The 115,343-nt window shown below is 60.2% G+C and carries 74 protein-coding genes and 1 tRNA gene (1 of these 75 running past the window's edge); 33 read left to right on the plus strand and 42 right to left on the minus strand.

The features are described from left to right. Window positions 1-130: 130 nt before the first annotated feature. A tRNA-Ser gene (locus OHL18_RS00005) sits at window positions 131-223 on the minus strand. A gap of 613 nt (window positions 224-836) precedes the next feature. On the opposite strand from OHL18_RS00005, the gene OHL18_RS00010 reads away from it, so the two are divergent. The 5 genes from OHL18_RS00010 to OHL18_RS00030 are packed head-to-tail and all read left to right on the plus strand — an operon-like array spanning window position 837 to window position 6,896. After that, a complete protein-coding gene (locus OHL18_RS00010) occupies window positions 837-2,171 on the plus strand; it encodes a TolC family protein (protein ID WP_263372782.1) in 1,335 nt (444 codons plus the stop codon). Then, window positions 2,168-2,446 carry a YtcA family lipoprotein gene (locus OHL18_RS00015; protein ID WP_263372783.1) on the plus strand — a complete coding sequence of 93 codons (279 nt, stop codon included), beginning with the start codon at window positions 2,168-2,170 and terminating at the stop codon, window positions 2,444-2,446. The genes OHL18_RS00010 and OHL18_RS00015 overlap by 4 nt, the downstream gene beginning before the upstream one ends. A gap of 8 nt (window positions 2,447-2,454) precedes the next feature. Beyond that, entirely contained in the window at window positions 2,455-3,675 is a 1,221-nt protein-coding gene (locus OHL18_RS00020; RefSeq protein WP_263372784.1) for an efflux RND transporter periplasmic adaptor subunit, read from the plus strand. Between the two features lie 2 nt (window positions 3,676-3,677). Beyond that, window positions 3,678-5,768, plus strand: coding sequence for an FUSC family protein (locus OHL18_RS00025; protein ID WP_263372785.1), 2,091 nt, complete (start codon window positions 3,678-3,680; stop codon window positions 5,766-5,768). A gap of 39 nt (window positions 5,769-5,807) precedes the next feature. After that, window positions 5,808-6,896 (plus strand): glycoside hydrolase family 43 protein, encoded by a 1,089-nt coding sequence (locus OHL18_RS00030; protein ID WP_263372786.1) that lies wholly within the window; start codon window positions 5,808-5,810, stop codon window positions 6,894-6,896. A 4-nt stretch (window positions 6,897-6,900) separates the two neighbouring features. Here the strand turns inward: OHL18_RS00030 and OHL18_RS00035 are convergent, their stop codons facing one another. After that, window positions 6,901-7,752 (minus strand): PGN_0703 family putative restriction endonuclease, encoded by an 852-nt coding sequence (locus tag OHL18_RS00035; protein WP_263372787.1) that lies wholly within the window; start codon window positions 7,750-7,752, stop codon window positions 6,901-6,903. Between the two features lie 67 nt (window positions 7,753-7,819). On the opposite strand from OHL18_RS00035, the gene dinB reads away from it, so the two are divergent. Both dinB and OHL18_RS00045 read left to right on the plus strand, forming a co-directional pair. Further along, entirely contained in the window at window positions 7,820-8,989 is a 1,170-nt protein-coding gene (dinB, locus tag OHL18_RS00040; protein WP_263372788.1) for a DNA polymerase IV, read from the plus strand. A 12-nt stretch (window positions 8,990-9,001) separates the two neighbouring features. Continuing rightward, the gene (locus OHL18_RS00045) at window positions 9,002-9,856 is read left to right on the plus strand and encodes a fumarylacetoacetate hydrolase family protein (RefSeq protein ID WP_263372789.1); all 855 of its coding nucleotides are present in this window, start codon (window positions 9,002-9,004) and stop codon (window positions 9,854-9,856) included. Between the two features lie 9 nt (window positions 9,857-9,865). On the opposite strand, the gene OHL18_RS00050 is transcribed toward OHL18_RS00045, so the two are convergent. The 4 genes from OHL18_RS00050 to OHL18_RS00065 all read right to left on the minus strand — a co-directional run bounded on the left by OHL18_RS00050 (window position 9,866) and on the right by OHL18_RS00065 (window position 19,890). Continuing rightward, window positions 9,866-10,450: a hypothetical protein gene (locus OHL18_RS00050; RefSeq protein WP_263372790.1), complete on the minus strand. Its 585-nt coding sequence runs from the start codon at window positions 10,448-10,450 to the stop codon at window positions 9,866-9,868. A gap of 20 nt (window positions 10,451-10,470) precedes the next feature. Continuing rightward, window positions 10,471-13,311: a beta strand repeat-containing protein gene (locus OHL18_RS00055; protein ID WP_263372791.1), complete on the minus strand. Its 2,841-nt coding sequence runs from the start codon at window positions 13,309-13,311 to the stop codon at window positions 10,471-10,473. After that, the gene (locus OHL18_RS00060; protein WP_263372792.1) at window positions 13,308-18,755 is read right to left on the minus strand and encodes a beta strand repeat-containing protein; all 5,448 of its coding nucleotides are present in this window, start codon (window positions 18,753-18,755) and stop codon (window positions 13,308-13,310) included. Before OHL18_RS00060 ends, OHL18_RS00055 begins: the two co-directional genes overlap by 4 nt. A 274-nt stretch (window positions 18,756-19,029) precedes the next feature. Then, window positions 19,030-19,890, minus strand: a complete 861-nt coding sequence (locus tag OHL18_RS00065) for an inositol oxygenase (RefSeq protein ID WP_263372793.1) — start codon at window positions 19,888-19,890, stop codon at window positions 19,030-19,032. 242 nt (window positions 19,891-20,132) lie between these two features. Here OHL18_RS00065 and OHL18_RS00070 point away from each other — a divergent pair, with 242 nt between their 5' ends. From OHL18_RS00070 to OHL18_RS00100, 7 genes are all read left to right on the plus strand, one after another. After that, window positions 20,133-20,237 (plus strand): translocated intimin receptor Tir, encoded by a 105-nt coding sequence (locus OHL18_RS00070; RefSeq protein WP_263372794.1) that lies wholly within the window; start codon window positions 20,133-20,135, stop codon window positions 20,235-20,237. Between the two features lie 54 nt (window positions 20,238-20,291). Beyond that, window positions 20,292-21,593 carry a GRP family sugar transporter gene (locus OHL18_RS00075; RefSeq protein ID WP_263372795.1) on the plus strand — a complete coding sequence of 434 codons (1,302 nt, stop codon included), beginning with the start codon at window positions 20,292-20,294 and terminating at the stop codon, window positions 21,591-21,593. 10 nt (window positions 21,594-21,603) lie between these two features. Beyond that, entirely contained in the window at window positions 21,604-22,614 is a 1,011-nt protein-coding gene (locus OHL18_RS00080; protein WP_263372796.1) for a LacI family DNA-binding transcriptional regulator, read from the plus strand. A 43-nt stretch (window positions 22,615-22,657) separates the two neighbouring features. Further along, window positions 22,658-23,944, plus strand: a complete 1,287-nt coding sequence (locus OHL18_RS00085) for an MFS transporter (protein WP_263372797.1) — start codon at window positions 22,658-22,660, stop codon at window positions 23,942-23,944. A 123-nt stretch (window positions 23,945-24,067) separates the two neighbouring features. After that, window positions 24,068-24,253 (plus strand): hypothetical protein, encoded by a 186-nt coding sequence (locus OHL18_RS00090; RefSeq protein ID WP_263372798.1) that lies wholly within the window; start codon window positions 24,068-24,070, stop codon window positions 24,251-24,253. 84 nt (window positions 24,254-24,337) lie between these two features. Beyond that, window positions 24,338-25,666 (plus strand): ArnT family glycosyltransferase, encoded by a 1,329-nt coding sequence (locus OHL18_RS00095; protein ID WP_263372799.1) that lies wholly within the window; start codon window positions 24,338-24,340, stop codon window positions 25,664-25,666. After that, window positions 25,666-26,976 (plus strand): ArnT family glycosyltransferase, encoded by a 1,311-nt coding sequence (locus OHL18_RS00100; RefSeq protein WP_263372800.1) that lies wholly within the window; start codon window positions 25,666-25,668, stop codon window positions 26,974-26,976. Before OHL18_RS00095 ends, OHL18_RS00100 begins: the two co-directional genes overlap by 1 nt. Window positions 26,977-27,045: 69 nt before the next feature. Here the strand turns inward: OHL18_RS00100 and OHL18_RS00105 are convergent, their stop codons facing one another. The 9 genes from OHL18_RS00105 to OHL18_RS00145 form a co-directional block, all read right to left on the minus strand. Further along, a complete protein-coding gene (locus OHL18_RS00105) occupies window positions 27,046-27,408 on the minus strand; it encodes a DUF192 domain-containing protein (protein ID WP_263372801.1) in 363 nt (120 codons plus the stop codon). 179 nt (window positions 27,409-27,587) lie between these two features. Continuing rightward, window positions 27,588-28,490, minus strand: coding sequence for a type II secretion system F family protein (locus tag OHL18_RS00110; protein WP_263372802.1), 903 nt, complete (start codon window positions 28,488-28,490; stop codon window positions 27,588-27,590). A gap of 52 nt (window positions 28,491-28,542) precedes the next feature. After that, window positions 28,543-29,511, minus strand: coding sequence for a type II secretion system F family protein (locus tag OHL18_RS00115; RefSeq protein ID WP_263372803.1), 969 nt, complete (start codon window positions 29,509-29,511; stop codon window positions 28,543-28,545). Window positions 29,512-29,525: 14 nt separating this feature from the next. Continuing rightward, a complete protein-coding gene (locus OHL18_RS00120; protein WP_263372804.1) occupies window positions 29,526-30,878 on the minus strand; it encodes a CpaF family protein in 1,353 nt (450 codons plus the stop codon). 18 nt (window positions 30,879-30,896) lie between these two features. Then, entirely contained in the window at window positions 30,897-32,144 is a 1,248-nt protein-coding gene (locus tag OHL18_RS00125; RefSeq protein WP_263372805.1) for an AAA family ATPase, read from the minus strand. Between the two features lie 47 nt (window positions 32,145-32,191). Then, entirely contained in the window at window positions 32,192-33,646 is a 1,455-nt protein-coding gene (locus OHL18_RS00130; RefSeq protein ID WP_263372806.1) for a type II and III secretion system protein family protein, read from the minus strand. Next, window positions 33,643-34,473, minus strand: a complete 831-nt coding sequence (gene cpaB, locus OHL18_RS00135) for a Flp pilus assembly protein CpaB (protein ID WP_263372807.1) — start codon at window positions 34,471-34,473, stop codon at window positions 33,643-33,645. The genes OHL18_RS00130 and cpaB overlap by 4 nt, the downstream gene beginning before the upstream one ends. Window positions 34,474-34,476: 3 nt before the next feature. Beyond that, on the minus strand, window positions 34,477-35,019 hold the full coding sequence (locus OHL18_RS00140) for an A24 family peptidase (RefSeq protein WP_263372808.1): 543 nt from the start codon (window positions 35,017-35,019) through the stop codon (window positions 34,477-34,479). A gap of 159 nt (window positions 35,020-35,178) precedes the next feature. Next, entirely contained in the window at window positions 35,179-35,361 is a 183-nt protein-coding gene (locus OHL18_RS00145) for a Flp family type IVb pilin (RefSeq protein WP_263372809.1), read from the minus strand. A gap of 461 nt (window positions 35,362-35,822) precedes the next feature. On the opposite strand from OHL18_RS00145, the gene OHL18_RS00150 reads away from it, so the two are divergent. From OHL18_RS00150 to OHL18_RS00165, 4 genes are all read left to right on the plus strand, one after another. After that, complete coding sequence (locus OHL18_RS00150) at window positions 35,823-36,014, plus strand: hypothetical protein (protein ID WP_263372810.1); 192 nt, start codon at window positions 35,823-35,825, stop codon at window positions 36,012-36,014. A 136-nt stretch (window positions 36,015-36,150) separates the two neighbouring features. Then, entirely contained in the window at window positions 36,151-36,447 is a 297-nt protein-coding gene (locus tag OHL18_RS00155) for an acyl carrier protein (protein ID WP_263372811.1), read from the plus strand. A gap of 183 nt (window positions 36,448-36,630) precedes the next feature. Continuing rightward, complete coding sequence (locus OHL18_RS00160; RefSeq protein ID WP_263372812.1) at window positions 36,631-37,137, plus strand: GDSL-type esterase/lipase family protein; 507 nt, start codon at window positions 36,631-36,633, stop codon at window positions 37,135-37,137. 90 nt (window positions 37,138-37,227) lie between these two features. Then, window positions 37,228-37,449: a superinfection immunity protein gene (locus tag OHL18_RS00165; protein WP_263372813.1), complete on the plus strand. Its 222-nt coding sequence runs from the start codon at window positions 37,228-37,230 to the stop codon at window positions 37,447-37,449. A 3-nt stretch (window positions 37,450-37,452) separates the two neighbouring features. Here OHL18_RS00165 and OHL18_RS00170 read toward each other — a convergent pair whose 3' ends face one another. The 3 genes from OHL18_RS00170 to OHL18_RS00180 all read right to left on the minus strand — a co-directional run bounded on the left by OHL18_RS00170 (window position 37,453) and on the right by OHL18_RS00180 (window position 43,262). Continuing rightward, window positions 37,453-38,439 carry an NAD-dependent epimerase/dehydratase family protein gene (locus OHL18_RS00170; protein WP_263372814.1) on the minus strand — a complete coding sequence of 329 codons (987 nt, stop codon included), beginning with the start codon at window positions 38,437-38,439 and terminating at the stop codon, window positions 37,453-37,455. Window positions 38,440-38,444: 5 nt separating this feature from the next. Beyond that, window positions 38,445-39,746 carry an aminotransferase class I/II-fold pyridoxal phosphate-dependent enzyme gene (locus OHL18_RS00175; RefSeq protein ID WP_263372815.1) on the minus strand — a complete coding sequence of 434 codons (1,302 nt, stop codon included), beginning with the start codon at window positions 39,744-39,746 and terminating at the stop codon, window positions 38,445-38,447. 153 nt (window positions 39,747-39,899) lie between these two features. Then, window positions 39,900-43,262 (minus strand): TonB-dependent receptor, encoded by a 3,363-nt coding sequence (locus OHL18_RS00180; protein WP_263372816.1) that lies wholly within the window; start codon window positions 43,260-43,262, stop codon window positions 39,900-39,902. A gap of 331 nt (window positions 43,263-43,593) precedes the next feature. On the opposite strand from OHL18_RS00180, the gene OHL18_RS00185 reads away from it, so the two are divergent. The 10 genes from OHL18_RS00185 to OHL18_RS00230 all read left to right on the plus strand — a co-directional run bounded on the left by OHL18_RS00185 (window position 43,594) and on the right by OHL18_RS00230 (window position 66,244). Continuing rightward, window positions 43,594-44,616 (plus strand): aromatic ring-hydroxylating dioxygenase subunit alpha, encoded by a 1,023-nt coding sequence (locus OHL18_RS00185; RefSeq protein WP_263372817.1) that lies wholly within the window; start codon window positions 43,594-43,596, stop codon window positions 44,614-44,616. A 30-nt stretch (window positions 44,617-44,646) separates the two neighbouring features. Beyond that, window positions 44,647-46,206: a hypothetical protein gene (locus OHL18_RS00190; protein WP_263372818.1), complete on the plus strand. Its 1,560-nt coding sequence runs from the start codon at window positions 44,647-44,649 to the stop codon at window positions 46,204-46,206. 118 nt (window positions 46,207-46,324) lie between these two features. Continuing rightward, entirely contained in the window at window positions 46,325-47,827 is a 1,503-nt protein-coding gene (gene glpK / locus OHL18_RS00195; protein ID WP_263372819.1) for a glycerol kinase GlpK, read from the plus strand. Window positions 47,828-47,877: 50 nt separating this feature from the next. Then, window positions 47,878-48,606 carry an MIP/aquaporin family protein gene (locus OHL18_RS00200; protein WP_263372820.1) on the plus strand — a complete coding sequence of 243 codons (729 nt, stop codon included), beginning with the start codon at window positions 47,878-47,880 and terminating at the stop codon, window positions 48,604-48,606. A gap of 146 nt (window positions 48,607-48,752) precedes the next feature. Then, window positions 48,753-50,294 carry a glycerol-3-phosphate dehydrogenase/oxidase gene (locus OHL18_RS00205; RefSeq protein ID WP_263372821.1) on the plus strand — a complete coding sequence of 514 codons (1,542 nt, stop codon included), beginning with the start codon at window positions 48,753-48,755 and terminating at the stop codon, window positions 50,292-50,294. Window positions 50,295-50,323: 29 nt separating this feature from the next. After that, window positions 50,324-51,139: a thioesterase II family protein gene (locus OHL18_RS00210; protein ID WP_263372822.1), complete on the plus strand. Its 816-nt coding sequence runs from the start codon at window positions 50,324-50,326 to the stop codon at window positions 51,137-51,139. A gap of 49 nt (window positions 51,140-51,188) precedes the next feature. Next, window positions 51,189-51,893, plus strand: coding sequence for a 4'-phosphopantetheinyl transferase family protein (locus tag OHL18_RS00215; protein ID WP_263372823.1), 705 nt, complete (start codon window positions 51,189-51,191; stop codon window positions 51,891-51,893). 331 nt (window positions 51,894-52,224) lie between these two features. Continuing rightward, on the plus strand, window positions 52,225-54,216 hold the full coding sequence (locus tag OHL18_RS00220) for an amino acid adenylation domain-containing protein (RefSeq protein WP_263372824.1): 1,992 nt from the start codon (window positions 52,225-52,227) through the stop codon (window positions 54,214-54,216). Then, on the plus strand, window positions 54,213-62,261 hold the full coding sequence (locus tag OHL18_RS00225; protein WP_263372825.1) for a non-ribosomal peptide synthetase/type I polyketide synthase: 8,049 nt from the start codon (window positions 54,213-54,215) through the stop codon (window positions 62,259-62,261). Before OHL18_RS00220 ends, OHL18_RS00225 begins: the two co-directional genes overlap by 4 nt. Then, on the plus strand, window positions 62,261-66,244 hold the full coding sequence (locus OHL18_RS00230; RefSeq protein ID WP_263372826.1) for a condensation domain-containing protein: 3,984 nt from the start codon (window positions 62,261-62,263) through the stop codon (window positions 66,242-66,244). Before OHL18_RS00225 ends, OHL18_RS00230 begins: the two co-directional genes overlap by 1 nt. Before the next feature lie 43 nt (window positions 66,245-66,287). Here the strand turns inward: OHL18_RS00230 and OHL18_RS00235 are convergent, their stop codons facing one another. Continuing rightward, entirely contained in the window at window positions 66,288-68,600 is a 2,313-nt protein-coding gene (locus OHL18_RS00235; RefSeq protein WP_263372827.1) for an OPT family oligopeptide transporter, read from the minus strand. Window positions 68,601-68,654: 54 nt separating this feature from the next. Then, entirely contained in the window at window positions 68,655-69,314 is a 660-nt protein-coding gene (locus OHL18_RS00240) for a pentapeptide repeat-containing protein (RefSeq protein WP_263372828.1), read from the minus strand. 152 nt (window positions 69,315-69,466) lie between these two features. On the opposite strand from OHL18_RS00240, the gene OHL18_RS00245 reads away from it, so the two are divergent. Beyond that, the gene (locus OHL18_RS00245) at window positions 69,467-70,444 is read left to right on the plus strand and encodes a ComF family protein (protein WP_263372829.1); all 978 of its coding nucleotides are present in this window, start codon (window positions 69,467-69,469) and stop codon (window positions 70,442-70,444) included. Between the two features lie 91 nt (window positions 70,445-70,535). Beyond that, window positions 70,536-71,183: an HNH endonuclease gene (locus OHL18_RS00250; RefSeq protein WP_263372830.1), complete on the plus strand. Its 648-nt coding sequence runs from the start codon at window positions 70,536-70,538 to the stop codon at window positions 71,181-71,183. Between the two features lie 18 nt (window positions 71,184-71,201). Here OHL18_RS00250 and OHL18_RS00255 read toward each other — a convergent pair whose 3' ends face one another. The 7 genes from OHL18_RS00255 to OHL18_RS00285 form a co-directional block, all read right to left on the minus strand. After that, a complete protein-coding gene (locus OHL18_RS00255) occupies window positions 71,202-72,314 on the minus strand; it encodes a phosphatidylinositol-specific phospholipase C1-like protein (protein ID WP_263372831.1) in 1,113 nt (370 codons plus the stop codon). 17 nt (window positions 72,315-72,331) lie between these two features. Then, the gene (locus OHL18_RS00260; protein WP_263372832.1) at window positions 72,332-73,276 is read right to left on the minus strand and encodes a metallophosphoesterase family protein; all 945 of its coding nucleotides are present in this window, start codon (window positions 73,274-73,276) and stop codon (window positions 72,332-72,334) included. A gap of 26 nt (window positions 73,277-73,302) precedes the next feature. Beyond that, window positions 73,303-76,785 (minus strand): TonB-dependent receptor, encoded by a 3,483-nt coding sequence (locus OHL18_RS00265; protein ID WP_263372833.1) that lies wholly within the window; start codon window positions 76,783-76,785, stop codon window positions 73,303-73,305. Between the two features lie 318 nt (window positions 76,786-77,103). After that, window positions 77,104-80,559: a TonB-dependent receptor gene (locus OHL18_RS00270; RefSeq protein WP_263372834.1), complete on the minus strand. Its 3,456-nt coding sequence runs from the start codon at window positions 80,557-80,559 to the stop codon at window positions 77,104-77,106. Window positions 80,560-80,766: 207 nt separating this feature from the next. Then, window positions 80,767-82,779, minus strand: coding sequence for a copper amine oxidase (locus tag OHL18_RS00275; RefSeq protein ID WP_263372835.1), 2,013 nt, complete (start codon window positions 82,777-82,779; stop codon window positions 80,767-80,769). Window positions 82,780-83,489: 710 nt separating this feature from the next. After that, complete coding sequence (locus tag OHL18_RS00280; RefSeq protein WP_263372836.1) at window positions 83,490-84,350, minus strand: universal stress protein; 861 nt, start codon at window positions 84,348-84,350, stop codon at window positions 83,490-83,492. Window positions 84,351-84,503: 153 nt separating this feature from the next. Next, a complete protein-coding gene (locus OHL18_RS00285; protein ID WP_263372837.1) occupies window positions 84,504-85,154 on the minus strand; it encodes a Crp/Fnr family transcriptional regulator in 651 nt (216 codons plus the stop codon). A gap of 284 nt (window positions 85,155-85,438) precedes the next feature. On the opposite strand from OHL18_RS00285, the gene OHL18_RS00290 reads away from it, so the two are divergent. Continuing rightward, window positions 85,439-87,295 carry a phosphoenolpyruvate carboxykinase (GTP) gene (locus OHL18_RS00290; protein WP_263372838.1) on the plus strand — a complete coding sequence of 619 codons (1,857 nt, stop codon included), beginning with the start codon at window positions 85,439-85,441 and terminating at the stop codon, window positions 87,293-87,295. On the opposite strand, the gene OHL18_RS00295 is transcribed toward OHL18_RS00290, so the two are convergent. The 15 genes from OHL18_RS00295 to OHL18_RS00365 all read right to left on the minus strand — a co-directional run bounded on the left by OHL18_RS00295 (window position 87,278) and on the right by OHL18_RS00365 (window position 109,632). Next, window positions 87,278-90,406 carry an efflux RND transporter permease subunit gene (locus tag OHL18_RS00295; protein WP_396274215.1) on the minus strand — a complete coding sequence of 1,043 codons (3,129 nt, stop codon included), beginning with the start codon at window positions 90,404-90,406 and terminating at the stop codon, window positions 87,278-87,280. The genes OHL18_RS00290 and OHL18_RS00295 overlap by 18 nt on opposite strands. Beyond that, a complete protein-coding gene (locus OHL18_RS00300) occupies window positions 90,406-91,716 on the minus strand; it encodes an efflux RND transporter periplasmic adaptor subunit (RefSeq protein WP_263372840.1) in 1,311 nt (436 codons plus the stop codon). The genes OHL18_RS00295 and OHL18_RS00300 overlap by 1 nt, the downstream gene beginning before the upstream one ends. 7 nt (window positions 91,717-91,723) lie before the next feature. Next, window positions 91,724-93,073, minus strand: coding sequence for a TolC family protein (locus OHL18_RS00305; RefSeq protein ID WP_263372841.1), 1,350 nt, complete (start codon window positions 93,071-93,073; stop codon window positions 91,724-91,726). A 7-nt stretch (window positions 93,074-93,080) separates the two neighbouring features. Further along, window positions 93,081-94,088: a YncE family protein gene (locus OHL18_RS00310; RefSeq protein WP_263372842.1), complete on the minus strand. Its 1,008-nt coding sequence runs from the start codon at window positions 94,086-94,088 to the stop codon at window positions 93,081-93,083. Window positions 94,089-94,163: 75 nt separating this feature from the next. Further along, window positions 94,164-95,585: a sensor histidine kinase gene (locus tag OHL18_RS00315; RefSeq protein WP_263372843.1), complete on the minus strand. Its 1,422-nt coding sequence runs from the start codon at window positions 95,583-95,585 to the stop codon at window positions 94,164-94,166. Continuing rightward, window positions 95,582-96,271, minus strand: a complete 690-nt coding sequence (locus tag OHL18_RS00320; RefSeq protein WP_263372844.1) for a response regulator transcription factor — start codon at window positions 96,269-96,271, stop codon at window positions 95,582-95,584. The genes OHL18_RS00315 and OHL18_RS00320 overlap by 4 nt, the downstream gene beginning before the upstream one ends. A 44-nt stretch (window positions 96,272-96,315) precedes the next feature. Beyond that, entirely contained in the window at window positions 96,316-97,704 is a 1,389-nt protein-coding gene (locus tag OHL18_RS00325; RefSeq protein WP_263372845.1) for an amidohydrolase family protein, read from the minus strand. A gap of 97 nt (window positions 97,705-97,801) precedes the next feature. Further along, window positions 97,802-99,313 carry a CoA-acylating methylmalonate-semialdehyde dehydrogenase gene (locus OHL18_RS00330; RefSeq protein WP_263372846.1) on the minus strand — a complete coding sequence of 504 codons (1,512 nt, stop codon included), beginning with the start codon at window positions 99,311-99,313 and terminating at the stop codon, window positions 97,802-97,804. After that, window positions 99,279-100,697, minus strand: coding sequence for an aminotransferase class III-fold pyridoxal phosphate-dependent enzyme (locus OHL18_RS00335; protein WP_263372847.1), 1,419 nt, complete (start codon window positions 100,695-100,697; stop codon window positions 99,279-99,281). The genes OHL18_RS00330 and OHL18_RS00335 overlap by 35 nt, the downstream gene beginning before the upstream one ends. Then, entirely contained in the window at window positions 100,694-101,545 is an 852-nt protein-coding gene (locus OHL18_RS00340) for a PucR family transcriptional regulator (protein WP_263372848.1), read from the minus strand. Before OHL18_RS00340 ends, OHL18_RS00335 begins: the two co-directional genes overlap by 4 nt. After that, window positions 101,542-102,783: a M20 family metallo-hydrolase gene (locus OHL18_RS00345; protein WP_263372849.1), complete on the minus strand. Its 1,242-nt coding sequence runs from the start codon at window positions 102,781-102,783 to the stop codon at window positions 101,542-101,544. The genes OHL18_RS00340 and OHL18_RS00345 overlap by 4 nt, the downstream gene beginning before the upstream one ends. Before the next feature lie 24 nt (window positions 102,784-102,807). Next, complete coding sequence (gene preA / locus OHL18_RS00350) at window positions 102,808-104,193, minus strand: NAD-dependent dihydropyrimidine dehydrogenase subunit PreA (protein ID WP_263372850.1); 1,386 nt, start codon at window positions 104,191-104,193, stop codon at window positions 102,808-102,810. A 6-nt stretch (window positions 104,194-104,199) separates the two neighbouring features. Then, window positions 104,200-105,537 carry an NAD(P)-dependent oxidoreductase gene (locus OHL18_RS00355; protein WP_263372851.1) on the minus strand — a complete coding sequence of 446 codons (1,338 nt, stop codon included), beginning with the start codon at window positions 105,535-105,537 and terminating at the stop codon, window positions 104,200-104,202. 131 nt (window positions 105,538-105,668) lie between these two features. Beyond that, the gene (locus OHL18_RS00360) at window positions 105,669-107,045 is read right to left on the minus strand and encodes a DUF1501 domain-containing protein (protein WP_263372852.1); all 1,377 of its coding nucleotides are present in this window, start codon (window positions 107,043-107,045) and stop codon (window positions 105,669-105,671) included. 13 nt (window positions 107,046-107,058) lie between these two features. Then, entirely contained in the window at window positions 107,059-109,632 is a 2,574-nt protein-coding gene (locus OHL18_RS00365; protein WP_263372853.1) for a PSD1 and planctomycete cytochrome C domain-containing protein, read from the minus strand. 883 nt (window positions 109,633-110,515) lie between these two features. Here OHL18_RS00365 and OHL18_RS00370 point away from each other — a divergent pair. Together OHL18_RS00370 and OHL18_RS00375 are read left to right on the plus strand one after the other, a co-directional pair. Next, the gene (locus OHL18_RS00370) at window positions 110,516-113,734 is read left to right on the plus strand and encodes a TonB-dependent receptor (protein ID WP_263372854.1); all 3,219 of its coding nucleotides are present in this window, start codon (window positions 110,516-110,518) and stop codon (window positions 113,732-113,734) included. Window positions 113,735-114,008: 274 nt separating this feature from the next. Next, a protein-coding gene (locus tag OHL18_RS00375) for an NCS1 family nucleobase:cation symporter-1 (protein WP_263372855.1) crosses the window boundary here: on the plus strand, window positions 114,009-115,343 show its 5' portion. 93 nt of this gene lie beyond the right edge of the window; 1,335 of the gene's 1,428 nt are visible here — the first part of the coding sequence; its start codon is at window positions 114,009-114,011; its stop codon lies off the right edge, out of view.

Raw genomic sequence — 115,343 nt, forward strand, 5'->3', positions numbered from 1 at the left:
AATTCCTCCAAGGCCTGTTACCGAGGTGGAAGGGAAACATCGCTTTATCGGGAAAAGAAATCAGTGGAAAAGTGTCACAAGAAGTGTCACAAACTGATTTCGTGCTCATTCTAAAGGGGCTTAGAAGTTATGGCGGAGAGTGGGGGATTCGAACCCCCGATAGAACTTTTGATCCTATAACGGTTTAGCAAACCGCCGCCTTCAGCCACTCGGCCAACTCTCCGACTTTGATACCAGCGCTGCGGGCGCAACGCTGTGCTGTCGTGATTATAGCGTGGCGGTGTCCACTTCGCGTTGCCTTTTTCTACGGGGCAACCGGGCCTTGGACACAGATGTGGAAAGCAGAAACGAAGGACCGGCGGAGACAGTACAGACGCGTATGTCCCAGGCAACCTCTTTATCGCCACCTGAAAGGGTGTTGTAAGGGCTGGGGAGTTGATCGATCCCGTGAACTGAAGGCAGGCTCTTTGCTCGTCGGTCGCTACGGTGAAATTTGTCTTGCAACTCGTCCCTGACGTAATAAATTTGGGGGGCACGCAGATACACTCGGAGCTATAGTCGGCAGGTGAAGAGTGCTGCGAATTCAACTTCGATTGGGGTATGACCTGGCTCGTAAGGTTAAGAACAGACGCGGCTTAAGCCATCCGTGGCCGATCTTCGAGCTGCGGAGAGGTAGTTCTCGATGTGCTGCAATTCCACGCGTTGCGGTGAGGTTCTGTCTCGTTCTTGGCGGGCTCGCCAGTCTCCTGTCTACAAGGCTACCGGGACAGACCGGTTGCGCGGGGACCGCTCTATCTCCTGCCGCATCCGCCGACTGTGCCGCGAGAAATGTGCCCGTGGCAACGGTCGCGCAGCTCGACGCCTCGCACACCTACACCTTGACTGAACTGATCGATCTCGCGGAACAGAACAACCCGCGCACACGCATCGCGTGGGAGCGCGCAAGGCAGCGGGCCAATGAGCTTGGAATCGCGAAGAGCGCGTATCTGCCGGTCATCGTCTTCCAGGCGATCGGAGGCGATCAGCGTACTATCAGCCCCTTCCCGAAAGCGCTGGAGCCGCGCGGGTACAACATGGTCGAGATCCCGATCGTGCAACCCGAGCTGGAATTGCAATACCTGCTCTACGACTTCGGAACGAGGGAGGCCCGCGTCGACGGCGCACTGGCGGAGAAGATCGCTTCGGGTGCCAACTTTGTGCAGGCCAACCAGGAGGTCGCCTTTCGCGTCGCGACGGCCTACTACCGGCTGCTGACCGCCCAGGAGCGCCTGCAGGCCACGCGAGAGACGCTGAAGACGGGTCAGACGACGCAGGACGCTGCCGAGGCGCAGCTCGCAAACGGCCGTTCTACGGTGCCCGATGTTTTGAATGCGAAGGCGGAGACCTCGCAGGATGTCTTCGACATGGAGTCGGCGGATGGCGACGAGAAGATCGCCCGGGTGCAGCTTGCAGAGGCGGTGGGCGCGGAGCCTTCTCCAAACGTAAACATCGACGCCATGACCAACGCGCCGTTACCGGAGCAACTGACCGTGTCGATTGAAGAGCTGATCGATCGCGCCATTAAGGACAGGCCAGACCTCGCGGCACAGGCTGCTGAGATCCGCGCCGCCGATGACCGCATCCGCGTAGCCAAGGGAGAGTACCGGCCCCGCATCACGCTCTCGGGCAGCGGAGCCCAGACGTCCATCTGGCCCTCGCCGGATATCGGGTCGCTAGGCCAAGCCAGCCAGCCTACATGGGCAGCCATACTGGGAGTCGAATGGCGAGTCTTCGACGGCGGAGCCAGGCGCAACGAGCTCGCGGCGGCGCAGTCGAAGAAGCGCGAGGCCCAGGATGAGCTGACGGAGAAGCGCGACCAGGCGACGCGGGAGGTCTGGACGGCGTACATCGCGTTCCGCACGGCGTTGCGGAAGCAGCAGGCAGCCGTGGCGTTGCTTGAGGCTGCAAATGAGTCGTACGATGCCTCGCTTGAAGCCTACAAATACGGAGTGAAGAATCTGATCGACGTTGTCACGGCCGAACGTCAGCTCGCGCAGGCTCGCCTCTCGGGAGTATCGGCTCGGTCGCAGTTGTTCCTCGAAGCCGTCGACCTTGAATTCGTCACCGGCAATCTATTACGGAGTCTGCCTCCGGCAACCAAACTTCACGCACAGGAAGGACCAGCGAAATGACCCGCTTCTCCTTGAGATCGATTGCAAGACCGATCGCGGCCTCCGCGGCTTGCCTGGTTCTTGCCGGCTGCAATCATGCCCCCAGCATCGACGTGATTGGGTCATTCTTTCCCGTCTGGATGCTTTGTATCTTGATTGCGATTCCGCTGACCTTCGCCGCGCGGGTCGCGCTGGTTCGCTTCCACCTGGAGAATGAAGTGGGCCCTCTGGTCCTCTTTTATCCCTGCCTCGTCATTCTGCTTACCAGCCTTTTGTGGCTGATCTTCTTCCGCTAGGAGCCACGATGGACACGATCGATCAGACCTCAGGTTCGCCCGCAGCGGTTAAGCCCAACTCCGCCACAGGCCGCATCATCGGTATTGCCGTGGTTGCATCCGCGCTTCTGCTCCTCATTGTCGCGATGCTGCAAGTCGACCTTCATCCCCGAACCGACGACGCCAGCGTGAGGGCAAACTTCATCGAAATCGCCCCTGAAGTAAGCGGACGGCTCGTCGATCTCCCAGTAAAGGACAATGCCTTCGTCAAACAGGGCGAGACGCTCTTCGTCATCGATCCTCGCCCCTATGAGTATGCCCTTCAGCAGGCCCTCTCCGACCAGGATGCGCTGGAGCAGCAGATCATCGACGCGAAGCGTCACATCGCCGCGCAGGCCAGCGCCGCCGAGGCTGCTCGAGCCGGTGTCTACAACTCTCGCACCGGGATACAGACCGCCGGCAGCAGCATCGATGTCGCTGCCGCGGCCGTGACAAGAGCGAGAGCAGCGGTTGAGGCAGCAGGGGCGCAATTAAAGCTGGTCACCAACAACCTGCACCGTATAGAGCCGCTGCTCGAAAAGAAGTACGTGACGGTCGAACAGATCGACCAGGCGAACACCGCCGTCCGCGTCGCCCAAGGCAACTACGACGAGGCCCAGGCCGCACTGCTGCAGGCTCAGGCATCGCAGCAACAGGCAAGCCTCAAGAAGATCGAAGCGTCTTCCCTCTCCATCGAGCAGGAGGCAAAGCTGGGCCAGGCTCTGCACACAATCGATACCGTTGACACGCTGGTATCTCAGCGGCCCGCAAAAGCTGCAAAGGTCGATAGCGCGCGCCTTGATCTCGAACGAACGCGCGTCGTGGCGCCGTTCAATGCCTACGTCACGAACATGAACATCTCGGTCGGTGCCTACGCCCGGCCGGGAGCCCCGTTGTTTACGCTGATCGATACGCGCACCTGGTACGTGATCGCGAACTATCGAGAGTCGAAGCTGAAGAACATCCATATCGGCCAGCATGCGGACCTTTACCTGATGGGGCACCCCGACCGCCGCTTCAATGGCACGGTTGAAAGTGTCGGCTATGGGGTCTTCCCGGAAGATGGCGGGGTGGCGCAAGGCCTGCCGAACATCGAGCGCACACTGAACTGGGTGCATCTCTCTTCGCGCTTCCCAGTACGTATCCGGGTGAACGATCCTGATCCCGAACTCTTCCGCATCGGAGCGACCGCTGTGACGGTCGTGCGCTAGCCATGGGGACCGCTGTTGCGGACGTGGTTCCGCTGGCCAACAAGCTTACTTCCCTTCCACGGGCTTGGGTTCACGCTCTGCTGCAGGACCTTGAGCCCGTGCCCGGAAGACTTGGCAGCACCATGCGCGTCGTCCTTGCCTCAATCATTGCGCTGCTCTTGCTGGAGGCGCTGCAGATGCCGTTCCTCGCGATCGGCATGTACTTTATTTTCTTGATTGGCAGGGATAGTCCTGCAGTCTCGCTTCGCAGCGGTATGTTCTCCTTTGCGATCGTGCTCTTCGCTATTGCGACTGAGCTTGGCGTGGTGGTCCTAACGGACAACGATCCTGTGGCCAGGCTGCTGAGCGTAGCCGTGGTGACGTTCGTATCGGGACTGCTCGTCGTCACGACCAACACACCACCGTTGGGCTCGACCTTCGGGCTTATCTATTGCACGGTGATCAGTCTGTGGGAGCTGCATGCTCCTGCGGACCACCTGGTGAAGAGTTCACTTTATCTCCTGGGCACGTTTTGCATCTCGCTGGGAAGCGCGATTTTCGTCGAGTACATCTTCGGGGTTAAGGACCCCGCAGCAGCGTTGCAGGAGCAGCGCCGTATCCGCTACGTCGCGCTGGAAGCGCTCTTCCGGCTTTACGCAGAAGATGCGCCGCCCGCACAGCGCTTCGAAGCCGCGACCAAGGTCTCGCGAATAGCAATTGCTGGCCAGGCGGGAATGATCTCGCTCTACAACACAATTGTCGAGCGCGATCTTGACACAGGCACTCTACCGATCGCCATACGTCCGCGGATTACGATGCTGGCGCAGCTCATGGACAATGCAGCAGCCTTCGGCCTGCAGAATCCCGCCACAATCGATCCAGAGGTTCAACTGCGCTGCAAACTGATCGCGGATGAGTGCAAACGTCTGTTGCCCGGAGTTCCGACTACGCCCAGCAGCGCGTTGAGACCGGGGCCGGAGGGAAGCTATTCCCTGCTCGATCGCGTGGAAGGTTCGCTGCACGCCATCCTGACCATGCCGCTCGACATCAACCCGACCAAGAACCGGGAGCTCGTCACCCTGCCTAGCCGCAAGGTCCCCTTCTTCATCCCCGGTGCCCTCAGCCAGGTGGAGAACATCGCCTTCGGCCTTAAGATCAGTCTCTGTGCCACGTTTTGCTACATCTTCTACCACGCTGTTGCCTGGCCGGGCATCGCAACTTCGGTGACCACGGTGCTGGTGACGGGACTCAGCAGCACCGGTGCCATCAAGCAGAAGCTGGTCTTCCGTCTGCTGGGCGCCATCATCGGCGGCTTCTTTCTCGGAATCGGAGCAACGGTCTTCCTCTTCCCGCATATGGATTCGATTACCTCCCTCGTCGTGTTGGAGGCAGTCGTCGCGTTCCTCTCAGCGTGGGTTGCCGCTGGCCCGAAGTTCAACTATATCGGCCTTCAGATTGCCTTCTCTTTTTACGTTGTGGCCTATGAAGGACTAAGCGCGCCAACCGAGCTTGCTCCTGCGCGCGACCGCCTCGCGGGCATCCTGATCGCTCTCGCGGCGATGTGGCTGGTCTTCGACCAGCTTTGGCCGGTACGTACGATCACGGTGATGCGCCGCGGCTTCGCCTCTGTGCTTCGGCTTGGATCGGAGATCCTGACCCTGCTCGACTCAGGGAAAAACAAGGAAGAGATTCTTCGCGGTGCGGACATCCTTCGAGACAGGCTCGGCAAGACCGTGGCTGGACTGCGAAGCAGCAACACAGCGGTGCCTTACGACTTCAGCCCGGACCGTGAACGCCACATCCAGGAGGGCGACGCCATCCTTCGCGCCACCCTTACCGCAGCGGCTCTTTTCTGGAACGAGATCGCCATGCTTCACAGCCTCGAAGAGGAAGAGGTGCCCGTCGAACCGGGTCGCCGAGAGTTGCGGGACCATCTTGCCGCACGCATGATCGTCATGGCGGATCTGGTCGCGCAGCATTGTCCGGTCGCCCCGGAGACTTCGCCCCTGACTACGGATCCCATACTCCTGACGGACCCGGATCTCGGCGAATATACGCAACACCTGGTCGCGCGCCACGCGGAGTTGGAGAAGTTCGTGGCCGCACTGAATTAGCCGGCGATCAGCTATCCTGCGTGGACGGGGATGACCGAGGTGGCAAAGTTGCGTTGGCAGAATGATGTGAACAGCCGGAAGACGACCGAAGCAGGACTCGTATCGGGCCGAGCCTTCCTTTGCCTGTTGCTGGCCATGCTGGCCAACATCATCATTGCAAGAGGACAGCAAGGATCGACCGCGTTATTAACGCTGCCCAACATGCCTTTGCACGATCCGTGGATGCTCGCAAACGAAGCGGACAAGACCTACTACCTCTACACCTCCAATGTCCCTAAGCTCTCCGGCGTGAGCGTAGCTGGAACCATGGTGTACCGGAGCGTCGACCTCAAGCACTGGGAGCCTCCCGTCTTGGTCTTTCGCACCTCCGAGATGAGGTGGGCGCAGAGCGGAGCATGGGCTCCAGAAGTGCATCGCTGGAAGGGTAAGTACTATCTCTTCACGACGGTCTTCGATGACTCCAAACCTCTGCCGCCCGGTCGCAACGCCGTGCGCCCAGCCTACCGTCGCGGGACGATCAGCGCAGTGAGCGACAGCCCGCTCGGACCTTTCCATCCTGTGAACCCGGACGCGCCCCTGCCACCCTCGGACTTCATGACGCTGGACGGAACCCTCTATGTCGATCCCGTTGGAAAGCCGTGGCTCGTGTACGCCCATGAATGGCTGCAAAAGACGGATGGCACCATCGAAGCCGTACAGCTAACGGACGACCTTGCGAAGAGCGCAGCACCGCCCATCTTTCTCTTCAAGGCGTCTGACGCACCGTGGCTGGACAAGGACGTTGTCCCATCAACAGAGTCCAGCCAGTACGTCACGGATGGCCCTGAACTCTTCCGCACGCATGACGGCCACCTACTGATGTTGTGGTCAAGCTATTCGAACGATAGCAAGTACATTCAGACGATCGCGCGATCGAAGACGGGAGCGATCAACGGGCCGTGGGAGCAACTGGCCCCATTAGTCTACGAGGACAGCGGACACGGGATGCTCTTCCACGCCTTCGATGGGCAGCTGATGATGATCCTGCATCGGCCCTTCAAGAACGCGAGAGGAAAAGTCTACGACATGCAGGATGCCGGAGATCATCTGGAGATCGTGCGAGAGCGAACAGATCTAGATGCTCCATAACGACTCAAGGTACCGGAAAGATGCCGTACTTCGCGGCTAGAAACTCTCGCAGGTCTTGTGGGAGATAGAACGCGAGTTCCTGCCAGGTGAGTAGTTTGAGCCGGCACCGAAGTTCCGTGTAGATCACTGCCCGCATCACCTTAAACCACGTCTCTATCAGGTCAGGTCGTCGAGCATCGCAGAGTACACAGAATGAGCAGCCGAGAGCGTAGGCGGCAAGCGTACCCCGGATCAGCTGATAGCCGGCGTGTCTGCCGTCTCGCATGGGAAGCTCCGACACGTCGAAGACCGTCTCAAGGTCGCGATAGCGAGAGACAAGCTTAGGCGCTGCCCATTGAAAGTCCGACTCCGTTAGCTTGGCCTCGATCAGAAGGTCGCCAAGGCTCAGGTCCACCTCTGTCGCATCGCTCTTTGCTCGCTGCAAAGGAACTCGAGGCTTGAACCCAAACTCTGGCTCATCACTACCCTCCACATTCAATAAAGTTCGCAAACTTCTGCTCGCCATGGTTCCCGGATGGCAAAAGATGTTCATCAAGAGCGCATCGGAGCTGTTCGAACAATCCAGCTCCTTCCATTGCCAGTTGGAACGCGGCTTCATTCGTTTCGAAGCGGTATGGACCTTCTCCAGGCGCTTCGCCCAATCCGCGCGCTGAAGGATTGCGGCGTAAGCATCCGGGTGAAAGTTTCCATGCCGTCCGTGCTCATCCTGCCCGAAGAGGATGCTGGGAACCTGCCCATCCGTCCGCTCGTGCAGATGGCCGCTCAGGACGGCAAGCCGCAGGCTGCGAAGGCTCAGTTCACTCCGCAGACTTAGCCCGGCGGGAATCACGATTTCAGTTTGATCGGCGCACAACATAGCTCCTATAATAGGCGAAGATTTGGCGAATTCGATTTGGGTTGATCAAGAGTCAGATCGAGAGTCTATGATCGAGCCGCCGCCACCTCGCAAGATCGTTCACGTCGATATGGACGCCTTCTACGCGTCGGTCGAACAACGCGACAATCCCGAGCTTCGAGGTCGTCCGGTCGTGGTCGCATGGCGTGGTTCTCGGTCAGTGGTGTGCGCGGCTTCGTATGAAGCGCGTAAGTTCGGCGTGCGGTCCGCGATGCCGGCAGTGCGGGCCGAGAGGCTCTGTCCAGAAGCCGTCTTCATCCCGCCTGACTTCGTCCGCTACAAGGCGGTATCAAAGGCGGTGCGGCAGATCTTCGAGCGCCACACCGATCTGATTGAGCCTTTGTCGCTCGACGAAGCTTACCTCGATGTGACGGAGAACAAGCTTGGGCTTGCAACCGCAACCCGGGTTGCTAAAAGGATCCGGCAGGAGATTCGCGAGGAGCTGAACCTGACTGCCTCTGCCGGGGTCGCGCCCAACAAGTTTCTTGCCAAGATTGCCTCCGACTGGAGGAAGCCGGATGGCCTCTTCGTGATTCAGCCCCATGAGGTCGAGAGCTTCCTTGTTCCGCTTCCCGTGGGCCGAATTCCTGGAGTTGGGCAGGTCACGGAAGCCCGCATGAAGGCCGTTGGCATCGCAACCGTTGGCGACCTTTGCGCGATGGAGATGGTCATGCTGGAAGGCTACTTTGGCCGCTATGGCCGGCGGCTGTATGAGCTCGCGCGCGGCATCGATCACAACCCCGTCATCGCGAACCGCGCGAGCAAATCGATCTCCGCGGAAGACACGTTTCCGGTAGACATCCCGCTCCCGGAGACCGAGCCGCTCCTGCGTAAGCTGGCGGAGAAGGTATGGGTGGCTTCGCGTCAGAACGCACGGATGGCGAGGACAGTTGTCTTGAAGCTGAAGACGAAGGAGTTCAACACCCTGACGCGCAGCCTGACTCCACCCACCATGCCAGCGTCGCTCGAGGAGTTCGCCAATGTGGCCGTCTCGCTTGCCGAACGCGTCGACCTTGGCCCCAATCAGCTCTTCCGCCTCGTGGGCGTGGGGTTGAGCAACTTCCAGGTTGAACAGGTCATCGAAACGCCGCTCTTCAGTAATGACGAAGGCGATCAGGCTTTGATTGCCTCCTCTTCTGAAGATCAATCTGCACTGCCATCAGACATCCTCGATAGCCTTCAATCTGCTAGAAAGTAAGAGGAGATACGGATGAAGCTACTGAGGTACGGGAACAAAGGATTCGAACGACCGGGGATGCTGGATGAAGCGGGCAAGCTGCGCGACCTCTCCGGAGTGGTGCCGGACATCGCGGGAGCGGTGCTTTCGCCGGACTCGCTGAAGAAGCTGCTGGAACTGGATGCGTCGACACTGCCGGTGGTCGATGGCCCTTATCGCGTAGGCCCATGCGTGGGTGCGGTGGGCAAGTTCATCTGCATCGGCCTTAACTACTCCGATCATGCAGCGGAATCGGGAATGGCGGTACCCAAGGAGCCGGTGGTCTTCATGAAAGCGACCTCGTCGATCATTGGCCCCGATGACGATGTGATGATCCCGAGGGACTCTCTGAAGACCGACTGGGAGGTTGAGCTTGGAGTGGTGATTGGCAAAGAGGCAAAGTATGTCGATGAGGCCGAGGCACTCTCATATGTCGCGGGATATTGCGTTGTGAACGACCTCTCGGAGCGTGCTTTTCAGCTTGAGGGTACCGGCCAATGGGTAAAGGGCAAGAGCGCCGACACCTTCGGCCCGATCGGCCCGTGGCTGGTGACCACGGATGAAGTCCCCGATCCGGGGAGTCTGCACCTTTGGCTCGAGGTCGACGGGCACAGATTCCAGGATGGCACGACGGCGACAATGGTCTTCGGGGTCGCCCATCTGGTGAGCTACCTGAGCCGGTTCATGAGCTTGCAGCCGGGCGACATCATCTCGACGGGCACGCCTCCAGGAGTCGGGCTTGGCCAGAAGCCTCCCATCTATCTGAAGGCAGGCAACAAGATGAGGCTCGGCATCGATGGTCTGGGCAAGCAGACGCAGAATGTCGTCGCCTACTCGCCGAACCTCTGACGACCTGCATCACCGAATGTGGATAACGACGCCGGCCCCAAGCTGGATATTGTTTTGCACGTCCGACGTTCCATTCGGAAACTGAGTGCGAACCCAGTCGGCTTGAATGACGCGAAGAGAGATGCGTGGCGTGAGATCGAGGTCCACGCCACCGCCAACCTTGACGCAAAGTGAACTCGCTGAGGATGAAGGTCCAGTAGCTCCAGCGAAGACGCTGTTTGAGGCATGGGCTTCGCCAAAGAGCACATGCCCGAAGAGTGAGGAGTTGTAGTAGTCCGCACGCGACGGCGCGATCCACTTGTATTGTGGTCCGGCGGTGAAAGTCAATAGTTCAAGGCTGACGCCGGTGGAGCTGATCTTCGCACTCTGTGAACCAGCAAAGTCTCCGGCAACTCCGAATCCCTTCCACAACGAGACGCCAACCATCGCGCTTCCTCCCTGCAGCCAGAAGGTGTGGCCCGGCAGCGTATTCGAGCGGTTGGCATCGTAGAGCACCGCAGCATCGAGGCCCATCGTCGCCTTCGCAGTCGCTTGAGCCCGCGCCGAGGCAACTGGAATGAGAAGGATTAGAAGACTGATGGCGAGCTGGCGCATCGTTTGCCGTTACCCTTTCTTCATTGAACGTTCAACTGCAGCGACGTTGTATGCGTCAGCGTTCCACTGGCGGCAGTGACAGTGAGCGTGTAGTTGCGCGAGGCCTGGCCTAGATACCCAGTGCTGCCGCAGCCTGTAAGGACGATGAGAGCGCCAGTGCCGGCAAGCACGATCACCGTCATGTAAAGAGCGCGCGAAAGTGAGCTGGCGGCTCTTCTGAAGCGGCGCAGCGTTGCAAAGGGCAGGAGAAACAGAGTAAGGGCCATGGCGAGGGTGGAAGGCAACCGGTGAAGACCCGCCACTTCCTTAGCCACGGTCACGGTCATCGTTGTTGAAGTGGCTGCATCTCCGGGAGTCAGCGTAGCTGGCGAGAACGTCGCTGTTGCTCCGGCCGGGAGTCCGGTGACGGAGAACGTGATGGGGTTTGGGAAGCTGGTGTTCGGCGTGGCAGTCAACTGGTAGGCAACGCTCTTGCCAGGGAGCACAGTCATTGCCGGCTGGACTGCCGCAAACGTGAAGTCACCCGTGGAGGCAGCAAGCGCGGCCGATGTGCCTCCAACATAATCACTGTCACCGCTGTAGGTCGCGGTGACAGAGTGAACACCGGCTGCGAGCGAGGTAACCGTATAGGTCGCCACTCCGGCGACGAGCGGGGATGAGCCGATGAGAGTATTGCCATCGTAAAAGCCAACGGTTCCGGTCGGAACTCCACTCGTGAACGACGTCACGTTCGCGGTGAAGGTAAAGGCGGCACCAGACCCAGGCGTACCTGTCAGTGTGATCTTGATGATCGCCTTGTTCACCGTAAGCACAGAGGATGAGCTGTTGCTGGCGACAAAGTTTGCATCACCGGCATAGGCCGCCGAGAGACTGTGCTGAGCTACCGAGAACGAGTTCACGCTGAGAAGCGCCTGTCCGTTCGACAGATTCGACTGACCGAGGACCGTGCTGCCATCGAAGAACTTCACCGTGCCGGTCGCCGTGTAGTTCGAGGCCGAGGGAGGTGCAATCGCCGTCGTCAACTGCACCACCTGTCCGTACTCGACCGATGAAGTCGGAGAGATCGTGAGTGTGTCGGTTGTCGCAATGGGCGTTCCGGTAAGGGAGATGGGGGAGGAGGTGCTCGCCGCATAGAGAGTATCGCCAGCGTAGGTCGCGGAGATCGCATGGGCTATCGCCGCACCCGGAACCACAACCGATGCCAGGGTCGCAGTGGCCGACCGCGTGATCTGGAGCGGACGGATGCTGGTCGAACCGCCGCCCACGTTCGTGATTGCAAGATCCTGGGTCCCGTCGCCGTCGAAGTCCGCCGTAGTTACTGACGCCGGGGAGTCGAGGTTTGCGACGACGGAGTTCGTGCCATTTGAAAATGCGCCGGTGCCGTCACCGAACAAGACCGTCGCCGTATTCGCGTTGCCGTTCGTGACGATGAGGTCCTGTTTACCGTCGCCGTTGAAGTCGCTTACGGCGATGGCGCTGGGACTATCGCCCGTGCTGTAAGGCGAGCCGGACGCGGCCAGACGTGTGCCTGTGTTCAGCAGGATCGAGAGCGTGTTGCCGGTCGCGCTGACTACGGCTAGGTCTGCCTTGCCGTCCGCGTTGAAGTCGCCCACAGTCGCCGACACCGGGTAGGACAGGGTTGCGAAGGGCGAGCCCGGCAGGGGCGTGAATCCTCCAACGCCATCTCCCTTAAGGATGGTGACGTTGTTCGAGGTCGTATTGACTACGGCAAGATCGAGGAAGCCATCGCTGTTGAAGTCAGCTGCCCCGATCCACGATGGATTTTGTCCCACGGCGTAGGTTGTGGACGGGTTGGAGGCAAAACCGCCGCTGCCATCGTTGATCAGAACCGTGATCGTGGAGTCGTACACGTTTGCAACTGCGATATCGGGCAGACCGTCGCCGTTGAAGTCGCCTGCGACGATCGACTGCGGGCCGCTGCCAACGGTCACGTTCGGGCCGGCGCTGAATCCGCCACTGGCGTTTCCGAAGAGGATGGAGATGCTACCGGCCACCGCATTCGCCGAGAGGATGTCGAGGTGGCCATCGGCATTGAGATCGGCAACCGCGAGCGCTGTCGGTCCAGCCCCAACCGCAAAGGGCGATCCTGCTGCCTGGGTAAAAGCTCCCGTTCCGTCGCCAAAAAAGACGCTTATCGTGTTGTCCTGAAGATTCGCAGTGGCGAAGTCAGGGATGCCGTCGTTGTTGAAGTCTCCCGAGATCACAGCGGCAGGGATCGCGCCAACCGTGACCGGCGAGGTAGGGATGGTTATGAAGTCGTACAGGGGCGCAGCAGCTATCGATATATCTGCCGAGCCCAGCAGAAGATTTTTGTTGCTGGTGTCGATGAAGCTCACCATCTCGCTGCCGGCCGGAGTGGCGAGCCCGTGATAACCAACCGTGGCGGTCAGAGAGTAGTTGGCGGCACTTCCGCTGCTGGCGGCAACCGTGTTCGAAGCTGCCGTGCCGCTGACGCTGATAGAAGCGGTTGAGGACGCGCTTGCAAATGCCGCGTGCGTGCCGGCGAAGATGGCATTCACCGAGTGATCGCCAGGGCCAAAGATGTGTTTGAGCACAGCCGCGCCGCCAGTCGAGATCTGCGCAGAGCCAAGCACCGCCGGGCCCTCGCAGTAGATGGCGGTGGCGTCACAGAAGGTCACGAGCCCAGCAGCGACCGGGGCTCCCGAAGCAGTCACGGTAGCGGTCAGAACCACCGCCGTTCCCGTCGTCACAGAGTTGCTGGAGATCGTCAAGGTAGTGCTGGTGGTGAGAGGCGAAGTCGCCCAAAGGCTGGCCGCATCTCCACCAACGGCAAGAACAAGTGCGGCGACAAGAAGCTTTCTGCGAGTGAAGGACATCATTCCGCACCTCCTGCCCAGGTCTTGGCCCCGTCGAATAGAAGGGCCTCAATATCCGGGTTCGGATCGGGTTCCCAATCTCGATTCCAGAGCGGCGGACGTTCAAGTTCCGACACCTTTTGCGTCGATGGCGTAACCGTGACCTGGACTGTGATCGGAGCCGAGGTGCCGGAGGCGTTGGTGATGGTGTAGGTAAAGGTGACGATCTGGGTCGACGTAATGTTCGGATCGGGGATGTAGAGGATGTCCAGCCCCTTGACCACCGCGCGGCCACTAGGAGGCGGAGTGACGATGGTAATCCCGGTAAAGGGCCCGCTGGTCGCATTGGCGGTGACGTGCATGGAGGATGGAAGGGAAGCAGAGGCGGTCGCGGTGGTGTTCTGTCCAGTGGGAGGGGGCTCCGCAGTCACCGAGTTAGAAGGCACCGAAGCCGGGCCGGTTCCGGCACTGTTGGTGGCTGTAACCGTGAAGCTGTACGAGGTGCCATTGGTCAAACCTGTGACCGTGATCGGAGGTGCGGTTCCGGTCGCGGTGAAGCCACCAGGTGACGAGGTCACCGTATATCCGGTGATGGATGCGCCGCCGGTGAAGGAAGGGGCGGTGAAACTGACGGTGGCCTGGGTGTCTCCGGGTGTCGCTTTGATGGCTGTCGCAGGGCCGGGGACGGCAGCGACGATTGAGAAAGACCGCGAGACCGTCGGGGCAGGCGCAAAGGTAGCGTTGCCCGCTTGGTCGGCGTGAATGGTGCAGGTGCCGACGGTGACGGAGGTCAGCGATCCCGAAGAGGTGATCGTGCAAACCGCTGGCGTGGTCGAGGTAAAGGTGACGGCAAGACCTGAGGTCGAAGTTGCGCTGAGAGTGCTTTGTCCGCCAAAGCTCTGTGGGCCGGGGTTGGCAAAGGTGATGGTCTGGGCGCTCACGGGCGTGATCGCATTCGACGGAGCCGAAGCCGAGCCTGTACCCGCGCTATTGGTTGCCTTGACGGAGAAGGTGTAGGAGGTGCCATTGGTCAGCCCCGTCACCGTGATCGGAGAGGCACTGCCCGTTCCCGCAAGCCCACCGGGCGACGAGATCACCGTATAGCTCGTAATCGGAGATCCGCCGTCCGACGCTGGCGGGGTGAACGCGACCGAGGCCTGTCCGTCACCGGCGACTGCCTGGCCTACCGTGGGGGTACCGGGAACGGTTGCGGGAGTGACGGCGTTCGACGCCGCCGAGGGCAGGCTGGTTCCTGCGCTGTTGGTCGCGGTGACGGTGAAGGTGTACGCAGTCCCGTTGCTAAGTCCCGTCACCGTGATTGGAGACGCCGGGCCAGTCGCTGTGATGCCGCCCGGTGACGAGGTCACGGTATAGCTCGTAATCGGCGAGCCTCCCGTCGATGCGGGAGCGGTGAAGGTCACGGTCGCCTGCGCGTTGCCGCCCGTGGCTGTGCCAATCACCGGCGGGCCTGCGGTTGCAGCCGCGGTCACTGAGTTCGAAGGTGCGGAAGCCGCACCGGTACCGGCGGCATTGGTGGCAGTCACGGTAAAGGTGTAGGCTGTCCCGTTCGTAAGGCCAGATACGACGATGGGAGAGGAGCTTCCTGTCCCGGTCAGGCCGCCGGGTGACGAGGTCACCGTGTAGCTGGTGATCGGCGATCCGCCATTCGACGCAGGCGGCGTAAAGCTGACCGAGGCCTGCCCGTTACCCGCGGTTGCTGTGCCCACCGTCGGTGTGCCGGGAACCGTCGCAGCGGTCACCGAGTTCGAAGCAGCAGAAGCTGGGCTGGTGCCAGCGGCGTTGGTCGCCGTCACGGTGAAGGTATAGGCCGTCCCGTTGGTGAGACCTGCAACAACGATGGGCGACGAAGTCCCAGTGCCGGTGAAGCCACCCGGAGATGAGGTGACCGTGTAGCTGGTGATCGGCGACCCACCGTTCGACGCCGGAGGTGTGAAGGTGACCGAGGCCTGCCCGTTGCCTCCGGTTGCCATCCCGACTGTGGGCGTGCCGGGGACGGTTGCGGCTGTGACCGAGTTCGACGGTGACGAAGCCGCGCCGGTGCCGACAGCGTTGGTCGCCGTAACGGTAAACGTGTAGGCGGTTCCATTCGTGAGACCCATCACAACGATTGGAGACGACGTGCCAGTACCAGTAAGCCCGCCCGGAGACGACGTCACGGTGTAGCCGGTGATCGCCGACCCGCCGTTCGATGCTGGGGGAGTGAACGCTACCGACGCCTGTCCGTTGCCTCCAGTAGCCGTGCCAACCGTTGGCGCGCCCGGAACCGTCGCTGCGGTGACGGAGTTCGAAGCAGCCGACGCCGCGCTCGTTCCAGCAGCGTTGGATGCGGTGACCGTGAAGGTATAGGCAGTTCCGTTGGTGAGACCCATCACCGTTATCGGCGAGGAGGTTCCTGTACCAGTCAGCCCTCCCGGAGACGAGGTCACAGTGTAGCCAGTGATCGCAGAGCCGCCGTTTGATGCTGGCGGAGTGAAGGTGACCGATGCTTGCCCGTTGCCTCCAGTGGCCGTCCCCACTGTGGGCGCACCCGGAACCGTGGCCACGGTCACTGAGTTCGACGCGGCGGATGCCGGTCCCGTTCCGACTGCATTGGACGCTGTCACCGTGAAGGTGTACGCCGTGCCATTGGTAAGACCCATCACGACGATAGGGGACGATGCGCCCGTTCCTGTGAATCCTCCGGGGGATGAGGTGACAGTGTAGTTGGTGATCGCTGAACCGCCATTCGACGCAGGAGGGGTGAACGCCACCGAAGCCTGTCCGTTGCCCGGAGTGGCCGTCCCCACCGTCGGCGTGCCGGGAACCGTAGCAGCGGTCACCGAGTTCGAAGCGGCAGAAGCCGCACTGGTGCCAACCGCGTTGGTCGCGGTGACGGAGAAGGTGTACATCGTGCCGCTGGTCAGACCGGTCACCACGATCGGGGAAGAGGTGCCCGTCGCGGTAATGCCGCCGGGCGAAGAAGTCACGGTATAGCTGGTAATCGCCGACCCGCCATTTGACGCTGGCGGAGTGAAGGCGACCGAGACCTGACCGTTGCCGACCGTGGCTGCACCGATGGTGGGCGTGCCGGGAGCGCTCGCCGCGGTCACAGAGTTCGACGGAGCAGACCCAGGCCCCGTGCCCGCGGCATTTGTCGCAGTGGCCGAGAAGGTATAGGCCGTCCCATTCGTAAGCCCCGTGACGATGATCGGAGACGACGTGCCCGTCGCGGTGATGCCACCCGGAGAGGAGGTCACCGTGTAGCTGGTGATCGCGGAGCCACCGTTCGACGCTGGTGGAGTGAAGGCAACGGAGACCTGTCCGTTGCCGACCGTGGCTGTCCCGATGGTGGGCGCGCCCGGAACCGTAGCGGCGGTGACCGAGTTCGATGGAGCGGACGCCGCGCCCGTGCCGACCGCATTGGTTGCGGTGACGGTAAAGGTATAGGCAGTTCCGTTCGTAAGTCCCGAGACAACGATGGGAGAGGACGCTCCGGTCCCAGTAAACCCGCCAGGAGATGAAGTCACGGTGTAGCTGGTAATCGCCGACCCGCCATTCGACGCTGGAGCGGTGAAGGCGACCGAGGCCTGCCCGTTGCCTCCAGTCGCTGCCCCAACCGTGGGTGTGCCCGGAACCGTGGCCGGAGTGACGGAGTTCGACGCCGCCGACGCGGTTCCTGTTCCAACAGCATTGGTAGCCGTCACCTTGAAGGTGTACGCCGTCCCGTTGGTCAACCCGGTAACGACAATGGGGGATGAAGCCCCGGTCCCGGTAAGACCGCCGGGAGTGGAGGTGACGGTGTAGCTCGTGATCGCCGAGCCGCCATTCGACGCGGGAGCCGTAAAGGTGACACTCGCCTGCGCGTTGCCCGCAGTGGCAGTTCCGATGGTGGCCGCTCCGGGAACCGTAGCTGGGGTGACGGAGTTCGAGGCGGCGGAAGCTGCGCCGGTGCCCGTAGTATTCGTTGCCGTCACCGTGAAGGTGTAAGCCGTGCCGTTGGTGAGTCCGGTGACAACGATCGGAGACGAAGCTCCTGTCCCGGTCAGTCCACCGGGCGAGGAGGTCGCCGTGTAGCTGGTGATCGCCGATCCGCCGTTCGATGCCGGAGCGGTGAAGGCGACCGAAGCCTGCCCGTTGCCCCGCGTGGCCGTACCAATCGTCGGCGCTCCCGGAACCGAGGCCGCGGTCACCGAGTTGGAAGCGGACGAAGACGCACTGGTGCCAAGCGCATTCGTGGCCGTTACGGTGAAGGTATAAGCTGTCCCGTTCGTAAGTCCGGTAACGACGATCGGCGAGCTAACGCCCGTTCCCGTGAATCCACCCGGAGACGAGATGACCGTATAGCTGGTAATCGCCGAGCCGCCGTTCGACGCCGGTGCAGTAAACGCAACCGATGCCTGAGCGTTGCCCGGAGTTGCCGTGCCAATCGTCGGCGCTCCGGGAACCGTGGCCGGAGTGACCGAGTTCGATGCAGCGGAGGCTGTGCTTGTGCCCGCCGAATTGGTCGCGGTGACGGTGAAGGTGTACGCCGTCCCGTTTGCAAGTCCGGAGACAGTGATCGGAGAGGCAGTTCCGGTCCCGGTCAGACCCCCTGGGGAAGAAGTGACGGTGTAGCCCGTGATCGCCGAGCCACCGTTTGAAGCTGGCGCAGTAAACGTGACCGAGGCCTGGGCATTGCCGCGCGTCGCGGTCCCGATCGTCGGCGCGCCCGGAACTGTCGCTGGCGTGACCGAGTTCGACGCTGCCGAGGCCGTGCTGGTGCCGATCGCATTGGTCGCGGTAACCGTGAAGGTGTAGGCCGTGCCGTTAGTCAACCCGGTGACGGTAATGGGAGATGCCGTGCCCGTGCCAGTGAAGCCGCCCGGAGAGGAGGTGACGGTGTACCCCGTGATCGCCGAGCCGCCGTTCGACGCCGGAGCGGTAAACGCGACCGAGGCCTGAGCATTGCCGGCGGTGGCGGTTCCAATCGTCGGTGCGCCCGGTGCCTGATGCGGCGGAATGCTGAGGATGACGGTGAAGATGCCATTGGTCGTGGAGCCAGGGGGAGCGCCGCTGCCGTTATCGAAGTAGTAGCTGAAGGTCAGCACCTCCGGGCCGGAGGCGACTTGATTCATCAGATAGATCCCGTAAGTGCCGAAGGCGGAGTTCCACTGCAGCGTGTACGTATTGCCAGCAGAGCCGATGGCCGTCGCCGGGGTAGAGGCGAAGGCAGGAGTCGAGTAGATCGGCACATTGGTTCCCTGAAACAAGCCGAAGTCATCGTTGTCGCAATTGCCGCTTTGGAACACGTCGAAGATCTGGGCATATCCGGTGCCGATGCCGCCAATCGTCACGTTTGCCGAACAGGTCGTCGATGCGAATGCCGCCGGAGCAAGCGTGAGGATTGCGAGAAGAACCAGAAACGCGCTCAGCGCCCAATTCAAACCACTGCGCCTTTCCTCACGATGAAAGATCAAGCTCATTGGCATTCCAATCTTCAAAGCTCCGAAACTCAGCGAAACCGCAGCGTACAAAAGAGCGCAGACCGGACGCGGATAGCGGAGTCCGGCTTTCGATGGCCCAGTGCGTCGTGCAAGGGAGCAAGGATGTAGCCAAAGATTGGGCGGGAAGGATTAGTAATTGCCAATTCGGGAGATTGCGGCCGGACGTTCTCTCATCTCAGGCCCAAAAACAACAATGCCCGATCTGTCGTAGACAGATCGGGCACCAGGATGGGAAACGCCGGAAGGGCTCGCTCGTGAGCTACCAGGCCAGAGTCGGAGGAAGGAACTCGGCGAAGAGATCGTCGTAGTAAGGCTTCAACTCGGCGAGATTGGGCTTGGTGTGTCCTTTGGAGTAGAGGTCGTACTGGTTGAACTTCAGCACCCACTCCAGCATCGAGCGGTCTTTCTCCGTGCAGAGATGGTCGTATGCGCCGTGCTTGTGCCACGGATAAAACGAGTGGAAGCGAAGCATGTAAAGCGACTCGTCGCGCAGGTAGGGCTTCATCACCTCGGCGATATAACCATCGTGGCCGAAGGACATATGAACATTTTCTAGACCGCAGTTCGGCTCATAGATACCGTACTTGGTCTGGTACTCGGCGATATGGCGGTCTGGGTTCTTGGCGAAGTATTCGTGGAAGACAATGTCCTTCGACCAGGCGCAGCCTACGGGGAAGGTGTCGCCAACAACGCCCCACTGTGGCTCGCCGTAGAGGCAGAGACACTTGCCGAGGTCGTGGATGAAGCCGGTGAGGATCATCCAGCGCGGGCACTCATCGCGGCGCATGGCTTCGGAGGTCTGGAGCAGGTGCTCGATCTGGGTCAGGTCGGTGTCCGGGTCGCTGTCATCTACGAGCGTATTGAGAAAATCGGCCGCCTCCCAGATGGTCTTCTGGCCCTTCGAGAGCGAAAAGTACTCCGCCTCTTTGCCCAGAACATATTCGACTGTCATGTTCTCGTGGTTCTGGCGATAGAACTCGGCCACGCCAGGAGTAGCCGTCGCGTCGTAGACACGGAACTCCTCTTCGCTCTTGCCCTCTTTGTAACGGCCTTCAAGAAAGTCGTCCCACTCGTCAAGGTCCTGCAACGGCTGATTGGGAAGAACGGTGGCTACGCTCATAAGGGGATCTCCTTGAAAAGGTTCAAATCGTGGACTCGACTGAAACGAGTCAATAAAGTTACCGCTAACTTATATCAAAACCGATTGAGCCTTGTATACATTACCGCCGTTGAATATGACTTTAAATGAACTTGGACCTTTCTCTTGACAGTTCCGAGAGCTCCAATCTACCGTGATTTGCGTAATCGGTAACGCAAAGCGAAGATACATACAGTGTTCAGCGGCAGGGTAAGATTTTTCCTATGAGTGGATTGCAGACGATCAAAGCCATCCTGACGGATGTGCAGTTCTGGGTTCCGGCACTGGCGCTGGCCTTCGGCATCGCGCTGCTCGTATGGCTACGATAGAGACTTCCCTGCTTCGCAGAGAGACAGCGCCGTGCGGAAGGACTGGGAGAGTAGATGGCTGCAAGCGGTACAGCGGTGACGGGTCGTGCAGTAGCTTCAGTCAGGTCGCTGCACGTAATGGGCGTAATCTGCGGGCTTGCGGCGGGAGTCTGGCTGGGTGCGGCTGAGGCACCGACAAAGCTGGTGAACGCAGGGTTCTCGCCGTTTGCGATCTCGCTCTGCATGGTGGCCGGAGTGTTTACGGCACGTTGGACTTTTCCCACATTGCTGAAGGGAACGAGCTACGTCTTCGCGGATCTGACGGCAAAGAAGCACCTGATCGTCTGGGCGATTCTTGCCGGAGCCTTGTGGGCAGTCGCGAACACGTTGACCGTCTTCGCCATCCGCGATGTGGGCCTGGCAACGGCATTCCCCTTATGGAATACAAACTCGCTGATCGGCCTGCTGTGGGGGCGGCTCTTGTTTGGCGAGTTGAAGGGCGCGGGCACGAAGAACAGCCTCAAGGTTCTCGCTGGGACTACCTGCATCGTCATCGCCGCGATCATGCTCGGCTTCAGCACTATCCAGGGCGGAGCCTCCAATGCTCCTCACGCAGCGCGAGGTCTGATGGCCGCCGCTGGCGCCAGCCTGCTCTGGGGGACGATGTATGTGCCTTATCGCAAGGCCTACCTAAGCGGGATGAATCCCCTCTCCTTCGTGACGGCGTTCACCGTGGGGGAGTTGGGAACGATGTTCGCTCTCACCTGGGCGCTGGACGGAGGAGCTCACTCCTCGGCGTTCCAGTTGATTCACAGCAAACAACTGCTGTTCTGGCTGTTCCTTGGCGGATTCGTTTGGGTTGTCGGCGACCTCTTTCAACAGTTCGCGACGAAGTATCTGGGGATCGGGCGCGGAATTCCACTCTCGAACACGAACCAGCTATGGGGACTCGCATGGGGAGCGCTGGTATTCGGCGAACTCGCGTCTGCCAACTGGGCACACAGGATGCTGGTGCTGGGCGGCTCCTTCCTGATGATCGTGGGCGCGTTGGCGATCAGCACAGCGGTGGCGTCGGCGCGGGAGCATACGTCACGCAACGAGGTGCTTGAACGAGAGTGCGACCGCTATGGATTGATCTATCGCGAGGTGCTGCAGGCGCAGAGCGGCGATGAGTTCGGCAGCCGCAGCGAACGCCGCCGCTGGTGGGACTATGCGATCGTATTGGCAGCTACTGGGTTATTCGTATGGCTGGGCATCAACGCGGTCGTACCCCCACTGGCCATGAATCTGCACTGGGCAGCGGCGTTGACGGGCCTGCTGGCCATCGCGCTGGCGGGTGGTGGATGGTCACTTTGGCGGCAGACGCGCTTCAGCTAGAGGAGAGTGAATGGCAGTACGGCTGAAGGACATTGCCAAAGACCTTGGGGTCTCGACCGTAACCGTATCGAAGGTCCTGCGGGGCAACCCGGAGATCAGCGAACGAACCAGAGCACGCGTGCTGAAGCGCGTGCGCGAGCTGAACTACCAGCCCAACATGCAGGCGCGTGGGCTGGCGGGTGGCCGGTCGTTCACCGCCGGGCTGGTCGTGCCGGACCTGGTGCATCCCTTCTTCGGCGAGTTCGCTAAGTCGCTCGGTGGAGCGCTGAGGGCCAGCGGGCTTGGGCTGATGCTGGCCTCATCCGAGGAAGACCCTGAGATCGAAGTACAGGAGATCCGAACCCTGCTCAACCGCGGCGTGGATGTGCTGTTGGTGGCATCCTGCCAGACGCTTGAGAGCGAGTCGCTCTTCTTCGGAGATGGCGCACGGCCTCTGCTGCTGATTGACCGGAACTTCACCAAGATCGGGGCAAGCTTTGTGGGATCGGACGATGTGCAGGTAGGCGAGATGGGGACGCGTCACCTTATCTCTCTGGGCCGCAAGAACGTGGCCCACATCGGCGGCCAGGGGATGAGTCCGGCAGTGGACAGGCAGGCGGGTTATCGCAAGGCCATGGCGGCCGCAAAGATCAAGGTGCCGGCAAACTTCGTCGTAACGCGCGACCGGATTGAGGAGAGCGGCGACTCCGCCGGCTACTACGCCATGCAGGAGCTGCTGTCGCAGGGAGCGCGGCCCGACGCTGTCTTTTGCTACAACGATCTCTCTGCGCTGGGAGCGATGAAGGCTGCCATGCAGGCCGGCCTTCGAATTCCCGAAGACATTGCCTTTGTGGGCTGTGGCAACCTGCGCTATGCGGAGTATCTGAAGGTTCCGTTGACGTCAATCGACCATTCCACCGAACGCTTGGGAGTCGCGGCCGCAAATCTGGCTTCGCAACTCGCGGAGTCGCCCTTGACTCTTCCTCAGACGGTGCTGCTGGAGCCGAAGCTGATGGTGCGCCGGTCAAGCGTGGCGGAATAGACAGGCGAATCGGCACGCCGTTCGCTAGAATCAAAGACCAATCATGAATGTGCAGACACTGCAGAAGCCTATGAACACCCCGCGGCAGGTGCTCTTCGCCAGCCTGGTTGGAACAACGGTCGAGTTCTTCGACTTCTACATCTACGCGACGGCCGCCGTGCTTGTTTTCCCGAAGCTCTTCTTCCCCAAGTCCGACCCCGCGTCCTCGACGCTGGCTTCGCTGGCGACCTTCGGCATTGCGTTCATCGCGCGGCCTATCGGCTCGGCCCTCTTCGGCCACTTCGGCGATCGCATCGGACGCAAGAAGACCCTGGTGCTGGCCCTTTCGACCATGGGGCTTTCGACCTTCGCCATTGGCGTCCTGCCTTCGTATGCGGCGATCGGCATCATCGCTCCCTTGCTGCTGGCGCTCTGCCGGTTCGGGCAAGGCATCGGACTTGGCGGTGAATGGGGAGGAGCCGTGCTGCTGGCGGTCGAGAACGCTCCGCCGAACAAGCGCGCTCTCTATGGAATGTTTCCCCAGCTTGGCGCTCCGATCGGATTTCTGCTCTCGGGAGGAACATTCCTGCTGCTCTCACGATGGCTCACGGACGCCCAGTTCTTCAGCTTTGGCTGGCGGCTTCCCTTCCTAGCAAGCGCGGTGCTGGTACTACTCGGCCTCTATGTCCGGCTGACCATCACTGAGACGCCCGTCTTCGAGGCCTCTCAAAAGCGCGGCGAGAAGACCAGCGTACCCATGTTCTCCGTCTTCCGGCAGCATCTGCGCGAGCTCTGCGCTGGAGTCCTGGTCTGCCTAGCAACATTTGTACTTTTCTACCTGATGACCGTCTTCGCCCTCTCATGGGGAACGACGGCGCTGCACTACCCTCGCGGAACCTTCTTGCTGATCCAGTTGTTCGGAATTCTCTTCTTCGCGGCAACCATACCCGTTTCAGCTCTGCTCGCCGAGCGGGGACGCAAGCCGCTGATGATAGGCGTGACGGTGGGCATCGCACTCTTTGGCTTCGCGTTCGCGCCTATGTTCTCGGCGGGCATCGCTGGCGCAACCGCGATGATGGCGCTCGGCCTCGCACTGATGGGCATGACCTACGGCCCTCTCGGAACAATCGTCTCCGAGTTGTTCCCCACTCCGGTACGCTACACGGGAAGTTCACTGGCGTTCAGCCTTGCGGGCATCCTCGGAGCCTCGCTCGCTCCCTACGCAGCCACCTGGCTGGCGAAGACCTACGGTCTGCCTTACGTCGGGTACTACCTCACAACGTCCGCGCTCCTGACGCTTGTGGGGCTGCTGCTGATCCGCGAGACGAAGAACAGCGATCTCACGCTCTAGCCGAACACTTCGCCTCAACGCGCGGCAAGAGCATTCGATGTAGTTGGAATCACCATAAGGTCATGTGGGGAGAGTTCGCGCTCGTCGATGCGGTGCCGATAGATCGATTAGAGGTCACTAATCATGAGCGTATCGGTCGTCTCAAGAGTCTCCACACCGCACCCCTTGCCTGATCCACCCCCAGCCGTAAAGCCGGTCGTGGTGCGTGCCGCGCCTCCAGCGCCCGTCCCCGCGGACACGGTCACCATTAACTCGGCCGGCGAAGCGCAATCCCCGGTAAGCGCGGACACCGCCGGCGACGGCCGCTAGTCGCAGGATCCCACTCCCAGTCTCCCACTAAAGTCCGATGGTTTGAGGGCCCCGCGGCTCTTAGGCTTGGAGCAAAGGACTGTCATGCCGCCACCCCACGAAGACGAGGCCTTCCCTGCCATTGCGGAGAAGACGCGCCTGAAGATGGGTCCGACTTTGACCATCCTTGGACTGGCCCTCGCGATGCGAGTCCTGGTCATCTGGACTGTCGTCACCCGCTATCCTCCGCAGTGGCTCTTTACCCGCGGCATGGAGATGGGCCTGCTGGCGAAGTCGCTGCTTGCGGGCAAAGGCCTCAGTTCTCCCTTCGGCGGCGATACCGGCCCCACAGCAATCGTAGCGCCGGTCTATCCCTTACTGATAGCAGCCGTCTTCCGCGTCTTCGGCGCGTACTCGATGGCCTCGGCCATCGCGATCCTCATAGCCCAGACGATCGTGAACCTCATCACCATCTGGATGATCATGCATGTGTCGCGCCGACTCTTCAACCAGGCCACAGCGACAGTGGCCGGACTTGCGTGGGCCTGCTCTCTCCCGCTGGTCTGGATGCCGACGATTCTCTGGGAGACTTCACTCTCCTGCTGCCTTTTGGCTGGACTCTTCGCGATCGTGCTGAAGTATCGCGTTATGGCCGACATGGGTCCAGTGCAGTGGATCGCGATAGGTGGCTACTGTGGCCTCTGCGCGCTGGTGAATCCTGCCCTATTGCTTTCGCTTGCCGGCGCTGCCTTGTGGCTGGCATACGTCGCGCGAGGAAGACAGTCTTACTGGCCGCTGCTCTCACTGCTAACGTTCGTGCTGGTCTTCGCTCCCTGGCCGATCAGAAACGCTCGGGCCTTTCACGCGTTCGTTCCGCTTCGCACCACGGTGGGGCTTGAGCTGTGGATAGGCAACCGGGACGGAGCGACCGGCTTTCTTGATGAGTCCGTCTTCCCCATGTTCAACCGGACGGAGCTTGCAGATTATGTGACGCGCGGCGAAGTTGGATACTCCGCCCACAAGTCCGAGCTGGCGAAGCAATACATCGCCACGCATCCCTTGGAGTTCCTCGAACTTACGGCTCGCCGTTTCGTGCGCTTCTGGACCGGCACTGGCACGCAGAACGGATCCGCGCTCTTCGCGCTGCACGCAACGTCGACGACGCTCCTCGGTGTGATCGCTCTTGCGCTCCTCCTGCGACGCCGCCGCTACGATCTTGTCGCGTTGTTTGCGATCCCGATGCTGCTCTTTCCAATTCCTTACCTCATCACGCATGCCGAGTTTCGCTATCGCCTCGTAATCGATCCGATCATGACGGTTCTAGGCGCTTACGCGGTGGTAGAACTTGCCAAACTTACCGTTAGCGCGAGTAAGGCAACTTCCTCCGAACCTCGATTGGCACCCGCCAAGACGCCAATCCTGAGGTCGATCTAGTGAAGTTCGAGGCACCCGCTCCAAACGTGGTGCCGCTCGGGCACAGAGAAAACGAGGGGCGCGTCCACTATCTACCAATCCTCGGCTCGGCGCTCGTTCTGCGTAGCCTCTTCGCGTTATCGGTGGCCAGGGGAGATCCGCGAGTGTGGTTCTTCAACCAGGCCTCCGAGTACGGTTGCCTCGCGCAGTCCCTGCTGAGCGGGCACGGATATGCATCGCCATTCTGCGGGTCCACAGGGCCAAGCGCCTTCCTGGCACCGGGATATCCCCTGCTGGTGGCGGCGGCCTTCCGTTTGTTCGGAGCCTACAGCATGCAGGCTGCTGCCGCATTGATCAGCTTGCAAGTGCTCGTCGGCATTTTGATCGTGCTGACAGTGATGTTGCTGGCGAAGCGTCTGCTGGGCACCACCGCCGCCAACCTCGCCGGAGTGCTGTGCGCGATCAGCCCGCCCGCGGTATGCCTGCCGATACTCTTCTGGGAGACATCACTCTCCATGCTGCTACTGACAGGAATCATCCTGTTGGCGCTGCGGTGCGCGAATAGGCCGAGCAACTGGCGCTGGCTCGGCTTCGGTGCGTACTGCGCCGTGGCAATGTTCGTGAATCCGTCGCTCCTGCTGACCTTCGCAGCCGTATTCATATGGATGATCTGGCAGACCGGAATCTCACGGCTTCGAGGTCCAGCACTGGCGTTACTGACCTGGTGCATGATCTTCTCCATCTGGCCCATTCGAAACGCATATCGTCTCCATGCGTTCGTCCCGCTGCGCACGAACCTGGGCTACGAGCTTTGGCAAGGGAACCGGCCGGGATCTGATGGCACGTTTACGGTCGCGCTCCATCCCAACAAGAACAACAACGAGTTTGTGCATTACGCACATCTAGGCGAAGCAGCCTACATGCAAGAGAAGTCCGAGCTTGCGATTGAGGCGATCAAGGCCGACAAATCACGCTTCGTTCGACTGTCCTTGGAGCGCTTCAGAAAGTTCTGGATCAACAGCGCAGATTCGAAATCGTCCTCGCTGCTGGCGATGAACATCCTGTTCACCTCGCTGATGAGCGCCGTCGGGTTGGGGCTGCTCTTCCTGCGCAGGAACCCAGTTGCGTGGCTACTTGCTATCCCCTTCGCGATCCTGCCGGCACCGTACTATCTCACCCACGCCGACTTCCGCTTCAGGCTGTTGCTTGACCCACTGGCGATCCTGCTGACGGCCTATGTCTTCAAGGAGCTCAGCGGTCGTGTCCGATCGCACCTGAGAGCAAAAGCCCGCGGCAGCGTGGTAGCGACACAGCTTCCCGCAAGGACTTAACAGCGATCCTGAGGGGATCAAGGGATATTCAATAAATAGGTTGGAATGCAGCTATCGCAAGGGCGCGGATCAGTTCGGCGCGTCGGAGACAGCAAGCTCATCTCCAAGCTCGATGCCAGCGCGAAGAATCTCACCCGAAGCCAGTTCGAGGACGCTGCTAATTTTTATGCTGACGGATGTGACGCGATAGGGCACGAGAGAGTGCCATAGCTTGACGACGCGCTTGTTGCGGTCGAGGCCGACGACATCAATGGGAAACTTCATCCCCATCGTGTGAACACCGGAGGAAGGCGCGATCCACAACCCTCCCCCGGCACCCAGACCACTTCGGCCAAGAAGGCCCCACATCCTGGTTAGCGAGGTATCGGCAAGCTCTATGTTTTCACCCACTGTCGTATTGCGGGTCCGGTTCACCACACGTATCGATCGCATGAATCGGAGCTCCTCAACAAAACACTAGACGGCCTTCTGCTTTCTGCGGAAAACGATGACTGCCAGAACAACTGCAGCGAAAACACTGGCAACAACGCGAATGAGTGTAGGTGTATCCATGGTTAGGGCCTCCTTTCCATAATCTGGTACGAAAACTGTGCGGGACGACTCACCGCGAACTAGTGTCCCATCGCTTTGAACCCGGACATGATGCTCAGAATTGCGGGTGCGAGAAGGACGATGAAGACGCACGGGAAGATGCAAAGTACAAGTGGGAAGATGATTTTGATCTTCGTCTTTGCGGCTGCCTCTTCTGCGTGCTGCCTCCTTTTCATGCGAATCTCTTCGGAAAACTGTGACAGCGCTTTTAAAATCGGCGTTCCAAACTTGTCGGTCTGGACGAGCATGCTGACGAAAGCCTTGAACTCCTCGATCTGCGTGCGTTCTGCGACTCCCTGCCATGCCTCAAGCCTGGGCTTGCCGGCCCGTTGCTCGAGGTTCACCTGGTTCAGCTCTTCGTTGATCTCCGGATGACTTACCGAAAGCTCCGAGCTTACCCGGATCAGCGCCTGGTCGAGCCCAAGTCCAGCGTCCACGCAGATCACGAGAAGATCGAGGCAGTCCGGAATACTGCGCCGGATAACATGCCTCCGCTTCGCCGTCTTCTTTGTAAGCCAAAAGTCCGGTGCCATGTATCCCACGACTGCCAGAGCGAATACCCAGAAAGCGGTATTGTCGGAGATAAAACTTCCTGCGAAGCATCCGAGCAGCGGGCACGCGAGCTGAACAGCGAAGAAGATGTCCAGCGTGCTCTTATCGCGCAGGCCGGCCTCGAGCAGGCGCTTCTTCAGCTTTACGTTCTCTGCCAGTCCAAGCCTTGCACGAAGATCTCGACCCGCCTTGAGGATGCCGTCGGTGATGACCTCTTTGCCGCGGATGGTGCGACGGTCCGCGCGATTGCTGGTGACGACTTCGAGAATGCGTTGCGCCTCCGGAGACGGACGCAGCACCACCGGTGCCGACAGCAGAGCGATCGCGAGGAAGATCGTAAATGTGATCGCGAGATATAAGACAACTTCCATCTAGAGACTTCCTCCTTTACGATCTCTTTCTGCCAGGCACCTGAACCTCACGCTAGACCTCGATCCCGTTGACGATGGCGCGAATGAGCAGCCCGCCAATAATTAGCAACACAATGCCGACATATAGCAGATCGCGGCCGAAAGGATCGTGAAAGAGAACGTCCGAGTAGCCGGGATTGACCATATTGATCAGGACGAGCATCACGACCGGGAGCGCGCAGAGGATCCATCCCGTCATGCGGCCCTGCGCTGTGTGGGTACGTATCTCTCCCTGGATGCGGAGACGTTCGCGGATCACCTTGACCGTGCGATCGAGGATCTCGGCGAGGTTTCCGCCTGTGTCCTTCTGCACCAGGATGGCGGTGGCCAGCACGCGCATGTCCTGCGAAGGAATGCGTTCGAGCAGCTCCATCAGCGCGTCGCGAATCGGAAGCCCGAAATTCTGCTTGCGGAACACTTCTGCGAACTCCGGCCCGACGGGAGCGACGGCGTGTTCCGCGACGATGCTGATCGCGGCGATCATGGAGTGACCCGCACGAAGAGAGCGGGCGATCATATCGATGGCGTCGGGAAGATGTTGATTGAACGCGGCGATCTTCCGCTTCCGCTTGAACTCCAGAACCAGGAACGGAGAGTACGCTGCCACTCCGGCGGCAAGCAGAGCGACGACCAGCATGGGGATGAAGAGGTAAGTGAAGAAGCATGCAGCCACGGCGAGGCCAAAGCTGGTGACGACCAGGGTTCCGAAGTTGCTCTTGCTGTCCGATTGCAGGATGAGAAGCCGGAGACGCTCCGTGAAGGAAAAGTTCTCAAACATGTCCTCCAGCCAGCCGAAGCTGCCCTCGGCAAGCGGCTTGAGGAGGCCCTCGCCGCCGGACGAGACCGAGCCGTCATAAGAGGTACGCCGAATCGAGGCGAGCCGGTTGGTGAATGCCTTCTGTTCCGCTGTTGGAGCAGCGAAGACCGCCATGATCACGAAGATCATGATGAGCATGAACAGAAAGGCTGAGAGAAGAAGCATAGGACGATTCGCTTTCAGATATCGACAGAGTGGTCAAGAAGCCCGGCGGGCAGCGGCATACCGGCGGCGATCAGCTTTTCCGCAAACTTTGGAACAACTCCGGTGGCGAAGAACCTTCCTTTCACCTTGTTCTCTTTCGTCAGACCCTTCTTCTCGAAGAGGAAGATGTCCTGCATGCTGACAACATCGCTGAAGGCACCCGTCAGTTCGGTGATGTGCGTGATGCGGCGGCTGCCGTCGCTCTGACGGGCGACCTGGACGATGACGTGTACGGCGGCGGCGATCTGCGCACGCACAGCCTTCTCCGCGAGGCGAACCTCGCTCATCATGGCCATAGTCTCGAGACGGGCCAGGGCATCGCGCGGCGTGTTGGAGTGGATGGTCGTGATCGAGCCATCGTGGCCGGTGTTCATGGCCTGCAGCATATCGAGCGTCTCTTCGCCGCGGACTTCGCCGAGGACGATGCGGTCGGGACGCATACGGAGCGCGTTGATGACCAGCTCACGCTGACGAATCGCGCCCTTGCCTTCGACGTTCGGCGGCCGCGTCTCGAGCCGGACGACGTGCTCCTGCTTCATCTGCAGTTCGGCCGAGTCTTCGATGGTGACGATGCGCTCGTGCGGGGAGATGAACCCGGAGAGAACGTTGAGCAGCGTCGTCTTACCGGAGCCCGTACCTCCGGAGATGATGATGTTCAGCCTTGCTTTGACCGCTCCCTTAAGCGTCTCGAGCATCTGTGGCGTGAGCATCTGGTTGCGGACAAGATCTTCCGCCTGCAGTGGCGTGCTTCCGAAGCGGCGGATAGAGAGGATCGGTCCATCGACAGCCAGTGGCGGAATGATGACGTTGACGCGGGAGCCATCCTTGAGACGGGCGTCGCACATCGGCGAAGACTCATCCACGCGGCGGCCGACAGCGGATACGACCTTGTCGATAATGTGAAGGAGATGACGGTTGTCTTTGAAAGTGACGTTTGTCTTTTCCAGAACGCCGCGCCGTTCAATGTAGACACTGTTATACGTGTTGACGAGAATATCGCTGATGGTCGGATCGTTGAGCAAAGGCTCAAGCGGTCCCAGGCCAAAGACCTCATCCAGAACTTCCTGCGCGAGCCGGTCACGTTCGACCGCGCTCAGCGGAACTCCCTGCTCTCCAAGGATCTGCTGAATCAGGACAAAGATCTGCTGCTGGCCGGCGCGTGTCTGCTGGATCTCATCGAGACGCTCCAGGTCGAGCCGTTGGATGAGAACGGTATGAACAGCCGACTTCAATTGCTGCTGAACGTTCTCAGGAACGCCGCGCGAGCCGCGCATGGGGCCGGCTTGAGCGCGCTGTCCTTGTCCGGGAAGTACTGCCAGATCTGCCATTTGTTAGAGTCCTTAGCCTTATGAGCTGGGTTGCTTGGTGAGAAAGCCGAAGAAGGACTTGCTCTTTTGCTCGGCGGGAGCGGCAGCAACTGTCGACCCGGTCAACGAGGCGACCCAGTTGATAAGCTGAAGCGAGAATTCAGACTTCCGGTTCGGTGCGATCGGTTCCCCAAGGTTCACCGAGCGGACGAGTTCGGTATAGCTGTTGGGAAGCTTGATGGCAATCGGAAGCCGGATCGCCTTTTCAATCTGTTCGACCCGAACGGCGTAACGCGAGGAGAAGCGGTTGATCACGACATGCATCTTCTCGGTCGTGCTGTCCATGCGGCCGAGATTATCCACGTAGCGCGAGAGATCGCGGATCGCTCCAATCTCCGGCGTCGCCACGAGGTAGATCTCATCGGACGACTCGAGCACCGCGAGGTCGGCCTCCTGCAACGTGTTGGAGCAGTCCACCACGATGTACTCGTACTCCGTGCGGAGGAACTCAATGAGCCGCGTAACCGACTCCGAGTCCAGCATGCGGCTGCCACCGCAGACATCGGGAGAAGACAAGACTTCCAGTCCGCTCGGATGGCGAGCCGTGAATCCATGCAGCAACTCGCTATCGAGACGGGTGACGTTTCGGACGAGCTCGTGGAAGTTGTACTGCGTACCGTCGACGCCCAGGTAGACGCAGATGTGACCGAGCTCGGGACGGTTGTCGATCAGCAGCGTCTTCTTCTGATGGCACTGGACCAGATAGAGCGCCAGGTGGACCGCAAGGGTAGTCGTTCCTACACCGCCTTTGGCGCCAAAGAACGAGAGCACCTTTCCAGACGTAAGCGGACGGAGCGGCGTCGACTTGCGCTGGTGGGTAAGCCGCTCGAAGAGGTCGATCGCATCGTCTTCAGAGAAGGACCTGGCAAGGAATTCGGTGCATCCGTTGCGCATGGCAAGGAGCATCGTCTCCGTGTCCTGGTCTTTGGAGAGGGCGACAACCGTGATCTTGCCACCGAAGACCTGCTGTAGGTAGAGGGTCGATTCGATCGCGCGCTCGGCGTCCTGGTCGTAGTCGACGATGGCGATGCAGATCTCGGACAGCTTCAGCTGCTGGCTGATGTTCGGCCGGCGCTCGTCAGAGACATAGGACTCGAAGTCAGCGGTGGTCAACGACCAGGAGATCTTGTCCGCTGCGTCGAGGAGCGTCTGGATGACCTGTTCGCCCGCACCGACGGTCACGATCGTTGCGGTGAGTATACCGGTGCTGAGCCTGTTACTGGTCACGTTGCGAATCCCCTGTTGAAGTACGTTCTTCTTGCGATTTGAATCTGTTACCTGTTCCCCGCCGGCGCGTCCGCGCTCTTCGGCAGCGTGTGATCAAACTTGTCGGGAGCCAGGAATGGAATGACTGGCTTGGGCTCCGGCGGAAGAGGATCGGCGCCCTTGAGCGGGTTGACGACCTCCGGTGTAACGATCACGATCAGCTCCCCGACCGAGTGGGTGACACTCTTTGACCGGAAGAGCTGGCCCAGCACGGGCACGTTCCCGATGCCTGGCGTAAGGCTGTACAGGTCGGTCGTACGCCGATCGAGCAGGCCTGAGATGGCGAAGCTTTGCCCGCTGTTCAGCGTGACCTGGGTGTCGGCCCTCCGCGTGGAGATGGCCGGGATGGTATAGCCGCTGATAGTGACCGCGTTGGTGTAGTCGAGCGCGCTCACTTCAGGAGCGACCTTAAGTTCGATCGTGCCGTCGGCGTTCACAACGGGCGTGAACTCCAGCTTGACTCCGTAGGAACGAAACTGGATGGTGATGGTTGTCGCTCCAGTGGAGCTTCCCTGGACGACCGGAAAGGGAAACTCGCCGCCCGCGAGGAAGTTGGCCTTCTCTCCGCTAAGGGTCGTGATGCTTGGCTCCGCGAGGATCTGGAGCACCTGCTTGCTCTCAAGATCCTGCAGGGTCGCACCGACGTTCAGTTTGGTGCTGAAGAGCAGAAAGTTAAGTGCATTGGCAACAGTGAGCGTCGTAACGTTGGTCGTTCCGCTTGGCGGTGTGACGGTCGGATTCGACTGAAACTGTTGTGTCGTGGTGTTCGAGATCAGGCTTCCGCCCTGGCTGAAGAAGTTGAAGGCGAACTGGTTTGCCTTGGAACGATCTACTTCAACGACGCGGACCTTCAACGTGACCTGCTTGACCAGAGCGCGATTGACGACGATCCCGTTCGACACGTCCTTGGAGTACATGCTTGCGAGCTTGACGGCGGCCTCGGCCTTGGCGTCTGTGCTCACCGTCCCGGTGAGGACGACATGCGATTCACGGCTGTGCACATGAACATCTTCGAGCGGAAGCGCGCGATTGAGCGATGTGGCAAGGTCCTCCACGTCGACGTCGGAGGAGAAGAGATAGGCACGTGAGTTTCCCATCTCATCCCAGAGGACGACGGAGCCAATACCAGGAGCCTTGGCCGTCACGACAATCTGGTGAGGGCTGGCGGTATACGAATCGACCACTGCGGGGTTCGCGACATAGACGCGCTTTACCCGTTCCGCGGTGTCGAGAAACATGGTGTGACCGACGATGACGTGAAGGGCGTCGCCGGAGGTGGACCGTTCCGAGAAGGCGGCGATCGAAGACGGAGTTGTCGCGGAGGCAAGTTCGGTGGGCTTGGCGGGAGCCTGGGCGCGAGACTGTCCGGCCGCAGAACAGAACGCGACAACCATCGCGAGGAGAATCGCCAGCGACTTCAGAATCTGTTGACATGAGCGGGATGAGAGCAGGGTGAGGTTCATTTGAACGTCTCCGTGCTTTGCTTACCATTCGAGACCGTTTCGACGACGTATGCCGAGTTCGCCGGAGCGCTCGAGCGAGCTGAAACTCGCGGAGCCGAGCTCACAGGAGCGACCGGACGCGGCGCGGCGCTTCCATCCAGCTCGGAGAGTTGCATCGAAGACCCTTTGATCTGTTCGCGATCAAGGCCATTGCGAAGAACGAAGTGGACGATACCCTGCGAGCTGGCCAGGACGACCCGCTCGGCGTCAGTCGGCTTGACGAGAAGAGTCACAACATTAACCGAGTTCGCCTTGCCTTCCGGGTCTGGCTGGAACTTCTGTCCTGCCGCGAGGATCTCTACATCCTGCAATATGGTTGTCGTGACTGGATCACTGCTGGCGGCGGTGTGATACGTAACGAGAACGTCGACGTGGGTTCCGGGCAGCAAGAAGCCGGCGACTCCGACGACATCATCCGATCGGAGCGAGATGGCACGCATTCCGTCGGGAATCTTGACCGTGAGTCCGAGACCGGTGCCCGGAGCAGACAACTGGCGCTCCAGGATAGGCTGACCCGCAGAGAGCGGATAGAGAACGACGCGACCTTCAACTTCTTCAGGCTTGGCGAAGGCTCCTGTGAGCGGCGTGGCCTCGGGCCAGTCGATGAGGTTGAGGCTGCCCGGCTTGAGCATCTCGCCCGCCTCAAGGTTGAGCGCGGCGGCGACATACTGGTGCCGGAGAGCGGCATTTCCGCGAGGCTTGGAGAACTTCTGACTTAGCCAGTAGGTGAAGATGCCGGAGATCGCGAGGGCGATCGCAAGCGCGGTAATGAGGCGTTTGGTGTTCATGGTTTAGCGCTGCACTCCCTGCAGATAGAGCGTCAAGGCACAGCCTGCCGTGATGGCCAATGCATAAGGAAGGCGCAACGTAGATGCATTGAGAACGTTGATCTCGGGATGCGGCGTGAGACCCGCGCTACGGTGATGGGTTACCAGCTCGGCCACGTTGAGAATGGTCTGTTTGACCCTTCCGCAGGCGAGTGCCAGCGCGGCTGCCATGACTCCACCCGCGATCGCGGTGAAGGCGAGCAGGCCGACGATGTAATGGAGACCACAGATACACCCGACCGCCGTGATCAGCTTGACGTCCCCCGCGCCCATTCCCCCGGCCAGGTAAAAGACCAGGAAGACCAGGCCGCAGATCAGACCTGCTGCGGCGGAGATGGCCATCTGACGCCAGCCGCCCAGCGAGAGATGGAGCAGCAGCCCAAACAGAATCGAAGGTCCCGTCAGCAGGTTGGGTACCCGGCGGCTCTTCACATCGAAGAATGAGCCGACGATGGCGCAGACCGAAGCCGCCGCCGGGTACACGAGTTCGCTGTCGATCCGAATCATTGGAGTTGTCTTCCCGTCAGAGAGGTGGCTGTAACCGTTGAGGTATGCCAGGATGTTTTCCCCGGCAGCCGAGTTCGCTCCCACGGGTTGGGTGGGAGCACATCGCGAAGGGGAGGCACCCGAGAGCTTCGGGCACGCCTCCCTCAACACGCCAGATTTCTAGACATTGCTGGTGAGGGTGGTGCCGATGGTGCCGAACGCGGTGCCGATGGCGGTTGAGAGGGTCTTCATGGAAGCAACGGCGCCGAGACCAACCAGGGCCGCAACGAGAGCATATTCGATCAGGTCCTGGCCGGACTCGTCGTTGACCAGGTTCTTGAGCAGGTTCTTGAGGTTCTTCATGTTTGTATCTCCTGTTTTTCCAGTCGTCGTTAAGCGGCTTCTGGCTTGGATTGAGGATAGGAACGTTCCGTTGGGCCTACAATCACGCGAATGTGTTACCTAAGAAACCGTCCGTCCGCAATCCAATTCAAAAGAGACCCAGAGACATATATCTCCAGGCTCTACTGCTCTATCGGCAAGATTTATAAGGAATTGAATAGCAAAATAAAATCTTCTCGCCCCGTCGAAAGTCGAGCCGCACGATGCCTTTTTGCTTCGATTACTCGAGCGTTTTCAACGAGAAAAGCATTCCTTTGAGTCGCTTTACGGACCGTTGAAGTCTAGACATTTCACTTACAGCCGGCTCTGAACTTGTCATGCGATCAAAGCATCCTTGCCAGGAGGGCTGGTCAGCCGGTTCTCGCATCTGACTTTGCCTGTTGCCCCGTACCAGCGCTGGAAGTAACGTTACGAGCCTATTCTTGTCGCCAATCCTAGGCGGCAGCCAACCGGAGTGGACGGAAGTTGTAGAGATTCTGAATGCGGACCTTGGGCGCGTTGCATCGGACCTCACCGGCTTCGGAGCGGCTTCAAACGCGTTTCGAGGACGCGGTTACGACTTTGCTCACCGTGTAGCCGGGACGCGCTCCACCCGCGCGTATCGGTCGCAATGACCTTCCAACTCCGCGAGAGTTTGCAGAAGAGGATAAGATAGCGAAAGATTCATTTGACCTCTGCGTCGTCATGATCGATCTGTAGTCGGCCATGCTAGATCCGAGCGATCGCAGCGGTACACAGTAGCGAGGAAACTTGTCCGAGACCGTTCAACCAGTGTCGTCAGCTCCGCAGGAGAGCGTCGAGCAGCGCGTGCTCCGGGTCATTGCCGTCACCCGTAGAGTTCCCGTGGAGACGATCCACGCCACCAGCACCTTCGAAGAACTGGGAATCGACTCCCTCGACCGAATCAACATCCTCTTCGAACTTGAAGGCGAGTTCGAGATCGAGATCGATGACGAGCAGGCGAAGCAGGTGACGACCCTCCAGCAGATGATTGACGGCATCACGCTGCTGCTGGCGGCGAAAGCAGCGAAGGTAGCGAACGCCTGATCCGAGGCGACACCAACAAAGGTGCCAAGCCACGAGCGAGCGGATGCTACTCCTGTTTGACGCTAAACTGTTGGAGCTATGAAGCTCCCTTCCAGGCTCGCCTTCGCAAAGCGAAGATCGCACAATCTGCTGCCATGCCTCCTGCTCCTGCTGGCTTTGGCAGGATGCGGGAGCGGAGTGAACATGGCTGACGAGTTCCCGGCATCCATCAACGACGAGACCGTGTTCCTTGGGGACTCCATTACCTACTTCTGGAGCTTGCCGAAGCATAACGCAGGTATTCCTGGACAGAACACCGCTCAAATCGAGGCAAGATTCCAGACAGCCGTCGTCCAAAGTGGTCTGCCCCAGGTCATCCTCCTCACAGGCGCCAATGACGTCCGAGTGGCGAGCCCCGATTACTCAGGAATCATGGCGAACATTCAAAAGATGGTCGCGCAAGGAAGGTCTGCAGGCATCAGGGTCATTCTTTGCGAACTCACTCCCATCACATGCTGCGACACGCAGGTCCAGACACTGAATGCCATGATCAAGGATTACGCCGCAACTCAAAACCTCATTCTGGTCGACTATTACACTCCAATGGCGGGAAAAGACTCCCTTTACCTGAAAGACGGTCTCCACCCAAATGACCTGGGGTACGCGATCATGGAAGACACCCTTACAAAGTCCCTTCAGCCGGCCAGCTAGGGATCACGGGACACAATCTGATTGCATTCCTGAACTTACCGCTTGCCGCTTCCGTATTTGAACTCTGGAAGCCTCAAGGAGAAGACTCCGATGGTCACGCTGACCGTACTGACACTCATCTATTTTCTACCAACACTCGTCGCCACACATCGCGGCCACACCGCCGGAGGAATTCTGATCTTGAATCTCTTCTTCGGGTGGACTGGAATCGGCTGGCTTGCCATGATGCTGTGGGCGCTGCTTTCACCCCCGCCGTACTACGTCCTGATGCCGCCGGTGTATCTGCCATATGGAGGTTGGAGAAGGTACTAACAGCTAATCGCTGGTGTGCTTGATCCAGGCGACCGAGCGCGCAATTCCCTCTTCAAGCGAGATGGCGGGCGAGAAATCGAAGTCCCGCCGCGCCTTATCGATTGGGAACTCCTGGTCGACGCCGAGCAGCTTGATAGCATGCCGGGTGAGCAGGGGTCTGCCGGGCAGCTTCAGGGCCCGATGGAGGCCTTCGAAGAACTTTGCCAGCGAGACGGCGTTATCTTCGCTGAGATCGATCCACGGCTCGGGATAGCCGAGACCAGCCGCGAAGAGCCTCAGATAGTCCGTCCAGGTCGCGTTCGTGGCATCGGCAATGTTGTAGGCCTGGCCGACAGTTGCCGGCAGAAGGGACGCGGCTATCATGGCGCTGGCAACATTCTGGACGTAGGTGAATCCGCCACGCGCCTGGCCGCCGCCAATGGTCGCCATGATGCGATAACGCAGAAGACTCGCGATCTCGCGTGTGAAGTCGGCTCCCCTGGGACCGTAGATCGTCGCTGGCCTCAGGATCGTAATCGGAAGCCCGTGGATCGCCTGGGCGTTTCTCACCGCCATCTCGCCGAGGCGCTTGGTCTGGTTGTACGGCAGCCCAGCGTCCGAGGTCGGGCTCGTCTCATCGCACGGAATCGCGGGATACCCATAGACATCCGTGGTGCTGACGTGGACGAAGCGCTGCAGGCTGGGAGCGTCGAGAGCCGCGGTCAGGAGGTTCTCCGTCCCAGTCACATTGGCGCCGTAAAACCTCTCCCATGTCGCCCAGTCCGTGGAGCAGGCAGCGCAATGAAAGATTCGGGTAACCGGCTCGACGGCGCGGCGAAGGCTCGCGAGATCGGCCAGATCGCCAATAATGGGACGCACTGGAAGATGCGAGAGGTGCGTCGTGCTGGAGGAGGAACGCACCAGGACGAAGACCTCTTCGCCCTGGTCGATCAGCATCTCCGCAAGATGCCCGCCAAGGAATCCGCTTGCGCCTGTCACAAGAGCGGGCATGGGATCTAGTTGTTGGGTGAGAGCTTTTGAAACACGTCGAGCACATGCCCGAGCTGGTCCTGCGTGTGTGCGGCCGTGACGCAGAGGCGCAGCCGTGCCGCGCCCTGGGCCACCGCCGGAAACATCACCGGAGCGGCGATGATCCCGTGATCACGAAGTTTGCGCGCAAAAAGCCCGGTGGTGATCTCGTCTTTGAGGATGACAGGAATGACCGCCGTCTCGGACAGGCCCGTATCGTATCCGAGAGCATTCAGGCCATCGCGAAGGTAGTCAGCGTTGTGCTTAATGCGGGCCACACGCTGTGGCTCTTCCTTGAGGACAGCGAGGCCTTCGATGATCGCGGCGACCGCCGAAGCAGCCATGGCTGCCGAGAAGATATAAGGCGACGAAGCGTGCTGGAGAAAGATCGCTAGTTCGCGGGAAACGGCGATGAATCCACCGACCGAAGGGATGGACTTGGCCAGCGAGCCGGTCCACATGTCGACTTCATCGGTATTGATGCCGAAGTGCTCGTCGGTGCCGCGGCCGGTAGCTCCAAGAACGCCGGAGGAGTGGGCCTCATCGATCAGCAGGTAGCAGCCGTACTCCTTCTTGATGGCGATCAGGTCGGCCAGGCAGCAGATATCGCCATCCATGGAGAAGACACCATCGGAGACGATGACGGTGCGGTTTGCCGGGGGGCCATTCTTGATCTCGTGAATCAAGCTCTCACCGTCGTTATGACGGAAGCGCTGAACATGCACGCCGGCCATCCGGCAGGCATCGAGCAGGCTGCGATGGCACAGGGCATCGATAATAATGCGGTCAGAGGGTCCAAAAAGGCCGGTAATCAGGCCGAGATTCGCCATGTAGCCGGAGCTGAAGGTAAGAGCAGCCTCAGTGCCCTTGAAGTCCGCAAGGGCCTGCTCCATCTCTACATGAATATCCAGGGTTCCGGTGAGCAGGCGGGCACCGCTGGTGCTGGTGCCGTAGTTCTTGATCGCGTCCATGGCGGCGCGGTCGATGCGCGGGTGGCCGATGAGTCCCAGGTAGTCGTAGGACGACATCATGAGCATCTCGTGGCCGTCAGCCTGCACGCAGGGGCCAGCTTTAGCCTCGAGTGGCATGTGGTACGGGTAGGCGTCGGCGTTGCATGCCATGGCCGTCGTCTCGAAGATCCGGCGCGCACGGGTGTCGAGAAGATCGCTCTTCTTGAAGTTCCACTGTTTCCCCGGCGAAAAGTAGCCGCCAAACATCTGGCCAGAGGAAGACGGAAAAGCCTTCGAAGCGGTCTCAGCTTCGACGATAGTTTCGTATGAATTTGGCATGAACTTCTTTACATGGTAGACGAAAGCGGGCGGCATTGGAAGGAAAAGGGGCTGAATTCACTTCGGATGTGGCGAACTCAAAAGCGCATATGCCACAAAGCAAGAACGGCTCCGGAGTTCCGGAACCGTTCTTGGTACAACGATCTGAGTTGTTTAGAAGAAGAGTTTGGCCGTCAACTGAACTTGACGGGGGCCAAACAGAAGGCTGCTGGTGCTGGTTGTCGCCGCAAAAGGTGTAGCACTCGCCGCGAGCGGAACGATGCATCCGTTGTTGCCGGTTGCCGGACAAACCCCGCCGTTGTACGCAGTACCGGGGGTGACAAAGGTGAAGAGGCTGGTTGAAACGCCCAGGATGTTTTTGTGGTTCGCGACGTTGAAGGCCTCCGCGAAGAGCTGCAGCTTGATACCTTCGTGGATGGTGAAGTCGCGGGAGATCCGGGCGTCCACGTTATGGATGCCAGGGCCGGTGAAGTGATTACGGCCCGCCACCTGGTCAGGCACGCGACCTGGAGTACCGGAGTTGAAGAGCGAAAGCTCTGCCCCGGTAATTCCGCCGTCCCCGATCTTCGAAACGGGTGCGCTGGCCAGCACGCCGGTAAGCGGTTGGCCGGTCTGCGCCGTGACGCTACCCGAAACCGTGAATCCATTGAGCGCATAACGAACGCCCTTGTTTTCAACGAAGCGATTGACGGTGGGCGCAGCGACGACCGAAGCTACAAATCGTCCGCGCTCGTCGAGATCGGAACGTGCATACTCCGCGCTGCGACCGGAACGCTTGCCACGAGCAAAAGGATCAATCGGGGTATCGGTGCCGTTGAAGGTACCGTTCACTCCAGAGACCTGACCGCCATCCATAGCGCGAGCCCAGGTGTAGTTAGCCAGAACTTCGACACCGTTGCTGAAGGGCTTGCGAACGGTCGAAACGAAGGAGTGATAGTTGCTGTTCACGTCCGAGAAGCCAGTCAGAATCGAACCCGTATTGTTTGAAAGACGGGCCGTATAGAAAGGCAGAGAGATCAACTGGGGAGTGCCGCCTTTAGGCAGAAACTGGTACTGGTTGGTCACTGCGGAAGCCGGATCGACGTTGGTGTCAACGAAGACCGGAAGGCGCAGCCCACGGTTGCCTACATAAGAGACGGTGAATGAGGTGTGGAAGGGAAGTTCCTGCTCGACGGCGATATCGAACGACATCGACTCGGGGTTCTTGAAGTTCGGATCGAGACCGCGAGCGGAGATGGTGCCGAGCGCGAGACCGGTGTTCACAGCCGGATTCGCCGCTCCAGTTACCTGATTGACCGGAGCCGGTCCCGGAGGCGTGAACTCAGGTACTCCACCCTGCGGAGCGTTAGCCGCATAAGCGCCAGATTGCTGAAAGCTCTGGTTGGGCTGTCCCGTCGGAGCGCTCGTCGCTGCGACGTATGGCTTGTTGGGATTGGTCAGCGCGTTCACGTTGAACTGCTGCTGATAGACGCCATTCTCGCGGCGCTGCGTGTAGTAGGCCGAGTTCGAGTTGAGGCCGTAGAAGATGCCGTATCCGCCACGGACGACGGTCTTGTCATACGGCGACCAGGAGAAGCCGACACGCGGCTGGATCATGCCTTTGTAGTTGTTGATTGTGCTCGTGTACAGAGTCGCCACGGCCGACGAGGTGTTGGGCTTATCAGGCTGAGGCACGATCTGCACGTCGTAACGAATTCCGGCGCTCAGAAGCAGATTCGGACGGATCTTGTAGCTGTCTTCCACGAAGCCGTCGATGTCCGGGTTCCAGAAGTCATCGGCACCCACCTTCGTAATCGGGTCGTTGACCTGCGTGAACGAGTTGTAGTGACGGCCTCCATTGACCTGGTAGACGTCCTGGATCCAGTTTGCGAAGTTGAACTCAGAGGTGCCGGTCGCGTAAGTGAAGCTACCGTCGCCCTGGAAGAGGTTCTGAATTTGTTCGTGAATGAAGTTGAGATCACCGCCGGCCTTGATGGCATGGCGACCCAGAGCGATCGAGTAGATATCGGTGAACTGGATGCGATGTTCATCGGGGAAAGCTCCACGGGGAAGAGCGCTGGTCTCGCCGTAAGCCGCAATGCCGGTGAGGCTGATGGCTGGACCTCCGGAGTTGGTGCTGTCCGTCTCAAGATCGCGCGCCCACTGGAAGTGGACTACGTTAGCCGACCGCGCCGTGAGCACGGTCTCCGCGTTCGCGACGAAGAATCGCGAATGGAAGTCTGCGGTACCGTTCTGGGTGATGCCACCGTTCGATACATTGGTCGCGGTGTTGTAGCCGTTCGGCTGGTGGAAGTTCTCCCAAAGGAAGCTGGTCGAAAGATGGGTCTTTTCGTTCAACTGGTAGTCGATGCGAGGAAAGAAGACATCCTGCTTAACGTTGCGGCCGTAGGTGCCGAGCTGCTTGGTCTGTAGGAATGTGACTGCAGCGGAACACTGCTCGGCTGAGATATTCGGAATGGTCGAGGGATAGATGGACGTTCCGCGAGTGATGTATCCCGACGCACGCTGATCGCAGAGACCCGCGAGATCGTTGATGCTCTGCCCTGCCGCCGTGTTGTAGGTGCTGGTATAGGTGATCGGCGTGACCTTGCGGTAGCCATCGTACGTGAAATGGTAGAAGAGCTTGTCCTGGATGATAGGACCGCCGATGGAGCCGCCGAACTGATGCTGCACCTTGACCGGCTTGGTCTTGGTGTAGGGATCGATGGCGTTGTAGCCGGGCGTACGGTAGTACTCATAGGCATCGCCGTGCATCTTGTTGCCACCGGACTTCGTGATGGCGTTGATGACACCGCCAGCCGCCTGTCCAAACTCAGCCGAATAGCCTGCATTCTCCGACGAAAACTCCTTGATGGAGTCGATCGGATAGACATACGGTGCGCCGATGGAGCGACCGCGAGCCTCCGAGAAGAAGGCCTGGTTGTTATTCGCACCGTCGACGATGTTCGAGTTGTAGATGCCCGAGATGCCCCGGAAGCTGATCAATCCAGTATTACCGTCCGGAACGACGTTGGGGCTGCCGAGGACGAAGTTATCAAAGCGGCGACCGTTCACGGGCAGGTTCGATACGAGTGTCTCCGAGATCACCTGGGCAGCGGCTACCTTGTCGGTATCGAGCAGCGGGGCTTCCGTCGACACGGTCACATCGGTAGAGACGCTTGCATTGGGCAATGTCGCATCGACGGTGGCGTTCGTACCCACGATGACGCTGACGTTCTTCTGATCCACCTTGCCGAAGCTACCGCCGCCGAGGATGACCTCATACACTCCAGGCTGAAGGAAGGTGGCGCTGTAGTAGCCCTCTCCGTTGGTGGTGACAGTGCGGGACGCTCCCGTCGCAGTGTTGGTCACGACAACGGTCGCGTTAGGAATTACCGCTCCCGCCGAGTCGCGAACGACTCCGGAGATGTTGCCGAGGGCGGCGTTCTGAGCAGTTCCAGGCATAACCAGCGCACAGAGGAGCAGCGCGGTTGAAGCGAGGGCGAGAAGCCGTTTCGATTCGATGATGAATTTCATAGGTATTGAGGCGCTCCTGAAGCAGGCCACCGATAACAGATGGGCGGTGGGTGAAGGGAGTGAGACTTCCGCAAAAAAGTGCGAGTATCGATGCCGTGGCCCTTTCTTATCCGGAGCACGGTTCGATACTGTAAGCGGCTGAAAGTAGTTTGTAGCTTTAAGCGTCTAGCAGGATCATGGGCAAGTCAAGCCAATATTCATTGACGTCTTGCCTATTCAAATGTGATAAGCGCAAAAAAACCTCGCTTCTTTCTGCAGTCTGCTTGAAGTTCTCGACAGAGGAAGAGTCAATCCACCGGTGTATAAACAGGGAAACGAGGAGCTTGTTGACTTGAGTCATGCATCCCCTTTTCCGGACAATGCCGGTGCGAACTCCGTACTGCAAGACGATGTGCTGCGGGGCCAGTGGTTCGTGGTCGCGCAAAGCGGCGACGTGCCTCTTGGACAAGCGGTCGCACGAAGGCTGCTCGGCGGAGACGTCGTCTTATGGCGCGATGGCGGCAGGATCCATGCCTGGCAGGACCTCTGCATTCATCGAGGAGCCAAGCTCTCCCTTGGGAAAGTGCGCGATGGCTGCATGGTCTGCCCTTACCATGCCTGGGTCTACGACGGCGACGGCAAGTGTATTCATATTCCCGCGCAGCCTGACCGAACTCCTCCGCTGCGCGCGCGAGCCAATGTCTTTCATGTGCGCGAGCGTTACGGCCTGATCTGGGTCTGCATTGCCCAGCCCTCTGGCGACGTACCCGCGTTCCCGCTCGCCGAAGATACGAGCTGCAGAATGTTTCTCTGTGGCCCATACAGCTTCGAAGCGAAGGGACCAAGACTGATCGAGAACTTCCTCGACGTAGGGCATCTGGCCATCGTTCATGCCGGATTGCTCGGCGACGCCGAGCACGAAGCGATCCCGGAGTATGAAGTGGAGGAAGGCTTGGCCCACGGCGTTGGCCCGGTGGCGAGGAACATCCGCATCCATCAGCCAGACCCCGATGGCACCGGGCGGGCAGCCGAGGTGACCTATGACTACCAGGTGCACGCTCCGCTCGTCGCAAGCTTCATCAAGTCCCAAGGTGATAACAAGCTCTTCATGGGCTACACCATCACCCCGACCGAAGAAGGCTTCAGCGAAGCCTGGGCCGTCTTCGCCATGAACTACGGATTCGAGATTCCCGAACAGGATCTGCGGGCGTTTCAGCAAACCGTCGTCATGCAGGATAAAGCTGTGGTGGAGTCGCAACGCCCTGAACTGCTGCCGCTTGATCTGCAGGAAGAGCTTCATCTGCGTTCGGATCGCATGGCGATCGCCTATCGCAAGTGGCTTAGGGCGACAGGCCTGAAGTATGGAGTGGCGTAGCTTTCTCGCGATCAGAGCATAAGGAGAAGCATGGCAACGACGGCTCCGGCAATCCGCTTCTCCCCGCAATGGTTCACCAGCGGCGACGTGGACGGATTTCTCGGGCTATTTTTCAGCGGTCTGCCGGATCTTCTCTTGATAGCTGGGTTAGGAGCGGTCTGCGGCCTGTCGCAAAGCCTGATGGTGGGACGAGTGCTGCCCGGCATCGCGATCTCGATCCTTTTGGGAAATCTCTTTTATTCTTGGCAGGCTTATCAGCTCGCGAAGCGAACGGGCAGGAGCGATGTCACCGCGATCCCCTTTGGCGTGAATGCCCCAACCATCTTCGCCTACATCTTCCTCATTATGGAGCCTGTTTATGTCCGGACGCACGATCCAAATCTTGCCTGGCAGGTAGGAGTCTTCGCGTGCCTGCTGAGTGGAGTGGTCCAAACGGCGGGAGCGTTCTGCACCGACTGGCTGCGGCGTTCGACACCACGCGCTGCCATGTTATGCCCGCTGGCCGGAATCGCGCTTGGCTTTCTCTGCCTTGGCTTCATCTTCGGAGTCTTCCAGACGCCGGCCATAGGCATCCTTCCGATGGTGATTCTCTTCGCGCTGTACGCTTCGCACTTGAAGCTGCCATTTAGCATTCCCGCACCCGCCCTGGCAATGGCCGTCGGAGCTGTGATCGTGCTGGCGTTACGATATTTTCATCTCTACGCTCCGCCAGCCGCGCCAGCGGCGGCACCGGGGCTCTACCTCCCACATCCAATGAACGTCTTCGCCTTCATCCGGCACAGCGAAGGCTGGCGATACCTCGCGATCATTCTTCCAATGAGCGCGCTCGACACCATCGTCTCCTTGCAGATTCTAGAGAGCGTGAAGATCGCCGGAGACGACTACCCAACTCTGCCATCTCTCCTCGTAAATGGATTGGCGACGCTAGTGGCGGCACTCTTCGGCAGCCCGTTCCCGACCACGCTCTACTTCGGGCACATGGCGCATAAGGCGAATGGGGCGCGGGTGGGATACTCGGCTCTTAGCGGAGTAACCACCTTTACGCTATGTGTGACCGGCATCCTACCGCTGGTACTGCGAGTCATTCCCATTGAGGTCGCGGCGGCGGTCATCATCTGGTTCGGGCTGGTGATGATGGGGCAGGCGTTCAGCGAGGTCTCAGCGAACCACGCGATCGCCGTCGCGTTGGGTTTGATTCCGCTGATTGCTCAATGGACACTGCAGGTGGTGGAGCTGGCGGTGCGGGTGGCCGGGTCGACCATGCTGGCGGTCGCGCCGAAGTTCGGCAGCGACCTTGCAATCTATGGATTGATCTCGCTGGCGCAGGGGTCCCTGCTGATCTCGATGGTATGGGCGGCGGCGCTCTCTTTCATGTTTGACCGGAGATTTCTCGCCGCTGCGGGATGGATGGCCGCAGGCGCGATCCTCTCGCTTTTCGGTCTGATTCACTCGTTCACCATCGCCTTGGACGGGGTAAAAAGTGCTATCGCTTTCGGAAAAGTGCCAGCAGTCAGCGCAAGCTATGCCGCGGGAGCAGGCTTCCTCTTGCTGTGCCACTGGTATGCAAAACGAACCGAGTTGTCGCAATAGCGGGTGGCGCGATGGGCGGCACTGGTGCATGGAATATCGATTGGGATACAGTGTGAGACCGGGGAGTGCAACCGTTTACCCATAAGGGCGGAGCGGCCTCTCGCACGCGAGGTAAGAGATGTCGGAGTACATAGGAGCCCTCGACCAGGGCACGACGAGCACGCGGTTCATGGTCTTCGATCGGACGGGACGAATCGTCTCGGTAGCGCAGAAGGAACACGAACAGATCTATCCCCAGCCAGGCTGGGTCGAACACGATCCCCTCGAAATATGGCGGCGCACGCTTGAGGTGATCGACGAGGCGGTCGAAGCGCGCGGCCTGCGCGCCAAAGATCTTGCGTGCATCGGCATCACCAACCAGCGCGAGACCACGGTCGTCTGGAACCGGCTGACCGGCGCTCCGGTCTATAACGCCCTGGTCTGGCAGGACACCCGGGTCGCAGACTACGTTGCGAAGCTGACCCAGGAAGGCGGCCAGAATCGCTTCCAGGCGAAGACAGGCCTGCCGCTCACGACCTACTTCAGCGGCTTGAAGATCTGCTGGGTGCTGGACAACGTCAAGGGTGCCCGCGAACTGGCAGAAAAGGGCGATCTGCTCTTCGGCAATATTGACGCCTATCTTCTCTGGAACCTGACCGGAGGCATCAACGGTGGCGTCCACGTAACCGACGTGACCAACGCCAGCCGGACGCAGTTGATGAACCTAGAGACCCTGGACTGGGACGAGGAGATCCTCGGCATCTTCAACATTCCGCGCTCGATGCTCCCGGCGATCCGTTCGAGCAGCGAGCACTATGGCGACATGAAACGGACAAGCCTCGCGGGAGTTCCCATCGCCGGCATCCTGGGCGATCAGCACGCCGCTCTGGTCGGACAGACATGCTTCAAGCCCGGCGAGGCCAAGAACACCTACGGCACTGGTTGTTTCATGTTGCTCAATACGGGCGAGAAGCGAGTGATCTCGAAGAACGGCCTGCTCACGACCCTGGCTTACAAATTCGGCAACCAGCCGGCGGTGTATGCGCTCGAAGGCAGCATCGCGATCACCGGAGCGCTGGTGCAATGGGTTCGCGATAACCTTCGCATGATCGACAAGAGCGAGGAGATCGAGACGCTCGCGCAGACGGTGAAGGACAATGGCGGCGTCTACTTTGTCCCCGCATTCTCCGGTCTTTACGCTCCGTACTGGAAGGACACCGCGCGCGGCGTGATTACAGGCCTGACACGCTTTGCCAACCGAGGCCACATCGCACGGGCAGTCATCGAGGCCACAGCCTTCCAGACGCGTGAGGTGCTAGAGGCGATGGAAGCAGACTCCGGCATCTCGCTCGAACAGCTTCGCACCGACGGAGGCATGGTGCAGAACGAGATGCTGATGCAGTTCCAGGCAGACATTCTGAATCGCACCGTCGTCCGTCCCCAGATGCGGGAGACGACGGCGCTGGGCGCGGCCTATGCGGCGGGCCTCGCCTGCGGCTACTACAAAGACACGGAAGACCTGATCTCAAACTGGGCGGTTGACCGCGTCTGGAAGCCTCAGATCGAGGACGCCGCCCGAGACCGCCAGTACAAGCAATGGAAGAAGGCCGTCACCCGGTCCTTCGATTGGATTGATGAGTAGCCGTACGAATCGCTATATAACCTGCACTTCGAGCCACTGAGGGAACTGCCTTGTTATCACCGGTCTTTGGGGAGTTCATGGGAACTCTCGTCGTGATTCTGATGGGCGAAGGCGTCAACGCCGCCGTCACGCTGAAGCAGTCCAAAGCCGAGGCCGCTGGCTGGATGGTCATCGCCACCGGCTGGGGCTTCGCCGTCTTCTGCGGAGTGGTCACAGCCATCGCCTGCGGCAGTCCGGGAGCGCACCTGAATCCCGCTGTGACCGTAGCCATCGCCGTAAAGACAGGCGACTTCACCCAGCTCGTGCCCTTCATCCTGGCGCAGTTTCTGGGAGCCATGGTCGGAGCGACGCTGGTATGGCTCTTCTACTTTCCGCATTGGAAGCTCACCGAAGATCCCGCAGCAAAGCTTGGGGTATTCTGCACCGCTCCAGCTATACGCAGTCCCTTCTGGAATCTGTTGAGCGAGATCATCGCAACTGCGGTTCTGATCATCGTGATCGGAGCGCTGGGCGCGAAGTCATTCGCTGCTGCCGGTCCTGCTCCGGGTCTCGCACCCTATCTGGTCGCGATCCTGGTCTGGGGGATCGGTCTCTCGCTAGGCGGAACCACAGGATATGCGATCAATCCCGCACGCGATCTGGGGCCACGGATCGCTCACGCTATTCTGCCCATAGCCGGTAAGGGCGGCTCGGACTGGGGCTATGCTCCGATTCCGGTGCTTGGCCCGGTGATCGGAGCGGCTTTGGCCGGATTGTTTTTGCGGGTAACGGGGATATAGTGCAAAGAAGTTGAGTCTGGCATCGAATAAGAGGAAGGCATACCCCAGGGGCTAAAGCCCCGCGTCCGTGACCGGTTTTATCGCCAAGGCTGAAGCCCTGGCCTAGCTGGAAGCGAGCGCAACCTGGGGCCAGCAGAAAGAAAACTATGCGAAGCAAGGCCTTTGAAGCACTGGCGGGGGAGTTCGACGTTCTGATCATTGGCGGCGGGGCCACCGGACTCGGCATCGCTGTCGACGCCGCGACGCGTGGCTATCGGACAGCTTTGGTCGAGGCTGGCGACTTTGCCCAGGCTACCTCCAGCCGCGCGACGAAGCTGGTTCACGGCGGCGTTCGCTACCTTGCGAGCGGACAGATTCACCTCGTCTACGAGGCCCTCCACGAGCGCGCCGTCATGCTGCGGAACGCTCCGCACCTGGTGCAGGCGCTGCCCTTTCTTCTTCCCGCCTATAAGTGGATTGACCTGCCGTTCTACGGAATCGGCCTTAAGATCTACGACCTGCTCTCGGGCAAGTCGACCATGGGGCCAACGCACATTCTGGGCGCAAAGAGTACCCAGCAACGGCTACCCAACATCGCCACCAAAGGCCTGCGCGGCAGCATTCTCTACCACGATGGCCAGTTCGATGACGCGCGCCTCGCTCTCGCGCTGGCACGAACCGCCGAAGACCACGGGGCGACCGTGCTCAACTACGCCCGCGTGACCTCGCTGTTAAAGACCCGCGGAAAGCTTAGCGGAGCCGTCGTGGACGACGAAGAAACAGGCGCTGAATACACCGTCACCTCGAAGGTCGTCATCAATGCAACCGGCATCTTCACCGACGACATCCGCGAAAAGGATGACCCGGCGATCCCGAAGCTGCTCTCCGTAAGCCGAGGGACGCACATCGTCGTCGAACCGTCGTTCCTCGGCAGTGACAACGCCATCATGATCCCGAAGACGGAGGATGGCCGCGTCATCTTCGCCATCCCGTGGGGTGGGAAGGTCGTCATCGGGACAACAGACCTCGCCGCAACCGCCGTCGAGATGGAGCCGGGGCACGAGGCATCGGAGATCGACTACCTGATCGCCCATATCAATCCTTACCTCGCGAAGCCAATGGCGCGGAAAGACATTCTGTCCGTCTTCTCCGGACTCCGCCCGCTCGTCACCGGCAAGAGCGCAACCACCTCAAAGCTCTCCCGCGAACATCACATCGACGTCTCGCCCACGGGCCTGATTACCGTCGCCGGCGGAAAATGGACGACGTATCGCCGGATGGCGCAGGACACCCTCGACTTCGCGATTCGGCACTCGATGCTGGCGAACAAGCCCTGCCGGACGCGCGAGATCAAGATCCACGGAGCTCCGGCCAATCCTGAGACCGGCCCGCTCCATCGCTATGGCACAGACGCAGACGCAATTCGCGCGCTGATCGCCGAGCGCCCCGAACTAGCCGCGAAGGTCGACGAAGCTCTTCCCTTCTGCCTCGCCGAGGTCGTCTTTTCTGTGCGGCAGGAGATGGCACGAACAGTCGAAGACGTCCTTTCACGCCGCATGCGAGCTTTGATGACCGATGCCAAAGCCGCGGAGCGCGCCGCTCCCGTAGTCGCCGCAACGATGGCGGCAGAGCTTGGCCTCGGACAGGATTGGGTGAACGCGCAGGTCGACGCATTCCGCAAGCTGGCAGCGACGTTCTACCTGCCCTAGTAAGATCGTCTCGGAGGCTGACTCGAACGATGACACTGTCGAATGGCGCGGGAAGAAGTGGATCGTGGCTGTCACTGGGCCGGAACCCCGACGCGAGAGTTCGCCTCTTCTGCCTCCCGCACGCCGGTGCAGGGACGGCGAGCTACCACGGCTGGAAGCGCCAGCTACCGGCAGAGATCGAGATCTGCCCGGTGCAGATTCCCGGCCGGGAGAGCAGGCTCGCCGAGCCATCGTATACAAGCTCCGAGGCCTTGATCGAAGAGATCGCGCTGGCTATCGCCGACCGCACGGACAAACCCTACGCCATCTTCGGCCACAGCATGGGCGCACTGCTGGCGCTCGATCTCGCGCTGCGCCTCCGCGAGCACGGCCAGCCGGAGCCAGCCCATCTCTTCGTCTCCGGCCGAAACGCGACCCACGTTCCCATGAAGCACGGGTCGATCCACCAGCTCACGGACGAGGAGTTTCTGGATGCTCTGGCGATCCGGTACGGTGGCCTACCGCAAGAGATCCTCGAAACCCCAGAGCTACTGGAGGTCTACCTTCCGATCTTGCGTGCAGACCTGACCCTCCTCGAGACCCATACTTACATAGCGCGCTCTCCGCTCGCCTGCCCGGTTTCGGCATTCGCCGGAAAAGAGGACAAGAACGTATCGCAAACAGGCCTCACAGCCTGGGGAGAGCACACAACAGGCCGCTTCGAGAGCCTCTGGTTCGAGGGCGACCACTTTTATCTGAACGGCGCAAGCAGGCCCGCGCTTCTGGAAGCGATTGCAAACCGGCTCCAGAATGCCTTGGCGGGTCTCCCATCTCACAATCAGCTCTCAGGTTCCGATGGCCGGTGACCGGGGGCTCCCCACCGGAATACCGAAACTTGCGCTAGGTGAAGTGCAGGTGTGGCGGATCGAACTCTCCGACGCAGCTTTGGACGAGACGGCCTATCTCCGCATTCTGAACTCCGAAGAGACAGAACGCGCTGCTAGACTGCGAGCCGGACAAGTAAGGATGCAGTTTCTCGCAGGCAGGAGTTCGGTAAGGACGCTGCTCGGAGCCCACCTGGGTATTGCTCCTGAAGAAGTTCCCATCGTCGCAGCCGAATATGGCAAACCCGAACTCTCCACTCCATATAGCGGGAGGATTCACTTCAACCTTGCGCACTCGCGATCGACGGTTCTAATCGCTCTGAGCCTGACCGGCCCCATCGGGATCGACATCGAATATCTCGACCGAAAGACGGAGGTGGAGGAGGTCGCGCGGCATTCGCTCACTCAACACGAGACGTCGCTCATGCTGTCTATTGACGATATTCCCGCCCGCTCAAGGTTCTTCTTCGAGCGTTGGACGAGAAAAGAGGCGGTAGTAAAGGCTGATGGCCGAGGGCTATCCCTTCCGCTCACCTCGTTTGAGATCCCGGTTGATGACGCCTCCTGCCCGACGCCGGTGACGATCCTCAGCCCAGATGGACTCTCTCAGCGCACTTTTTTTGTCAGAGATATAGCGGTCGTTGAAGGCGCGACATGCGCCGTGGCGACAGCCGGTCACACAGCCGGCCTCCGGCTCCTCAGCTTCCCGTTCCCTAATTTCGCCTCCGAAACCTGATCCCCGATCACCCGTTTCGCTCCCACCTTGGAGGGATTATGCCTGATTACGAGCATGTTACTGTAGGTTTGTGGCGGGCCTGAAGTACTCACATATCCAGAGTTAACGCAGGATGCCTCGCGCGGCGATCGAACCGCAGGGTTTCTGCCCCAGAAGACGTTCAGCCCTTTGAGATCCTGCTATCAGAGCCTGACAACGCAAGATTGAATGGGACATGTCAAGGCTGTGACACATCGGTACGGTGTGCCGGTGCTCTCAAGTGTCGTAAACTACGGTCAAAGTTTCTGGCCGAGCCTGCGGATAAATTCCACTTGAGATTGGAAGGAACTCGATGAACGGTAGCTGGGCCAAGCCGGTAGACGATGTCTCTTTTTCAGCAACCCAGGAAAAGGAAGGGACTCCTCGTGCTGCCTCAGAGAGTTCGCTCAGTGATTGTTTCGAGCGGATATGCCAAAGATTCCCAGGCCGGACAGCCATTACCTGTGGACGGGAGATAATCTCCTACGGCGATCTGAATCAAAGAGCGAATCGCATCGCCCAGGGTCTTCTGGCGGCGCACGGCCAGGTTGGAGTAAACAATTCCCCACGGATCGTAGCGATCTACCTCGACCGCTCCATTGCACAGATCAGCGCCATGCTGGGGGTCGTCAAGGCAGGCTTCGCGTACCTCCCGATTGACTCTACCTATCCCTCGGCGCGAGTGGCGCAGACGCTTGAAGATGCAGCGCCTTTGGCCGTAATCACCGACAGCCGGCTAGCCGCTGGACTGGCTGCGATCTCAGGCGCTGTCCTGATGCACGACCAACTCGAAGCTTCAGAGCCAGCTCTCGATCCGGAGCAAAAATCTACGGCCGATTCGCTCGCGTATGTCATGTACACCTCCGGCTCCACGGGTAAGCCCAAGGGAGTCCTGGTGACGCACGGCAACGTCATGCGGCTCTTCACCCAGACAGATCATTGGTTCCACTTCAACGAAAACGACGTTTGGACGATGTTTCACTCCTTCGCGTTCGATTTCTCGGTTTGGGAGATCTGGGGACCGCTACTCACCGGAGGCCGGCTGGTGATCGTTCCATTTGAGGTAAGCCGTTCCACCGAGGAGTTTTACGCGTTGCTGTCCGAAGAGCGAGTGACCGTGCTGAACCAGACGCCCTCGGCCTTTTCCCTGATCGACCAGGTCGAAGAAGCCGGCCCCACGCTCCCGCTGGCGCTCCGCTACGTGATCTTCGGCGGCGAGGCGCTGCAGTATCGGGCTCTGCGGAACTGGTTCAAGCGCCACGGCGACAGCAATCCGCAGCTCATCAATATGTACGGCATCACCGAAACAACGGTCCACGTGACCTACCGCGTCGTCTCCGAGTCCGATGCCCACACGGAAATCGACAGCCCGATCGGCGAACCGATCCCCGATCTGCAACTCTATGTGCTCGATCCCGATCTAAAGCCCGTGACGGATGGCGAAGAGGGTGAACTCTGCATCGGCGGTGCTGGGGTGGCGCGGGGATATCTAAACCGCCCGGAACTGACCTCTCAGCGCTTCATCGCTGATCCCTTTGGCAAGTCCGGATCGCTGCTCTACCGTTCCGGCGACCTGGCGCGACGTCGAGCTGACGGGCAGCTGGTCTACCTCGGACGGAACGACAATCAGGTAAAGATCAACGGCTTCCGCATCGAACTCGGCGAAGTCGAGGCAGCAATCGCCGAGTACCCGGGCGTCCGGCAGGTCTTCGTGACCGCGCATGCCGATCACAGCGGCCGGCAGCGCCTGGCAGCGTACTTCGTCACCGAAAGCGGGATCAAGCTCGAAGCCCATACGCTGCGGGAATTTTTGACTCCGCGAAGTCCGGCCCAGATGATTCCCGCCTTCTATATACAGATGGAGTCGTTTCCGCTGACGAACAACGGTAAAGTCGATCGCAAGGCTCTGCCTGTCCCAGTGACCGGCTCCTCGGCTCCCGCACCCGGAGCCGGAACGCCAATGCAGGAACGTGTAGCGGCCATCTGGCGCGAAGTTCTCGAAACGCCGAACGTCGGACTGGATGACAACTTCTTCGATATTGGCGGGAGTTCGATTCTGCTCATCCGCATCCGTGCCGAGCTTCAGAAGCAGCTTGACCGGCAGATCCCCATCACCTGGATGTTCGAATTTACATCGATACGCACACTTGCCGATAAGTTACGCGAGGAATCCGAGTCGGCCCCGCCCAGCTCGTCAGGTGGCAGCGTCCTCTCGGCAGCACAGGAACAGGCGCGTAAACAGAGAGAGACGTTCGCCCGGATGCGTGCGGCCCAAACAACGCGGCCAAGGGGCGTAAAGGCATGATTCCAGAAGATCTAACCGGCATTGCGATCGTTGGTATGTCCGGCAGGTTTCCGGGCGCGAGCAGCGTCGCGGAGTTTTGGGCAAACCAGCTCGCCGGCATCGAGGGCATCTCGCAGTTCTCCGCCGAGGAGTTGGAGATCGTCAACGCGCGCCAGGCCGCGAGCGATCCGAACTACATCAAAGCCCGCTCCATCCTTAAAGATATCGACCTCTTCGACGCGGAGTTCTTCAGCATTCTCCCGAAAGAAGCGTCGTTGATGGATCCCCAGCACCGGATCTTTCTGGAGTGCTGCTGGGAAGCGTTCGAAGATGCCGGCTACGACCCTGGCACCTATCCGGGATCTGTCGGCGTGATGGCCGGAACGGCCTTCAACAGCTACTTCCATGCCGAGGTCTGCGCCCAGCCCGGATTCACCGAAGACTTTCTGAAGAACTACCAGATCGGCAACTACCAGGCGATGATGGGCAACCATCCCGACTACCTAGCGACGCGGGTCTCCTATAAGTTCAACCTGAAAGGCCCCAGCTTCTCGGTGCAATCTGCGTGTTCGACCTCTCTTGTCGCCGTATGCCAGGCATGCCAGAGCCTGATGACCTACCAGGCCGACATGATGCTGGCTGGCGGCGTCTCCATCACGCTGCCGCAGAAGCGCGGCTATGTGTACCAAGAAGGTGGAATGGGATCGGCCGACGGCCACTGCCGCCCGTTCGACAACGACGCTCAGGGAACGGTCTTCGGCTCGGGCGTCGGCGTCGTACTGCTCAAGCGGCTTGAAGATGCGATCGCCGACGGCGACCACATCTATTCCGTCATCCGGGGCTTCGCGACGAATAACGACGGCGGCAACAAGGTTGGTTACACCGCCCCCAGCATTGAAGGCCAGGCGAATGTCGTCGCCATGGCGCAGCAGGCTGCAGGAGTTGAGCCTGAGTCAATCGGCTATATCGAAGCACATGGAACAGCAACGCCGCTAGGCGACCCCATTGAACTCGCCGCACTCGAGAAGGCATTCCGTACAGGGACGCAAGCTAAGAACTTCTGCACCATCGGAACGGCGAAGGCCAACGTTGGCCATCTCGACATCGCAGCCGGCGTGACCGGCCTGATCCACGCGGCTCACGTCGTGAAGCACGGACAGTTTCCCGGAACCTTGAACTTCAAGAAGCCGACCGAGCGCTTCGACATGGCGAACAGCCCATTCAAGGTGACTGCGACGCCTGCCGCCTGGGAGCGGAACGGAAGTCCGCGCCGCGCGGGCGTTAGCGCCTTCGGTGTCGGCGGAACGAACGCCCACCTGATTCTAGAAGAGGTCGAACCTGATCCTTCCGATCCCCCAACGCGAGCAGCCCAGTTGCTGGTCGTCTCGGCAAGGTCGCAGGCGGCGCTCGATGCGGCGACGGCAAATTTAGCCGCCGATATCGAGGCCCATCCAGACCGTGCGCTGGCAGATGTGGCTTACACGCTTCAGACCGGACGCAGACCGTTCGACTTCCGCCGCGCCGTTGTAGCCGAGACGAGCGCAGAAGCAGTCGCCGGGCTACACAAGACACTTGGCAAGGTCGCACCGGGGAAGAAACGGAACGCTCCCGATCCGTCTGTCGCCTTCATGTTCCCCGGCCAGGGTTCTCAGCGCGTCAACATGGGGCGCGGTCTCTACGAGACGGAGCCAGTCTTCCACGACGCCGTCGATGCCTGCGCAAGGATCCTTCTGCAGGATGCGAATCTTGATCTTCTGACCGTACTCTACCCGGAGCCCAGCAAAGAAGATGCCGCCACCGAGTTGCTTACGCAGACCATGCTGGCGCAGCCCGCGATCTTCGTCGTCGAGTACGCCTTGGCGAAGCTGTGGATCTCCTGGGGCATCCAACCCTCGGCGATGATCGGCCACAGCATCGGGGAGTTTGCCGCCGCCTGTCTCGCCGGTGTCTTCTCGCTCGCAGACGCATTGCACCTGGTGGCGACGCGAGGAAGACTGATGCAGGGACTTCCGTCCGGCACCATGCTCAGCGTCCGCGCCAGTGCAGAGCAGATATCACCCCTGCTGAGCGAAGGCGTCAGCATCGCGGCGAACAACGCGCCCACTCTCTGCGTCATCTCCGGAGCGACACCCCCCATCGAAGAGTTCGAAGCGAAGCTGACGAAGCTTGAGATCGTCAGCCGCAGACTCGTCACCTCGCACGCGTTCCACTCCCCGATGATGGACCCGATTACGGCGGAGTTTCGCGAGGCGGCGGCGAAGGTGAAGATGTCCCCGCCGCAGATTCCCTACGTTTCGACTCTTACCGGAGACTGGATCCGGCCCGACGATGCCACCTCCGCTGACTACTGGGCCCGGCATCTCCGTGAGCCGGTACAGTTTGCGCCTGCGATAGCCCGGTTACTGCAATCCGGAGATCGAATGTTACTAGAGGTCGGGCCGAGCGGAGTTTTGGTAATGCTTGCCCGTCAAAATCTGGCACTGGGCGCAAAGATTGCCATGCTATCCTCACTCTCCAATAGCGACAGTGGGCAGGATGATACGCACTCCATGCTGCATGCCTTGGGGGAAGCCTGGACCAGGGGTGCGAAGCCCGATTGGCAGGAGATTCAAACGCAGGCCAGACGCCAGCGTGTTTCGTTGCCAACCTATCCTTTTGAACGCAAGCGTTTCTGGCTTAGCGACGCCCATAAGAGCGTTGACTCCGGTGAGATCGAGCTGCCGGAGATCATTCAGAGGCCTGTTTCTTCCGACCCGGCGGCAATCCTGCCGGTTGCGACACTGAAGGAGATCTCGCCCATGTCTCAGAGCCTTTCGCAATCTGTAGCGAGTCCAGCAGCAGCCACGCAAGCAAAGCCACGCAAAGAAACCATCCGCGTCATGCTGATCGAGATCTTCGAGGAGCTTTCGGGCCTCGATATCAGCGGCGAAGACACCTCCGCGTCCTTCCTCGAGATCGGCTTCGACTCCCTCTTCCTGACCCAGGTCACGCAGTCGCTGCAGCAGAAGTTCGGCATCAAGATCACCTTCCGTCAGTTGATGGACGACCTCGCGACGCTCGACGCGCTCTCGGGCTACATCGACGGCCACGTCGCTCCAGGCCTCTACGAAGAGGCCGCCCCTGCTGCTGTGGTCGCCGCGCCGTCGGCTCAAGTTGCCCCTGTTCCCACGATGAGCGTCGCCCCAGCTGCAGGCGGCGGAACCGCCATGGAAGAGCTGATGAAGAGTCAGCTCGCTGCGCTAAACCAGCTCTTCGCTCAGCAGATCGCAGCTCTCAATGGCGGTGCCGCACCCGCACCCGCCCCACCACCGGTAGCACCCGTGCCAGTGGCTCAGGTTCCCGCCACGATTGCCGCGGCAGACCACCCGAAGGACGCTACCGTCGAGTTGAAGGGTTATGTTCCTTTCCGCGCGGCTGCGAAGAAGGTCCACGGCGAACTGACGCCCAAGCAGGAAGAGCACATCCGCAAGCTGGTCGCGCTCTACACCAGCCGCACCGCGAAGTCGAAGGCCAAGACGCAAGAGTACCGGCCTTATCTCGCTGACCCGCGTGTCGTCGCTGGCTTCAAAGTCCAGTGGAAGGAGATGGTCTACCCCATCATCACCGACCGCTCCAAGGGCTCGCGGATCTGGGACATCGACGGCAACGAGTATCTCGACTGCCTGAACGGCTTTGGCCCGATCATGCTCGGGCACCGTCCCGACTTCGTCGAAGACGCAATCGAAAAGCAGCTCCACCTCGGCTTCGAGATCGGCCCGCAGACACTGCTCGCTGGCGAAGTGGCCAAGGCACTTTGCGAGATGACCGGCAATGAGCGTGCGACCTTCTGCAACACCGGCTCCGAAGCCGTCATGGCCGCGATGCGCGTAGCTCGCACAGTCAGCGGAAAGAACCGCATCGTCTACTTCTCTGGCGACTATCACGGCATGTTCGACGAGGTCCTCGTCAAGGGCTTCAGGCGTGGCGGACAGCCGCAGTCTTCGCCTTTGGCACCTGGAATCCCGCGCGACTCTGTCGCGAATATGACGGTGCTCGAATACGGCGCACAGGAGTCACTCGACTGGATCAAGGCGCACACGAATGAGATCGCCGCCGTGCTGGTCGAACCAGTCCAGAGCCGCCATCCGGCCTTCCAGCCGATCGAGTTCCTGAAAGAACTCCGCAAGATCACCGAAGAGGCCGACGTCTGCATGGTCTTCGACGAGGTGGTCACCGGCTTCCGCGTCCATCCCGGCGGCTGCCAGGCGCTCTTCGGCATTCGCGCCGACCTCGCCACCTACGGCAAGGTCATCGCCGGTGGCATGCCCATGGGCATCCTCGCCGGTAAGGCCAAGTACATGGACGCCCTCGACGGCGGCATGTGGCAGTACGGCGACGAGTCCATCCCGGAGGTCGGCGTCACCTTCTTCGCCGGAACCTTCGTCCGCCACCCGCTGGCGATGGCCGCGTGCAAGGCAGTCCTCACGCACCTGAAGAAGGAAGGCCCCGCGCTGCAGGAGCGGCTGACGGCGCGCACGACAGACCTGATCGCACGCCTGAACGCTCTGCTCAAGAAAAACGAAGTCCCTACGCACATCGAGAGCTTCTCCAGCTTCTTCTACTTCAGCTTCCCCTCGGACTTCCGCTTCGGCAGCCTCTTCTACTACCACCTGCGTTCGAAGGGAATTCACCTGCTCGAGAACTTCCCGTGCTTCATCACGACCGAGCACACCGCCGAAGACATCGACCACATCGTGCGCGCGTTCGAAGAGACAATCGCGGAGATGCAGGCCGGCGAAGTACTCGACATGCCGACTGGCGGCAAGACGATCGAGGCTGCCGCAATCGAGACTCCGGCCTACGCCAGCAGCGCTCCGATCACCGAATCACAGATGGAGATTTTGCTCTCCGCCGCGCTCTCGTCCGAGGCGAACTGCAGCTACAACGAATCCCTCTCGCTTCACCTAAAGGGTACGCTCAACGTCCCCGTTCTTACGGAGTCATTTTCGAGCCTGGTCGCCCGCTACGACGCCCTCCGCGCAACCTTCGACATGGACGCTCGGACGCAGCACTTCTCCGCTCCGAAGCCAGTTGAGCTGCCCCTGATCGACCTCTCCGGCCTGGCCGAGACCGAGCAGAAGACGAAGTTTGCGAGCTTCATCAAGGAAGACGCACATAAGCCGTTCGATCTCGTCGCAGGCCCCATGTTCCGTGTGGCGCTCGTTCGTTTCGCAGCGGACAAACACGCGTTCGTCTTCACCGCCCACCACGTGGTCTGCGACGGCTGGAGCATCAACGTGATGCTCGATGAGCTGTCGAAGACGTACAGCGCCAAGTTCGAAGGCAAGTCTCCTCATCTCGATCCGCTGATGCCGTTCAGCAGCTACGCGGTCGCGCAGGACGCGCACTTCATCGGCGACGAAGGAGCCAAGAACGAAGCGTTCTGGCTGAAGAACTTCGAGGTTCTCCCTCCGCTTTTAGACCTGCCGCTGGATCATCCTCGTCCGGCGATGAAGAGCTTTGCCGGAGCGACCTACAGCCGCAAGATTGGCGCAGCAGCCCTCAAGGACATCAAACGCGCAGGCGCACAGCAGAAGTGCACGCTCTTCGCAACAATGCTTGCCGGTTTCGCCGCAACCCTGACCCGCCTCACGGGCCAGGAAGACATTGTCGTCGGCGTCCCCGCTGCCGGTCAGTCTCTGGTCGAAGACAAGGTCCTCGTCGGCCACGCGGTGAACTTCGTTCCCATCCGCGGCATCACTCACGAGGGCATCACGACCGCGCAGTTTCTGCAGCAGATGCGCTCGAACATCTTCGACGCCTACGACCATCAGAACTACACCTTTGGCCGCCTGGTGCGGAAGCTGCCAATCGCTCGCGATGCCAGCCGCCTGCCGCTGATCGAAGTCCAGTTCAACCTGGAAAAAGTAGGATCGGGCCTAGCCTTCGCCGGCCTGCAAGCCGAGGTCGACCCGAACCCGAAGAGCTTTGTGAACTTCGATGTCTTCATCAACGCCGTCGAAGGCACAGACGGCGTCACGCTTCACGTCGACTACAACACCGACCTGATCGACGAGTTGACTATCGCGCGCTGGATGGACTGCTACGAGACCCTCCTGGGCGGTCTCAGCAGCGACGCCACACAGCCTCTCGCCTCGCTTCCGGTTCTCACTGCCAAGGAGCGCGAGCGCGTCTCCATCACGCCGAACCAGACCGCTGTTCCCTACTCGTCGGATCTCTGCGTCCATCAGCTCTTCGAGCGTCAGGCGGCAGCCACTCCCAATGCAATTGCGCTCGAGTGCGAGGGTGAGTCGCTCACTTACGCCGAACTCGACGCACGCGTGAATAAGCTCGCCCGCTATCTGGTCTCCTCCGGCGTTCTGCGGGGCGAAGTGCTAGGCATCTACATGGAGCGGTCGATCGAGCTGGTCGTCTCTCTGCTCGCGACCTGGAAGGCAGGAGCGACCTACATTCCGCTCGACCCCACCTTCCCCATGGAACGGCTCAAGATGGTCTTCGAGGACCTGCATCAGCCGACCATCCTCACGCAGTCGCGCCTCGCGGCGGATCTGCCCTCGGCTGGAACGCGTCTCATCTGCGTCGACGAACGCTGGGCAGCCATCGACGTCGAGGACGCCGGTCCGCTCGATCTCAAGTACGATCCGTCGGCGGTTGCGTATGTCATCTATACCTCCGGATCGACCGGCAGGCCCAAGGGCGTCGAGGTGACCCAGACCAACGTCGTGAACCTGCTGCAATCGATGGCGAAGAAACCGGGCATGACCTCCAAGGATATACTCGTAGCCGTCACGACGATCTCCTTCGACATCGCCGCGCTCGAGGTCTATCTGCCGCTCATCACCGGCGCCAAGCTCGTGCTGGCAACACGCGCCGTGGCATCCGACGGCACCGAGCTGCTCAAGCTGCTCCACTCCTCCAACGCGACGATCATGCAGGCGACGCCGGTCACCTTCCGCTTGCTGATGGCCGCCGGATGGAAGGGCGATCCGAAGTTTACGGCATGGTGCGGAGGCGAAGCGCTTCCTCGCGACCTTGCGAACCAGATCCTCGCACTGAAGATCGATCTCTGGAACATGTACGGCCCAACCGAGACAACGATCTGGTCGGCGACCAGCATGGTCGAAGAGAAGGCTGGCCCCGTCTACGTCGGACCTCCCATTGACAACACGGAGTTCTACGTTCTCGACGCGCACAAGCAGTTGGTTCCAACCGGCGTCGCGGGAGAGCTTTATATCGGCGGCGTGGGCGTTGCCAAAGGCTACTTCCAGCGCCCCGACCTCACCGCCGATCGCTTTCTCAGCGACCCCTTCTCGCCCCGCGCAGGAGCGCGCTTCTACCGCACCGGCGACTTGGTTCGCCGTATGCCCAGCGGCGAGTTCGACTTCCTTGGCCGTGCGGACGGGCAGATCAAACTCCGCGGCTTCCGCATCGAACTCGGTGAAATTGAAACCGCGCTGAGCAAGTTCCCCGGGGTCCAACAGGCTGTCGTGCTGCTGCGTGAAGACATTCCAGGAGACAAGCGGCTCGTCGGGTACATCGTGGCGAGTGGAAAGAGTGCCCCGGTGCCAGCCGAGATTCGCTCCTTCCTGCTCTCGAAGCTGCCCGACTATATGGTCCCCACTGCCTTCGTCGACCTGCCCACATTCCCCTTGACGGCGAATGGGAAGATCGACCGGCGAGCGCTTCCTGCTCCGGACCGCTCACTCCAGGTGCAGGACGGAAACTACGTAGCTCCGCAGACGCCGCAGGAAGAGCAGATGGCGGCGATCTGGGCGGAGGTGCTGCATGTCGAACGGGTAGGCGTCCAGGACAATATCTTCGAACTCGGAGCGGACTCGCTCCATGTCTTCCAGATCGCTGCCCGAGCAAATCAGGCCGGCATCGAAGTCAAACCGCGCCAGATTCTGCAATATCGACAGATCCGCGCCGTACTGGCTGAGCTCTCCTCGGTCGCGCCCGCAGCAAAAACCGCTCCCTTGATGGCTGTTTCCCGCGCCAAATACCGCATCTCACCTTCTACGCTGACGACGCAACCGGAACCGGTCGACGCCAGTACTGGAGATTGATGGGCGCAAAATCAATTACCCTTGGAAACATGGCGGATTCGGCCACAGACACACCTCCGGGCGGTGAGGGGTTTTATGCGTTTCCGCTGACTCCGGGGCAGAGGGGCATGTGGCCGCAGGGGCTCACTACCCTTGGCGACCGCCGCTGCAACGGGGCCTTCCGGATGCAGATCGCCGGCGAGGTCGATGCCGCCGTCCTTGAGGCATCTTTGCGAGCTGTCGCGATGCGCCAGGAGATGCTGCGAACTTCTTTCAAGCTGTCCAACGGAGAGCCAATCCAGGTCGTCTCGCCCTCCTTCGATCTCTCGATTGAAGTGGTGGACCTGACCTCAGTTGCCGAGTCTGCACGAAGCCTTCTGGTCGACGAGATCTCAACGCAGGAGGCCCAGCAGACCTTCGACCTCACGCTGGGCGTGCCACTGCGGGTCAAGCTACTCCGGCTCGAAGAGAAGCAGTCGCTCCTCACGATCACCGCACACCAGATTATCTGCGATGGATGGTCGGTCGGCATCCTGATGCAGGAGCTATCCGAAGCCTATAACGCTCTTTCAGCGGGCGACCCATCTCCGCTGCACGATCTCGACTTCCAGTATGGCGATTATGTGGCCTGGCAAGGGGAGAACCAGTCGGCACCTGCCACCCGAAGCCAGTTGGACTATTGGAAGAAACAATTGGCCCGGGCACCCCAGCTTTCTGTGTCGTTCGATAAGAACGTATCCGCCGACATGATGGAGGCGGGGATCGTATCGGCGCTCCTCCCGCGCGAGCTGACCGATGACCTTCTTGATCTCGCGAAGTCCGAAAACGCGACTTTCTACGTAGTGACGATGGCCGCCTGCATGCTGCTGCTTTCGCGCTACACCGGGCTGAGCGACATTGCCCTGCGCACCCCGCTGGCTGGGCGAAACCGGGTTGAGTTTGAGCCGATCATCGGGCAGTTCGTCAATCAGGTAATCATTCGCAATGATCTGCGCGGAGCGAGCACGGTCTCTGATCTTCTGGCCCAGGTCCGCGACAACGTCTGGGACGCGTTAGCGAATCAGGAAATCGCCTTTGAAGAGGTGATGGAGGCAATTCCGGTTCCCCACAAAAGCGCACTTGACCTCTTCCGGATCAACTTCGTCTGCCAGAAGGAGTACGGACGAAACGGGCCGTCCGAGTTCAAGCTGGGCGAAGCAGCGATGATCACGATGCCATCAAAGTCTCAGGGTGCGCTTTATGACCTGAACTTTTTCCTGGTGCAGCGTGAGATCGGCTGGCGTTTATCGCTTGAATATAAGGCAGGGTTGTACACTCAAGAGACGGCGGAGAGCCTTCTCCTGCATTTTCAGGAGGTTCTCCGGTTTCTCGCGAAGCGCGGGAATCAGAAGCTGGCGGAGTTGGTGTTGTCTCCCACGGAGTCACTCACAAAGCGGACGATTGAAGATGCGGGCCATGGAGTTGGCAACAACGCCGGGGATGCCTTCTCTGCGCTTGAGGACGAGCCTTCGTCGCAGGTGATCGCCATGCCCGGCAGCCTGGCGCAGGAGCGATTCTGGACGCTCTCCCAGCTCGATCCGACAAACCCCTCCTTTCATGTACCCGTAGTCATGCAGATCGCAGGACAGCTCTCGTCGGAGGTGCTGGCAAAATCGTTCCAACTGTTGATCGACCGGCATGAGTCGCTGAGGACCACCTTCAACGAACGCGACGGAGAGTTTCTCCAGGTCATTCATCCGAGCTATAGGGTTTCACTTCCGAGCACAACGGTCTCTGGACGCAGCGAGGCCGAGCGGGCAACCAACCTCGCCAGCACGATCCAGCAGGAGATTCTGAAGCCGTTCGATCTGAATGCGCTGCCGCTCTTCCGCACGATGCTGTGCAAGGTAGGCGACGAAGAACACGTCCTGATCGTCACGCTGCACCACATTCTTGCGGATGCGGCCTCTGCACAGGTGATCCAGCGCGAACTTTGGACAACGTACGAAAGCCTGAATCGCGGAGAAGAGCCGTCTCTTCCTCAGCTTGCCATTCAGTATGCGGACTTCTCGGTGTGGCAGCGCGACAACCTCGACTCAGATGCGATGAAGGAGCACCTCCGCTACTGGCTCGACCGGCTGAGCGGCGACCTGCAGGTGCTCGACTTCCCGACCGACCATCCGCCGGCCTATCGCCCCACCGCCAAGGGAGCAGTTGAGACGCTGCTGTTGCCGGAAGAGCTGACGCGGTCGGTCAAGCAACTGGGCCAGGCAAACGACGCGACACTTTACGTCGTCACCCTGGCATGTTTTGCCGCCATGCTGTCACGTGCCTCCGTGGCCGATGATCTGACGATCGGATCTCCGGTGCTGAACCGCCGTGCCGAGACCGAAGCCCTGATCGGACCGTTTGCCGGACCGATGGCGATTCGACTCAACTTGGCCGGAAATCCGACGATGGCGGAGTTGATTCAGGCCACACGCGACCGCACGCTTGAGGCTCTCGACCATACCGACCTGCCGTTCGAACTGCTTCTTCGGAACCTCACGCTGCGGACCCAGAACGATCGGCGTCCTCTATTTCAGTTCTATTTCATGTGTCAGACGGCGTTCGTTCAGACGCGGCAGATCGAGGGCTTGACGGTCACTCCGCTGCCTAGCATGAGCGTGGGAACTCCGTTCGAGATGCAGCTTGCCATGATCGAAAGGTCTGAAGGCCTGCGCGCCGAACTGGAGTACAACGCCGATCTCTTCGACAAGACAACGGTCAAGAAGTGGCTCGCCTACTACCAGACGCTTCTGAAGGCCGTTGTAGAGAGTCCCGATCGCAGGGTCAACGATCTTCCGGCACCTCCCTTTGTTGGCGGCCACTCCGTCGCCCATGCGAGCCACGCTCGCGAGACTCGCGGAGCAGGCGGCCATGCGGCACTGGATCGGCCCTATGTGGCTCCCCGCGACCTGGTCGAGGAGATGGTGGCACAGGTCTGGGAGGGTGTGCTCGGCGTTCCCTCCATCAGCGTTCACGCCAACTTCTTCGACATCGGTGGCACCTCGCTGCTGATCCTGAAACTCATTCCCCGCATCAACGCAGCGTTCGACCTGGTGCTGCCCGTGCCCACGATCTTCAAGGCACCGACGATCGAGCTGATGGCCAACGTCCTGAGGCAGCGGAACATCATTGAGAAGCAGGTCGTTCTGCCCCTGCATCCTTCAGGCAACCGGCCTCCGCTCTTCATGATCCACTCCTACCATCTTTATCGCGCTCTCCCCGCGGCGCTGGGCTCGGACCAGCCCTTCTACGGAGTGATGGAGCTGGAGCTCTCAGACCGGCACCTTCCTTACACGCTAAAGGACCAGGTCCAGAACTACGTCAACCACATTCGCGAGGTTCAGCCGAAGGGACCGTACTACATCGCGGGCTTCTGCTTCTTCGGGCTCGTGGCCTTTGAAGTCGGAGCACAGTTGGAAGCGCTTGGCGAGAAAGTTGCGTTCATCGGGCTGATCGATACCTACTGTCCGGACTATTGGTGCGTCCAGCAATCTGTCGCACAGGTAGCCCCGACGACAAGCCGGCTCATGCCGCGCGTCGCAGCGCTCGGGCACCATATGCGCAAGACGCGCGGTCTCAAGCTCCAGGACAAGCTGAAGCTGCATGGCGAGTTCGTCATGGAGAAGCTGCGGAACCAGTGGCTAAGCCTGCTGCTGGAGACACGGGTCGCCGTCTATACGCATTTCGTAAAAAAGGGGACGAAGCTTCCCTCCTGGCTGAAGGACCCCGCTCTGGTGACCAGGGTTGGCGTGCGGCGGCACCGTCCGGCGAAGATCGCATCGGATGTCTATCTTTTCCCTGCAGAAGACGTTCCGTTGGACGCGGAGTTCGACCCCACCCTCGGTTGGGGCGTGATGACGACGGGCAAGGTCCATACCATGTGGATCCCAGGCGACCATGACGACATGTTCAAGGAAAAACACATCGGTGCCCTGGCGCAGACGATCCGGGAGACGATGGATAAGGCAAGGTCATAGAGACTTGGCCCTTCAAGGCGTTTGAGCGAAATGGAACATGAGCCTATTTTGCGTCTAGTGGCTTGCGCGCGAAGTAGTAAAGGCTGAATGCCAGCAGGCCAAACATGAGGACGCTGAACCAGTCGTGATAGATGGGGTTCTGGCTGCTGAAGCGCCAGAACTGCCAGTTGCCTCCGCGCTGCTCGGAGATTCCTTCGCCGGCGCGGATGGCGACACCAAGCAGGCCGACGATGCCGCCTGCGGCGATCAATCCAGACGCGTAGAGGCTGCCGGGGCTGATCTCGGATTCGGTGTCGAGGGCTGGGGTGACGCTGGTGGGAACTGGAAGGCCCGTGGCAGGATCGATCGCATCGGGATTCGCGGCAGCGAGCTTCGCAGCATGGTGGAGCATGGCGCGGTCGACCATCCAGCGCATGAGGCCGCCGGTGAAGATGGCAAGGGTGGTGGCGATCGACAGGTACGCGCCGACGGCGAAGGTGAGGGAGCGGATGCCGAGGAGTTCGACGACGAGGACCAGAGCGACGCCGAGCAGGACCAGGGCCCAGGGGAGCTTCTGGGTGAGGATGCCGTTGATGACGGTCGCCATCAGGCGGCCCTGCGGGGCGGCGGCCTTTTCGGAGCCGATGCCTTGGATCCATTGGATCTCGATCTGCTTCGTGTCCGGGTTGTAGAGGTACTTGCCGTCTTCCAAGGTAGTTGAGCCGATGGCGTTCAGCAGGATGAGGCGGTTGGCGTTACCGAGCTCTTCCTTGGTGCCGGAGTGGTCGTGCGGCGTTAGCTGGATGTGGTCGAGGGAGAAGTTGCCCTTTGTCTGGACGCCGTTGACAACACCTTCATTCGTGTTGGCGATGGTGAAGGGGATGGGCTTCGGCAGACGCTGAAACACCTGCAAGCCGGTGTTCATCAGGTTCAGCGTGAAGCCGATGGAGAAGACGCAGATGACGACTCCGAACATCAGGGCGAGTTGCTGCTTCCAGGGCGTCGCGCCGATGAGATAGCCGGTCTTGAGGTCCTGCGCGGTGTCTCCGGCGTTGGAGGCGGCGATGCAGACGATGCCGCCGATGGTGATGGCGAGCGCGCCGAATGCGGGGGCGGTCCAGCCCTTGACGAGAAAGATAGCGGAGGTGGCCATCAGGGTCGCGATGGTCATGCCGCTGACGGGCGAGGCGGAGCTGCCGACGATGCCGACGATGCGGGCAGAGACGGTAACAAAGAGGAAGCCGAAGACTACGACGAGGAGAGCGGCGGCGATGTTGGCGAGCGCTCCGACCTGCGCTCCGGGGACGGGGTGGAATTCGAGGAAGAGGAACATCAGGACGATCAGGATGACGGAGCCGCCGAGGACGACGGTTGGCGGAAGGTCGTGCGTCGTGCGGGTGGGAGTGGCGGCGGTGCCGTTGTTCTTGCCGATGTTCTTGAGGCCTTCGGTGAGGGCCGCGAGGATGGTCGGCGCGGTGCGGGCGAGGGTGATGACTCCGGCGGCGGCGACGGCTCCGGCACCCATGGGCCGGACGTAGGTCTTCCAGAGGTCGGAGGGGCTCATGTCGTGGATAAGCGTGGTGCCGGGGTAGAGCGGCGAGGTCATGTGCGACCCGAAGAAGTAGATGGCGGGAAGAAGCAGGAGCCAGGAGAAGACTCCGCCGGCGAGCATGACGGCCGAGACGCGGAGGCCGATGATGTAGCCGACGCCGAGGTATTCGGGTGTGACGTCGGCGCGGATGCTGGAGCCCTTGAGCAGGTGCTGCGGGCCGATGTCGAAGTCGCGCGTCGGCGTGGAGGGCCAGAGAGCGAAGATGTTCTCGTTCTGAAAGAGGGTATAGAGAGCGCCGAGGCCGAGGCCGAAGAAGACACGGGATGCGAAAGACCCGCCGCGCTCGCCGGCCATGAGGACGTCGGCGCAGGCTGTGCCTTCAGGGTAGATGAGAGTCTCGTGCTCTTCGACGATGAGTTGCCGCCGAAGCGGAATCATGAAGAGGACGCCAAGCCAACCGCCGAAGAGCGCCAAGGCGAAGATTCTCGTCGACTCCAGATCGAAACCTAAAAAGATCAGCGCAGGCAGGGTGAAGATGACGCCGGAAGCAATCGACTGGCCGGCGTTGCCGGTCGTCTGGACGATATTGTTCTCAAGGATGCTGGCCTTGCCGAAGGCGCGCAGGATGGAGATGGAGAGCACCGAGATCGGAATGCTGGCAGCGACCGTAAGCCCGGCGCGCAGGCCGACATAGACCGTAACGGCCCCAAAAAGAACGCCAAAGAAGGCTCCAAGGATGAGAGCGCGGGCGGTGAGTTCTGGGCGGTTCTCGGCGGCGGCGACGAAGGGCTTGAACGTGGTCTTTGCGTTGGACGATGGCGGCATGGAGCGAAGTGTATCAGGATGAACAAGCTTCGCACCCTATCGGGTGTATCGTGCCTACCGAATGACGACTTCGAGGAACCTGGCGAGGTCCATGGCCTGGGCGGGACTGACGATCGCGCCCCGGAGGTCGGTCACGCGAAGCGAGATCTCCTCAATGTTGCAGTTAGTCAGATCGAGCCCAGAGAGGTTCGCCTCCGCCAGATCAGCTTTACGAAGCACTACGTCTTTCATCCGGGTGCCTTCGAAGCTAATCCCGTTGAGTGCAGCTTCGCGGAACTCACTGCTGATGATCTCGCAATGGTGAAACCTTCCCTCGCTGAGATGGCTGAAACTGGCGTCGCAGCGCTCCATCAGAACGTCTTCAAAGCGGCAGCCAAAGGCGTTCAGCCCCGTGAGCTTGCAGTCGACAAACTCGACGCGCGTGGCCTCGCAGGCTCGGAGCATCGCGTTCGACAGATCGCAGCCGACAAAGCGCGCGTCGAAGAGGCGCAGCGAAGCTATCTCAGAGTTGGCGAACGAGACGCGGTCGAAGACCAGGTTGCCGCCCCGCAACGCTGGTATACGGCGGCTGGAGAGATCCAGATTCGTAAAGCAGAGGTCTTCAAGCGGCGAACCGGCAAGGAGATGGTCTTCAGTTCCCTCGGTAAATTCATCGCAGGCCGGGATTCGCCGCGGACGATTGCGGCTGCGTTCGCTCTTTTTTTTCTCTGCCATCGGATCAAGAATACAGTTCCGCGCCGGGTACCGGCATCACGGCGAACCTAGCATATTCATTGGCGCAGCGCCCGGGTTACGCTATACTTCAGCCATGACGCGGTCTGATCGACCTGGAGCGTCAGCGAGTGAGGTGCGTCTTCAGCGAAAGCATGAAGGACAATGCGCTCGATGTGTCCGCGGGGGCTCCACCCGGCGGCCCGCCAGGCAATCTGCTGGGCGGAACGATGGAATGGCGCGCAGTGGCACGCGTACTTCGAAGTCCAGCGCGAGCCGCTTGTTCCGTATTCGATGACCTCGTAACGACATTCTTTCCGGCTGACTGCCGTGCGTGCGGCGCTTCCCTGCTGCGCGCTGAGTTCTCCCCCCACGACATTCCCATCTGCGACCTTTGCCTGTCGCAGCTTCGTGCGCAATCGCAGTCGATTGCGTCTGCGCTGTGCCGAATCTGCGGTGAAGCGCTGGGCATGGAGAGCGACCGGTTTCTCGGCAACTCTCCCACGGAGGGACTGCTCTGCACGCCATGCCGGATGGCGCCTCCTGCTTTTGACCGCGCCGTTGCCTATGGCGTCTACAAAAACGAGCTGCGCGAGATGCTCCATCTGCTGAAGTACGACGGCGTGCGATCTCTCGCGAAGCCGCTGGCAGCCAAGCTGGCGCAGGCCATCCTGATGCTTGAGCGGGAAGAAGGATGGACCGGTCGTGCGAACGTAATCTCCGTTCCTCTGTTCGCCGCTAGCCGCAGCCAGCGCGGCTTCAATCAGGCGGAGACGCTTGCGGATGAGGCGATGTCCCTCCTGCGTAAGCATCGCCCGAGCTGGAACCTGAAGACGAGGCACAGCCTGCTGAGGCGCGTGAAGGCGACAGAGAGCCAGTTCAACCTGAGCGACAAGGGCCGCCGCAGAAATCTCGTAGGAGCGTTCAAGGTCTTCGACGAGACCAACGCTCTCGCTGGCGCGGACGTGCTCCTGATCGACGATATCTACATCTACACAACAGGAGCGACCTCCCGGGCCTGCTCGCAGGTGCTGCGCAGAGCGGGCGCACGACACGTCTGGGTCGCTACTTTGGCTCGCGCTCAAAAGGAGCAAGTGGCGTTGTGGGATTCCGGCGCGCGCGACTTTGGATAGCAAGAAAAAAACGATAGCCAGCAGATCGAGCCGATTTCACGATATTCGAGTTTCTGAAGATTTCAGCCTTGAAACGAAGCGGAGGATTTGAATGCAAGCATCGAAGACACGCAAGCAACGAGTGGGCGGCAAGTGCCACGCCATGCTCCACGGCCGCACCCCAACGACCGAGATTGAGGTCCGCGCGGGCGTCTTTCGACAGCCACCCATGCAGACGCCGGTGCTGGTGCTGAACGCGTCCTACGAGCCGATCAACATCTGCGGCGCAAGGCGGGCCTTGGTGCTTGTCCTGAAGGGCGTGGCCAAGACCGAGGAGGAACAGGGCTCCATGCTGCATGCGGCACGCATGCGTGTGGCTATGCCCAGCGTGATCCGTCTGCTGGAGTACCGCCGCATCCCCCACCAGACGCGGGCGCTCTCACGCAAGAATATACTGCTGCGCGATCGCAACTGCTGCCAGTACTGCAGCGTGGTTCTGACCGCGAGCGAACTGACGCTGGACCACGTCATTCCACGCTCGCGCGGAGGCCTGTCGACATGGGAGAACCTGGTCGCCTGCTGCCACGACTGCAACCGCCGCAAGGGCAACCAGATGCTGCACGAACTGACCGAGATGAAGCTGCAGCGCGAGCCGCGACCTTTCAGCCTGCACACCTCGCGCCATATCATGCGCATGATCGGCAGCGCCGATCCCAGCTGGCGCCGCTACCTGTACTTTGAGTCGGGCAACGCAGCCTGATCCGCGGCTGACGTTGCCTTACTTCCCGAGGTCTGCCGGACAGGACTTCGGAGCATTCACGGGATCGCACTGCGCGACCTTGCCGCCGGGCAGCGACACGGAATAGCCGCCAGCCCAACGCGCTGGTTCAGCCGCAGGGTAGTCGGTGCTCAGCAACTGGGCACCGCTGGCGATCATGGCATCGCGACGAGACGTTTCGTTGGTACGAGCTTCCTTGGTATCCGCGTCCGTCCGAGCACGAATGAGATAGCCCTTGCGGACCAGCGCTCTAATCTCTTCCGCAGGTCCGTCGTTCCGCTCGATAAAAGCTGCGTCCGGCTCGCCGGGTGCCGCGTTGGTGAAGAGAACACGGCCCTTCAACGAAGGATGCCCCTCAAGATAAACCGGCCCAACCGGGCGTTGATCCATCAGGAAGACAACCTTGCCCCGCGATGCCTCAAGAGTTGGCCAATTGCCCGCAAGCACGGCCTTCTCAAGCGTGGGGTAGCTGCCCCGAACGTCATCGGGAGTAATCAGCTCATCCGTCGGAAAGACCGAACGGATCTCGGCATCGAGAGCGTCGAAGGTGGCCGAGGTGAACTTCTCAGGCTCGGTGACCTTGATTCCCTTGGGCGAATCCTGTTTGATCTCGACGAGGATGAACACCGGGATGTGTCCCGGATGCGCGTGCGACCAGCTACGCACCTCGTTCAGGCAAGCGATGAACGGCTGGCAGTTGCTGCGGTAGTCGACGTCCTGGACGTGCATCACCTTGAAGCCGGGCTTGTCCATCAGGTGGTTCGGGTCGAAGTCGGGGTCGGCAGGAAGACCCGCAGCAGCTGCCATCGACGGCCCTGAAGGATGGGAGTAAAGGCCGCCCTTTGTGTCGGCATAGACGTCGAGTTCAATCTGCCGCACGCCGCTATCGAACTGCGCTGTCAACGCGGGGTGGCTGTAGTCCAGTCCCGCAAAGGCCTTCGCATACTTCGCCTGCCAGACCTTCGCCTCGTTCGGCGCGATGCCCGCGTGGTAGCTGTTGTGCGTCCCGATCACCTGGATCTGGTTGAGCTTCACATCCGATGATTGCGCAAGCGAAAGAACGCACGACAACGACAATACCGGCAGTGCGGCAGACGACCAAAACAGTTTCACGATGGAACTCCGATGCATCAGGCGTTGCGGTAGGGCTTGCTGTAGTGAGTCTCCCATTCCACGAGATCGGCGTTCATGAACTTCCATGTGCCGTGCTTCGTGTCGACCTCCATCAGCATATAGGCGTTGGGGTCGTAGCGGGTGGCCGCCATCACATAGTGCTGCGGGCCATAGGTGTGTTGATAGTCGATCCACTTGTGCTTGTGCCCGGAGACGACGAGCTGAATCGTGTCCTTATACTTGCGCAGCAGCGGGTGAAGACCGTAGTCGGCGAACTCGGTCGGCACATTCTGAATCAGCGGGTAGTGAATGAACACGAACGTCGGCTTCTGCTGTTGCATCTGCGCCTCGAACCAGTGCAACTGCTCTTCGCCGAGTGATCCGATACCGGGATTGAAGTCTTTAGCCTTTTTGTCCTGCGTGCTGCCAAGGAAGTTGTTCAGGTGGATAAACTTGTAGCCCTTGTAGTCCAGCGCCGAGTACGGCTTGGCGTTGAACTTGGCCTCAAAGAGGCGATGGCTCATCTCACGTGGAACACGATGAACGTCGTAGTCGTGGTTGCCGAAGCCAAGGTGCACCGGCATCTTGAAGCCATCCGTGATGGCCTTCGCGTTGTCGAGCCGCGTCGTGTTCTTGAAGTAAAACTCGTAGTCCGTCGACGGATAGTTATGAAAGTAGTCGCCGATCAGGAAGACCTGCTCGATGGCGGGATTTAGCGAGTTGATGAGGTCTCGCGCGGAGGTGAGCCGCGGCGTGGTAACAAGAATGCTCTCGTTATCTTCGACGCTGTTCTCGCTGCCTTTGACGTAGAAGTCGTCGATGATGTGGGTGTCCGCGACGAGCGCGAAGTAGAACTTGTCAGGAGAAGCGTTCGCCCGGACCTGCTCAGCCCAGAGTTTCTGGGTGAGCAGGGTTCCGAGCGACCCGCCGGCTAGAGTAGCGAACTGCCTGCGATTGATCATGATGCTCTCTTGACGTTGGACGCGGGCTAAAAGATGATCTTGCCGGCAAACTGCAGAATACGCGCCGGGAAGACGGAAGCAGAGGTGGCCAGACCGAAGGCGCTGTTGCCGAAGGTCTCATTGGCCGGACCTTCGTAGTTCACCTTGTTGAGGATGTTGAAGGCCTCCGCGCGGAAGTCGAACTTGACTCCCTCACGGTAGATCGGGAACTGCTTGTGCAGGCCCATATCAAGCTGATAGAAGGGGTCCAGACGAGCACTGTTACGGCCCGCGTTGCCATACGGCTGATCGAACGCCGGGAGGCTGAAGGAAGCAGGGTTCAACATGCTGTAAGAGGTCTTCGTCTTGACCCGCTGGCTCTTGGGAAGCACAGCCGGACCATTCTGATTGGGGCGCTGGTTGAGGATGGTGCTGACCGTCTGGACGCCGGTCGGCGAGTAGATGATGTTGAACGGCTGACCGCTGTTCATATCGTTGATGGCGGTAACCTGCCATCCGCCGAGCACCGCCTGGAGAGCTCCGGAAGCATCGCTCCCGAAGGCGCGTCCCTTGCCGTAGGGCAGGTCGTAGACGATGGAGAGCGTGTCGTTGAGCGGCTGGTTATAGCCGGAGGGCCCAATCTCACCACGCGGGTTGGCAAGGTTGATGCGCGAGTTATCGCCGTTGTTCGTGTCGAGGTGACCACCGGCGTTGTCGATGGCACGCGACCAGGTGAACGAGTTCAACAGGTAGAGACCGTGGCCGCCGCGATGTTCGAGCTTCGTCTGCAGACCGCTGTATTCGAGGAAGCCCTCGGGCAGCGTCTCTTCGATGGTGTAGAAGGTCGGGATGGGCCGGCGAGCAGCGAGCGTGCCGCAGCCCGAGGTGCTCGCCGCACTGCAGGTAGCCGACGGAGTCGCTGCGTTCGCTTGGTTGAGGTCGCCGAGAGTCTCGAGCTTGACGCCATGCTCACCAACGTAAGCAACTTCGAAGGTGGTCGACGGTCCAAGCTCACGCTGCACGGTCAAGTGGTAGCTCTGCACGTAACCGGTGGGCAGGTTCTTGGGAATGTAGCGGGCCTCGGTGTTGACGTTGCTGGCCGCGGTGACATTCGCAGGGCTGGCCATGCCGGTGGGGTACCCCTGCTGGCTGGTGCGGAAGCAGGGAGTTGGGTTGGTCGAGCTGTAGGCCACACTAGCGCCAGCGGATGTGCAGGTAGCCAGGAGGGTAGAAGCGCCCTTGGTTGCATTGTTGCCAAACTGCGGGGCCTGGGTGAGGTTGGTGTTGACGATGTAAGGCAGGTTGTAGACGAGGAGGTTCTCGCCGCCTTCACGATTGAACTGCGTGAAGCCTAGGCCATAGCCGGCGCGGATGACGGTCTTCGGATCGATCGAATAGGCCAGACCAAAACGCGGAGCGAAGTCGAGCTTCGGCATGTTGACCAGGGCGCGATCATAGATCGAACCGGGCTTGGCAGTGATCAGCGACTGGGTGTCCGGATCGTAGTTCGCAAGCAGGTTATTTGACTCCCACTGGGGCGTGGCGAGTTCATAACGCAGACCGGCATTGACGGTCAGCTTCGAGGAGACACGGATGTCGTCCTGGAAGTAGAAGAAGTGCATCCGCTGGTTGATATGAGCCTGAGTCTGATTGTTGAGCTGATAGGTATCGCGCGCGCCGAAGATAAAGTCGGAAAGAGCAACGCCTTCCTTGGTCCCCGTGTCTTGCGAGCTTGGGGACTTGCCCGCAACTCCGTAGCTGAAGTATCCGTTGTAGGTATCTTCACCGTAGGCCGGGTTGAAGTCGTCATCCGTGGTGAAGATCGCAACATACTCGTAGCCAACCTTATAGGTGCTGCGGCCCTTGATGTAGGTGTAGTTGATCTTCGGATTGAAGATGTAGGGATTCTGGAACTGCGGGTTGCTGGTCAGGTTGCCGAACTGCGAGAAGTTGGCGACCGACTGCGCATTCAGACTGGTGACCGCGGGACCCGAGGTGGGCAGGCCGGTGATACCTGTCTCGAGACTCGGAAGTCCAGCACCGTAGGGGCTCTTACCGGCATCGGTGCGAGTGAAGCCGAAGCGTGCGTCGAGAATAGAGTTCTGGGTAAAGGTGTGGGTCACGCCGCCGACGATCTGCTGGTTGAAGATATGGACGAAGCCGTTGGCGTTTCCACCGGCTGAACCCTGGATGGCGGGCGGCGACAGAATGTGGCCCTGGTTCTCGCTGTAGCGGGAGAAGAGGGTGGTCTTGGGGCTGACAATGTAGTCGACGCGGATATCACCCTTGTCATTCTGGATGGTGTCAGCAGGGAGCGAAATATAGTTGTTTGCTACGATCCCTGGCAGATTCGCCGCCGGAAGCGCACCGAGAACCCCCTTGGCGAAGCTGGAAACACTCGGGTCATTGAAGGGGATTACGCCGTTGTAGGTCTGGCCAGTAAGCGGATTGAGGATCGGCACAGCCGCGCCCGAGGAGGTAAGGAAGGTGTATCCGCCATTGGCAACCGCCAGTGCGCTGGTGCCGTTCTGGTCAGAGTCAGGAACGGTTGCGGTAAGGATGGCATGGACGACTTGGCGGGTGCCTTCGTAGTCGGCGAAAAAGAAGAGCTTGTCCTTGAAGATGGGTCCGCCGAAGGTTCCACCGAATTGGTTGCGCTGCAGGGTCGGCTTCTGTGACTTACCGGTGAGCGGGTTGGTGGGTGCGGCGAACGGCCCAATGGCGTTCAGATCGGTGTTGCGGATGTAGTCATAAGCAGCGCCATGGAAGCGATTGGTACCGCTCTTGATCGAGACGTTGATCACGGCGCCCGGTGCGCGGCCGTATTCGGCCGAGTAGTTATCCGTCTGCACCTTGAACTCGTCGATAGCGTCTGGCGAGGGAGGGATGGCCTGGTTCGAGAAACCCTGGTTTGAGGTTCCGTAAGCGTTGTTGTCGAGACCGTCAAGCAGGAAGTTGTTCTGTTCGCTGCGCATGCCGTTCACGTTGAAGCTGGCATCGCGGCTGGAGTCGGAGCTGTTCTCGAGGACGTCGCGGCGGACGCCAGGGACTAGAGCGGCGAGGTCGGCGTAAGCGCGGCCGTTAAGCGGGAGATTCTGGACCTCGCGGCTTCCGATAACCTGGCCGCGTTCGCTGTTGTCGGTCTCAAGGATCGAGGCGGCGGAGGCGTCGACTGTGACAGTCTCTGTGTTCGATCCCGTCTTCATGGTGAGATCAACGCGCTGGCGGGCGTTGACCACGACGGTGAAATTTTCGGTCTTGGCGTTGTCGAAGCCGGGGGCCTCGGAAGAGATCTGGTATTGGCCGATCTTCACGTCGGTGAACTGAAAGGCACCCTGCGCGTCGGTCTTGGAGGCAACTTGCGCCTTGGTCTCTTGGTTGGTCAATGTAACGGTCGCGTTCGGGATAACCGCGCCTGAGGAATCGCGGATGTATCCGAGGACCGAAGCAGTCTCGAACTGGGCGAGAGCTGAAATGGGGGCGCAGGCAAGGAGGATCAAAAACATTGCCAATGTGAAGATACGTCTCATCTAGGTCTCCAGAAATGGGTGAATAAAGTTGTGCCGTGTCGTGTGCTCTTGCGCGGGGGTGCCTCGCGACGACGTGTGTCAATGGCCTGTTGTGTCTATTCAGGATGGGCGATTCTCATGAATATTCGGTTGCTCGTTTGTTAACGCACGAAGAATAAGCGGTAACGTAGCTGGGTTCGGGGCAAGTTTTCATCGGACGCAAACGTGGCTCAGCTCAGGGTGCCGTGTGCGACAAAACATCGCCCCCGATCCTGACAGGGATCGGGGGCACATTCTGTTCGGGCGTCGATTTGAGAGGCAGATGAACCGCAACTGGAGCTAGAAGTTGATCCGTCCAGCTAGTTCGAGGCTGCGCGGGCCGGCGCCCTCGGCGGTCTGCAGAGCGCTGATGGAGCCGAACTGCGCGACGTCGACCTGCATGTTCGGCGGCTCATAGTTGCGATGATTGAAGACATTCGCGGCTTCGACCGAGAGCTGCAGCTTCATACGCTCGTAGACCGGGATGTCCTTGCGCAGCGACATGGAGAAGACCGCCGTGCCCGGACCAACCACGCTGCCTACGGCTGCGGTGCCGAAGTAGCCACGCCCTGCCTGCGGGATGGCGAAGGCGCTAGGGTTGAGCCACTGGTTCACGTTGCGGTTGGTTGCGTAGAGCGCCTGGCCCGGGACGATGTCGGCGCGGGTCTGGCCGACCGTGCTCAGGATGTTGGTGTTGGCGGGATCGGAGGTGGCCTGGAAGGGCGTAAGAAACGGGCCGCTCTGCAAGACGGTGACGCCGCCAAGATGCCAGTCGCCGATAATCGCGTTGACCGCCCCCCCGGTGGCCACGAAGCGTTGTCCGCGGCCGAAGGGAAGGTCATAGAGGTAGGTGACGAGAAAGCGGTTCTTGCGGTCGTAGCTCACGTTGCCGTAGTCCAGCCCTGGGTGAAAGCGGTCGGTGACGTAGTTGCCGCCGGCTCCGGCGAAGCCGCTGGGTGTCGCCCCGGCGGCGTTCGAGATGTCCCGGGTGAAGGTGTAGCTGGCGTCGAAGGTGAGGCCCTTGCCGCTGTGACGGGTCACCTCCACGGTGCCGCTGTTGTAGTTGCTCTCGGCAAGGTTCTCGACGCTCTGGATGATGCTCCAGTTAGGGTAGGAAAGCGACTGGTCGGCATAAGGGGTGGTGCTGGCCGGAACCTGATTCAGATCGACGAAGGTCTCAAGGTTGGTCCCGTGACTTCCAACATACGAGAACCGTGCGCCGATTCCCTTGCCGAGGTCCTGTTCGACAGTGAGGTTCCACTGCTGCACGGAGGGATCTTTGTAGTGGATGGGGAAGGCGTACTGGAAGGATGCGGTGCCGGCGAGACTTCCGCCCTGAACGAATGCGTTACTCAGCGACAGCAGCGGAGTGACGCCGTCGGCCTGATACTGCTGTCCGTAGTAGCCTACGTAGCTTGCGTCGACCGCCCATCCGGAGACCAGCGAGAAGCCCAGCGGGCTCTCGATAAAGCGGCCCCAGCCTCCACGGATGACGGTCTTTTCATCGCCGTAGGGACGCCAGGCAAAGCCGATGCGCGGGCCGTAGTCGTTCTTGTCGGTGTAGCGCAGACCTTCGGGCAAGCCCGCCTGCTTAGCGGTAAGCGTCGGTGTGGGCGAAATGGCGTTAATGAAATCCTGCGACTCGAAAGAAAGCGCCTGCGTGTTCGGGACAACAACCGCGCCGTGCACCTGCGTCATGCCATCTGTCCCAACGCCGTTGTAGTCGGGAAGAAAGAATGCGGTGTTGTAGTGGATCTCTTTGAGCGGCGGATGCAGCTCGTAGCGCAGCCCCAGGTTCAGTGTGAGCCTCGGCGTGATCTTCCAGTCGTCCTGCGCGTAAAAGGCGTAGGAGTAGCCGAGTCCATCCATGGTCTCTTTGTTGATGGTCGCGTCATAGGTGTAGTCCGGGAAACCCTGAAGGAACGCGGTGTAGGGATCGCCGATGGCCGCGCCGACTGCCGAGGAACTGTCGAAGGCATACTCGCCGCTTGAGTAGTTGCCGAAGACGTTGTCGTCGTGGTCGGTCAGGCGCTTGAAGTCCGCGCCGAACTTGAAGTTATGGTGCCCCTTATTCCAGGTTACGTTGTCCAGCAGCTCGATGGTCTCGCTGCGCTGCCGCGTAGGATTGCCACCGCCGGTGGCCATAAATCCATTGATGTAGAGGTTCGGAGCCTCGGACCACTCGGTGTTCACCTGCGGCACAGTCAGGCCGGTTTGCTGCAGCAACTGGCTTGTGCTGTAGCTCTGCGTTGTGGAGGTGTGCTGCGCGTTGTATCCGCCGCGAAACTCGTTCAGCAGCTTCGGGCTGAAGATGTAGTTGTAGGCAAAGGTCAGGCCCTCATCAATCTCCGGGATGCTGTAGGCACCCTGCAACGGGCTTCCCGCTGACTGGCAAAAGGTGAGGCCGCAAGTGGTGTTGGGGGCCGCGATGACCTGGCGATTCTTGTAGGAAAACCGGGCGAAGATGTTCTGCTTGCTGCTGAGCGTCTGGTCGAGACGGATGTCGCCCTGGTTGGCCGAGATCGGCGCAGGAAAGTTGACGCGATAGTTGTTCGAGTAAGAGTCCGGCGAGCCGTAGTTCGGCAGCGGCATCAGGTACTTCAGCATGTTGGCCGCAATCGGCGTGATCGGGACGTTCGTCGGGTCGACCGGCGTTACCCCGTCCGGCTGATAGATGTTCGTAACGCCTTGGCCTGCCAGGTACGAGGTGAGGTCCGCGTTGCCTGTCGTCGTACCGATTCCGCGCATGGCGAGCGTTGGAACGCTGGCAACAATGGGCGTCTCGCGCGGCAGGCGCAGGGCCTCGAAGCTGGCGAAGAAGAAGCTCCGTTCGCGGCCGTTGTACAGATGAGGAATGCTGAGCGGACCACCGAGCGTGCCGCCGAAGTCGTTCATGATGATCTTCGTCTTGCTCGTCTGGAAGGGATTACCGGCGTTCATGGCGGTGTTCTGAAGGTTCTCGAAGACGCCACCGTGGTAGGTACCGCTGCCCGCCTTGGAGACAGTGGTAATGTCGGCCACACCGGAAAACTCCGCATTGTTGTTGGACTCGCTGACGCGGATCTCCTCAATGGAGTTGAAAGACGGGAACATCTCGTTGATCGGGCCGGAGTATTCCACGCCAACGCTGCTGATGCCGTCGATGGTGACGCTAAGCAGCGCGGGCGTCGCACCCATGATGTCGAGGTTGCCGCTGTCGTCGGTCTGGACGCCGGCCTCTGTAGTGAGAGTGTCGATGGGGCTGGTCGACCCAGTGGAACGCGAATAGATCGCAACCGGAAGACTCACGAGCTCCGTACCAAGCTTGGTCTCCGCGAGGTTCGAGACCTCCGTTGTAATCACGTTCTGCGCGGTCTCTTCGACCGTCACCGTCTGGGTCTCCGATCCCAGCTTCAAAGCGGCTTCAATTCGGCGGGACTCGCGCGCATTGATGGCTATCTCCGGCAGACTGTACTTCTCGAAGCCCGGCGCGGAGATCGAAAGACTGTAGGAGCCAATTTCGATGTTGCTCAGCGTAAACTCGCCCCCCGAGTCGCTGGTCGCTGTACGCGTCGAAGTGGTTCCCTGGTTCGTGAGCAGGATCATCGCACCAGGGACGACAGCACCGGTTGAGTCTTTTACGGTGCCAAGGATCGTACCGAAGGTCGATTGTGACTGAGACGCGGTGACGGCCGATGCAAACAAAACTGCGAAGAGCAATGCGCGCAGCTTAGGAGAAGAGAAAAGCGACAGAAGGACCGACCGGAAGAGATGCATAAGCGTTGACCTCATCGAATGGGGATAAATGCACGCAGATCAGGATTTCTTACCGTGTCTTGTTCATCGCCAGACGGGTCGAGGCTTCGCGGGCTCGACGGAGGCGGAATCTTTGCTGCGATGGGAGAGAAGATGAAGTGATGGGGTCCCGCAATCAATGCAGGACCCCGGCTGTTGAACTTGAACGAACTTGGTACGCGCAGATCGTTATGGAACCATAGGCAAGTCCATGGTCGGGTTCTTGTTGAGAAAGTCGAACGGCCGCAGCGAGAATGTGTGCCACATGATCGGCATCTGCGGCCAGTCTTCCGCACGAGGAACATGATGGAAGCCGACCGTGTACCACGCGACGATGTCCGTGTTCATAATGCTTCGGTTCTGCTTCACCCATTCGGGAAGGCTGTCTTCGCCCTTGCTCCCCATGACGTAGACGCCCGAGACGTAGCGTTCATTCGGATCGTAAGGAGTAACCCAAAGGCTATGCTCCGAGAAGCCCGCACGCTTCTGCGGCCATTCCGAGGAAGGCAGCAGGCTGATGCCTGTCTCGCCCGGCATGATCTCAAAACTGGTGTTCTGGCCCAGGGAGTTCTTCACGCCTTCATTCGCGAACCGCCACATGGCAGGATGGTCGAGCGAGACGTTCAGCTTCGCGTCGCCCTCGGTCGCAATCATCTCAGGCTTCATCGCCCAGATCCACTTGCGGCCCAGCGATGTCTCGGGCAGCTTGAAGGGAACGAGCTTGTCCACCATCAGGCTGTTCTTCGTCCCGTCCACATCGAGATCGAGGCGATAGCTGAAGAAGTGGTCGTGGTCGACCGCGCTGGTACCCGGGGCAACCAGCTGCCCAAACTGCACGGACTTGCCATCGGTATCTGTGCCTTCCATATTGGCGGAGAGCTTGCCGTCCGCCCGCTGGTCCTTCACCGCCTTCACTTCAAGGATGCCCGTCGCACCGACGCCCACAGTAATGGACGCGTCTTGCTCGAACCGCCAGTCGAAGAGATAGTCATAGTTGCCAACCGTCGCGACGGTACGGAAGACAAGCTCGCGGGTAGGACGCCCGGAGATCGCGTAGGTGTCCTCATCCCAGTGGCGCCACGCCGGGTCGCCACTGACGCGCTCGAACATGCACGCAAGCTGCGGGCGAATATACGGAGTTCCGTTATCGTGCACGAAGGTGCCGCTGAAGAAGGTGGCATAGGCCGGGCAATCGACCCCAGCCTGCAGCGGCTTGATGATGCCGCCCGACCCCGTGTTGACGAAGTACTCCCCGGCATCGAGGAACACATGGGAGTTCCAGGTCTCTTCGGGGTCCTGGTAAGGGACATACATCTCGGAGAGAGCGCCCTCATACAGAACCGACCGCGGCTTGCCTTCGTCCATGTACGTCACAAGGTTCACCACCGGCCCGACACGAGGGTCGAGGCGGAAACGGAACTTCCAGTTCTGCCAGCTGACCTCGCCATCCTTGATGGTGAAGCTGGGTCCACTCGGCTGCGAGGTGAGAATCGGCTGCGTTCCCGGCAGTGCGGTGCCACCATCCGCGTCATAGAGGCTGGTCGTCGGCGGAATGGGGACGGCACCATAGTCCGAGAAGCGAACAATCTTCCTTCCCGCAATATCGACGACGAAGAATATTCCCGGAATCTCGCGGTCCCAGCCATACTTGGCGTTCGCGGAGTACGTGCATCCACCCCATCCGATGCGCTTCCCCTCTTCCTGCTCTGGCAGTCCAACATAGCCAGCCGGCGTGACATAGCAGGTCACAAGCCGTGTGTCCGTGATGCCGCGTTTCGTCAGCGCTTCCATCACCCGGGGGTCTTTCTTCAGGACATCATCGAAGCTGTGCATCTCGGTCTCGGTCATCGGTGCCTGGAAGTTCTTCAACTCGGTGTAGGAGTCGATCTTTCCAGCGGTAACGTCAATCACCGCCTCATAGCTCTTGCCCTCCGTCAGCAGGACCGCGTCGACCTTGCGCGGCATCGGCTTTCCCATCTTCCAGCCGAGCACCTGCGCCTTAGGCGGCTCGCGCAGAAGCACGCTTGCGAAGATGGTCTTCTCGGCAAGCTTTCCCGCGGACTGCAGAAGGTTATAGGTCTTCCAGTATTCATCGACACTCAGCGCATCCAGGGGATGGTTGACCTTGGGGGGAAGCGCAAACACCTTTGTTACAAAGATGAAGCCGAGCAGGAATGCGATGGAACGTGAACGCAATGCCAAGAGAAGCCTCCATTGGTGGAATTCCAGAGGAAAACAAGATATCGGGGGACACACCCGTCAACTTCGAAGGGGGAAGGTCTGCGAATCCAAATCGAGCTTCAGGTTGATGCTGTGCGAAAGTTACGAGCGGCGTACTTCGAGAGTCGAACGTTCCTTGGAGAAAGCCAGACGGCCGATTCCGGATACAACTCGTCCGCGGAAGCGCGTGTCGAGTGAGTGTAATTGAGTGGTAACACTCTCGTTATCCGATATCTGCGCCTGCAAGTCAAGTATCTTGAGGTATTTGCTCCAAACCGATGGCCCAGCAGGCAGATGCGTGCCTTCCTGCCTGTAGAGGCTGGATGGCACGCATCGCTGGGACAGACTCGAGAGAAGTTCGGCAGGTCGACAAAGGAAGTCCGTGGCTGCTTGTCACTGCAAATACAGAACTACGCCGCAGCCTGGAGCGGAACCTCAGGCAGCGTGCAGCCTCGGAATTTGCCCGATAGCCGCGACCGCAAGAACGATCAGCGGTGGGCAATCGCTTCGCGATGCGTAGCCAGTGCACGAACCATTGCAGCTGCACGGTCGCTTCGGCGTCTGGGCTGTGTTTGCAGTCTTTGAATCGGCCATCGTGATTCTCCCCTGGAAGCAGCGTATTGGAGAAAACTACAGAGCGATGTGACCGAGATCACATCGCCCTCGGTTCCATTGAAAACGGCTGACGAGAGCTAGCAGATCGTCAGGATGGGGCAGCCTGCCTGGGCAAGCAGGGAGGCGGTGAGACCGCCTTCCACGCGTGTGAGCCAGAAAGACGACCGGCGGGCACCGAGAACGATCAGGTCGGCTTCCATCCTCTCGGCAAGCCTCAGAATCTGGTCGGCAGCGTCTCCGTACTCGACGACACACTCCGGGCTACACCAGTCATAAGACGACTCGGGAATCAGCTCGCTCAGCCGCCTTCCAAAGCCCTCTTTGAGTTGATCGCGCGTCTTAAGGCCCTCATCGTCAAGAGCCAGAACGCAGCAGCAATAAAGATGGGCGGCGCTGTCTTGTGCGAAGGACAGAGCGATAGGCGCCGCTTTAGCTGCCTCCGGGGAGAAATCCGTCGCATACACGATCTTCTTGAAGACAAGCGGCCCAGGCTTCGGCATCTTCGCCATAGGCCCGACGGTAAGAACTGGGCAAACCGCCCCGCGCAGGATCTTCTCCGCCGTAGAACCGAGGATGAGGCGGGCAAGGCCAGACTTCGCCTCGGTTCCGGCCACAATCAGATCAGCTTGATGCTCCCCTGCAATCTCCAGCAGAGCATCGGCTGGCCGGTGACCTTCGGTTGAGACGAGGCTCGTTGGAATCCCGTCCAACTTCAGTTGCGAGACGAAGCTCTGGAGATTGTCGGTACTGATGCTCTTCCTCTCCGCCAGCATGCTGTGGACGATCGCCTCTTCATACGAGACCACGACCGACGGATCGAAGACATTGGCGATCTCCAGCTTCGAGTTGAAGCGACGGGCGATTCCTACGGCATAGGCCGCCGCTTTTTCAGAAGCATAGGAGAAGTCCGTAGCGACCAGGATTCTCTCTAAGGACACGGCGACTGGTTCTTGAAGGAGTGACATCGGCGACCTCAGCAGTTGCGTCTTGGCACCGTCTTCTGTGCCTGCAACCACGCTAGGCGTACTTCTCGCCGAATTCAGTGACGCCGCTCACGAGTCAGCGTGACGCAGATCACGCGGGCCGCTAATTTATTCAGAAGCGAGCGCGGTCAACTCTTCGGGCATCAGGATATGCACGGTCGCGCCGTTGATTCGAATGAAGTTGTCTTTCTGCAGCCGAGTCAACGTGCGCGAAACGGTCTCGCGCGACGTGCCGGTGAAATTCGCGAGATCGTCATGGGTAAGGACCATGTTGAAGCGCATGCCAGCGTCTCCACAGGATGCCGACCTCCCCCAGTCCAGCAGCAATCCCGCGATGCGGCCCGGAACCGAGCCTGAAAGCGCAAGTCGGCGAGCGTCCGAATAGGCGGCTTTGTATTCGTCGGAGAGTGCTTTCGCGGCGTGCATGCTGGCCTCACCATGGCGATTCAGGAAGGGTAGAAACTCCTTCTTTCCGATCGCCTTTAGAGAAACAGGCTCCAGACACTCTGCTGTGACCTCGAAAGCAGAGCCCGAGATGACCGCACTCAGCCCAAGCACGTCTCCGGCGAGCGCAATCCGGAGGTTGAGCGTCTTGCCGTCGCGCGACGAACAGGACAGCTTCACCTTGCCCTCGCACAGGATGTACACCCTGTCGCCTGGATCGCCTTCCCTGAAGAGAATCGCTCCTTTAGGAAGAGATGCCGGGCTGCCGATCGCGTCAAAGTCAGCGAGCGCTTCAGGCGCGAGATTGCAGAACATGTGCTGGGGTCGCCAGCCACAGTGCTGGCAATCGGCGGGAACACGAAGATTGAGGCGGTGAGGCATCAGGCTGGCCTTTCCGGACCTTTGCGCAATCCCGAAGGAAGGGGTTGCGCCTTGAGTCTAGCAGAGCGGCTCCGGGCAACATTACCTACCAAGAGCGACCATCTTTGCGTGGAATGGCTGGCGGCGTAGTCTGTAAGGACGCGTCTTGCGCCCCTTTTGCGGGCAGCATCTGCGAAAAGATCACCAGCGCCCATTGGCCACGGAACGCGGAGGAAAAGATGGTAACGCATACGGAAAAGCAGGCAGTCTCAGTCCCAACCAGCAACAAGCACCTGATCCGCTGGGTGGAGAAGATGGCAGACCTCTGCCAGCCCGCCCGCATCCACTGGATCGACGGCTCGGAGGCCGAGAACAAGTGGCTCTGCGACGGTCTTGTAGAAGCCGGAACTTTCACCCGTCTGCCGGAGGAGAACTGGCCGGGATGCTTCTACGCCCGCTCCAGCCCGAACGACGTCGCCCGCGTCGAAGACCGCACCTTCATCTGCTCCCTGTCGAAGGATGCCGCTGGCCCGACGAACAACTGGGAAGATCCCTTCGTCATGCGCAAGAAGCTGAAGCAGCTCTTTCGCGGATCGATGCGCGGCCGCACGATGTACGTCATGCCGTTCTCCATGGGTCCAATCGGCTCCCCAATGTCGCAGATCGGCGTTCAGTTGACGGACTCCGCCTACGCCGTCGTGAACATGCGCATCATGGCGCGGATCGGAACTCCCGTATACACCGAGATCGATCGCGACGAAAAACGCGTCGTCCCGTGCCTGCACTCCATTGGCGCACCACTCGCGCCGGGCCAGCAAGACGTCCCTTGGCCGCAGAACGACACCAAGTACATCGTCCACTTCCCGGAGACGCGCGAGATCTGGTCCTACGGGTCTGGATATGGCGGAAACGCCTTGCTTGGGAAGAAGTGCTTCGCCTTGCGCATCGCTTCGAACATCGCTCGCGATGAAGGATGGATGGCCGAGCACATGCTCATCGTCGGCGTCGAAAGCCCCGCCGATGCCGAAGGCCGCACCGAAAAGACTTACGTGGCTGCAGCCTTCCCCTCCGCCTGCGGCAAGACGAACTTTGCCATGCTGATTCCGCCAGCGGGCTTCGAGGGCTGGAAGGTCTGGACGGTGGGCGACGATATCGCATGGATCAAACCAGACGCAACCGGCCAGCTACGCGCGATCAACCCCGAGAGCGGCTTCTTCGGCGTCGCCCCCGGCACCAGCGAGAAGACGAACCCCAATGCGATGGCAACGCTCCGCGCCAACACCATCTTCACCAACGTCGCGCTCGTCCTGCGCGATGGCAAGCCCGATGGCGTCTGGTGGGAGGGCATGAGCGACATTCCTCCGGCAGGCCAAGGTGTTTCGATAGAAGACTGGCGCGGCAATGCATGGCAGGCAGGCAGCGCGACACCAGCAGCGCATCCAAACGGTCGCTTCACCGCTCCAGCATCACAATGCCCAACCATCGATCCCTCATGGGAAGATCCGAACGGCGTGCTCATCTCCGCATTCATCTTCGGAGGTCGCCGCCCCAGCACCATGCCGCTCGTCTTCCAGGCATTCAACTGGAGCTCGGGCGTCTACATCGGCGCGACCATGGGCTCAGAGACGACAGCCGCTGCAGGAGGCAAGATCGGCACAGTGCGCCGCGATCCCATGGCGATGCTTCCCTTCTGCGGCTACCACATGGGCGACTACTTCCGTCACTGGCTGCGCATGCAGCGCAACCTGACCAGCACACCGCGAGTCTTTCACGTCAACTGGTTCCGCAAGGATGAACACGGCAAGTTCCTCTGGCCCGGCTACAGCGAGAACATGCGCGTGCTGAAGTGGGTCGTTGACCGCGTCCGCGGCCGAGTGCGTGGCAAAGAAACGCCCATCGGCTGGACGCCGAAGTACAACGACATCAACTGGTCCGGACTCGACTTCAGCTACGAGCAGTTCCAGGAGCTCCAGACCGTGGATCGCGAAGCATGGAAGCGCGAAGTAATGGGCCACGAGGAACTCTTCCTCATGCTCCACGACCATCTGCCCGCCGAGATGATCTACGAACGTGAACTGCTAATCTGCCGCCTCTAGCTCCGCGCGTTCTTGTCTGCGCTCGCCACGCAAGGTGATCTGGTAGTAGAGTGCAGGCGTAACGATCAAGCTCAGCACCACCGAGAGCACCAGCCCTCCAATCACCGCAATCGCCAGCGGTTGCAGCATCTGCGAGCCCGCACCGAGCGCAAACGCCAGCGGCAACATCCCGCACATGGCAGCCGTCGCTGTCATCACGATGGGCCGCAGACGCCGCTGCGCTGCCTGCATCATGGCGTCGAGCGCATTGGCTCCCTCGACGCGCGCACGCTCATCGGCGTCGAGCAGAAGAATGCCGTTCTTCGCCACAATGCCGATCACCATGATGAGTCCAATGAAGCTGGCGACGTTGAAGCCTGTCCCCGTGATGAGTAATGCAAACAGCACTCCAGCGATCGAGAGAACGGAGCTTGTAAGAATGGCGATCGGCGCGGCAAAGTTGCGGAACTCTACCAGCAGCACACCGAAGACAAGAGCCAGCGCCAGCACGAGCACCTTCGCCAGATCGGCGAATGACTTCTGCTGCTCCTGGTACGTTCCTCCGTACTCCACATGCACGTTCGAGGGAAGATGAAGCCCTGCGACCGCTGCCTTCACCTTCACCATCGCCCCTCCAAGGTCTGATCCTTCGAGTCGTCCGCTGACGAGAACAACCTGCTGCAGGTTCTCGCGGCTGATCTCGTTCTGCGGCGGTAGTTCGACAACCTTCGCCATCGATCCCAAGGTCGCCGTGTGGCCGCTGGCGGAGTTGAAGACCGTGTTCTGAATCGCATCGAGCGAACTGCGATGGGTATCGTCCATGCGCACACGGATGGTGTACGGCCGGCCATCGACGATCATCGGCTCGCTCGCCGGAAGTCCATCGAGCAGGGTCGTCGCATCCTCGGCGATCTCCCGCGGTGTAAAGCCGAGCCGCGCGGCGATAGCGGGGTCAATCTGGAAAGTAGTCGCGGGGCCGCTGAGAGTATTGTCGACGCCGTTCTGGGTGTCGACGATGCCGGGGATCTTCGCAATCGCCCCCTGAACCTTTGGTCCAAGTTCGTGAAGCAGTGCGCCATCGCTGGAGAAGAGCTTGATCTGCACCGGCTCCGGCGAATTCGACAGATCGCCGATCATGTCCTCGAGTACTTGCGGAAACTCCATATCGAGCTGCGGATACTTCTCGGCGATGCGCCCTCGAACATCCGCGATGATCTCCTCAATGTTCCGCTTGCGATTGGGCTTGAGCCGAACGGTCATGTCGCCGCGATTGGCCTCGGTGACGGCTGCCAGGCCGAGTTGAAGTCCCGTGCGACGGGTGGTGAAGAGCACCTCCGGCGTATCGCGGAGAATCTGTTCTACATCATCGATGATATGTGTAGTCGTCGCGATCGAGCTGCCAGCCTGGGTGATGTAGTCGAAGATGAACGCTCCTTCGTCCATCTTCGGCAACAGGTCAGTGCTTAGCTGGCTATAGGTGAGATAGCCTCCAGCGATCAACAAAGCCGCCACAACCAGGATGGCCCACGGCCGTGTGATCGCCCAGTTGAGAGCGCTGCTATGCAGAGCCAGAACCCTCTGCATCACGGTGCCGTGCTCGTCATGGCTACGCTCCACGCCTTGCTTCCGCTCACGCAGTAGCGAAAGCGAGAGTGCCGGAGTGAAACTGAGAGCGAGCAGCAGCGAGGTGAGTAGCGAGGCGGTCATCGTGACCGCAAGCGCACGGAAGAAGCTGCCGGTCACACCCGTCACACCGATCAGCGGAAGGAAGACGACAACCGGCGTAATCGTCGAGCCGATCAGCGGCACGGTGATCTCCCGCAACGCAAGGCGCACCGCATCGGCGCGGCCCTGTCCTGAGTCGCGATGCACAACGATGTTCTCGACCACCACGATGGCGTCATCGATCACCAGGCCAATCGCGGCGGCGAGGCCGCCGAGGGTCATCAGGTTAAAGCTCTGTCCAATGATCCAGAGAAAAAGGATGGTGATGGCAACGGTGACTGGGATGACCAGCCCAGCGACCAGTGAGGAACTCCAGTCGCCAAGGAAGAGAAAGAGCACAACGCAGGCGAGCACAAGGCCGATGAGGATCGCATCGCGTACGCTGGCGATGCTCTCATGCACAAGCTCCGATTGGTCGTAGAACGCCGTGATATGAACGCCATCGGGAAGGCTCGCACTCAGTGTCTTGATCTCGTCAGCCACAGCATTGGCAACAGCGACCGTATTGCTCGTCGGCTGGCGCGTGATGTTCAGCAGCACCGCGGGCTGACCCTGCGCCGCGACGCGTGTGTACACCGGAAGCGTCGCCGGCACGATCTTCGCAACATCGGCGATATGGATCGGAACATTGTTCGCCGTCGTCTTGACGACAAGATTGCCAAGGCTCTCCACGTCGTGCGCCTGCGACCCAACCAGCCCGAGGATAAGTTGGTGGTCGGCCTCATAAAGACCAGGCGAATCGATGATGTTCGAGTTCTGCACCCCGTTCACCAGGTCGGCCATGGTGACGCCGGTGGTCTGCAGCCTTGCCTCATCCGGAACGATGTGAAACTCCGGCACCTGCCCGCCCTGCACAGTGACAGTGCTGACCCCGAGCACACGGTTCAACGGCGGCTTCAACTCATACGTGGCGATCTGCCACAACGCCGTCTGCGAGATGGTGTCCTTGCCGCGATCGTCCGCCGTCAGCGCATATCCGAGGATCGGAAACGTCGCGAACGTGAGCCGGTTGGTCGTGATCTTCACCGTAGGGGGCAGCTCCGACTGGATCCTCGAGAGTGCCGCATCCGTCAACTGGAGCGTGCGGAACATATCCACGTTCCAGTCGAAGAAGAGGCTCACTTCGGCTGAGCCACGGCTGGTAGTACTCCGCACCGTCACCAGGCCCGGCACGCTATTCACCGCGTCTTCGATGGGCTTGGTGATCGTCACCTGCATCTGCTCGACCGGCATCACGCCGTTATCGACGCCGATAACAACACGCGGAAAATTGGTATCCGGAAAGACCGAGATCGGCACCTGGAACGCAGCGTAGATCCCCGCGACCGTGAGCGCAGCCAGAAGGAAGAAGATCGGCTTGGCCGCGCGTGTCAGCCAGAAGCTGCTCTCGCTCTTCGTCTCTGCGATCACTGTTTGTCTCCGTCTTCAAGCCCGGCAGCGGGCTTCGCTCCAGCCGCCTCGACCTTTACCTTGGTCCCTTCATCCAGCCCATAGCCTCCGCTCAGGATGACCGTATCGGCAACCGTAAGGCCACTGGTGATCTGGACGGTCTCCGCCGTCTGCACCCCAACGGTGATGTTCTTCTTATGCAGCGTGCCGTCCGCGTTCACGACGAGGACCGCATTACCGCCCGTCTCGCTGGAGCGCTGAACCGCATCAACCGGCAGCGTAATGGCATCGGGAATGGACTTGCCTTCAATCGCCACATGTACGGCGGTCCCAGCCCTCAGAGCACCGGTTGCGTTCTCCACTTTCACCCACACTTCGACGGTGGTGCTGCCCGTATCCAGCGCCGGACTGATCAACGAGACCTTGCCCTCCACCGGCTTATCCAGTCCCGGCACCGTGACCTCCGCCGCCGCGCCCACAGCAAGCTGCTGCGCCTGTCTCTGCGCAATGTGCAGCTTCGCAAGCAGCACGGATGTATCCATCACCGTCACCACGGGGATACCAGCAGCAGCCGTCTCTCCAACAAACAGAGGCCGATCGGTGACGACACCGGATATCGGTGTCCGAATGCTGGTATAGCTTAGCTGCGCCTCGGCCCCAAGGTACTTGCCCTTCGCGGAGGTCAACTGCCCCTCAGCGGACTTGAGCGATGCCGTCGTCCCTACGTTCTTGGTCGTCTCGTACTTTTGCTTGGCAATCTCGTAGTTGGCCTGGGCCTGAATCACCGAAGCCTTGGCAGTGTCCACGTCCCTACCGGGAATCGCGCCCTCCTTGAAGAGTTGAGTGCGCGATGCCAGAACACTCTGGGCCAGATCGAACGCTGACTTCGCCTGCTCCAGATCGAGCCGGGCCTGCGTCTCCTGCTGCGGCACCTGCTGCGCCGTGGCGATCGTATAAGCGCCTTCAGCACTCTTCAGCGCGCCCTTGTTGTCTAGCGCAGCCGCGGACAGGTCACCATTCTCGAGCGTCGCCAGCAGTTGCCCAGCCTTCACACGGCTTCCCCGCTGTACGTAAAACTGCTTGACTGGAGCGGTGATCTTCGCCTGGATCGCGGCCTGAGCAACCGGGGCAAGGATTGCGTCAGCCTCGATCTCTTCCGTGATCGTGCCAACCACAGGATGAACCACCTGGACCGGGACAACCTGTTTCTCCGCATCATCCGCGGCAGACTTCTTGCAGCCTTCGAAGGCTGACACGCAGAGCACGCACGTCAAAAGCGCGACAGCCGCAAGAGGTTTCCGAAGCCGAAGATACTGTGGAAGAGTCATCAGTTTATTAGATCGTTCCCGTAAGGAGTTGCAGGTTGGCAAGAGCCAGCCTGTAGCGGACGTTGCCATCCACCAGCCCAAGCTCCGCCGTGGTCAAAGAGTTCTGCGCGTCGACGACCTCGAAGACCGTCGCCTCGCTCGAGTTGTACCGCAGCCGCGTCAGGCGCAGGCTCTCGCGTGCCGTGTCGACGCTCAATTTCAGCGAGGCCAGTTGGCGCTCGGCAAGCGCGGCTTCGTTGTAGAACTCTTCAAGCTGCGCGATGAGATTGCGCTGGGTCGCGGTAAGGGCAATCTTTACAGAATCGCGTTGGATCTGTGCCTGACGAACCTTGTGCTGGGTCGAGAACCAGTCCCATACAGGGATGTCGACGGTGACCGAGGCGGAGTAGCCAAGGTTGCGCACGCCAGTCGGGCCGTTCACAGCAGCCTCTTCCGCATCGATGCCGTAGGTGTAGTTCAGCGCCACGTCCGGCAGATAAGCAGCACGCGCGGCACGGACATCGAGGTTAGCTGCCTTGAGCGATGCAAAGGCGCTTCGCAGCTCCGGATTCCCTGCCTGCGCCGCAACCTCAATCTCCGCCTGTAGAGGCAGCGGCTTCTCTACTGGGAGGCTCACCGTGTAGGGAGAGCGCGGATCTTCGAAGAGCAATACACCGAGGTCGAGCTTGCTCTTCTCCATCGCAAGCTGAGCGTCGGCGAGGTCACGCTGGCGTTGCTGCACGGTGAGCTCAGCCTTCAGCACGTCGGCGTGCGCAGCCTCGCGCTCCGCTTCGCGCTCACTGGTCAGTGTCACGAAGCTAACCGCCTCGTCCGCGGCGCGCCGCTCTACTTCTACCCTCTCCTCCGCCGTGGCCGTGCCGTAGAAGAGTGTGGCGACGGCAGCGGTAAGGCCACGGCGCGCAATCTCCAGCTCTGCGTTGGCGACTGCCGCCGCTGCCGAAGCACGGGAGAGGTTTGCCGCCTGCGCCAGCCCCAGCGTCTCATTGACGACAGCCTGGCTCGCATACTCCCGCACCGCGTTGTTCGCGATGAACTTCGGCGCTGCCTGTGATCCAGTCGACCCCGCCTGGTTCTTCCCTCCATTGGGCTGGGTATAGAGATAGGCGTTGTGATACGTCACGGTAGGAAGCAGGGCAGCGCGAGCGATCGAACGGTCGAGCGAGGCCGACTCGCTCGCCGCGCGCGCTGCCGCGAAGGCCGGCTGGTTGGCGCGGGCGCGAGAGAGAGCGTCATCAAGCGTCACCGCAGCCGCAGGTTGCGGCACTGCCTGCTGTCCAAGGACCGAGGCCGCGAACACAAAGCAGCCGCATATCGTCAGCCAGCGAAGACCCGTTTCATCATTTCTGCTCTTGGTCATCGTCTCGTTAGCGCCCCAGAACAAGCACGGTGAAGGTCCCCGGAATCTGCGCCGGACGCGCCTTCGGATTCGCCGGATCGGGCGCGGCAAACTTCGATGTCACCAGGTAGATCTTATCGGCGGCCGCATCATAAGACATGGTGCGAGCGCCCTTCTCCGTCTTCACGACCTGCGCCACCGGATAGCCCGGCTTGCCTGCATCGACTACGGTCAAAGTGCCCTCTCCATTCGAGGAGAATGCAAGCTTCCGCTTCGCGTCATATCCCGCAGCATCCGGTCCATCGCCAACCGCCGGCGTAGCAAGCGACTTCCCAGTCTTCGCATCAGTGACGGCCATCTTGTTGCCATCGCAGACCGAGAATAGCCGCTCGCCTTCAGCATCGAACGCGAGTCCAGACGGTGACTCGCACTTAGTCAATGGCCAGGTCGCGGTAGCCTTCAGACTCTTCGCATCCAGCCGGACAATCTCGTTCTTGTCTTCAATGTTCACGAAGACGGTGCCTCTGCCATCCGCCTGGGGAAACTCCGGCTTCCCAGGCAGCGCGATCGTAGCCTTGGGGGCCATCGTCGCGAGGTCGATGACTGTGGCGTTCTTGCTGCCGCCGTTGAAGGCCCAAAGCGTCTTCGTCGTGGGCTCATACGTGGCACCGTCCGGGTTGGTGCCCGCCGGGATCGTCGCGACCGAAGCAAAGGTCGAAAGGTCGAAGGCCACAACGTGATTTGCTCCTCCATCGGTTACATATCCGACCTTGCTTCCCGGAGGTATGACAACGCCATGGCAACGAGTCAGCCCGGTGACTGCGCCGATCACCTTACCCGTTTCGGTATCAACCACATCGACCTTGGTGCTATGCGTGATGTACAGACGATGCGAGTCAGAGTCAGCAAGAATATAGTCCCACCCGCCCTCGCCGCCAATGACCCAACGTTGCTCTATGTGAAAGGGTGCCTGCGCGAAGGCGGCACCGGCAAGGAACGCCGAGAGGGCAATTTGAGCGAACAGACGAATCGACATGCAGATATCTCCAGGCGGGACCGAATCCCAACGCTCTCAATATCGCAAGCCGAGCTTAAAGCAAACTGAAGATCTTCAATTGAGCGGTCGCGTTCCGCTCTCAATCAGCACGGGAAGCGAGAACGTGACGCAGGTCCCCTCGTCAACCCGGCTTTCGATGGTGATCTCGCCATGGCTGCTCTCCACAATCGCCTTAGCGATTGCGAGTCCCAGGCCCGTGCCACCTGTGCGCCGGCTGCGGGACCGGTCGGCGCGGTAGAAACGCTCAAAGACATGGGGCAGCGACTCCGGCGCAATCCCCTCGCCCTGGTCTTCAATCCGCACCAACGCACGCCCATCGCTGACGCTCAGCGAAACATCGATCTCTTCGCCAGGGGCGCTGTGCTGGATCGCATTCTGTAGCAGGTTGGAGCAAAGAATCCGCAGTTGCTCTCTCTCCCCGGCGACCCAGGCAGTTGAATCCGCCGACACCATGACGCTGACTTCGCAGAGCTCCGCAGCCGTCCTCAGAAGCTCGACGACCTCAAGGAGCACATCCCTCAAGTCAACCTCCATCGTCGAAACTTCGCGTTCCGTATTCGCCTCAAGCCCCGCAAGAAAGAGCATGCTCGCAACCAGCTGTTCCATCCGTTCGCAGTCGACCTCGGCGCGTTCGATCCCCGCGAGATACTCCGAAGCGCTGCGTTCGCGCAGAGTCATCACCTGTAGCGACGACTTGATCACCGCGACAGACGTCTTCAATTCATGGGCAGCATCGCCAACGAATTGGCGTTGCTGTTCGAAGGAACGCTCAAGGCCGCTAAGCGCCGTGCGCAGGGCCATCACCAGCGGGTTCAGCTCTTCTACCTCGAGCACATGCTCCGGCGGCTCGAACTGCCACGCGTCCACGGAGACCTTGCTGGCCTGCGCGGCAAGCTCCCGGAGCGGCCGAAGGCCGCGACGCATGAGGCGCAGCATAAGATATCCATTGATCGCCAGAAGAGCGACTCCGAGCGCGGAATAAAACAGGATGGCATTCTCAATCCGCTCCCAGACCGGATTCGTCCTGATCCCATAAAGGATCACGACATGGCGTGGAATGCCCCCGCCCTTGTCACCAGGATCGACCATGCGCAGCCCGGAGACGCGGATCAGACGATAGCTCTTCCTTCCTATCGAGACGGTACGAAACTCGCGGGGATCGGAGAATGCCGCTTCAGAATCCGTCCAGTTCTCGGAGTGGCCAAGGATCTTCCCGAACTCATCACGCACCGAATAGATATCTCGCCCCGGAACCATGGTCTGCGTTCCATCGAGCATCACATTGTCCTGCGCATCTTCCGCGTCCTGCACCGCGCCCAGCATGGAGTCCGCCCGCCCCCGCAACATCACATCAAACGCGCGAAACTGCGAGATCGTGTCGTAGACACCTGCACCAGCAATCAGCACAACCGTCGTAGCGAACTGGACCAGCAGCACCACCGCGATCAATCGTCGGGTAAGCGAGAACGTCTTCACCCAGCTACCTCGCGCTCCATCTGAAGCCGGTATCCTCGTCCGCGGAGCGTCTCAATGCTCGACGTCTCAGCGCCCTGATCGAGCTTGCGTCGCAGGTTGGAGACATGCGCTTCAATGACGTTCGAATGATGCTCCCAGTTGTAGTCGTAGATATGTTCGAGGAGCTCGCGCTTCGAGACAACGACACGCGGCCGGTGCATCAGATACTCCAGGATCTTGTACTCAATGGGCGAGAGCGTAATGAATATTCCGGCGCGTGCAATGGTCTGCTCGCTGGTGTTCAGTTCGATGTCCCCCAACCGAAGTGTTGTGGCGGCGACTCCCTTCCCTCGACGGATGAGGGCCTTGGCCCGTGCGATCAGCTCTCCCAGATCGAATGGCTTGGTCAGGTAGTCGTCAGCGCCCGCATTCAGGAGATCCACGATCGACTCGCGCTCGGAGCGCGCGGTGAGCACCAGCACGGCCGTCGTATCTCCGCTGGCCCGCAACCGGCGCAGAACCGAAGGCCCGTCTACCAACGGGAGGTTGAGATCAAGAACTACCAGGTCGTAACAGCGATTGCCAGCAAGATCGATGGCGGTTGCACCGTCCTCAGCATGGTCCACGGCGAATCCGGGGCCATCGCGCAGGGCTGCAGCGACATTCTCCGCCAAACGAACTTCATCTTCGACCAGCAGCACCCGCATCGTGACAGTTCACCACAATCAGCTTAATCCAAGCTGAAGTCGCTTCAGTGACAATCGGCCAGCGGTGAGAGTGCCGCTCCCCAGCGAGCGAGAGCTGGGGCCAACTCCGACACCGTAGCGGACCATGTCGCAGCCGAGGCGAACCCGATGCCCTTCGGCTCTCCGCAGACCATCGCCATGGATGTGGCGGCACCACGTGCCTGTTGCATCAGCTTCGCGTCTCCGTAAACGGCAACGCCGTCGACGACCACCATCTCCACGTCGGCTGGAGAGGAATGCACCAACTGCGAGTACGCATCGCCACCGCTAGCCTTGAGTACAAGAAGGTCAGCCCGCATGCCGACGGCAAGCGTGCCCGTCTGATCAGAAATCCCGCCAAGCTCCGCAGCATTCTGCGTCGCCATCTCAAAGAGGTCGCGATCTGTAAACGGCGCAGGCGATTGCGTCGCATTCCAGATGGCGGCATACTTCAGCTCCTGCAACATGCCGTCCGAACCAGTCGGGCTCCAGTCAGGCGCGATCGCCATCTTTACTCCAGCCTCCTTCGCGCCGGCGACATCCGCAGTGCTGCCGTAGAGCTCGAAGTTGCTGTGCGGCGACCAGACGAGGCCGACACCCATCTTCGCCATCACCGCGAAGTTTTCTTTCGACAAGGCGACACCGTGGATGATGCTCACACCCGGAAGCAGAAGTCCCCGAGCCTGCAGCATCGCGAACTCACGCCTGGCGCTGGCATTGTCGGAAGCACCTTCGGCGATGTGAAACATGGCAGCGTTGATCGTATGATCGCGAAGCCCATCCATCAGCGCCGCAGTGTGGGCTGTATCCAGCGCCAGCGGGAACACCTCATAGCGCAGCTTCTCAGCAGCTTCGTCGGGGTAAAGACGCGACGCCACGCCCAGTTCTCGCACAAGACCACCAAGGCAGTCAGGCTGCATCGTCGCCGGAGCGGTCGACCGACCGGGCGATGTCAAATCGTTGGGATAGAGGCCGGCCTGTGAGGTCGCTCCCCCTGCAATCGCCTTGACCTCCGCATAGCGCTCCGCAGCGCATCCGTGCCCCTCCGCGACGAATTTTTCGTGGGGGACATTCAGCGCCATCCGGTACTCCGGCAACTGCTGCCAGTCGTACCGCGCGCCCGACTTTACTCCTGAACTCCATCGCGACAGTACGTTCCAGGTCACATGGTTATGCAGATCAATGAGTCCAGGGTAGATAGTACCGTCGGTCTCGATCACCTTTGAGCCCGGAGGCAGAACAAGATCCGCGCCGATGGCCGTGATCTTCCCAGCTTCGATCAGCACGGTTGCATGGTCGACCGGGCCGGAAGGCGTAACCACCGTTCCGCGAAGCGCAAGATGCTGCGCCTGCGCGTGGCAAGCCCATACACAGAATGAGAGCACGGCAGCGGCAACGCTCAAATTTGGACGCAAAGGGAAGCTCCTCTTATCAATCACCTGCTCACGTAACTTCCCTTTGTCATTCCCTAGGGAATCTGCGTCTCCAGCCTCTCTACCCGTCACATCAAAATCAGCGAACCTGGGGAAAACCAAGGTCAACCTTGCTCGTCCCAGGGTCAGGCCAACGGCTCGTGACCACCTTGCCGCGCGTGTAGAACTGAATACCCTCCGGGCCATACATATGCAGGTCGCCGAAGAGCGAAGACTTCCATCCACCAAAGCTATACGAGGAAACCGGGACAGGAATCGGCACGTTGATGCCGACCATGCCCACCTCGACATCGAACTGAAACTGCCGCGCCGCGCCCCCGTTCTGCGTGAAGATCGCCGTGCCGTTACCGAACTCGTTTTCGTTGATGATCTTCAACCCCTCGGCATAGGTCTCGACGCGAACGACGCTCAACACAGGCCCAAAGATCTCTTCGTTATAGCAGCGCGTTCCCGGCGCAACGTTGTCGATCAGCGAAGCTCCAAGAAAGAACCCGTCACCCTTCGACGCAGACTCTTCCCGTCCATCGACGGTAACCGTAGCACCATCGGCAATCGCCGAGTCAAGAAATCCCGCCACGCGATCCCTTTGCTCACGAGTCACCAGCGGCCCCATCTCGCTCCCCTGTTCGAGCCCCGGCCCGACCTTGATCTTCGGAATGCGCTTGCGAATCGCAGCAACTAGTGGATCAGCGACGCTACCGACAGCAACGATCACCGAAATAGCCATGCAACGCTGCCCTGCTGCACCATACGCGGCAGATACGGCAGCATCGGCCGCAGCTTCGACATCAGCATCAGGCAGAACCAGCATGTGGTTCTTCGCCCCGCCCAAAGCCTGCACTCGCTTACCGTTGCGCGTGCCTGTCTCGTAGATATAACGCGCAATCGGAGTCGAGCCGACAAAGCTGATCGCCCGGACATCAGGATGCGCGAGCAACCGGTCAACAGCAACACGGTCGCCCATCAGCACATTCAGCACGCCATCGGGAACTCCCGCCTGCTGCGCCAGCTCCGCAAGGAACAGGCTCGCCGAAGGCACCTTCTCGGATGGCTTCAGGATAAAGGCATTCCCGCAGGCGATTGCGTTTGCGAGCATCCACAACGGCACCATCACCGGGAAGTTGAAAGGAGTGATTCCCGCCACAACTCCGAGCGGCTGGCGAAGCTGGTAGACATCGACCCCCGTGCTTGCCTGCTCCGAGTAACTTCCCTTCAACAGATTCGAGATGCCACATGCGAACTCTACATTTTCAAGTCCCCGAGCAACTTCACCCCGAGCATCGGCCAGGGTCTTGCCATTCTCCGTTGCGACAATCTCTGCAAGCCGCTCGCGGTTCGCGTCGATCAGCCCGCGCAGCTTGAACATAATCTCTGCCCGCCGGGAGAGCGGTGTCGCGCGCCATGCTGGAAACACCGACTTGGCAACTGCAACCGCATGATCAACGTCCTCAACCGAGGCGAAGTTGACCTCGGCGATCTGCTGTCCGGTTGCCGGGTTCCACACCGGACCCGTGCGGCCCGACACGCTTTCGCTGGAGACGCCGCCGATGCGGTGATTAATGAGAAGCGCTTGTGAGACGGACTGGGGCATGGACTTCCTCCGGATTGTTGCGGCTGTGCTGGAGCGCTTCGTCGACGAGGGCAAGTCCCCGTTCAATGATGTCGAGTCCCTCAGCGAGTTGCTGCTGCGTGATGACCAGTGGCGGGCACACCCACAGCATGTTGAATCGGGTGAATGCGTAAAGATGCTGCGACTTCAGATAGGTGGCCAGCTTTGCCATCTCGGCGCTCGTGCCGTTGAAGGGAGCAAGCGGCTCCTTGGTAGCCTTATCCTTCACAAGTTCAATGACACTGAAGAGGCCGATGGAACGGACATCCCCAACACAGTCGAACCTGTTCCTGATCGCAGTCAGGCGATCAGAGAGGTAAACGCCTTGCGTATCGACATTCTCGAAGATCGCCTCTTCTTCATAGACAGCAAGATTCGCGTTGGCCGCAGCACAAGAAACAGGATGACCGCTATAGGTAAGGCCGCCATAAAGCATATGCGTCTCGAAGTATTGCGCAATCGCATCGGAGACGATGACCGTGCCCAGCGGCATGTATCCGCTGGTTAGCCCCTTCGCTGCTGTGACAATGTCCGGCTTGATGCCGTAGTGCTGCGTGGCCAGATACTTGCCCGTGCGACCGAAGCCGCTCATCACTTCGTCATCAATCAACAGGATGCCGTACTTATCGCAGAGAGAACGCAACTTCGGATAGTAGTCATCCGGCGGGACAAGAATGCCGTTCGACCCGGTGATGCCTTCAACCATGATGGCAGCGATCTCGTTCGGCCCTTCCATCTGGATGATCTCTTCGATGTGCGAGACGCACTCGCGATGGCAGGTCTCGACCTTCTGACCAAACGGACAGCGATAGCAGTAAGGATCGAAGGCCCGCACTACGCCTGGAATGCCGGGCTCTACCGGCCAGCGGCGCGGATCGCCAGAGGCCGTCATCGATCCCATCGTCGCGCCGTGATAGGAACGATAGCGCGTGATGATCTTGTTGCGGCCCGTGAAGAGTCGAGCGATCTTCATCGCGTTCTCGTTAGCTTCAGAGCCACCGAGTGTGAAGAACGCCTTCGCAAGTCCCGTCACTTCCGCGAGCTTCTTACCCAGAACCCCACGCGGCTCCGTCGCAAATCCAGGCCCGGCAAAGCAAAGCTGATCCACCTGCTTCTTAATCGCGTCAAGCACCTTGGGATGCTGGTGGCCAACATTCATGTTGATGAGCTGCGCGCTGAAGTCCAGCCAGCGATTGTCATCGCCATCCCAGAAGTAAACACCCTCAGCGCGCTTCATCAGCATCGGGTTTGCCGCGCCCTGTACCGACCACGAAAATAACGTGTAGTCGCGATTCTCCTGAACGATCTCCTGCGATGTGCGTTCAGCCTGTTGGATTACTTCAATCTCTATCATCTGCGTGCTCATACGCGACGCTCCTTCTCGATGCGGGATGTTGGTCTTTCAGAGGCCGTCAACTGTGGATGACTCGAACGCAGCAGAGCGAACGCGACCAGGAAACCGAGCTTGCGCGAGGGGTCGTCAAGCGAGCCGAGCAGGCCCGTAAGCTGATCGAGTCGGTAATAGACGCTCTGGCGGCGGACGCCCAGGTTGCGCGCTGCTGCAGCTATATTGAACTGCGCGTCAAGAAGCGCTTCAAGCGTGACGAGCAGAGTCGTGCGCGGACGCGGCGGTAGCGACAGCAAAGGCCCAAGCTCGCGCTGCAAAAACTGCCGGTCGCGGCCCGTCTCGATCAATGAATTGAGGATCGTGTCAAGCGTCGTTTCAAGTCCGTGGCTTGGCGTGGGCCGAAGAATCTCCTGGTGCGCCGCCCGCGTCAGCTCACGGAAACTAACCTCAGTCCTGAAGACAACGATGGGAAAGTTGAGTTCCCGAGCGGTCTCAAGAAGCTCCGAGGGAACCTCCGTAATCCACTGCACGAGTTCGAGGCCCAAGGCACGGATTCCAGCCTTCGACAGGCCCCGAATGTAGGCTCTTCTCGTTGCTGAACTCACCCGCATCAACTCGAGGCCAGTGCTCAGCAGAAGTTCGCCACCCGAAAGAAATCGCCAGATGTCCATGATCTCCGAGACGTGGACCCATGTCACCGGCTGGTCGATCTGCGCGCCTCCGCAGATCAACTCCGCGCTGCGAAACGCGGGGAGGTTCAGTACCGTCTCAAGCGACGGCAGCGCCGTTCCCTGGCGGAACGCCCCGCGCGTGCTTGAGTCGATCGCTACAGGCTGCCGCTCTAAAGCAGCGCGATTCACATTCATTGGCCCTCCATCCATGCAAGCGTCTTCGTTGCAAGTCGATCGAATGCTTCAACAGCCAAGACGAGATCTTCCTTGCGTGTGTCCTCAATCTTGTTGTGGCTGATGCCGCGCAACGATTGCACGAACATCATCACGGTCGGAATTCCCACTCGCGCGACCTCGGCCGCGTCATGCAGCGGCCCCGACGGAAGCCGATACGAAGTCGCGGTCGTCTCGCGAATGGCCCTATCGCAAAGCTCGATCAAGTCAGGATGAAACGGTACCGGCTCAATGCTCCAGATGCGCGACCACTTCACCGAACAACGCTCTTCTCCGGCGAATCGCTCGCTTGCCTCCTGCGCCTCGCGCAGCATCGTGGCCAAGAAATCTGCATCGAGATCGCGCTGGTCCAGCGTCACCTCGCATCGCCCCACAACAGCGGTCACGATTCCAGGAAAGGTCTTGACGCTGCCCATCGTGCAGACGGCATCGGCATGCTTGCCCGCGATCGCGCGCAGTTCCAGCGCAAGCTTTGCTGCGGGTGCTAGCGCATCGCGACGATCCCCCATGGGCGTCGAACCCGAGTGTGCCTCCTGTCCTTCGAAGTTGATCGCATACCGCTCCACGCCCTTGGTCCCGAGAACGACTCCAAGCGGAAGCCCGAGTCGCTCCAGCACTGGCCCCTGCTCAATATGAAGCTCAAGATATGCGGCGATGTCGTCCCGTTCACTCGTAGCATCGCCAATGCGTTCGATGTCAATGCCGCTGGCCCGAAGCGCCTCTTCAAGCGTGACCCCATCGCGATCTGTGCGCACTCGATCAGCAGCGATACTGTGCGTCCCTGCGAACGCCGAAGACCCAAACAAGCTGCGGCCAAACCGTGCGCCTTCTTCATCGGCCCAATCCACAAGCTTCACGGTGAACGGCGGCTTGCCGTCGTAGGTTTCCGCAAGTCCACGCAGCACCCCAAGCCCAGCTATCACGCCGAGGCATCCATCAAGCCATCCGCCGTTCGGCACCGAATCGAGATGACTGCCGATGACCAGCGACCGCTTCGAAGCGCCCTGGATTGTGACCCAGACATTCCCTGCCGCGTCTATATGCCTTTGCACAGGAAGACCGTCGAGCTTCGCCCCGAACCAATCCCGTGCCTTCTGCCACGTCGGAGTGAACGCAACGCGCTGCGCGCCGTTCTCATCGGCGGTGAGCGCGCGGAGCTCTTCGAGGTCGGCAATCACTTGCATCGGGTCTGCGGGCACGGAACTCCTCGTTAGCGGATCAGTCTAGTGGATATGTATACCGTGCGTCTCGCGATACTTCGCCATCGCATCCCAGTCTTCGGTCACGGCGGGCTCGTTGCGCGAGATCTCGTCCCATGTGGTCGACGCGCGCTCCGGCGCCACTTCAACCATCTCGATGCAGTTGTCGACCGGGCACACGTTATAGCAGAGCCTGCATCCAACGCAATCCGCCTCACGCACGACGGGATGCGCACGCGTCCCCACGGCCTCATGCTTGCCATTCGAACGAACGTCGTAGGAGTAAGGCTGCACAATCTCACCCACAGGCGAGACCAGGTCGATGCACTGGTGAGTCGTGTCGTTGCAGGCAACGTAGCAGAGGTTGCACTTGATGCACGCCTCCTGATCAATCCGCGCCACGGCCTTGAAGGCAAGGTCGAAGTGCTTGAACTCCGAGACCCGGTTCAGGCTCTTACCAACCACATCATCGATCGTCGCGTAGCCCTTCTCATCCATCCAGTTCGAAAGCCCATTGCAAAGATCTTCGATGATTCGAAAGCCGTAGTGCATCACGGCCGTGCACACCTGCAAACTCGTCGCGCCCAGCAGCAGGAACTCCGCAGCATCCTGCCACGTCGAGATACCGCCCATGCCTGAGATAGGCAAACCGGAGTTCATCACCTTCTCATCCGCGCCGAGCGAAGCAAGCATGTTCAACGCGATCGGCTTCACCGCCGGCCCCGCGTAGCCGCCATGGCCTCCCTTGCCGCCAATGCTAGGCGTGATCGCAAGCGTATCCAGATCGACGCCCACAATGGAGTTGATCGTATTGATCAGCGAGAGAGCATTGGCCCCGGCATTGATCGCGGAGTGCGCGGGAACGACGACGTTCGTAATGTTCGGTGTCAGCTTCACGATGACCGGGATGGTGGCTGCACTCATCGCCCATCCCGTGATCTGTTCGCAATACTCCGGCACCTGCCCGACAGCGGAGCCCATGCCCCGTTCGCTCATGCCGTGCGGGCATCCAAAGTTCAGCTCGATCCCATCCGCGCCTGTGTCCTGGATCTGCATTACGATCTTCTTCCACGCCTCGGCCTTCGGCTCGACCATCGCCGAGACGACGACAGCGCGATCAGGCCAAGCCCGCTTTACCTCGGCGATCTCACGCAGGTTTACATCGAGCGGCCGGTCGGAGATAAGCTCAATATTGTTGATCGCCAGCATCCGCTGTCCGCCATAGTGCCACGCACCGTAGCGGTTCGAGATATTCAGCACCGGCGCGCCAATCGTCTTCCACACCGCGCCGCCCCAGCCCGCCTCGAAGGCGCGATGGACCTGCATGCCGGAGTTCGAAGGCGGCGCGGAGGCCAGCCAGAAAGGGTTCGGCGACTTGATGCCTGCAAAGTTGATGCTCAGATCGGCCATGATTCGTTATGCTCCTGCCACTGCGGTTTCGATCTGTGCCAGTCGCGCGTGCAACGCCTGCGCGGCCATCTTGCCATCCTGCACGGCCATCACCGTCGAAGCCTCACCTCGATGACGAATGCAGTCGCCGATCGCAAAGACCCCCGCGATGCTCGTCTCAAAGCCCTCATCGACGGCAATGTACCCATTCGCCGTCTTCAATCCCAGCGCCGTTGCGATAGAAGGCTTCTGCTGGCCAATAGCCTTCACAATCTGGTCCGCCTCAATCACAAACTCGCTGCCTGGGACCGGCGTCGATGTGGCCCGTCCTGACGCGTCCGGCGCTCCAAGCCGCATCTGCACACAACGAAGACCCGTAACTGCGCCAGCCTCAAGGATCGTCTCCACAGGCTGCGCGAGGAAGCGGAACTCGATGCCCTCCTTCATAGCGAACTCCACCTCATGCGGATAGGCCGTCATCTCCCTCTCGCTGCGCCGGTAGACGATGGTGACTCGTTCCGCGCCCAAACGCTTCGCAATCGTCGCGCAGTCGATCGCCGTGTTGCCCGCGCCCACGACCACGACCTGCTTACCGATCACAAGCGGCACCTCAGCGACCTTGCTTCCCTCAACATAGACAAGCCCGTCAAGCACGTGCTCTTCACCTGGTATGCCAAGTTGCGGCGAGCGGCCAAGTCCAACGCTCAGCACAACGATATCGAAGTCCTTTTGTAGCTCGGCCAGTGACAAATCGCCACCAAGCTCCCGCCCAGTAACCACCGTGACCCCAAGCTGCTCGATCATCGCCACCTCTGCCAGCGCGATTTCTACCGGCTCACGCAGCGAAATAATTCCGTAAGTCGAAAGTCCGCCCGCAAGATCGCGCTTCTCGAAGACGGTTACGTTATGTCCCCTTCGGGCTAGTTCGCCCGCGCACGAAAGCCCCGCCGGGCCAGAGCCGATCACCGCAACCTTGCGCCCCGTCGGCGGCCCCGCGGTCACCACCTGCACGCCCCGGTCATACACGTAGTCCATTGCGTACCGCTGGAGGCGACCGATCGCTATCGGGCTGCTCGAAGGTCCAAGCACGCACGAGCCTTCGCAGAGCTCCTGCACCGGGCAGACCCTCGCACACGTAGCGCCCAGCAGATTTGACTCAAGAATGGTCTGCGCCGAACCCAGCAGATTCGCGGAAGCAATCTTCTTGATAAAGCCTGGAATGTCGATGTGAGTCGGACACGCGTGCGTGCACGGAGCGTCGTAGCAATAGAGACAGCGATGGGACTCGCGAACCGCCGCCGCGCTCGTCAGCGGCGCGTAGGTCTCTTCGAGACCTGGGGTCGAACCGGAACAGCGTACATCCACTGGATCCACAGCTTCCTCCGAAGTGACTTTGTCGCAAGGGTGAAGTCTGCATATTACGGAAAGAGAGCGCCGCGAACAACAGTCACTCTGTAAAGAGTAGAGGATTTTTCGGCAGCGAGATCAACTCCCCACTAAGCGATAATCTCGTTCACCACTCGCCCCGATACATCAGTCAGCCGGTAGTCTCGGCCTGCGTAACGATACGTAAGCTTCTTGTGGTCGATGCCAAGCTGGTGCAGCATCGTCGCATGCAGGTCGTGGACATGCACCTGGTCCTTGACGATCTGGTAGCCATACTCGTCCGACTCGCCATAGGTGATACCGCCCTTGATCCCGCCGCCGGCCATCCACGAGGTGTAGCAATCGGAGTGATGCGTGCGCCCCTTCGCCTTGGGGTTGGTATCTCCTGGCCTGCGTCCAAACTCCGTGCTCCACACCACCAACGTCTCATCGAACATCCCCCGCGACTTCAGGTCCTTCAGCAAAGCCGCAATAGGCTGGTCGACGTTCTTCGCCAGCGGCACGTGCGTCTGCATATCGGCGTGCGCGTCCCAGTTGATGAGTTGGTTCGATCCGATATCAATCAACTCGATAAACCGGACGCCGCGTTCAGCAAGCCGACGCGCCATCAGGCACTGCCACGCGAATCCCTTGGTGCTGCCACGCTCAAGCCCATAGAGCGCAAGCGTAGCGTCGGTCTCCTTCGTAAGATCAAAAGCCTCTGGTGCCTGCGTCTGCATTCCGTGCGCGGTCTCAAAGCTCTTGATGCGAGCCGCAAGCGTGGAGTCACCGCCCCGCGCTGCCTCATGCTTCTGGTTGAAGAAGCTGATCAGGCCAAGCTCCTTGTCCTGCACGTCGGCAAGATCCGTCCGCAGCATGTTCGGAATCGGCTCTCCATCCGAGCCGACGTGTACGCCTTGATGGCACGCGGGAAGGAAGTTCGCGTCCCACGGCATCGTGCCGCCATAGGGCATCTCCGGAGCCAGCACCATGAACGAAGGCAGGTTCTGGTTCACCGTTCCAAGCCCGTAGCTCACCCACGACCCCATACTCGGCCGCGCCTGCACCACGGAGCCGCCATGCAGCCCCATGTTCGCCTGCACGTGGTTCGGGAAGTCGTTCTTCATCGACCGGATCACGCAGATGTCGTCCATCATCGCGCCCACGTGTGGGAAGAGCGAACTCGCCTGCGTATCGCACTTCGCATAGCGCTTGAACTCCCAGCGTGGCGCCGACAGAAAATCTCCCTTGTACGGCTTGCCGCTGTCGGCAATCAGCTTCGGCTTGGGGTCAAACGTATCGACGTGCGAAGCTCCACCGCTCATGCAAAGAAAGATGACGCGCTTCGCCTTCGCCGGAAACATAGGTTCCTTCGCGGCCAGCGGATTCGCAGGTTCGGACGAAGACGACTGCGCCAGTAGCTCATGCAGTACGCCCGGAAGAAACAGCGAGGCACTCGCAAGTGAATTGATGAAGTGGCGGCGGTTCATGGGATTGCGTGTCGTCATCGTGGACCTTCTTTCAGTCGATAAACATGAACTCGTTGCTCGCATAGAGTGCCTGGATCAGATTGCCCAGCGCCTGCGTATGCATCTTCTTCTCATCCTGCTCACCCGAGCTGTGCGCCACGTAGATCGCACTCGTCTGCTGAACGAACTTCGTTGCCGCATCACTCTCCTGGGGATCAGGAGGCCGTCCATAGATCTTCAAAAACGCTGCCCGGACTTCGTCCTTGTCCGACTTGCCGGGTTGATCCAGTTGTTTCGCCAACGCCGTCGCACACTCCTTCGGGAACGACGCGTTCATGAAGTAAAGCGCCTGTAGCGGAGTGACACTGGTCTCTCTTGTAGCCACGCTTGCGGAAGGATTCGCTCCATCGAACAGCCCAAGGTAAGGATGCCGTCGGCTACGCTGCGCCATCACATACAGCGTGCGATGGTTCGTCTCATACACAGCATGGAACGGCGCATGGCCGGAGTAGTTCCACTCCGCCTCGGGCGGAAACGGCTGTGGCCCGGCAGGTGACGTGTCGAGCTTGCCCGAGGTCGCCAGCATCGCATCGCGAATCTCCTCCGCGTCCATGCGCGTGCGCGAGTGCCGCCAGAGCATCGCGTTCTCCGCATCCACTTTCTCCGCTTCCGGCGAGTCGTCACTCGACAACTGGTACGTATGCGAGAGCAGGATCATGCGGTGCATCGCCTTGATCGACCAGCCCTTCTCGACGAACTCCGTAGCCATGTAGTCGAGCAGCTTCTGATTGCTTGGAGCCGCTCCCCTGCTGCCAAAGTCGTTTGGTGTCGCAACAATGCCGCACCCGAAGTGGCCCTGCCAGATGCGGTTCACCATCACGCGGGCCGTCACAGGATTCTGCGGCGAGGCGATCCAGTTCGCCATCTCCAGCCTTCCGCTGCCCTTCGTATCCGCTGGTAGTTCAGACCCCCCGAGCGCCTGCAAAAAGTGCCGAGGCACCTCATCGCCAAGGTCCTTCTTGCTGCCGTAGTGCTGTATCCGCTCGTCGTGCGGTGTGCCTTCAGAGACCGCATAGGCCGTCTCAAAGTGCGGCGCGTTCTGAAACAGCGCCATCCGCCGCGCCTGCAGCAAGGGCAGAATATCGTCGAAGTAAGGAAGCTGAATCACGGCGTGAATCGAGTCCGCAATCGGCTTCAACTGCTCTTCGAAGTCCTTGTACTCCTGACTATCGACCGCCTTCGGGTCACGATAGATGAGACCACGCTGGTACCGTACTTCCTCCGTACCAGTAGTTGCAAAGTGAGTGCTCGCAAGCACGCCATAGATGCCGTAGTAGTCCGCCGTAGGAATCGGATCGAACTTGTGGTCATGGCAACGGGCACAGGCTACCGTCGTCGCAAGGAACGCATGTCCAATGTTGTCGACCGCATCGCTGATCGGATCTTCGGTGATGTTCGTGTTCGCGAGATATCCCGTGGCGATGACGTTCTGCCAGTGCTCAGCCTCCGTCGCCGCGGGCAGCAGGTCACCCGCGATCTGCTCCTTGATGAAGCGGTCATACGGCTTGTCCTGCTGGAACGCCTGCACCACGTAGTCCCGATATTTGTAGATGTCCGGCACGGGATAGTCAGCCGTATTACTGGAAGTATCGGAGTAGCGCACGACATCGAGCCAGATGCGCCCCCAGCGCTCGCCATAGGCCTTCGATGCCAGCAGCCGCTCAACCAGCTTCGGATAAGCATCGCGCGACTTGTCGGCGAGAAACGCATCAACTTCTTGCGGAGTCGGAGGCAGACCAGTCAGATCAAAGGTCACGCGCCGCAGCAGAGTACGCTTGTCCGCGTCACGCACCGGCTTGAGCTGATTCGCCTCAAGGTTCGCGAGTACGAAGCGATCGACATCGTTATAGGCCCACTTGCCCGATACAGCAGGCACGGCCGGCTTCACCGGGACCTTGTACGACCAGAACTCGCGGTCCTTCGCGGTGACCTGCATCCCGACAGGCTTTGAGGCTCCAGCAGGCCAGAACGCCCCGCCTTTGATCCACTCCTCAAGCACGGCGATCTCTGCCGGCTCCATCTGTTTGCGCGGAGGCATCTGCAACGATGCGTCCTGATAGTGAATCGCCTTCACCAGCAGGCTCGCGTCCGGATGGCTCAGGTCGAGCACCGCGCCGTCCTTGCCGCCCTTCATCATCGCATCGCGAGAGTCCAGCCGCAATCCGCCCGACTGCGACTGCGTATGGCAGCTATAGCACTTGCTCGCCAGCAGCGGACGCACCTTGGTCTCAAAGAACTCTGCCTCCGCGGAAGCCACCTCAGGCGAGGCCTTAGGCGCGCCCTCCGCAATCGGCATCAGCGCGTCTGCCTTGATCCACTTCGCAATGGTCGCGACATCGTCGCTCGAAAGCGGCCCTTTGGGCGGCATCTTCAGGTCTTCGTTCTTGTACGAGATCGCCTTGTAGAGCAGGCTCTTCTCAGGATTCCCCGGAACGAGTGCAGGTCCCGATCCACCGCCCTTCAACATCGCATCGCGAGAGTCCAGCCTCAGGCCGCCGCGCATCTTGTCGGTATGGCAGCTATAGCAATTCTTTTCGAGGATTGGCTGGACATCCTTACGAAACACATCTGTCTGCGCGACAGCGCGTGGACTGCCTCCCGTGAAAGCCACAACAGCCCAAGCAATCAAGACGCAAGCGGCCCGAGGCGATACGCGATCGCGAAGAGTCATCGGGCAGAAGAAGCGGCAACCCTGCATCCGTGGATACACCTCGTGAGAAAGATGGATGCTTCGTTCTGAAGACGGAAACGCAAGACATCCGGCTACAGGAGCGATCGGTACAGACACGCAGATGTGATTTGGAGAAGAGACTCGGCACAAGCGGGGGGCCAGCCTCTCAACGGCTCGCGGGGAACACGGAAACGAGCGGCCATCGGCGGTGATGGATCAACCCGATCACGTGAACTTGAAGGCCCCATGACTTCAGTTGATTTTGCTCGCGACGATACCGTAACGATAACTCTCGCGTGGCCTGCGAAACAAGAGACATCGTGTCAAAAACATCGAGCCCGGAAAATACGCATCAACCACCTTAAAGTGAGCGTTCGATGCGAGCGTATAAACCACAGTATCGATTGATATCTATTGGACTCCGAGCCACTTAGCGTCGACACCCCGCCGATCCGTTTACCACATGGCGACGACAGCGGTGGTTGCAGTCGCGTAAAATCTTGACACAGACCACGATCATCGCTACGCTCCAGACTTCAACAGGCACAAATCAGAATCCTGAACGAAGACTCCGCACCATGCGGGAGGAGATGGCTCATCATCCCCCGCCCGTCGCGGGCGGGCTTCACCCTTTCAGCAAAGGTCGCCGCTACTCCACGCGGCGATGGGTAGTTCTTTATCTTTCCGTATCGTGCTACGTTCCACGCCGAACGCAGTAACGTACGTTCCCGACTCGGCCGCACAGAAAATACAACGCACAAATCACGAGGGAATCTCTATGCCTTTCTCCGTCCGTTCTTCCTGGAAGCTGTGTCTGGCGCTCGCGCTCTCGAGCACCCTCTCACTCGCGCAAAACGCCGTCTCCACCGGCGCGATGACCGGTACCGTCCACGATCCGGGCGGCCAGGTGGTCGCACATGCGGCCGTGACAGCGGTCAATGAAGCGACGGGCGAACGCTCGACCTCGACCTCGAACGATGTCGGCATCTTCAGCTTCCCCGCCCTAAAGATCGGCGTCTACGACGTCTCCGTCGTCTCCACCGGCTTCAAGACGGTAAAGATTGCGGGCCTCGTCGTGGCCGTCGGCCACACCACCGACGCAGAAGCGACGCTGGCGATCGGCGAAGCCAGCGACACGGTCAACGTCATCAGCGACGCAGGCTCCGCGCTCAACCCCTCCGACACCACCGTCGGAACTCTCGTCCAGCGCGACACCATCGAAGGTCTTCCCTTGAGCGGCCGCCGCTACACCGACCTCGTCCTGCTCACCCCCAACGTCGTTGCCGACGGTCAGTTTGGCCACATCAGCTTTGCCGGCCAATCGGGCGGCGACCTCTCCGGCTACAACAACACCGCCGGCGGCGCCTCGAACGCCAACGGTTCCACCTCGTTCACCGTTGACGGCGTCGACTCCACCAGCTACTACTACGGCGATAACCGCGGCTTCACCCGCATTCCCTACGTCTTCGGCCTCCAGTCCATCCAGGAGTTCCAGGTCCAGGCCAACGTCTATGACTCCAGCTACGGCGGCGCGGGCGCAGGCTTCATCAATACCGTGACCAAGTCCGGCACCAACAAGTTCCACGGCGACGCCTTCTACTACAACCGCAACTCGGGAACCGGCGCGAACGATGCCATCGACAAGGCCAATGGCAATCCTCGTCCACTGAACGTCCTGCAGCAGTTTGGCGCGGACATCGGTGGCCCCATCATCCGCGACAAGATGTTCTTCTACTTCGACTACGAACAGCAGCGTCACAAGGATCCCCTGTACGCCGTGAATCAGGGCGAAGCCGCTACGACTGAGGCCAGCTTTGGCGTACCTGCGGGCACCGCGCTGCCCACCCCAAACAGTCACTATCCCGTCGCCGCGAACATCGCGGAGAACGATGTTACTGCGAACCCACAGAACCCCATCTATCTCCAAGGCGTGGCGAACGCTCTGAACGTCATTCACTCCAACCTCGGCCCCAGAGCTCGCCGTCGTGACGACTGGGAACTCTTCCCTAAGCTGGACTGGGCGATCAGCGACAAGACCCACCTGACCGCGCTCTACAACTACAACCACTTCCAGTCCGCAGGCGGCATCATCACCTTCAGCCCGGAGTCATTCGGTGGCGATGAACTACTCGGCGACAACGGCGTTCGCGACCACGTCGCAACGATCCACATGACGCACACCTACACCTCGGCGCTGGTCGAAGATCGCTACATCAGCTACGTTCGCGACGAGCAGCTCTATCACCCCTCAGGTCTCGCCCAGACCCCAACGACGCCCGAGATGATCATCACCGGTTCCGCACCGGGAACGCTTCTGCTCGGCAACCCCACGTTCACCTACAACAATCTGCGCGAGTATCAATCGCAGATCGCGGACCACTTCACCTACCTCGTCGGCAAGCACCAGATCGACGCCGGCGCGAGCGTCAACTACGACTCCATCTCGAACAACAATCCGGGCAGTTTCTACGGCCAGTACATCTTCCTCAGCCTGGAAGACTTCGCTCTGGGCAAGTGGAACATCTTCGAACAGACAGCCGGCAACTCGAAGTACAACTTCAGCGATCCCTTTGTCGGATTCTTTGTAAACGACACCTGGAAGGCGTCCCGCAATCTCACCCTCACGGGCGGCATTCGCGAAGACTTCCAGAAGTATCCGAGCCCAGCAGGCAATCCGCTGGTTCCCTCGACCCAGACGTTTCACAACCAATATCAGCGCGTCTCTCCTCGCCTAGGCTTCTCCTATAATCCGTTTGAGAAGACGGTGGTTCGCGGCGGTGCGGGTCTCTACTACGAGATCTTCGTCGGCGGCAACTACCAGAACTCGACGCAGCAGAACGGCGTCTCCCAGACCCAGGCTGAGTTGTTCGACTTCAGCCCCGCTACCGTTGCTTCAACCCAAAGCCCATCATTCCCCGCAGCTCTACCGTCTTCAAACTCGAACTTCGCCAGCGGCGGAAACATCGTCGCCGTCGCCAGCAACTACAAGACGCCCTCAGTCGTGAACGCAAGCCTGCAGGTGGACCAGGAGATTGCCAAGGGAACGATCCTCACCGTCGGCAGCCTTTGGTCGCACGGCATGCACCTGACCAGCTCGACAGCCTACGACCAGAACCTGACGCCGCCGACGGGAACCACCACCTACATCCTCCCGAGCGGACAGACCGTGGTGAAGCCAAACCTCGACAGCAATCTATTGAAGGAAGGCTACCTCACCTCGGCTCTCGGTCAGATCAACACGCTCATCAGCCCCGGCATCGACAACTACAACTCGCTCTTCGTGCAGTTGAACCGGCAGGCGACGAAGGGTCTCAACTTCATCGTCTCCTACACGCTGGCAAAGAGCACGCAGAGCGGCGTGGACTTCGACAACCAGTTCGACTTCAGCGACACGCACGGTCTCTCGCTGCTGGACCAGCGCCAGCGGCTCTCGCTCGCCGCAGTCTATGCGCCGACGATCGAGACAGAGAACGCCATGGCACGGTCTGCGCTGAACGGCTGGAGAGTCAGCATGATCACGCAGATCAACGCTGGCCGTCCGTACACCGGCGTGGTGACAACGTCTGCCCTTGGTGCAACGCTCAACGACTCAGCAGCCAACCAGGCGACCGCGAACACTGCGGCAGGCCTAGTGGGCGGCGGCAATCAGGGCGGCCTCTCCCCGGGTGAAGGCATCAACTCCTTCACCGGTCCCGGGACCACCCAGGTTGACCTCGGCATCGAGCGCTCCATCAAGATCAAGGAGAACCAGACCATCAACTTGAAGGTGCAGGCCTTCAACCTGTTGAACTCCGCCAACTACTTCGTCTACGCCGGCAGCGGCATCAACCAGGTGCAGTACCATGCCACCGGCGAAAACTGCGGTGACGGCAAGACGATCAACCAGACCTGCACGCTGGTTCCCAACGGCGGTGTCGGTGGCTTCCAGACCCTCACCGCGGTCGACCAGTCACACCCGCCGCGCATCTTCCAGTTCTCCTTCGCCTACAAGTTCTAAGCCCAGCGAAGACGCACCCATAACCGGAACAGGAGTCCAGCACGCGAACCTGACATCGTCAGGGGGTGCCGGGCTCCTGTTCCGCTTAAGAATCTGCCCCAACACTCGTCATCTCGACCGGAGCCGTGCGGCTCTATCGCACGGCGTAGTGGAGAGACCCCCGCATTCGTCTTTGCTTTAGCTCTCAAACCGAAGAGATGCAAATTTCGAGGCGATGAGACAGGCCCCTAAGCCATAATCACTTCAAGATCCACTCCGACCTGCAGGAGCACGCATGATCCAAGCGACGAGTCTTACCAACGAAGACCTTGCCCCCACAACGCCCGAGCAGCGCACTTGGGGGACCTACAACTACATCGCCCTCTGGTTCTCCATGTCGATGGAGATCACCACCTACATGCTCGCCTCGTCGTTGATCGCGGGCGGCATGAACTGGAAGCAGGCGCTGTTCACCATCCTGCTGGGCAACCTGATCGTGCTCATCCCGATGCTCCTCAACGCCCATGCGGGCGCCAAGTACGGCATCCCCTTCCCCGTCTTCGTGCGTGCCTCCTTTGGATTGCGCGGCGCCAACATCCCTGCCATCCTGCGGGCGATCGTCGCCTGCGGATGGTTTGGTGTTCAGTCCTGGCTCGGCGGACAGGCGATCGCCGCCATGGTCAACGTACTCTGGCCCGCGTCGGCCCATATGCCATGGGTTCTCTGGGCCTGCTTCCTCGGCTTCTGGTGCTTGAATATGGTCATCGTGTGGCGCGGCGTCGAATCGATCCGTTTCCTGCAAAGCTTCTCCGCACCCTTCATGCTCGTCATGTCGCTCACGCTCCTGGTGTGGATGGTTCACAAGGCGGGCGGCTTCGGGCCCATGCTCTCCGCGCCCAGCCAGTTCAAGACCACCGGCAGCTTCCTCCACTTCTTCTTCCCCATGCTCACGGCCATGGTCGGCTACTGGGCGACGTTGTCCTTGAACATCCCCGACTTCACCCGCTACGCCAAATCGCAGGAATCGCAGATCTTCGGCCAGGCCTTCGGCCTCCCCGTTGCGATGACCTTCTACTCCTTCATCGGCATCGCCGTCACCTCAGCCTCGACGGTCGTCTTCGGCGAGCCCATCTGGAGCCCGATCACGCTCATCGGCCGCTTCCATCAACCGTACATCGCCTTCCTCGCCCTGATCGCCCTACTCGTCGCCACGCTCAACGTGAACATCGGCGCAAACGTGGTCTCTCCCTCGAACGACTTCTCGAACCTGGCACCAAGACTCATCAGCTTCCGCACCGGCGGCATGATCACCGGCCTCCTCGGCCTCGCCATGATGCCCTGGAAGCTGATGAGCAGCTTCGGCAACTACATCTTCGGATGGCTCGTCGGCTACTCCGCTCTGCTCGGCCCCGTCGCTGGAATCATGGTCGCCGACTACTTCCTCATCCGCGGCACACGCCTCGACGTCAGCTCTCTCTATCATCGAGGCGGCCCCTACGAGTACAGCAAGGGCTTCAACCCCAGGGCGATTGCAGCCCTCGTGATCGGGGTCATCGTCGCCCTCTGCGGCCTGGTCATCCCGTCGCTGCGCTTCCTCTACGACTATGCCTGGTTTGTCGGCTTCTTCCTC

Origin of the sequence: Granulicella aggregans (assembly GCF_025685565.1) — a bacterium.
GTDB classification, from domain to species: domain Bacteria; phylum Acidobacteriota; class Terriglobia; order Terriglobales; family Acidobacteriaceae; genus Edaphobacter; species Edaphobacter aggregans_B.

What these genes read in the sequence shown, in the direction of transcription:
- OHL18_RS00015 (WP_263372783.1), top strand. Translation starts at nt 2,168, where the DNA reads ATGACCCGCTTCTCCTTGAGATCGATTGCAAGACCGATCGCGGCCTCC.
- OHL18_RS00020 (WP_263372784.1), top strand. Translation starts at nt 2,455, where the DNA reads ATGGACACGATCGATCAGACCTCAGGTTCGCCCGCAGCGGTTAAGCCC.
- OHL18_RS00025 (WP_263372785.1), top strand. Translation starts at nt 3,678, where the DNA reads ATGGGGACCGCTGTTGCGGACGTGGTTCCGCTGGCCAACAAGCTTACT.
- OHL18_RS00035 (WP_263372787.1), bottom strand. Translation starts at nt 7,752, where the DNA reads ATGTTGTGCGCCGATCAAACTGAAATCGTGATTCCCGCCGGGCTAAGT.
- dinB (WP_263372788.1), top strand. Translation starts at nt 7,820, where the DNA reads ATGATCGAGCCGCCGCCACCTCGCAAGATCGTTCACGTCGATATGGAC.
- OHL18_RS00045 (WP_263372789.1), top strand. Translation starts at nt 9,002, where the DNA reads ATGAAGCTACTGAGGTACGGGAACAAAGGATTCGAACGACCGGGGATG.
- OHL18_RS00050 (WP_263372790.1), bottom strand. Translation starts at nt 10,450, where the DNA reads ATGCGCCAGCTCGCCATCAGTCTTCTAATCCTTCTCATTCCAGTTGCC.
- OHL18_RS00055 (WP_263372791.1), bottom strand. Translation starts at nt 13,311, where the DNA reads ATGATGTCCTTCACTCGCAGAAAGCTTCTTGTCGCCGCACTTGTTCTT.
- OHL18_RS00060 (WP_263372792.1), bottom strand. Translation starts at nt 18,755, where the DNA reads ATGCCAATGAGCTTGATCTTTCATCGTGAGGAAAGGCGCAGTGGTTTG.
- OHL18_RS00065 (WP_263372793.1), bottom strand. Translation starts at nt 19,890, where the DNA reads ATGAGCGTAGCCACCGTTCTTCCCAATCAGCCGTTGCAGGACCTTGAC.
- OHL18_RS00070 (WP_263372794.1), top strand. Translation starts at nt 20,133, where the DNA reads ATGAGTGGATTGCAGACGATCAAAGCCATCCTGACGGATGTGCAGTTC.
- OHL18_RS00075 (WP_263372795.1), top strand. Translation starts at nt 20,292, where the DNA reads ATGGCTGCAAGCGGTACAGCGGTGACGGGTCGTGCAGTAGCTTCAGTC.
- OHL18_RS00080 (WP_263372796.1), top strand. Translation starts at nt 21,604, where the DNA reads ATGGCAGTACGGCTGAAGGACATTGCCAAAGACCTTGGGGTCTCGACC.
- OHL18_RS00085 (WP_263372797.1), top strand. Translation starts at nt 22,658, where the DNA reads ATGAATGTGCAGACACTGCAGAAGCCTATGAACACCCCGCGGCAGGTG.
- OHL18_RS00090 (WP_263372798.1), top strand. Translation starts at nt 24,068, where the DNA reads ATGAGCGTATCGGTCGTCTCAAGAGTCTCCACACCGCACCCCTTGCCT.
- OHL18_RS00095 (WP_263372799.1), top strand. Translation starts at nt 24,338, where the DNA reads ATGCCGCCACCCCACGAAGACGAGGCCTTCCCTGCCATTGCGGAGAAG.
- OHL18_RS00105 (WP_263372801.1), bottom strand. Translation starts at nt 27,408, where the DNA reads ATGCGATCGATACGTGTGGTGAACCGGACCCGCAATACGACAGTGGGT.
- OHL18_RS00110 (WP_263372802.1), bottom strand. Translation starts at nt 28,490, where the DNA reads ATGGAAGTTGTCTTATATCTCGCGATCACATTTACGATCTTCCTCGCG.
- OHL18_RS00115 (WP_263372803.1), bottom strand. Translation starts at nt 29,511, where the DNA reads ATGCTTCTTCTCTCAGCCTTTCTGTTCATGCTCATCATGATCTTCGTG.
- OHL18_RS00120 (WP_263372804.1), bottom strand. Translation starts at nt 30,878, where the DNA reads ATGGCAGATCTGGCAGTACTTCCCGGACAAGGACAGCGCGCTCAAGCC.
- OHL18_RS00130 (WP_263372806.1), bottom strand. Translation starts at nt 33,646, where the DNA reads ATGAACCTCACCCTGCTCTCATCCCGCTCATGTCAACAGATTCTGAAG.
- cpaB (WP_263372807.1), bottom strand. Translation starts at nt 34,473, where the DNA reads ATGAACACCAAACGCCTCATTACCGCGCTTGCGATCGCCCTCGCGATC.
- OHL18_RS00140 (WP_263372808.1), bottom strand. Translation starts at nt 35,019, where the DNA reads ATGATTCGGATCGACAGCGAACTCGTGTACCCGGCGGCGGCTTCGGTC.
- OHL18_RS00145 (WP_263372809.1), bottom strand. Translation starts at nt 35,361, where the DNA reads ATGAAGAACCTCAAGAACCTGCTCAAGAACCTGGTCAACGACGAGTCC.
- OHL18_RS00160 (WP_263372812.1), top strand. Translation starts at nt 36,631, where the DNA reads ATGGCTGACGAGTTCCCGGCATCCATCAACGACGAGACCGTGTTCCTT.
- OHL18_RS00165 (WP_263372813.1), top strand. Translation starts at nt 37,228, where the DNA reads ATGGTCACGCTGACCGTACTGACACTCATCTATTTTCTACCAACACTC.
- OHL18_RS00170 (WP_263372814.1), bottom strand. Translation starts at nt 38,439, where the DNA reads ATGCCCGCTCTTGTGACAGGCGCAAGCGGATTCCTTGGCGGGCATCTT.
- OHL18_RS00175 (WP_263372815.1), bottom strand. Translation starts at nt 39,746, where the DNA reads ATGCCAAATTCATACGAAACTATCGTCGAAGCTGAGACCGCTTCGAAG.
- OHL18_RS00180 (WP_263372816.1), bottom strand. Translation starts at nt 43,262, where the DNA reads ATGAAATTCATCATCGAATCGAAACGGCTTCTCGCCCTCGCTTCAACC.
- OHL18_RS00190 (WP_263372818.1), top strand. Translation starts at nt 44,647, where the DNA reads ATGGCAACGACGGCTCCGGCAATCCGCTTCTCCCCGCAATGGTTCACC.
- glpK (WP_263372819.1), top strand. Translation starts at nt 46,325, where the DNA reads ATGTCGGAGTACATAGGAGCCCTCGACCAGGGCACGACGAGCACGCGG.
- OHL18_RS00205 (WP_263372821.1), top strand. Translation starts at nt 48,753, where the DNA reads ATGCGAAGCAAGGCCTTTGAAGCACTGGCGGGGGAGTTCGACGTTCTG.
- OHL18_RS00210 (WP_263372822.1), top strand. Translation starts at nt 50,324, where the DNA reads ATGACACTGTCGAATGGCGCGGGAAGAAGTGGATCGTGGCTGTCACTG.
- OHL18_RS00220 (WP_263372824.1), top strand. Translation starts at nt 52,225, where the DNA reads ATGAACGGTAGCTGGGCCAAGCCGGTAGACGATGTCTCTTTTTCAGCA.
- OHL18_RS00225 (WP_263372825.1), top strand. Translation starts at nt 54,213, where the DNA reads ATGATTCCAGAAGATCTAACCGGCATTGCGATCGTTGGTATGTCCGGC.
- OHL18_RS00230 (WP_263372826.1), top strand. Translation starts at nt 62,261, where the DNA reads ATGGGCGCAAAATCAATTACCCTTGGAAACATGGCGGATTCGGCCACA.
- OHL18_RS00235 (WP_263372827.1), bottom strand. Translation starts at nt 68,600, where the DNA reads ATGCCGCCATCGTCCAACGCAAAGACCACGTTCAAGCCCTTCGTCGCC.
- OHL18_RS00240 (WP_263372828.1), bottom strand. Translation starts at nt 69,314, where the DNA reads ATGGCAGAGAAAAAAAAGAGCGAACGCAGCCGCAATCGTCCGCGGCGA.
- OHL18_RS00245 (WP_263372829.1), top strand. Translation starts at nt 69,467, where the DNA reads ATGAAGGACAATGCGCTCGATGTGTCCGCGGGGGCTCCACCCGGCGGC.
- OHL18_RS00250 (WP_263372830.1), top strand. Translation starts at nt 70,536, where the DNA reads ATGCAAGCATCGAAGACACGCAAGCAACGAGTGGGCGGCAAGTGCCAC.
- OHL18_RS00260 (WP_263372832.1), bottom strand. Translation starts at nt 73,276, where the DNA reads ATGATCAATCGCAGGCAGTTCGCTACTCTAGCCGGCGGGTCGCTCGGA.
- OHL18_RS00265 (WP_263372833.1), bottom strand. Translation starts at nt 76,785, where the DNA reads ATGAGACGTATCTTCACATTGGCAATGTTTTTGATCCTCCTTGCCTGC.
- OHL18_RS00270 (WP_263372834.1), bottom strand. Translation starts at nt 80,559, where the DNA reads ATGCATCTCTTCCGGTCGGTCCTTCTGTCGCTTTTCTCTTCTCCTAAG.
- OHL18_RS00285 (WP_263372837.1), bottom strand. Translation starts at nt 85,154, where the DNA reads ATGTTCTGCAATCTCGCGCCTGAAGCGCTCGCTGACTTTGACGCGATC.
- OHL18_RS00290 (WP_263372838.1), top strand. Translation starts at nt 85,439, where the DNA reads ATGGTAACGCATACGGAAAAGCAGGCAGTCTCAGTCCCAACCAGCAAC.
- OHL18_RS00300 (WP_263372840.1), bottom strand. Translation starts at nt 91,716, where the DNA reads ATGACTCTTCCACAGTATCTTCGGCTTCGGAAACCTCTTGCGGCTGTC.
- OHL18_RS00305 (WP_263372841.1), bottom strand. Translation starts at nt 93,073, where the DNA reads ATGACCAAGAGCAGAAATGATGAAACGGGTCTTCGCTGGCTGACGATA.
- OHL18_RS00310 (WP_263372842.1), bottom strand. Translation starts at nt 94,088, where the DNA reads ATGTCGATTCGTCTGTTCGCTCAAATTGCCCTCTCGGCGTTCCTTGCC.
- OHL18_RS00320 (WP_263372844.1), bottom strand. Translation starts at nt 96,271, where the DNA reads ATGCGGGTGCTGCTGGTCGAAGATGAAGTTCGTTTGGCGGAGAATGTC.
- OHL18_RS00330 (WP_263372846.1), bottom strand. Translation starts at nt 99,313, where the DNA reads ATGCCCCAGTCCGTCTCACAAGCGCTTCTCATTAATCACCGCATCGGC.
- OHL18_RS00335 (WP_263372847.1), bottom strand. Translation starts at nt 100,697, where the DNA reads ATGAGCACGCAGATGATAGAGATTGAAGTAATCCAACAGGCTGAACGC.
- OHL18_RS00340 (WP_263372848.1), bottom strand. Translation starts at nt 101,545, where the DNA reads ATGAATGTGAATCGCGCTGCTTTAGAGCGGCAGCCTGTAGCGATCGAC.
- preA (WP_263372850.1), bottom strand. Translation starts at nt 104,193, where the DNA reads ATGGCCGATCTGAGCATCAACTTTGCAGGCATCAAGTCGCCGAACCCT.
- OHL18_RS00360 (WP_263372852.1), bottom strand. Translation starts at nt 107,045, where the DNA reads ATGACGACACGCAATCCCATGAACCGCCGCCACTTCATCAATTCACTT.
- OHL18_RS00370 (WP_263372854.1), top strand. Translation starts at nt 110,516, where the DNA reads ATGCCTTTCTCCGTCCGTTCTTCCTGGAAGCTGTGTCTGGCGCTCGCG.